This is a genomic window from Collimonas sp. PA-H2 (genome assembly GCF_002564105.1).
Taxonomy (GTDB): Bacteria; Pseudomonadota; Gammaproteobacteria; order Burkholderiales; family Burkholderiaceae_D; genus Collimonas.
This window is the reverse complement of the sequence record NZ_PDBX01000001.1, coordinates 1-115,343: the sequence shown is the minus strand read 5'-3', so window position 1 is coordinate 115,343 and position 115,343 is coordinate 1. Positions and strand designations below refer to the sequence as shown.

The following is a 115,343-nucleotide window of genomic DNA, read 5'->3' as shown; positions in this document are numbered from 1 at the left end:
GCCGTCGCTGATGCGCGCATCCGGCGCATATTCAGCGACGAAGAAATACAGTTTTTCCGTCACCGATCCCGGGCTCATGAAGGCTTCGAACACTTTGCGTACTTCGCGTACGCTGTAGCCGGTTTCTTCTTCTACTTCCGCCCGGATGCGCTGCTCCGGGCTGGCGTGGTCGAGCAAGCCGGCGGCGGTCTCGATCAGGAAGCCGTCATGGCCGTTGCCGAAAGTGGGAAAGCGGAACTGGCGGATCAGGATGACGCTGCGGCGCTCACGGTTGTAAAGCAGGATGGTGGCGCCGTTGCCGCGGTCGTAGGTTTCGCGCGTCAGGGTTTGCCAGCTGCCGTCGCCGCGGCGATAGTCGAAGGTGGTTTTTTTCAGCAGATACCAGTCGTCCGACAATACTTCAACCTTGCGAATCTTGACTCTGTCATCGTGCATGCAGTGCTCCTGGTGGTGTTTGGATGGACTTACGTCGTGGACTTGCGTTAATTAAATTTATCATGCAATATCGTGAAATATCAAGAAAAAACGTGCAAATAAATTTATGCTAACCCTGCAACGCAAACAGCATCTGCTGGAAATCCTGGAGCGCGACGGCCAGATCGTCGCCAAAACATTGAGCGAACAGCTCGGCCTGTCGGAAGACACCATCCGGCGCGACCTGCGCCAGCTGGCGCAAGAAGGCTTGCTGCAACGCGTACACGGCGGCGCTTTGCCGGCGTCGCCGGCGCTGGCTGCTTTCGCCGAACGCCAGCAGATCTCGACCGACGCCAAGCCGGCCATCGGCCGCGCCGCCGCGGCCATGATCCAGCCCGGCCAGGTGGTGTTCGTCGACGGCGGCACGACCGCGCTGCAACTGGTGCGGCAGCTGGCGCCGACCCTGCGGGCGACGGTGGTGACGCATAGTCCGTCCATCGCCATCGAACTGGTGTCGCATCCGCATATCGAAGTGATCATGATAGGCGGCCGCCTGTTCAAGCATTCGATCGTGGGGGTAGGGGCGGCTGCGCTGGAAGCGATAGCCCGGATTCGCGCCGATCTGTATTTCATGGGAGTGTGCAGCTTGCATCCCGAGGCTGGCATCAGCACTGGCGATTTTGAAGAAGCCGGCGTCAAGCGCGCCCTCAGCGATGCGGCGGCCAGGACGGTGGTGCTGGCCTCGCCGGAGAAGTTGGATACGGCCTCGCCATTCCAGATTGCACCGCTGAGCCAGGTCAGCGACATTGTGGTCAATGCCGGGGTGGAGGAAACCTTGGTCGCACCTTATCGCAAGATGGGGATAGCGATTACCTTGGCTTAGCCAGAGGTGTGAAGCTTGAGCCGTTTGCTTAGCGCCGCAGATTTTTTGCGCTATGATCAAGCGCGGCTGTCCCGATAAATCCCCATATGCACCCATGCAACACATCAATCCGCCAGAACTGCAGAACAATCTTGTTTATCTACGCCCGCTAAACCGAGCCGACGCGCCCGCCTGGCATGCCTATCTGACCATGCCGCATGTGCTCGAACACACCAGCTGGCAGCTGCGTTCCATTGACGACTTGCTGCAGAAATTCGACGCCCTGGAGTCTTCGGATCCGGCTTCGGAACTGCGTTTTGCCATCGTGCTGCGCAGCTCCGGCGAATTGGTGGGCACCATCGGTTTTCATAGCCTGTCGCTGCTCAACAAGACTGCGGAGATCGCCTATGATCTGGCGCCCGGCGTCTGGGGCAGGGGGATTGCGCCGTCTGCCTGCGCGGCGATGGTGGATTGGGCTTTCAACCATCTTGACGCAGTGCGGATCCAGGCCACCGCGCTTGACTCCAATATTCGCACGGTGAGAGTCCTGGAAAAATGCGGCTTCCAGCGCGAGGGCTTGCTGCGCAACTTCAGGATGGTGCGTGGCCAACCTCGGGATTTCTGGATATACGCGCGCACCGGCGGCTAAAGCCGTAACCTGCGTTAGGCCGGTTTGACCACGCCTGATTCGGCGAGGCGCGCCTCGGAACGGTCGCCCAGCAGGTAGCGCGGGCCGCTGCCGCGCCGTTGCGCCGTATCCTCAGGGTTGTAGAGTGCGCACTTCTTGAGCGACAGGCAGCCACTGCCTATGCACGAGGTGAGCTGGTCGCGCAACGCTGTCAGTGTGTCGATGCGCTGCTGCAGCAACGGTTGCCACGAGCGTGAAAGGCGTTCCCAGTCCTGTTTGGTCGGGGTGCGTTGCAGGGGCAGGGTAGACAAGGCCAGCTTGATCTCGTCCAGGCTTAGCCCTACCGTTTGCGCGACGCGGATAAAGGCGACCCGGCGCAGCACGTCGCGCGCGAACTGCCGTTGCCTGCCTGCTTCGCGCTTGCTGCCGATCAGGCCCTGCTCTTCATAGAAACGCAGCGCGCTGGCGGCGACGCCGGAGCGCTTGGCCAGCTCGCCGATGGTGATTAATTGATCGCTCATGATGTCCCTCGAAATTCATGTTGACTTCAAGTTTACTTGAACTTTGATAATCAGGGCGTCATATCAATTTCGAGGCTATGCAATGAGCGAACTGATCCAAGACCTTACACTCCAGCAGCTGCTCGACGCCAACGGTCGTTTTGCGCTGAACGGCAAAGGCACCACCAATCATTGCCCGATGGCGCTATGCGCGCTTGCCGCCATGGGGGCGCCGCCGGCGCGCCTGCATGAATTCTTCGAGCAGTGGGAGCGCCGTTTTGCGCTGCCGGAGGCGCCGCTTGGCTTGCCCATCGCGCGCGAATCGTGGACGGCGTATATCAGCCAGGCTGACGCGTTTGCCGCCTTGCGCCTGTGTTTCCAGGAATGGATGATGGAAGAAGGTCCGGATGCGGTGATCGGGCAGGTTTTCAGGCGGCTGCCGTTTGCCCCGGCCAGCGGCGCATTTCACGCGGTAATCCGGCTTGCCTATGGATTGGAAGCGATGCACGACGGTGAAATTGCTGCCGGCCTGGCCGCGCTGGTCAGCGGCAATCTGCCGATCGAGATCGCCGTCGACGAGCATCACGTGGCAGCCTCCGTCGGCGCCGGCCTGGCCAGCCTGTCGGCAGCCTTGCAGGGCGCCGTATTCAAAGGCGACATGATTACCACCCGTCTGCGCGCGGTGGCGCTGCATCCGTTGTTCCGCTCGGCGCTGCCGGCGCCGCCCAGGCTGACGCCGCTCAACACTGTGCTGCTGGACGACATGGCGCGCGCGGCGATCCAGTTGTATTGGCAAACAAATAATTTCACCGCCATGCATATGGTGACCGGCCTGCACGCGGTGCGCCGTGTTTTCAGCCATTTGCCGGAACAGGCCGCAGAGAGTCTGCTGCCAGACTTGTGGCAGGCCTTCTGCGCGGCCTACGTATCGATCGGGGCGCCGCCGCTTGCAGAGGACAAGGGCCATGCCCTGGCGGACGGCGCCGATCCCTGGCCGCAACTGTTCAGGCTGGCGCTGTCATCCGATGACGACCATGACATCAAGACCGTGTACACCTGCTACTGTGAAAACCTACGGGCGCCGTCGCTCCTGTATTCGGCTGCCGCGGCACGACGGGTGCGGCATCTGAGTTGATTTACGGCGGCGGATTCATGGTAAATTCGACCTGAATTCTTTAACCGGCTGCCGTGCCCAGCTTTGGATCCGCCGCAATGATCGACGCCATACAATCAGTTGAATCCCATGACCTTGAGCAGCTGCGCCAGTTCACGGAACGCATCATCGTCGCCGAGAAGGTCGCCGACGATCCCGTGCTGCAAACGGAGCTGATCCGTAACGTTCATCAGAATCTCGACTGGTGGCTGGAAAACCGTGAGCATTGCTGCCATCTCAAATATACCCGCGACGGCCGCATAGTCGCTGTGGTGCTGGTCAAGAATTTCTGGAATCTGTGCAGCTTGTTCGTCACGCCCGAGCTACACCGCCAGGGCATAGGCCGGGCATTGACGTTGGCGGCGGTCCAGCAATGCCGCGCCTTGAGCGAGCGGCCGGCGATCCGCCTCAACGCGGCTCCCAATGCAGTGGCCTTCTATGCTGCCCTGGGATTCCAGCCGGCGGAAAGCAGCAGAACGCTGCCGCCTGGATTCCGCGCCATGGCGCTGCGATTGTGAACGGCGTCTGGTCCTTGCATCATGCTCATTGCAGAACCAAACCGAGAGGAGTGCTGAATTGAGTGAAAAACCGACGTCAAAAAATGCCGAGGGCGTATTCGAACCCTTCCACGTCAGCCGCGTGCCCTGGGTGGAATTCTCACGCGGCGAGCGCTTCGGCCTGCGTTACCGGCACCTCAGCTCGTTTGGCGGCGCCTCGCAGATCGGCGTTTCGATGGAAGTGCTGGAGCCGGGCAGGCAAGCCAACCAGTCGCACTACCATTTGCTGGAAGAGGAGCATGTCTTCATCCTGGAGGGTAGTTTGACGCTAGAACTGGGCGCGCAGGTTTATGAACTCTCTACCGGGCACTACGTTTGTTTCCCCGCCGGCCAGAAAGTCGGCCATGCCATGATCAATCGCAGCCAGGCGCCATGCCGCTACCTGGTGTTCGGCAACTCTCATGCGGGCGATGTGGCGATCTTTCCCGAGACCGGGCGGGTGGATGTGAAGCTGATGGGAGAGGGCTATCGCAAGTCGGCCGTGATTGAGTACTGGGAAGGTGTCGATGTCGGGCAGCAGGGGCGGCCCGACGAAACAGCTTAGAACGTCAGCATTTGGCAAAGAACATCTTGGTCTTTGCATCCTTGCGTTCCTTGTCTATCCATTCCTTGGTCTGCACCGGGCTTTGCTGCAAGCCGGTATGGCCTTTGCGCGCTATCCGTTCATCGTCCATGCGGTCGAGTTCCTGCACGCGCTCTTGCAAGCGCCGGCATTCTTCGCTGGCGCCGGGTTTCGCATTATCCAGCGAGGCGCGCGCGCCGTTATCCTGGGCCTGGGCGCTGGAAAGGCCGGCTGAAGCCAGCAGCATGGCGATGGCGATGGATTTTTTGATAGTCATGTCTGTCCTTGAGTCCTGTATATATTGACGTTGAAGGGCAGCCGGCCTGGCGCTTCAGCCTTGCCGGTTGCCGGAAAAATCAGCGATGGCGGTGATCGTTGCCGCGCTGATGATCGCGCCGCTGGTCATGGCGTCCGCCATGATGACCGCCACCATGCTGCCAGCCGCCGCGATGCAGTTCCCAACCGTTGCGGCCGTGCTGCCATTGCGGCCGGTCGTAGCGATAGCCATTGCGCGCCCTTTCCCAGTGTCCGCCAGCCCAGACATGGCGCCGGCCATCCCAGTTCCAATAGCCTGGCGCCCACAGGTAGCCGACGCGCGGCGGCGGCATGCGTTCATATCTTGGCGGTGGCGGCGGCGTGCCGATAATGATGTTGACGCCAATTTGCGCCATTGCCTGGGTAGGCAGCAGAGCGGCCGCGCCAACCGCGGCCAGCGCGAGTGCGCAGAGCATACGTTTCATAATCATTTTCTCGTGTTGTTCATTTCGGGGTAACTATACCGGTAATTGTTTAAGCGCCAAGTAATGATGCATTTAATTACATTCAGCGCTGTTGCTGTACATGCAAGTTGATATCTGGCGCCGAGTGCTGAAAAAGCCCTATAATTATGTATGTACGCATACATAATTATAGGGCTTGCACATGCAGGACTTTCGCGGAAAAATGATTTACAAGGCCGTCCAGCTGCTGCCTACCCATGGCTACGCCGGCATCACGCTGATGCATGTCGCCCGCGCATGCAAGGCGCCGCGCGGCTCGCTGTATCACTATTTCCCGGGAGGGAAAGATGAGCTGATGACAGCGGTGCTGGAGGCGACCAAGGAATACGGCCTAGGCACTTCCATCATTTCCAGCTCGCGGGCGCCAACGCTGAAGGGCTATATCGCCGACATGGGCAAGGCGCTGGCGACGGCGCTGAGTGCGTCGCACTACGAGTTGGGCTGTCCGGTGGCGGCGATTTCGATGTCAACCGAAAAGAGCAATCCCTTGAATCGACAATGCAAAGTCATTTACGCCGACTGGTGCCTGGCGTTGCAAGCCAGGCTGCAGGCTTACGGTGTGCCGGCCAGCCAGGCGGAGGGACTGAGCGGCAACATTATCAATACTTTTCAAGGGGCGTTGCTGCACGCTCGCCTGGCAGGTTCCAGCGAACCCGTTGTGCAGGCAGCGCTGTTGTTGCAACGAGAAATCCAGCAATTCAAGCACTAATATCATTAAACCTTACCCTCCGGAGCAGGCTATCCCCATGAATTTATTCTTTCGGCTTTTCTATGTGCTTCTTGCCTCCTTCTTTCGCCCGCGCCTTGCAATCGCCAAGGCCGTCAGCGACATTGCTCTGATGACCTTTCCCAACGACCTCGATATCAACCTGCACGTCAATAACGGCCGCTACCTGACGCTATGCGACCTGAACCGGGTGGATCTTTTCATCCGTACCGGGCTGGCCCGGGTCATGATCCGCGAAGGCTGGATGCCGATCGTTGCCGAGCACACCATGGTCTACCGCAAATCGCTGGGCGCCTTCAAGAAATTCCAGGCAAAGCTGGAGGTCACCCATTGGGACGAGAAGTATTTCTTTATGCAGCACGTTTTTTCCGTGGACGGCAAGATCATTGCCGAAGGCACTTCCAAAGGCGTGGTCAAGGGCAAGCAAGGGGTGATCCCGCCTGATACAGTCGCCGCTGCCGTGCTTGCTGCCAATGGCGGCGTGGCGTCGCCCGGTCAATAACCATTAGACGCCGAGCCGCTCCATGGATCTGTCCTCCCGCCATCTCGTATTTCACGCTGCCGTCGTCTTGCTGATCGGCTTGCTTTACGGCGCGCCTTACGCCAAAGCCATCAAGCGCGGCGCCGCTGCCCAAATCGTCAATTCCTGGCGGGTTGCCCACCTCAGCATCCCGCTTGGGGCGACCTTGATGTTCGCCATCGCCGCCGTGCTGCCATCGTTCACGGTGAGCGCCGGGTTCAAATGGAGCATCGTCGGCGCGCTGTTGCTGTCTTCCTATGCCTTCTGCCTGGCTACGCCGCTGGCGGTAATTACCAGCGATCGCGGACTGGCGTCGGGCGCGAAAGGCTTGGCGCGCCTGGTCTATCTGGGTAACATGGTTGGCGCCGGCAGCTCTCTGCTTGCCGCAGCGCTGCTGGTTTGCGCCGGATTTATTTCACTCTGGTAGCCGTGCGAGCATCGTTTGCGCCACTGCGCTTACACGAAAGACCACCATGCTGCATACCTGCATTGACCACCTTGTGATCACCGCGCCTTCATTGGCGGAAGGAACTGCATACGTACAGCAGGCGCTCGGCGTCGCGCTTGCAGCCGGCGGCGAACATCCGCGCATGGGTACCCATAATGCTCTGCTGCGGCTGGGCGAAGGACTGTTCCTGGAAGTGATTGCCGTGAACCCGGAGGCGCCGCCACCGGAGCGGCCGCGCTGGTTCCAGCTTGACCGGATCACGCCAGATATCCGGCCGCGCCTGGCGACCTGGGTCGCGCGCACCAGCGACATTGCTGCTGCAGTCGCTGCATCTCCCATCGCGCTGGGGCCGATTGTGCCGATGACGCGCGGCCAGCTGCATTGGCTGATCACAATTCCTGACGACGGCAGCCTGCCGCTGCACGGCGTCGCCCCGACGCTGATCGAATGGCGAGTCCAGCCGCATCCGGCCAGCAGGCTGCCTGACCTGGGTTGTTCCTTGCTGGGTCTGGAGGCCAACATGGCGCCTGCCGATGCGGAGCAGCTCAACAACATGCTGGCGCTGAACGATTTCCAGGGAGCGTTTTCCGTGAACCTTATCGGCGCCGGCATGGCGCCCAGCCTGGCGGCGTATATCCAGACACCGGCCGGGGTGCGCCGGTTAGGCCCTTCCGCAACTGTCATCCCTGTGTAATTTTCCCCGTGTATATTTCTTGTTTTGTTGCAATGATAATAATTTATTGCGACGGCAAAGTCTCGCTTCAAATGTCAGTCTGAGGGTATTCCTGGCCTGTCAGGATTTTGTCAGCTTCCATTCAGGTTTTTGACAGGATAGCTCTGTAGTCTGTAGCAGTCCCAGTTAGGGGCCATGTGCGGAGCGCGGTAAAAGGCGCCCGCATATGTCAGGTTTTCCGCGGACTGCTGGTTGGCGGCTGATTGAGATCAATGGGTATTCACTGGCGCTGCTTCGATGTTTAAAAATTCTCTATTGCTAAGGCGCCAGGCCCTTGTGCTTTCAATGCTGTCGACGCCGCTGGCCGGGCAATTTGTGACGCATCTGCTTGAAAAGAGCGGCTGCGCTGAAGTGCTGAAATTCTCTTTGGTCAAGACTCCCGCAGACCCCAGTCCCTGATATCCCCGATCCAGCAGGCTGCCATTGCGCGCTGTACATGTTCCCTGCGCGGTTTGCCAGCCGCGCCAGATCAAGCCGGATCCGCCAGCACTGGCCGCATCCGTTGCAAATAAATAGTATCCCGCCTTTGCAAAAGCGCAGCTTGCGGGATGACGTGAAAACCGATCTTCCAATACGAGCATCATCATGAAAAATAATCTCTTGCAGCGCCAGCCCCTCGCGGTCGTTGCCGTCGCCACGCTGATTGCCGTCGCCATCGCTTTCGTCGCCTTCGGCCATCAGGGCAAGGCCGCTGCCGCCGAAGCCGGCGCCAGCTCCAGCCTCAATTTCATCAGGCAGGGTGCGCGCATCACGATTCCGGAACACTCGCCGCTGCGCTCGCGCGTCGCCGTGCAAACCGTCGCATCGCTGGATGCAAGCCATGCGCTGGAATTGCCGGCGCAGGTGGAAGCCGATCCCGGCCGCACCATCAATATCCTGCCGCCGGTGGCCGGCAAGGTGCTGGAACTGAAGGTCGGCCTTGGCGATCATGTGCGCAAAGGGCAGTTGCTGCTGGTGATGACCTCCGGCGATTTTGCCCAGGCCACTTCCGACCTGCAAAAGGCGCGCGATACGCTGCAGCTCACCAAACGCGTGCTGGATCGCCAGCGCGGCGTGCAGCAGGCCGGCGCCGGCGCGGCCAAGGATCTGGAACAATCGGAAAGCACCTATGTCCAGGCGCAGGCTGAATTCGCCCGTGCCGATACCCGTCTCAAATCGCTCAACGCCAGCGGCGTCAGCGCCGCCGACAGCGGCGGCCAGCGGCTCAACCTGGTGGCGCCGAATTCCGGCAGCATCACCGCGCTATCGATAGGCGCCGGGCAGTCGGCCAACGATCCGAATGCGGTTCTGATGACCATCGCCAATCTGGACAATGTCTGGATCACCGCCAGCGTGCCGGAAAACATGCTGGCCTCGGTCAAGAAGGGGCAGGCGGTGAACATCAGCCTGCCAGCCTATCCGGGCGAAAAATTCCGCGGCAATGTGGCGTTTGTCAGCGATGTCCTGCAGCCGGATACGCGGCGGGCCCTGGTGCGCATCAGCGTGCCGAACGGCGACGGCAAATTCAAGCCGAACATGTTCGCCAACGCCTCGTTTGCGGTGGCCCAGTCCGCGGCGCCGGTGGTGCCGCCATCCGCCTTGCTGATGAATAATGAAAACACCACAGTGTTCGTCGAGGTGGCGCCATGGACCTTCGAACGGCGCACCATCGAAACCGGTAATCAGGAAGACGGCAGCGTGAGGATCCAGAAGGGTTTGCTGGTCGGTGATCGCGTAGTGATCAAGGGCGGAGTGCTGCTCAATGATTAACAAGATCGTTCGTTATTGCCTGCAAAAGCGTTATGCGGTGATCTTAGTGGTGCTGATGGTGACCCTGTTCGGCTATTACTCGTGGACGCGGATGGCGGTGGAAGCCTATCCTGAACTGTCCGACGTTACCGCCCAGGTCACGACCCAGGCGCCCGGCCTGGCGGCTGAGGAAGTGGAGCAGCAGATCACCATCCCGCTGGAGCGTCAGCTGAGCGGCACGCCCGGCCTGGTGCACATGCGCTCGTCCAGCACTTTCGGCCTCTCGCTGATTACCCTGACCTTCAAGGATGGCGCCGAGGATTATTGGGAGCGCCAACGCGTCACCGAGCGCATGACCCAGGCCGCGCTGCCTGCGGGCATCACGCCCAGCCTGGATTCGGTGACCAGCGCCGCCGGCGAAATTTACCGCTATACCTTGGAATCCGACAGCAAGAACCTGCTGGAACTGTCCGAGATCCAGCGCTGGATCGTGATCCCGGAATTGCAGCAGGTGCCCGGCATCGCCGAAGTCGGCAATTTTGGCGGCTTGACCATGGAATACCAGCTGGAAGTCGACCAGCAGCAACTGCAGCGCTTCGGCGTTTCGCTGTCCGACGTCACCAGCGCCATCAACAACAATAACGCCAACGCCGGCGGCAGCCGCATCACCCGCGGCGAGCAGGGCTATGTGGTGCGTGGCATCGGCCTGATGCGCAGCCTGACCGATCTCGGCAACGTGGTGGTCAAGCAGTCCGGCGGCGTGCCGGTGCTGGTGCGCGACCTCGGCAAGCTGCAGTACAGTCACCAGGAGCGGCAGGGCATCCTGGGCAAGGACCGCAATCCCGACACCATCGAGGGCATCGTCAAGCTGCTGAAATATCAGAACGCCTCGGAAGTGATCAAGGATGTGCACGCCAAGGTCGAGCAGCTGCAAAAGCAGCTGGCGCCTATGGGCATCAAGATCGTACTCTACATCGACCGCGACGACCTGATCCAGCTGACCATCCACAAGGTCGGCCATACCGTGCTGGAAGGCATCGGCCTGGTCTGCATCGTTCTCATCCTGTTCCTCGGTAGCCCGCGCAGCGCCTTGGTGGCGGCAGTCACGATCCCGCTGGCGCTGGTGACGGTGTTCATCATGATGTACCTGACCAAGATGCCGGCCAACCTGTTTTCGCTGGGCGCGATCGACTTCGGCATTATTGTCGACGGCGCCATCGTGGTCACCGAAGCAATCCTGCGGCGGCGCGAAGCCAAGCCAGAGGCGGAGCTGAGCGAAACCGATGTGCGCGACGCCACCACCGAGGTGATACGGCCGATTTTCTTCGCTACCCTGATCATCATCGTCGCCTATCTGCCGCTGTTCGCTTTCGAGCGTGCTGAAGGCAAGCTGCTGTCGCCGATGGCGTTTACCGTCAGCTATGCGCTGATCGGTGCGCTGGTATGCAGCATCGTGCTGGTGCCCGGCCTGGCTTACATGGCCTTGCACAAGCCGCGCCGGATTTTCCATAACAAGCCGCTGGAGTGGCTCAGCGCCGGCTACCGCAACACCCTGGGACGGCTGCTGGCCAATCCAGCGGTGTCGTATGTCCTCGGCGCGCTGGCGCTGGCCGGCGTGATCGCCCTCGGCGCGGCTACCGGCCGGGAGTTCATGCCGAACATGGATGAGGGCACCCTGTGGCTGCAAGTGCAGATGCCGTCCGGACTGTCACTGGAAAAGGGCAGCGAGATGGCCAGCGAGCTGCGCCGCACCTTGCTGGAATTCCCGGAGGTGTCGTATGCGGTGACCCAGCTCGGCCGCAGCGACGACGGCACCGATCCCTGGACCCCTTCGCACATGGAAGTGCCGGTAGGGCTGAAGCCTTACAGTAGTTGGGCTAACGGCGAGACCAAGGAGCAGTTCGTGCACAAGCTGAACCAGCGCCTGGCGCAGCTGCCTGGCTTCTCGATCGGCATCAGCCAGCCGATCAGCGACGGTGTCAACGACGCGGTCGGCGGCGCCCACAGTCCGCTGGTGATCCGCGTGTACGGCGACAATTTCAAGGAATTGCGCCGCATCGGCGAGCAGGTCGTCACGGTGCTCAAGCAGGTCAGGGGCACGGCCGACGTCGCCATCTTCCAGGAACCGCCGGTGCCGCAGGTGGCGATCGATATCGATCGCGCCGCTGCGGCGCGGCTGGGGATCAATGTCGCCGATATCGCCGCCCTGATCCAGACCGGCATTGGCGGCGCGCCGGTCACGCAACTGTATGTGGCGGACCGGGTGCATAACGTCACAGTGCGCTTCGCCAAGGACAGCCGCAATAGTCCGGAGGCGCTCGGCAATCTGTTGCTGACCACTGCCAGCGGCGCGCGCATTCCGCTGTCGCAGGTGACCCATATCCGCACTACCACCGGCGAAAGTACGATCGCCCATGAAAACACGCACCGCCAGCTGACCGTGCGCCTGGACTATGCCGATCGCGACCTGCTGTCCTACTACCAGGAGGCGCAGGCCCAGGTAACGCAGAAAGTGCATTTCGACAAAGCCAGCTATCGTCTCGAATGGGCCGGCCAGTTCGAGAACCAGGAGCGCGCGCAGTCGCGCCTGATCCTGGTGTTCGGCCTGGTGCTGGGCCTGATGGCGGTTATCCTGTACGCCGGCTTCGGCAAGTTGCGGCAAGCGCTGCTGATACTGGGCGTGGTGCCGCTGGCGGCGCTGGGCGGCCTGATTGCGCTGCGCGTCACCAACGGCACCATCAACGTCGCCACCGGGGTCGGCTTCATCGCCTTGTTCGGGGTGGCGGTGCAGAACGGCATCATCATGGTGTCCAACATCAATCGCGTGCGGCGCCAAGGCATGGCCTTGCGGGATGCGGTGCTGGCAGGGGCGTTCGAGCGCTTCCGGCCGGTGCTGATGACGGCCACGGTGGCTTCGGTCGGCATGCTGCCGGCGGCGCTGGCTACCGGCGTCGGTACTGACGTCCAGCGTGGCCTGGCGACGGTGGTGGTGGGCGGGCTGGTGGTCGCCACCATGCTGACTCTGTTCATCCTGCCCGCTTTCTATTATTCGCTGGAAAACTGGATCGAACGCCGCCGCGGCATCAGTAAAGAGCGTGACGGACGCTAAGGCGCCGGATAAAAAACGAGCAGGTAAAAATATGAATACAACGAAATTGCATTTCAATTGGCCGCTGAGAATCTGCGTGATGGCAGTAGCGCTGGCGCTGGCCGGTTGCGCCGCCGGACCGGATTTCAAGCAGCCGGACGCGCCGGAAGTCAAGGCTTACACTAAAGAGCCGCTACAGGCAAAAACCTCGTCCGCAGAGACCACCGGCGGCGCAGCCCAGCAGTTCGTCGAAGGCATGGATATTCCCGCCCAATGGTGGACCCTGTTCAATTCTCCGGCATTGAATGCCGTCATCGGACAGGCGCTCAAGGCCAATCCGGATCTGCAATCAGCGCAGGCGGCGCTGCGTGCCGCCCAAGAGCAGGTGTCGGCGCAGCAGGGTGCGTTCCTGCCGAGCGTCAACGCCAGCCTGGCGCCGACCCGGCAGAAGCAGCCTGTGTCGGCGGGGCAGGGCACGTCGCCGTTCAACCTGCACACCGCCCAGGTCAGCGTTTCCTATACGCTGGATGCGTTCGGCGGCAACCGCCGCCAGGTGGAAGGTTTGCAAGCCCAGGCCGAGCAGCAGAAATTCCTGCTGGAAGCGGCTTATCTGACGCTGACCTCGAACGTGGTCGCGGCTGCCGTGCAGGAAGCCGCATTGCGTGCGCAGATTGCGGCGACGCAGGAAGTGCTCAAGGTGCAGGGCGAATTGCTGACGCTGCTGCAGCGTCAGTACCAGCTGGGCGATGTGGCCCAGGCCGACGTGCTGGCGCAGCAGGCGGCCCTGGCGCAGACCCAGGCCAGCCTGCCGCCCTTGCTAAAATCGCTGGCGCTGCAGCGTGACCTGCTGACGGTCTTGGCAGGGCGTTTCCCGAGCGAAGAGCTGGAGCAGAAATTCGATCTGGCCAGCCTCAGCTTGCCGCAGCAGCTGCCGCTCAGCCTGCCTTCAAGCCTGGTGCAGCAGCGCCCCGACATCCGTTCGGCGGGAGCGCAGCTGCATGCCGCCAGCGCCGCCGTCGGCGTGGCTACCGCCAATATGCTGCCGCAGATTACCCTGAGCGCCAATATCGGCAGCGCCGCCGCGCAGATGGGGGATTTGTTCACCGCGGGCACCGGCCTGTGGAGCCTGGTCGGCGGCCTGACGCAACCGCTGTTTGCCGGCGGCGCGCTGCTGCACAAGAAGCGCGCTTCGGAAGCCTTGCTGGAGCAGGCCGCGGCACAGTATCAAAGTACCGTGATACACGCCTTCCAGAACGTCGCCGACAGCCTGCGCGCCTTGCAATACGATGCCGACGCGTTGCAGGCGCAGTATCTGGCCGAGCGCGCCGCCGCGCGCAGCCTGGAGATCTCCCGCAAATCGGTGCAGCTGGGCGCCGCCACGCCGCAGACCTTGTTGACGGCGCAGCAAACTTATCAGCAGGCGGTAATCGGCCTGGCGCAGGCGCAGGCGGCGCGCTTTGCCGATACGGCGGCGCTGTTCCAGGCGCTGGGCGGGGGCTGGTGGAATCGCGGCGAGCCGTTGGCGGCTGCAACAGCGCGGTAAATGCGCCGCTTAGCCGGAAATTGGGCGGCGTTTTAGGCAGATTAGCAACAGCGCATGTTGCGCGCTTGCCATGCCGCATAAATTTTCTGGTATGATCGGAAGCATCCTGTTGTCGTCATTCCCGGCGGTGCAGCTGCAACGAATTCAACATCTGTAAGAGCGAGAAAGGCATCCCGGTTATGACACCGCGAACTACCACCACAATCTGTGAGCGACACTAGTCGAGGCCTTTTTCTACCTGCATGATGAAAAAAGCGCGGCTGGTCCGCGTTTTTTTTCGTCCGCGTTTTTGTAAAGTATACGTTCAACTTAATTCAATCCGGCGTCGTCCCAAGTGAACGCCGATATGAGGCCCAAAATGATAGCAGTCAAACTTCCCGATGGTTCACAGCGTCAATTCGACGCGCCGCTGACTGTGGCGCAGGTCGCCGCCAGCATTGGCGCCGGCCTGGCCAAGGCGGCTTTGGCCGGCAAGGTCGACGGCAAGCTGGTCGATACTTCTTTCCTGATCGAGCGCGATGTCGAGCTGGCGATCGTGACCGACAAGGATGCCGACGGCCTGGAAGTGATCCGCCATTCGACAGCGCATTTGCTGGCCTACGCGGTCAAGGAACTGTTTCCTGACGCGCAGGTGACTATCGGGCCGGTGATCGAAAACGGTTTTTACTACGATTTCGCCTACAAGCGTCCGTTCACTCCGGAAGACTTGCTGGAAATCGAAAAGAAGATGGCTGAGCTGGCTAAGAAGGACGAGCCTGTCACACGCAAGGTGGTGGCGCGCGATGAGGCGATTGCCTATTTTGAATCGATCGGCGAGGCTTACAAGGCAGAGCTGATCGGCTCGATTCCGCAAGACCAGGAAGTCTCGCTCTACACGGAAGGCACGTTCACCGACCTGTGCCGCGGTCCGCATGTGCCGTCGACCGGCAAGCTGAAAGTATTCAAGCTGATGAAACTGGCCGGCGCTTACTGGCGCGGCGACGCCAAGAATGAAATGCTGCAGCGGGTGTACGGCACTGCCTGGGCCAAGAAGGATGAGCAGGAAGCCTATCTGCACATGCTGGAAGAGGCGGAAAAGCGCGACCACCGCAAGCTGGGCCGCGCGCTCGACCTGTTCCACTTCCAGGACGAAGCGCCGGGCCTGATTTTCTGGCATGCCAAGGGCTGGTCGATCTGGCAGCAGGTCGAGCAGTACATGCGCGGTGTCTATAACGACAATGGTTATCAGGAAGTCAAGGCGCCGCAGATCCTCGACCGGTCCCTGTGGGAAAAGACTGGCCACTGGGAAAATTATCGCGAAAGCATGTTCACTACCGAATCGGAAAACCGCAGCTATGCGCTGAAGCCGATGAACTGCCCTGGCCATATCCAGATTTTCAATTCCAGCCTGCACAGCTATCGCGACCTGCCTCTGCGCTTCGGTGAGTTTGGCCAGTGCCATCGCAACGAGCCGTCCGGCGCCTTGCACGGCATGATGCGGGTACGCGGCTTTACCCAGGATGACGGCCATATTTTCTGTACAGAAGAACAAATACAGGATGAGGTTGCGGTGTTCGACAAGCTGGTGCGCAAGGTCTATCTCGATTTCGGCTTTACCGAAGTGGCGGTCAAGCTGGCTCTGCGTCCTGAAAAGCGGGTCGGCGAGGAAGAAGTCTGGGATAGGGCGGAAAATGCCTTGCGCGAAGCCATCCGCGCTTCCGGCGCCGAGTGGGAGGAGTTGCCGGGCGAGGGCGCTTTCTACGGTCCGAAGATCGAGTACCACCTGAAGGATTCGATCGGCCGTTCCTGGCAGTGCGGCACCATGCAGGTCGACTTTTCGATGCCGGGCCGCCTTGGTTCGGAATATGTCACTGAAGACAACGGCCGCAAAGTACCGGTCATGCTGCATCGTGCTATTGTCGGCTCGCTGGAGCGTTTTATCGGCATGCTGATCGAAAATCACGCCGGCGCCATGCCCTTGTGGCTTGCCCCAGTGCAAGTTGTTGTTTTGAATATCTCCGACGCCCAGTCCGAATATGTGCAGAATGTTGCGCAAACGCTGAAAAAACAAGGGTTTAGGGTAGAGACTGATTTGCGTAATGAGAAGATTACCTATAAAATACGGCAGCATTCTTTGCAGAAGCCGCCTTATATACTGGTTGTCGGTGATAAAGAGCGGGATGCAAACACAGTGGCCGTGCGAGCGCGGGGCAATGTCGACCTGGGTGTGATGCCTATCGACGTACTGGTGGAGCGCCTCAAGAACGAGGTCGAGACCAAAGCCTGAACGGGGTGACCCGAGCGCAAGAGCACGGCTTAATTATTTGATTTTTAAAGGAAACTGCAATAGCTACGGACAAGTCACATCGCATCAACGGCGAAATTACGGCGCCAGAATTGCGCTTATCCGGTGTCGAGAACGAAGCACTCGGTATCGTCAGTCTGGCTGAGGCCTTCCGCTTAGCGGAAGAGGCGAACGTTGACTTGGTGGAAATCGCACCGACAGCGCAGCCGCCGGTAGCCCGTTTGATGGACTACGGCAAGTTCAAGTACCAGGAACAGAAGAAGGCGCACGAGGCCAAGTTGAAGCAGAAGGTCATCCTGGTGAAGGAAGTCAAATTCCGCCCGGGTACCGATGATGGTGATTACAACATCAAACTGCGCAACCTGACCCGCTTCCTGGACGAAGACGGCGACAAGGTCAAGATCACGCTGCGTTTCCGCGGCCGTGAAATGGCTCACCAGGATATCGGTATGCGCATGCTGGAACGTCTGAAAGCAGACCTGGAGCCGTACGGACAGGTCGAGCAGTGGCCGAAGATGGAAGGGCGCCAGATGATCATGATCATTGGCCCTAAGAAGAAGAAATAACAAATTGGGGAAAGAACTGCCCGAGTAGGGTTTAAGAGCCGCCGAAGCGCGGCGAATTACACTTCTCGTGCAGCTCTGTCCTCAACTGATTAAGATTTTGGTGTCGGGACGAGTAATCGTTCCGGTTGCCGAGAAAGCAGCGGACCAGATCCGTTGCGAAATCCAGCTGTGGCTGTCGGGCAGTTGGGTTTAAACAAGTGAGAGCAGGCATCCAAGCGTAACGATATTGTTGCCACCTGCAATCATGTTAAAAAAGGAGCTGTCCCTAGAGGACAGATAGTGTCATGCCTAAAATGAAAACGAAGAGCAGCGCCAAAAAGCGCTTCCGCGTCCGTCCGGGTGGTACTGTTAAACGCGGCCAAGCGTTCAAACGTCACATCTTGACCAAGAAAACTACCAAAAACAAACGTCAATTGCGCGGTTCCGTTGGGGTCAATGACCACAACATGGTATCCGTTTCGCGCATGTTGCCGAACGCTTAACCTCATACTAAGGAGTTATTATGCCTAGAGTAAAACGTGGGGTTACAGCTCGTGCCCGTCATAAAAAAGTTCTAAACCTTGCCAAAGGTTATCGCGGTCGCCGCAGTAAAGTCTACCGTGTAGCCAAGCAAGCAGTCATGCGCGCTGGTCAATACGCATACCGTGACCGCCGCAACAAGAAGCGCGTATTCCGTGCTTTGTGGATCGCCCGTATCAACGCCGCTTCCCGTGAGCATGGCATGACATACAGCGTATTCATGAACGGTCTGAAGCGTGCTTCGATCGAACTGGACCGTAAGGTTCTGGCTGATATGGCAGTGATGGACAAGCCAGCGTTTGCTGCGATTGTCAATCAAGTCAAGGCCAACATCGCTGCGTAAGTTTCTTATGTAGTTTTGCCAATGCCGCGCGGTTCTGCGGCGTGGCAATCCCGAGCGGGGCAGAGGTCAACACCTTATGCCCCGTTTGTGTTTTTAACCGCCACTTTTCGTGTTTGCGGAAGAGTTCAAGAGTCGCCTGGCCTGTCCCGTGGCGCATTGCTCTGTCCCTGACTGGATAGATGGGTGTATTTCGGCTTCAATGGAGCAGGAAAACTGCATGAACTCCCTAGAACAACTAGTAACGCAAGCCCAGGCTGATTTCATCGCCGCCGTCGACGCCGCCGCGCTGGAAAATGCGAAAGCCAAATATCTCGGCAAGACCGGCCAGATCACCGAGCAGATGAAGGGGCTGGGCAAGCTGGCGCCGGACGAGCGCAAAGTCCAGGGCGCAGTCATCAATAACGCCAAAGAGCAGATCGAAGCCGCGCTGACCGCGCGCCGCGATGGCTTGGCCAATGCGCAGATGCAAGAGCGCCTGAACGCGGAAGCGATCGATGTCACCTTGCCGGGCCGCGGCCGCGGCGTCGGCGGCATCCATCCTGTCATGCGATCGTGGCAGCGCATCGAAGAAATTTTCCGTTCTATCGGTTTCGACGTGGCTGACGGCCCGGAAATCGAAACCGACTGGACCAACTTTACCGCCTTGAACAGCCCGGAAAACCATCCGGCGCGTTCGATGCAGGATACCTTCTACATCGAAGGCAACGACACCGAAGGCAAGCCGCTGCTGCTGCGCACCCACACCAGCCCGATGCAGGTGCGTTACGCGCGCATGAACAAGCCGCCGATCAAGGTCATCGCCCCGGGCCGCACCTATCGCGTCGACAGCGACGCCACCCATTCGCCGATGTTCCACCAGGTAGAAGGCTTGTGGATTGCCGAAGACATCAGCTTCGCCGACCTTAAGGGCGTCTACCTGAATTTCGTCAAGGCCTTCTTTGAAACCGACGACCTGCAGGTACGTTTCCGCCCATCCTATTTCCCGTTCACCGAACCTTCGGCCGAGATCGACATTGCCTTCGGCAGCGGTCCGCTGAAAGGGCGCTGGCTGGAAGTCTCGGGCGCCGGCCAGGTGCATCCTAACGTGGTGCGCAACATGGGCCTGGATCCAGAACAGTTCATCGGTTTCGCGTTCGGCTCCGGCATCGAACGCCTGACGATGCTGCGTTATGGCATCAACGATCTGCGCCTGTTCTACGAAGGCGATCTGCGTTTCCTGAAACAATTTAATTAAACTGGCTAGTTTCAGTGCTGGCATGAACACTACACCGTCATCCTCGCGAACGCGGGGATCCAGGTTACGAGCAAAATGGATTCCCGCGTTCGCGGGAATGACGCCAGGGGTGATTTTCTGCAGGCGCCGAATAGTCACCTAAAATCCTGATACAGGTTTTTGAAGGTTTTACCTATGCAATTCTCTGAAAGCTGGCTGCGTTCCATGGTCGATCCGAAGATGACTTCGGACGAATTGTCCCATCTGCTGACCATGTCCGGTCTCGAAGTGGAAGAGGTCGAGCCGGTCGCGCCGCCCTTTACCAATATCGTGGTGGGCTTGGTGGTCGAGACCGCCAAGCATCCGAATGCCGATCGCCTGAATGTCTGCCAGGTCGATGTCGGCGCCGGCACCATGCTCAATATCGTCTGCGGCGCGCCGAATGTGCGCCCTGGCCTCAAAGTGCCTTGCGCCATGGTTGGCGCCATCCTGCCGCCGGGCGCGGACGGCAAGCCGTTCGAGATCAAGCTCGGCCAGCTGCGCGGCGTCGAGTCGCAAGGCATGCTGTGTTCGGCGCGCGAGCTGAAGCTGTCGGAAGACCACGGTGGCTTGCTGGAACTGCCGGACGATGCGCCGGTCGGCCAGAATTTCCGCGATTACTTCGAACTGAACGACCTCAAGTTCACCATCAAGCTGACGCCGAACAAGGCGGATTGCCTGTCGGTGCTGGGCGTGGCGCGCGAAGTGTCGGCCTTGACCGGCACGCCACTGAAGCAGCCGGTGTTCAAGGTCGTCAGCGCCAACATTACTGAAACGTTGCCTGTCAAGATTTCGGCACCCGATCTGTGTGGTCGTTTCTCCGGCCGCGTGATCCGCGGCCTCAATGCCAAGGCGCCGACGCCGCAATGGATGAAGCAGCGCCTGGAGCGCAGCGGCCAGCGTCCGATCTCGGCGCTGGTGGATATCTCCAATTACGTGATGCTGGAGCTGGGCCGTCCGACCCACGTGTTCGACCTCGACAAGATCCACGGCGGCCTCGATGTCCGCTGGGGCAAGGCCGGCGAATCGCTCAAGCTGTTGAATGGCAATACGGTCAGCGTTGACGACTGGATCGGCGTGATCGCCGACGACCGGCAAATCGAATCGCTGGCCGGCATCATGGGCGGCGACGCCACCGCAGTTTCGCTGGAAACGCAAAACATCTATCTGGAAGCCGCTTTCTGGTGGCCGCAAGCGATCCAGGGCCGCGCCCGCCGCTTCAATTTCTCGACCGATGCCGGTCATCGCTTCGAGCGTGGTGTCGATTTTGCCACTACGGTGGAGCATATCGAGCGGATTACCGCCTTGCTGGTCGAAATCTGCGGTACGCCTGCGACCCAGATCGGCCCGATCGACGACCAGAGCGTCAACCTGCCGAAGCGCGATCCTGTCAAAGTGCGCACCGCGCGCGCGATCCGCGTCATCGGCGTGCCTTTGTCGGATAGCCAGATCGCCGACATCTTCACCCGCCTGGGCCTGGCGTTCACGCAAGAGAACGGCGTGTTCTCGGTGACGCCGCCGTCCTACCGTTTCGATATCGAGATCGAGGAAGACCTGATCGAGGAAATCGCCCGCGTCTACGGCTTTGAAAATATCCCTGCCCTGCCGCCGGTAGCGCCGAACGCCATGTACATCGCGCCGGAAAACCAGCGCTCGCTGTTCACCACGCGACGGCAGCTGGCCGACCTGGATTACCAGGAAGTGATCAACTTCAGCTTCGTCGAAGCAGCCTGGGAAGCCGATTTCGCCGGCAACCTGGCGCCGATCAAGGTGCTCAACCCGATCGCCAGCCAGATGGGCGTGATGCGCTCGACCCTGATCGGCAGCCTGATCGCCAACGTCAAATACAATCTGAACCGCAAGCTGAACCGGGTGCGGATTTTTGAAACCGGCGCGGTCTACATGCGTGACCAGCAAGTCGAGAACGGCCCGCTGGCGGTAGCCGGCTACGCGCAGCCGAAGCGGGTCGCAGGCCTGGCTTACGGTCCGCAAGCCGACGAGCAATGGGGCCAGGCTAGCCGCACTGTCGATTTCTTCGACGTCAAGGCTGATCTGGAAGCCCTGTTTGCGCCTGTGGTTTTGCGTTTCGCTAAACTCGAACATCCGGCGCTGCATCCCGGCCGTTCGGCGCAAGTGCTGCTGGGCGATAAAGTCGTCGGTTTCATCGGCGAGCTGCATCCGCGCCTGCAACAGAAATATGAGCTGCCTTTGGCGCCGGTTGTGTTTGAAGTCGACGGCTTGGCGTTGCAGCAACGGCAAGTGCCGGCCTACGTCGAAATTTCGAAATTCCCGGCGGTGGTGCGCGATCTTGCGGTAGTGGTCAAACAAGCCGTTTATGCACAGGATTTACTGGACGTTTTTGCTGCTGAGCAGCAAGGAAATCCAGTATGCCGGATTCTGCAAGCCATTGTTTTATTTGATGAATATCATGGCAAAGGACTGGAAAATGACGAAAAAAGTCTTGCTTTCCGTTTTACCTTGCAAGATACTGAAAACACCCTCCAAGATGACACCGTAGAAGCCGCCATGGCTGCTTTGATCGCTGCTGTCAGCAAGGTGCCAACAGCAAGATTACGCGCCTGATTTGCCCTCAGACAGCGTAATCTAATGACAAAACCTGCAGCAAAAAAAGCCGGATGCACGCGTTTGTAGAAGCACGCGCGGCGCCGGCGGCAGCAATCCAGAAGACAGGGGCGTAACGACAGAATGAACAATATGCAGACAGTAGAATTTGAATCCGTTCTGGACGCCGATCTGAACCGGGCGATGCGTGAAGCGCAAGCCCGCTCGCAGGCAGAAAAGAATTTGCCGACACTGACCAAGGCGGAACTGGCTGAACTTTTGTTTGAACAGGTTGGTCTCAACAAGCGTGAAGCCAAAGACATGGTGGAAACGTTTTTCGATGAAATCCGCGATGCCCTGGAGCGTGGCGAGTCGGTGAAGTTGTCCGGCTTCGGCAATTTCCAGCTGCGCGACAAACCGCAGCGTCCGGGCCGCAATCCGAAAACCGGGGAAGAGATTCCTATCACTGCGCGCCGCGTGGTGACTTTCCACGCCAGTCAGAAACTCAAGGGCATGGTTGAAGCCGCAAGCCTGCAACCCATCCAGCCTATCCAACAGTTTGCCGCCGCTCTTCCAGCTAATTCATGAACGATCGCATTAGTAAAACCGAGCTTGTCGTATTGCCGCCGATTCCGGCCAAGCGTTATTTCACCATAGGCGAAGTGAGCGACCTGTGCGGCGTCAAGCCGCATGTGCTGCGCTATTGGGAGCAGGAATTCACCCAGCTGAAGCCGGTCAAGCGGCGCGGCAACCGCCGTTATTACCAGCATCACGAAGTGCTGCTGATCCGCCGCATCCGCGAACTGCTGTACGAACATGGCTTTACCATCAGCGGCGCCCGCAACAAGCTTGACGGCCGCCTTGGTGCTGCGGCGGAAGCCGAGCAGGCCGCTGAAGCCAAGCAGAACGAGGTGAATCTGATCGAGGTGCGCCACGAGCTGGAACAGATACTTGATCTGCTGATACCCAAAACCGAGCCGGCCGTTGAATAAATATTGAATACAGAGGGGAGAGAAATCTCTCCTTTTTTTGTATACGGCCGGGCCTTATTTTTCTCATATTCGTTTATCTTATTTATCATGCTCAGCGACCCACGTTTTCCAAACCTCTTCATCCTTAACCATCCGCTGATCCAGCACAAGCTGACGCATATGCGGAGCAAGGAAACCTCGACCCGCACTTTCCGCCAGCTGCTGCGGGAAATTACCTTGTTGATGGGTTATGAAATCACGCGCGACCTGCCGCTGACCACGCAGCTGATCGAGACGCCGATGCAGAGCATGGAGGCGCCGGTGATTGCCGGGCGCAAGCTGGCGGTGGTGCCGGTGCTGCGGGCGGGGATAGGCATGAGCGACGGTTTGCTGGACCTGGTGCCGTCGGCGCGGGTGGGGCATATCGGGGTGTACCGCGATCCGGATACGCATCAGCCGGTGGAGTATCTGGTGCGTTTGCCGGATCTGGCGGAGCGCATCTTCATTGTTTGCGATCCGATGGTGGCGACCGGTAATTCGGCGGTGCATGCGGTGGATGTGCTGAAGAAGCGTGGCGTCAGCGATGAACAGATCATCTTCCTGGCGCTGGTGGCCGCGCCTGAGGGGGTGCAGGTGTTTCAGGACGCGCATCCTGGCGTCAAGCTGTATGTGGCGAGCCTGGATTCGCATCTGGATGCGCATGCTTACATCGTGCCGGGCCTGGGTGATGCCGGCGACCGCATATTCGGCACCAAATAAGCCCTACTTAAACGCAGCTCAGCAGCAGTCAAATGGGGTCAGAGTTTTTTTTCGCGGGGTTTGCGAAAATTACTCTGACCCCATTTGACGTTCTACGGAGAACGGTTAGTGGCATGCTATGAAAGGTTAGTGCGTTGCTAAAACTGTTGCTACTCCGTGGATGCAAGCCGGGGGCGGCCCGGCAGCCGCTCACTTTCTTTTGCTTCGCCAAAAGAAAGTAAGCAAAGAAAAGGCGACCGCAAAGCCGTTGCCCTCCCTTCGGTCGGGTCCCCAAATCCGGCGCGTGTCAGCCGGGTGGGGGACAAAACTCGCCTTCGGCTCAAACATGTCCCCCACAATTCCCGGCTGACACGCGCCGGATTTGGCAACGTCTCAATGCGGGGCACGTCAAAAGCAACAGCAACAGCAACAGCAACCCCCGAGCAGTCAAATAGGGTCAGAGTTTTTTTTCGCGTTCTTTGCGAAAATTACTCTGACCCTATTTGACGGACTACGGAGTCCATCCGATAGCGGTCGATCTTTTCCTGCTATAGCCTTAAGCCAGCATTTTCAACACCAGCTCCGCCACCGCAACCGAAGAAGCCGGATTCTGGCCGGTGACCAGGTTGCCGTCGACTAGCGTATAACTGCTCCAGTCCGCACCTTTGCTGTAATTGCCGCCAAGGCGTTTCAGTTCGGCTTCCACCAGGAAGGGCACGATATCGGTCAACTGCACGGCAGCTTCTTCACTATCAGAAAAACCGGTAACTTTTTTACCCTTGACCAGCGGCGTGCCGTCAGCCGCGCGTACGTGACGCAGAACGCCGGGTGCATGGCAGACCGCGGAGACTGGCTTGCCGGCGGCGTACATGGAAGCGATCAGTGCGATCGAGTCCTTGTCTTCCGCCAGGTCCCACAAAGGACCGTGGCCGCCTGGGTAAAACACCGCGTCATAGTCCTTCGCTTGCGCTGTCGACAGCTTGATGGTCGAGGCCAGTGCGGCCTGTGCGGCGCTGTCTTTGCGGAAGCGTTCGGTGGCCTCGGTCTGGGCGTCCGGTTCGTCGCTTTTCGGATCCAGCGGCGGCTGGCCGCCGTGCGGCGAGGCCAGGGTCAGCTTGGCGCCGGCGTCCAGGAAAACGTAGTAGGGAGCGGCGAATTCCTCCAGCCAGAAGCCGGTCTTCTTGCCTGTGTCGCCGAGTTTGTCGTGCGAGGTCAGTACCATTAATATGTTCATATAAATTCCTTTTGGTGTGGCGATAGTCGGACGGCTCATTCGTCGCCGGTGCGTATCACCAGCTTGCCGAAGTTCTTGCCTTCCAGCAGACCGATGAAAGCTTGCGGCGCATTTTCCAGGCCGTCGACGATGTCTTCGCGGTATTTCATCTTGCCGGCGGCGATCCAGCCGCTCATCTCTTTGAAGAATTCCGGATAGCGATGGCCATAGTCGTCAAAGATGATGAAGCCTTGCATCTTGATGCGGCGGGTCAGCAGGCGGCGCATCAGCGACGGCAGATGATCCGGGCCTTCCGGCTTGCCGGTGGCGTTGTAGCTGGCGATCATGCCGCACAGCGGCACCCGGGCCTTGGCGTTCAGCAATGGCAGCACGGCCTCGAATACGGCGCCGCCGACATTTTCAAAATAGACGTCGATACCCTTGTCGCATGCGGCCGCCAGCTGCTGTGGGAAGTCGGCGGCGCGGTGATCTATGCAGGCATCGAAGCCCAATTCTTCTACGGCATACTTGCACTTGTCGGCGCCGCCGGCGATGCCGACCACGCGGCAGCCCTTGAGCTTGGCAATCTGGCCGACCACCGAGCCGACCGCGCCGGTGGCGGCTGCCACCACCACGGTTTCGCCGCTTTGCGGCTGGCCGATGTCGAGCAAGCCCATGTAGGCGGTGAAGCCGGGCATGCCGAGCAGGCCCAGCGCATAGGATGGCTTGCCCAGTTTCGTATCCAGCTTGGTCAGGCCATTGCCGTCGGACAGCGCATAGTCTTGCCAGCCGCTGTAGCTCAGCACCAGGTCGCCGGTCTTGTAGGCAGGATTTTCCGACGCCTCAACCCGCGCTACCGTGCCGCCCACCATGACTTCGCCGACTTCCACCGGCGCCGCATAGGAAGGCGCATCGCTCATGCGGCCGCGCATATACGGATCGAGCGAGAGATAGACGGTGCGCAGCAATACCTGGCCCGCGGCGGGCACCGGCAGCGGGCTTTGATCGAGCTTGAAATTCGCGGCGGTCGGCGCGCCATGCGGGCGCGAGGCCAGCAGGATGCGGCGGTTGGTGGTTTTGCTTTGTGACATGTTCGCTACTCCTTGAGTGGAATGAATGCCGGCGCTGTTTTGCCGGCGCGTGCAGAATCAGTTAAGCGTCAATCTCACAGCGCCGCTTCGAGGATCTTGCGGCTGACTGCGAGGGTATGGTCCTGGTGTTCGCCGAGCCTGGTCATGCCGTGCTGTTCGAGTTGCAGCAGCACTGTTTCGACCGCTGGCTGGCCCAGTTCATAATCAGACAAGCGGGTCTTGATGCCCATGCTTTCAAAGAAATCGCGGGTGCGTTCGATGGCGAGATCAATGCGGGCATCTTCGCTGCCTTCGGTAATCTGCCAGACGCGTTCGGCGTATTGCAGCAGTTTGGCATGTTTGCTGTGACGGCGTACCGTCAGCAAGGATGGCAGGACAATGGCCAGGGTGCGCGCATGGTCGATATCGTATTGCGCGGTCAGTTCATGGCCGAGCATGTGGGTAGCCCAGTCTTGCGGCACGCCGGCGCCGATCAGGCCGTTGAGCGCCAGTGTCGCCACCCACATCAGGTTGGCGCGGGCATCGTAGTCGTTCGGCTCGGCTAGCACCTTGGGCCCGGTTTCAATCAGGCTCAGCAGCAAGCCTTCGGCGAAGCGGTCCTGCACCTGGCCGTGCACAGGATAAGTCAGGTACTGCTCGACGGTGTGCACGAAAGCGTCGACCACGCCGTTGGCGATCTGGCGCGGCGGCAGGGTGAAGGTCTTGCTCGGGTCGAGAATCGAAAATTGCGGAAACACCAGCGGGCTGTGGAAGGCCAGCTTGGCCTGTATCGATTTGCGGGTGACGACGCCGCCATTGTTCATTTCCGACCCGGTGGCCGGCAAGGTCAGCACGCTGCCGAAGGGCAGGGCGCTGGTGATGTTGGCGCCGCGCTTGACGGCGATATCCCAGGCTTCGCCTTCGAAATGCGCAGCGGCGGCGACAAACTTGGTGCCGTCGATGACTGAGCCGCCGCCTACCGCCAGCAGGAAGTCGATCTTTTGCGCGCGTACCTGCTCAACTGCCTGCATCAGCGTTTCATAACTCGGATTCGGTTCGATGCCGGCGAACTCATGGACTTCACGCTCGCCCAGCGCTGCCTTGACTTCGGCCAGGGTACCGGTTTTCTGGGCGCTGGAACCGCCGTACAGGATCAGCACGCGGGCCTTGGCCGGCACCAGCTGGGACAGCTTGGCGATGGTGTCGCGGCCGAAGACGATTTTGGTGGGATTGTAGAATTCAAAATTCAGCATGGGGCTTCCTTTGGCAAATAAGCCGCTCAAAAAATGCGAGCGGCAAAAAAATGGATGCGCTTGCAAAATGCGTACGCGTGTAGTGATATGAGGTTTGCTTAGGGCGATGCCAGGACGCTCAGGGTGATTTCCATGGCGCTTTCCAGCGGACTGCGATCGCGCTGGAGTTTGGCCAGCAGACTGGCCCCCAGCCATAATTGATAAAGCATTTGCGCGGTTTTCTGCGGCTCCAGGTCGACCTGTAATGAACCATCGGCGATGCCTTCGGCGATGCAGTCGGCTAGCCGCGCCATCACCTGCTGGGTGCCCGCGCACAATACCAGGCGCATGTCGTCCGACAGATCGGCCACTTCCGCGCTGAGCTTGACCACCAGGCATTTGTCCATTGCCTCGCTGCCGGCCTGGGTTTCGCGCCAGTTGTCCCAGTAGCGCAGCAGGCGTTCGCGCGCCGGTTCGGCGGCAGGCTGGCGAGCGCCGATCTGCAAGACCTGGCCGAGCGCCTGCAGGTAGTCTTCCACGTATTGTTCCATCAGCGCCCGGCCGTATTGTTCTTTAGACCCGAAGTAGTGGTAGAAGGAGCCCTTGGGTATCGCCGCCGCGCTCAGGATTTCGCTCAGCCCGACTCCGGAGAAGCCTTTGACTGCGATGATTTTCTGTCCTGCGTCGAGGATGTGGCGTTTGGTGGTGTCGTAAGTGGTTCGCATGATGCGATTGATTCTACATCAAAATTAGACCGGTCGTCTAATGCGGGCAAAACTGACAATTTTTAACCAAATATTGGTAGAATTAGCTTGATTCGATACTTTTGCGTTATCCAGTCATGCTTTACCGGCGACTATTCATGTTTACACATATCCGTTATGCTGGTGGGGTTGATTATGCAATTTTCATATCTATCCGAAAGTTGACAGTTTCCCACCTTTTTTAGCGGCGCCCATGACATCCCGTACCAACCACCATCTTGATACCTACCTGCTGCGTGTGCTGCACACCTTGCTGGTGGAAAAAAGTGTCTCGCGCACCGCCATCAAGCTGGGGCAGTCGCAGCCGACCATCAGCAATACGCTCAAGCGTTTGCGCGAGCTGACCGGCGACGCCATCCTGGTGCGCGGCAAGACCGGCATGGTGCCGACCGAACGCGGGCAGGAACTGCTGGCGCTGGCCAAGCAGGGCCTGGAAGTGATAGAAAAAATCGCGGCGCCGGTGGCGGCTTTTGAAGCGGACAGCACCTCGCGCGTGTTCCACATCGGCACGCCGGATTACCTGAACATGCTGCTGATCCCGTCGATCATCGAGCAGCTGCGCAAACGCGCGCCGGGCGCCAGCCTGATGGTGCACGCGCTGGACGCCAACCTGGATTACGCCAGCGCGCTGGAAACCGGCCGCTTCGACATGGTGATCGGCAATTGGCCGGACCCGCCTGAGCATTTGCACCTGGCGCAACTGTTCGACGACGACGTGGTGTGCATGATGCACCGCGACCATCCGGTGGCGAAGAAGGGCTTGACCCTGAAGTATTATCTGGAGATGCCGCACCTGGCGCCGACCCCGTATATAGAAGGACACCGCAGCGGCATCGACGCCGCGCTGGCCGAGCAAGGCTTGAAGCGCAACGTGCAGGTGACGATTCCGTATTTCGCGCTGGTGCCGCATGTGCTGTCGAAATCCGACCTGATCTTCACCACCGGCCGCCAGTTCGCCGAGCACATCATCGAAGACTGGCCGATCGGCATGTTCACCTTGCCGTTCGACATGCCGAAGATGCGTTTCTACATGCTGTGGCATGCGCGTTCGCATGTGGCGCCGGACGTGGTCTGGCTGCGGCGCCTGATCGCCGAAGTGGCGGCCGGGCTCGGCAAGGCGCCGGCCAAGCAGCCGATGCAGCAGATCCCGTAATCATCCGCCGCACCGTTTTTCACACAGTTCCTGCCTTATTTTTCGCTGTAATCCACATTCGGCCGCTGCGGCGATTTGCGTGAAGTCGCGCGCATGTATTGCGGCGCCCATGAAGTAACGTCGTGCAGGGCATCGGCCGCATGCAGCGGCCAGTAAGGATCGCGCAGCAGTTCGCGCGCCATCAGCACCAGGTCGGCCTGCTCGGTGCGCAGGATGTGCTCGGCCTGGCCGGGGTCGGTAATCATGCCGACCGTGCCGCTGGCGATGCCGGCTTCGTGCTTGACCCGCGCCGCAAACTTGGTCTGGTAGCCCGGGCCGACCGGAATGCTGGCGCTGGCGATGTTGCCGCCGCTGGAGACATCCACCAGGTCGACCTCAGCCTCGCGCAACAGGCGGCTCAAGGCCACGGTTTCATCGGCGTTCCAGCCGCCATCGATCCAGTCGGTGGCTGACAGCCGCACCAGCAGCGGCAAATCCTGCGGCCACACCTGGCGCACCGCGGCCACTACTTCCAGCACCAGGCGTACGCGGTTTTCGAACGAGCCGCCATACTGGTCGCTACGCTGATTGCTGATCGGCGATAGGAACTGGTGCAGCAGATAGCCGTGCGCGGCGTGGATTTCCACCAGTTTGAAACCGGCCTTGTGGGCGCGCACCGCAGCGTCGGCAAAGGCCTGGATCACGCTCTTGATGCCATCGATGCTGAGCGCAGCCGGCGTGGTATAGCTGGGGTCGAAGGCAAGCGCAGACGGGCCGTCGGTATGCCAGCCGCCTTGCTCCGGTTCGACCCGGCCTTGCTGTTCTTCCCACGGACGCCAGACGCTGGCTTTACGCCCGGCGTGCGCCAGCTGGATGCCGGCCACCACGCCCTGTTGCTCGATAAAGCGGGTGATGCGGCTCAGCGGCGCGATATGTTCGTCTTTCCAGATCCCCAGATCCTGAGGCGAGATACGGCCTTGCGGCAGCACCGCACTGGCTTCGAAGATGATCAGGCCGGCGCCGCCGACCGCGCGGCTGCCCAGGTGCACCAGGTGCCAGTCGTTGGCGAAGCCGTCCTCGGCCGAGTACTGGCACATGGGCGCCACCGCAATGCGGTTGGCCAGGGTCACGCCGCGCAGCTTCAATGGAGAAAACAAGATGCTCATATTCTTTTCCTGTCGGTTGGTTATAGCAAGTTTGGCCCGGCCTGGCTTCGGCCGGCTCAGGCCTCGTTCACGATATTGAACTGCAGCGCTGCCAGGCTTGCGTACAAGCCGTTGTGCGCTACCAGTTCGGCATGGCTGCCGGTTTCGACCACGTGGCCGTGTTCCAGCACGATGATGCGGTCGGCCCGCTGCACGGTCGCCAGGCGGTGCGCGATCACCAGCGTGGTGCGGCCGACCATCGCTGCTTCCAGCGCCCCTTGCACGGCGCGTTCGGATTCGGCGTCGAGCGCGCTGGTGGCTTCGTCCAGCAGCAGCAGCGGCGGATTCTTCAGCAGGGCGCGCGCAATCGCGATGCGCTGGCGCTGGCCGCCGGACAGGCGCACGCCGCGTTCGCCGAGGAAGGCTTGATAGCCTTCCGGCAGGCGTTCGATGAATTCATGGGCGGCCGCCATCCTGGCGGCGGCGATGACTTCGGCATCGCTGGCGCCGACGCGGCCGTAGCGGATGTTTTCCATCGCGTTGGCGGAGAAGATGATGGTGTCCTGCGGTACGATACCGATGGCGTTGCGCAAGGTATGCAGGTCGAGATACTTGATGTCGACGCCATCGAGCTTGATGCTGCCTTGCTGCGGATCGTAGAAGCGCAGCAGCAACTGGAACAGGGTAGTCTTGCCGGCCCCGGAAGGGCCTACCACGGCCACCGTTTCGCCAGGGCGGATATCCAGCGACAAGCCGTGCAGGGCAGCGCTCTCAGGCCGCGAAGGATAGCGGAAGCCGATGTTTTCCAGGGTCAGGGCGGCGCCTTGCGCAGTGCGCGGCGGCAGCGTATCGGGCAGCAGCACCGATTGCACCGGCGACTGCGCCGCCAATAATTCCAGCAGGCGTTCGGTGGCGCCGGCGGCGCGCTGGGCATCGCCCATCACTTCGGCCAGGGCGCCGATGGAGCCGGCCAGCAAGGCGGCATACAAGATGAACTGTCCCAGTTCGCCGCCTGTCATGCTGCCCTGGACCACGGCGTGCGCGCCCAGCCACAGCACGAACACGATGGCGCCGAACACCAGCAGGATCGCCATCATGGTCAGCAGCGAACGCGCGCGTATCCGTTCCATTGCGGTGCTGAAGGCGTTTTCGATGGAGATGTCGAAGCGCTGCGCCTCGATGGTTTCATGGGTGAAGGCTTGCACGGTCGGCATGGCGTTGAGGATTTCGCCGGCCATGGCCGAGGCGTCGGCGACCCGGTCCTGCGAATCGCGCGACAGCTTGCGCACGCGTCGGCCGTACCAGACGATAGGCAGCACCACCAGCGCCAGCATGACCAGGATGATCGCGCTCAGCTTGACGCTGGTAATGAACAGCATGACCATGCCGCCGGCAAACAGCAAGGCGTTGCGCAGCGCCATCGAGATGCTGGTGCCGACCAGCGCCTGGATCAGCGTAGTGTCGGTGGTGATGCGCGACAGCACTTCGCCGGTCTTGGTGGTTTCAAAGAACTGCGGGCTCTGCGTCACCACATGCGAATACACCGCGCTGCGCAGGTCGGCCGTGACTCTCTCTCCAAGCCAGGACACCATGTAGAAGCGCGCAGCCGTCGCCACGCCCAGCACGCAGGCGACCCCGAACAGCGCCAGGAAGTACAGGTCGATGTGGTTAGCGCCCTGGATGCCGCCGGTGCTGAAGCCGAGGTCGATCATCTGCCGGAACGCATACGGAATCGCCAAGGTGGCGCCGGCCGCCACCAGCAGCGCGATGCTGGCCATGGCAAACTGGCGTTTGTAGGGGCCAGGAAAGGGAATAAGCCGACGAGTGTGCCCAGACTGCGTTTTTGAGGTTCTTTGGAAGTTATGGTTGTCATGTTGGATTCTGTGTGGGCCGCCTTTGAACCTGGCCCCGCGGTTTGCGCTGCCTCAAGCTGCAATGGCAGAGCACATCTGTGGATTGAATGAGTGGATTCATATTGCCATCCGTTAAGACAGCGAACGCGCTTTGCCAGCTATTCAAAGGGAACTTCAACCAATTGTCGATTATCGATATACTTGCTTCATGGCTTAGCAGTTTGCTAGTGTAGTGGATGTTGCGCGATAGCGCAGGATCTGGCTACGGAGAAGATGAATTTTTGTGGCTGAACAAGCAACTAAATGTGTCGTTCCACTGATAGCTACCTCAGGAGAATCCTTTGGCTCAACAGCAGCAACCGGCGCATCCGGAAAACTGCGTAGCGCAAGACGAGGTTCAAGATCAACTGGTAGCCGGCTTGCTGGCGCCCCATGCCCACGTCTCTCCCAAATATCTATACGATGTACTCGGCTCGCGCCTGTTTGCAGCGATCTGCGAACTGCCTGAATACTATCCGACCCGTACCGAAGCCGCGATCTTCGAACAGAATGCTGGCGCGATCGCAACCGCGCTTGGCGCCGATGCGACCCTGATCGACCTCGGCGCCGGCAATTGCAGCAAGGCGGCGCGCCTGTTTCCCAGCCTGCGGCCAAAGCAGTACGTAGCGATCGACATCTCCGAAAAATTCCTGCGGGAAGCGGTAGCGGCATTGCGGCAGCAATTCCCGAAGATCAAGATGACTTGCCTGGGCATGGATTTTTCTTCCGAGCTTGAGCTGCCTCTAACGCTGGGTACGCAGCGCCGTCAGTTTTTTTACCCAGGCTCTTCGATCGGCAATTTTGCGCCGCTGGAGTCCCTGAAGTTCTTGCACCACATCCGCAAGGCGATCAACGGCAGCGACGGCGGCCTGTTGATCGGTGTCGACCTGGTCAAGGACAAGCCGATACTGGATGCCGCCTACGACGATGCGCTGGGCGTCACCGCGGCCTTCAACCTGAACCTGCTGAACCATGTAAACCGTTTGCTGGAGGCTGATTTCCAGCCCCAGCAATGGCGCCACCGCGCCTTCTACAATGAGGCGCAGCACCGTATAGAAATGCATCTGGAAGCGCGCCAGGACCTGATCGTCCATTGGCAGGACGGCGGCGTGCGGCGCTTCGCCCAGGGCGATAGCATCCATACCGAGAGCAGCTACAAATATACAGAGCAGGGATTCATCGACCTGCTGCAGCAAGCCGGTTTCGGCAAGGTCCAGACCTGGAGCGATGAGCGCAACTGGTTCATGGTTTGCCATGCCCGCATCGCGTGAGCGTCATAAGAAAACGAACCACTGAACGGGACTACGATGGATACGGCGACTAGACACAGGCTGGCTCCCGCGCCTGCCGGGCAGGCGATGCATCGCTTGGCTGAAACATTCGCGCGCGTGCGCGCGCAGAGCTGCCAGCTGGTGCAACCGCTGTCGGCAGAGGATTGCTGCGTGCAATCGATGGCAGACGCCAGCCCCGCCAAATGGCATCTGGCGCACACTACCTGGTTTTTCGAGACCTTCATCCTGGAACGGTTCGAAGCCTGTTTCCAGCCGTTCCATCCGGCCTTCCGGGTGCTGTTCAATTCCTATTACGAAGGCGTCGGCGAACAGCATCCGCGCGCCCAGCGCGGCCTGATGACGCGGCCGGCATTGGCGGAAGTGCTGGCCTACCGGCAGAATGTCGACCAGCGCCTGCTGGCGCTGTTGGCGCAAGTACAGCTCGCTGACAGCGCCGGCGAACTGGCGATGCTGGTGGAACTGGGCTTGCAGCACGAGCAGCAGCATCAGGAACTGCTGCTCACCGATATCAAGCATTTGCTGTCGATGAATCCCTTGCTGCCGCCTTACCGCGGGTCTGATGTGATGGCAGATGCGGGGCGGGAGCAGGCGAGTGCGCTGCAGTGGCAAGCGTTCGCAGCCGGCATCGTTGAAGTCGGCCACGATGGACAGGGATTTTTCTTCGATAATGAAACGCCGCGGCACCGCCAGTTTGTCGAGCCGTTTTGCATGGCGTCGAGGCTGGTCAGCAATGGCGAATACCTGGCGTTCGTTGAGGATGGCGGCTACAGCAATCCCTTGCTGTGGCTGGCGGCCGGCTGGGACTGGGTGGTGCAGCAGAAAATCACGCGGCCGCTGTACTGGCACCAGGCGCAGGCGCAATTCGATTCAGCCTGGCGTGAATTCACCCTGCATGGCTTGCAGCCGCTGGCCATGCACGAGGCGGCCACTCATCTGTCCTTTTTTGAAGCGGAAGCCTACGCCCGCTGGGCCGGCGCCCGTTTGCCGACAGAAGCGGAATGGGAAGCCGCGGCCGCGGCGCAAGGCGAGGATTATTTCGGCGTCGCCTGGCAGTGGACTACCAGCAGCTATGCGCCTTATCCCGGCTACGTCGCCTTGCCCGGCGCCGTCGGCGAGTACAACGGCAAGTTCATGGTTAACCAGTACGTATTGCGCGGTTCTTCGGCGGCGACGCCGGATGGCCACGCGCGCCTGAGCTACCGCAATTTCTTCCCCGCCACCGCGCGCTGGCAGTTCAGCGGCATCCGGCTGGCGCGTTCCTGAATCATTTTTTGCGTCATCTTTTGCGTCATTTCGGGCAGCTGTTGAGCGGGAATTGCATCTTGCTGAGATGTTCGATCAGGAAATCGACGAACACCCTCACTGCCGGCAGCAAGCCTCTCTGGGTCGGGTACACCACTTGTACATGTCCGGCCGGCGTGGTCCAGCCGGGCAGAACATGGATCAGCCGGCCTTGCGCCAGCTCTTCGCTGCAATACTCAGTAGGGAGCATGGTCAGGCCGAGGTGCCGCAGCGCCGCCCGCTTGCGCAAAGGAAAATCCTCTACCGCCAGGCGTGCTTCCGTCACCAGTTCGTAACGTTCATCGCCGGGGCCGTCGAGCAGCTGGTGGATGCGGCGATCACGCTCAACCGCGCCGAGGAAGGGCAGTTTTGCCAGTTCGCGCGGGTGGCTAAGGGCGCCATATCTGGCCAGCAGCTCCGGCGTTGCCACCAGCACGCCAGAGGCGGAGCGCAAACGCCGTGTCGCCAGGTTGGGATCTTCATCGTCGGTAGCCCGCACCCGCACCGCGACATCCACCCCTTCCTCCAGCAGATTGATGCGGCGGTTGGTGAACAGCAAGTCGATATTCACCTTCGGATAGCGCTCCAGAAAGGCTGGCAGCGCAAACGCCACTTCTGTCTGTGCAATCGCCACCACGCAGCTGACCCGCACCGTGCCGCTCGGTTCCGCCAGCGAACTGGTGACTGCCAGCTCGGCAGCGTCGGCGGCGGCAATCACCACCTGGCAATGCTGATAGTAGCGGTTGCCGAGATCGGTGAGGGCGATGCCTCGGGTATTGCGCTGTAGCAAGCGTGCGCCCAGCCTGGTTTCCAGCTCTGAAATGCGGCGCGACAAGCGCGACTTCGGGATACCGAGGCTGCGGCCAGCGGCCGTGAAGCCGCCTTCCTGCACCACGTTGGCAAAGAAATAGAGGTCATTCAAGTCTTGCATGATCGTCATCCATTGTTCTGTATATGGAACAATATATCTTATTTTTGATGACTAGTTCTATTTTCGAAGCGAAGGTAGGATGTGCCCAATGGTTCAACAACCAGTCAGTCAAACTCTTTGGCATCGAGAAATGGGTTCTCCGGATTGCTATGGATTTTGATCCACTCTTAATTTGATAGAACGGAACACATCATGAAACTCTTGCAAATCGACTCCAGCATTCTCGGCGACGCTTCGGCTTCGCGCCAACTCACACGCGAAGTAGTAGCCACCCTGATGGCCGCCGACAGCGATATCGACCTGAGCTATCGCGACCTCAGTAAAGATGTGACCGCCCATTTGTCCGGCGCCACCTTTGCCGCCAAGGGCACGCCTGCTGAAAAGCGTAACCTGGCGCAAAAGCTGGAAGTGGAACTGAACGAAGCCATCCTCAACGAATTCATGGCAGCCGATGTGATCGTGGTCGGCGCGCCGATGTACAACTTCAGCGTGCCGACCCAGCTCAAGGCATGGATCGACCAGATTAGTGTCGCCGGCGTTACTTTCCGCTATACCGAAAAGGGCCCGGAAGGCCTGGCCAAAGGCAAGCGCGTCGTGATCGTGTCGACATCCGGCGGCAAGCATGCAGGCGGCCCTACTGGCGTGGGGCATGAAGACTATTTGAAACTGGTGTTCGGCTTCCTCGGGATTACCGATATCGAAGTGGTTCGCGCCGACGGCCTGGCCTACAGTCCTGAAGCGAAAGAAGCCGGCTTTGCGGCAGCTCGCGCGCGTATCAGTGATCTGACCAGCGCAGTGGCAATGGCCTGATCGACCGGGCCGAAATGAAAAAACCGCTATCCGTAGCGGTTTTTTTACGTCTGCGGTTTTTTATTCGTATAAAAGAAGTAATAGCGCGGCGGGCCGTCATTGGTAACTGACGTCCGGCCGCGCTGATGAAAGCATGTAGTACGGTAATACCCAGCCTGCATGATGCCTGCCTGTCGCGTGATCGCCGCGGCGGGCGGATTTAAAAAGACAGCTGTTTACGCCGCCGCTGCGCTGCTGCCGATCTCCTGGTTGGCAGCCTGGCCGGCGATTTCAATCTGCCGGTTGACCGCGCTCAGGATCGCCTTGAACGAGGCGGTCAAGGTATTGGCGTCGATGCCGACGCCAAAGCCGGTAGGAGCGTCGTTCAGGCGCAGCTCGATATAGCTGGCGGCCTGGGCGTCGGCGCCGGCGCTGATCGCGTGTTCATGGAAATCCATCAGCTTGATGTCCAGTCCCAACGCGTTGACGAAGGCGTCGATCGGACCGTTGCCCTGGCCGCTGCTGGTGTGCGCCTGGCCGTCGCGGACGATGTCGATTTCAATCTTGACCGCTTGCGCCGGGCTCAAATCATCGCTCATGCGGTGGCCGCGGTAGACGTAGGGGGTCTGCTTGTCCAGGTACTCCTGCTTGAAGATGTTGTAGATGTCGCTGGCGGCGATTTCCTTGCCGGTCGCATCCGCGGCTTTCTGGATCGCCCGGCTGAATTCGATCTGCAGGCGGCGCGGCATCTCCAGGCCGTATTCCTGTTCCAGCAGATAGGCCATGCCGCCTTTGCCGGACTGGCTGTTGACGCGGATCACGGCGTCATAGCTGCGGCCGAGATCGGCCGGGTCGATCGGCAAATAGGGGATTTCCCAGATGGCGTCGGCCTTCTGTGCGGCGAAACCCTTCTTGATCGCATCCTGGTGCGAGCCGGAGAAGGCGGTAAACACCAGGTCGCCGACATACGGATGGCGTGGATGGACCGGAATCTGGTTGCAGTCTTCGACGCACTGGCGCACTTCGTCGATATCGGAGAAGTCCAGGCCGGGATTGACGCCCTGGGTATACAAGTTCAAGGCCAGCGTCACCAGGTCGACATTGCCGGTGCGTTCGCCGTTGCCGAACAGGCAGCCTTCGACGCGGTCGGCGCCGGCCATCACGGCCAGCTCGGCGGCGGCGACGCCGGTGCCGCGGTCATTATGCGGATGGACGCTGATGATGGCGGCGTCGCGGCGCGCCAGGTTGCGGTGCATCCATTCGATCTGGTCGGCGAACACATTCGGCGTACTGCACTCGACCGTGGTCGGCAGGTTGAGGATGACTTTGCGTGCCGGCGTGGCTTGCCAGGCGTCGACCACGGCGTCGCAGACTTCCTTGGAAAAATCCAGTTCTGCCATGCTGAAGGTTTCCGGCGAATATTCATAGCGCCACTGGGTTTCCGGGCGGGCGTCGGTCAACTCCTTGATCAGGCGCGTGCCGGAGACGGCGATTTCCTTGACTTCATCGCGGCTCTTGTCGAACACGATGCGGCGCCAGGCCGGTGCGATAGGGTTGTACAGGTGGACGATGGCTTGCTTGGCGTCCTTGAGCGAATCGACCGTGCGGCGTATCAAGTCTTCGCGCGACTGCGTCAAAACGATGATGGTGACGTCGTCGGGAATATGCTTTTCTTCGATCAGCTGGCGCACGAAATCGAAGTCGGTCTGCGAACCGGAAGGGAAGCCGACTTCGATTTCCTTGAGGCCGATTTTCACCAGCAATTTGAAGAAACGCAGCTTGCGCGCGGCGTCCATCGGTTCGATCAATGCCTGGTTGCCGTCGCGCAGATCGGTGCTCATCCAGATTGGCGGCGCGCTGATGATTTGATTGGGCCAGGTGCGATCGCTCAGCGGGACGGGTGGAAAAGGGCGATATTTGACAGCGGGGTTTTGCAACATCATGAGAAGCCTCTCTGGGAGCTGGTTAAGTGTGCTGGATACGTTTGCTAGATACGTGTGCCGATGAAACAGGAAAGCGGACAGGTCGGTGGCGGCGCGGTTGCCTGGCTGCCACTCGAAAAAATCAACGCGAGGCCAGGCAACCGATCGCTAGCTTTAGCAGGAATAGCGATAGCGAGCAGATGCGTGCCGCGGCGGTGGCGGCGAGGGTGCTGCGGGAGAGCGAAGGGTGGCGCTGAGTGCGGTACATGGAATCGGGCTCTTTAAAATTGAAACGCCTGGTCGGCATTTCAGTTTTACTACTGTGATTTCTTGGTTTGGCGGTGCTGCTGCCAGGGTGCCCCCGTCAGAACGGGGTCGAGATCATAGTGCGCGTAGTAGCGATAGCGCTAGTAGCGGCACTAGCAGCATTGCCGGCAGTAAGCCAGGATGCTGTAGTAGGGAACGGGATTGGATGCGTGGGGAAGCCATGGCCTTAATGTATGAGATGAAGTCGGGGCTTGTCAAGCACGAGTTGGCGCCAGGCCCAAAATAGCCTGTTTCCCGCACGAATATTGTATTTCGGTAATAGATGCTTTGCGGAGTACTGCTCAGCGCGTTCCAAACAGGCCGATCAGGCCGATGACGATCAGGTACAGCGCAATGATGTAGTTCAGCAGTCGTGGAATGGCCAGGATCAGTACGCCCGCGATCAGTGAAACGATAGGGGTCAGGTGCAGGGTGGTAAACATATGCATTCCTTTTCGGGTGGCGAAATTGCATCCAACTCGATGATACGACGCTGGCAGTCTTTCCAATGTAGGACAAGGGCGCCATGCGGTGTAGGAAGGCACGGAAGACGGCAAAAAAAACGGCTTGGCTAATCGCTGTTGCGGGAGGAGAAACCGTCACAGCGTTGGCTAATGCCGATAAGGACACACACTCCGTCAGATGCAAGAACTGAAACTTAGCGGTCAGCGTCAGCAACGGGCAGGTCGTCGGCGCTAAGGACCCGTCAGGGAATAACTTGAACATTTGGGCGGCCATAGCTGGCGCGCTGCTGCGTTGCCCACCGCTTGCAGTGCTCGCACTGCAGCGCGTCGGGCACCTTGCATCGCATCCAGCTATGACCACCCAAATGCCCAACTTATCCCCTAACGGGTCCTTACCATTTCAGAACGGGCAGGAGACGGATTTACTCCCTTCCCGGGGAATACTTAGTCGCCGCGGCATACTGCCGCGGCGCGCGGATCAGACAGGGCCGGCGGGCCGGCTCTTTTCTCGGCTCTTTCGTCATTTACAGCGCTCGGGTGCCTGAAATCAGGCGCGTGATAAAGGCCGAGCGCTCGTTTTTCTGTTTAGGCAACGCTCGTTCAATCATCGAGGTCCATTGCTCCGACAGCTGCTGGCAAGTGGCGCGCAGCACCGGCGCCAGTTCCGGCCAGTCGGACAGGGTACGCAGATGCCGTTCAATGGTGCGCGCCGACTGCACGCAGGCGTCGGTCGCCAGATTATGCATATTGTATTGCGATATCAAGTGCAAAACCGCTGAGATCAGGAGCTCTGGCGGGGTACGGTAGTTGTCGGCCGGGCCGTCTGTTGCATCGCGCGTACTAATCATCAAATACTCCTTGGTCGCTTGACTTTAAATAGTAATGATTCTCATTTAAATTATTATCCAAGGCGGCTTCGAATGCAAGTACTTTGCGATTTTTTTAGCGAAAGACCAAGTTGTGCGTCGTCCCCGCGAACGCGGGGACCCATGTTGGCGGCCGTAACAAGGATTCCCGCGTTCGCGGGAATGATCGGGGCGCGCAGCTGGGGCCGTCGAGGCGGAGCGGGCGTTCAGGCAGGCGGGCAGGACATCAGGCATTCCACGCCGTCCTGGCCGATTTCCTTGAAGCCCTTAGCTTCATACAGTTTTTTGGCTGGATTGCCGTCAAAAACTCTCAAAACCGTAGGCAAATTGTCGTTGCTGGCCTGCGTCAGCACCTTATCGAGGATGCTGCGGCCCAGTCCCCGTCCCTGGAATTCCGGGGCGATCTGGATCTGGGCGATATACCATTGTCCGGGCTCGCGATAGGCTTTCAGCAATCCGATCTGCTTGCCTGCGATGGAAACGATCTGGGCGTGTTCAAACTGGAACAGGATGCGCGCCAGTTGCGCGGCGTCGTCGCGCGCTGCATTCACCCGCGCCAGGTGCTCGCTCATGGTGGCATGGCGCAGCGCTGTCAGGAACGGCAGGTCCGCGCTGGTTGCCGGCCTGAATTCAAGCTGTGTTTCTGCTGCCATGCTTTTCCTTTTCTATTTGTTCACCAGATGTTTCGGTACCGACAGCGTCAGCGCCGCGCCCAGCAGCAGCGACGCCGCCAGCACGTACATGCCGCTGTTGGTGCTGTGGGTCTGGTCTTTCAGCCAGCCGACCAGGTAGGGGCTGACGAAGCCGGCCAGGTTGCCGAGCGAGTTGATCAAGGCAATCCCGGCTGCGGCCGCGGCACCGCCGAGAAACGCCGTCGGCAAGCTCCAGAACAGCGGCAGCACGCTAATGATGCCGACCGTGGCCAGCGTCAGCGCCGACATCGCTAGCAAGGTATTGTGGTCGTACACGGTACTGAAGATCAGGCCGATGCAGCCCAGCACTGCCGGGATCGCCACATGCCAGCGCCGTTCACGCCGCTTGTCGGCGCTATGGCCGATCAGGATCATGGCGATCGCCGCCGTGGCGTAGGGAATCGCGGTCAGCAAGCCGATGTTGAAGGTGTCGGTGACACCGGTGGTCTTGATGATGGTCGGCAGCCAGAAGCTGACGCCGTACAAGCCCATGACGAAGCAGAAATAGATCAGCGCCATCAGCCAGACGCGCGGATTGGCGAACATCCGGCCTAGCGACACTTCTTGCTTCTGGCTGGTTTCAGCCTGGATCTGCGACTCCAGCAACTGCTTTTCCTGCTCGCTCAGCCAGGCGGCGCCGCGGATTCGGTCTTGCAGGTAAAAGATCACCACTACGCCCAGCAGCAGGGATGGAATCGCCTCCAGGATGAACATCCATTGCCAGCCCGCCAGCCCATGCACGCCGGGCAAGGCCTTCATGATCCAGCCCGGCAGCGGGCCGCCGATGACACCGGAGACCGGCACCCCGGTCATGAACAGCGCCGTCATCTTGCCGCGCCGGTGCGCCGGATACCAGTAGGTCAGGTAGAGGATGACGCCGGGGAAGAAGCCGGCTTCGGCCACGCCCAGCAGGAAGCGCATGGCGTAGAAGCTGGTCGGGCTGTCGACGAAGATCATGGCGCCGGAGATGATGCCCCAGGTGATCATGATGCGGGCGATCCAGAGCCGGGCGCCGACCCGGTGCAGCATCATGTTGCTGGGGATTTCAAAGATGAAGTAGCCGAGGAAGAAAATCCCGGCGCCGAGGCCGTAAACGGTTTCGCTGAACTTCAGGTCGTTGAGCATCTGCAGCTTGGCGAAGCCGACGTTGACCCGATCGAGATAGGAGGCGACGTAACAGAGGAACAGCATCGGCAGCAGGCGCCAGGTGACCTTGGCGTAGGTGGCGGCTTCGAAGGCGCTGCCGGCGGCAGCGTTTGCTGGGCTTGAAGGTTCTGACATGTCTCTCTGCCTTATTGATTTAGTTATAAGAAGCGACTGCGCAATTTCAGCTTGGCGATGGTTTTGTGAGATGCATTGTAGCCGGAGGCATGACACGACACTAGTGTAAAGGCTATGCGGCGATTTCAGGGCGCGGCGAGCGAACTCGTTTACACTGTTCGTGGCTGGTCAGCCTACCAACATACATCACCGAGGTCCGCGTTTTATGGAGCTGCGTCAACTGCGCTATTTTGTCGCCATCGTCGATCACGGATCGCTGTCGCGCGCCGCCCGTGTCTTGCACATCGCCCAGCCGGCGCTGACCCAGCAGATCAAGCAGCTGGAAGACGAGCTGTCCGCGCAACTCTTGCATCGCTCCGCGCAGGGCGTGCTCGCCACCGACGCCGGCAAGATTTTCTATGAGCACGCGCAGGCCATCCTCAAGCAGGTGATCGATGCCAGGTCAGCCGTTGCGCAGTCCACCGACAAGCCGACGGGCACGGTTGCGCTAGGCATACCGCAAAGCGTTTCCGGCATCCTGGCCTTGCCTTTGCTGACGGCGATGCGCGCCAGGTATCCGGACATTTCGCTGCAGCTGACGGAAGAACTGACCGGCAACCTGATCGAGCAGCTGAAGACCGGCCGCATCAACCTGGCGGTGCTGTTCGACGACGGCCAACTGGGCTCGTTTGCCGTCACGCCGCTGGCGGAAGAGGAAATGATGTTCATCACGCGCAGCGGTTCGCAATATGCGACGGCGCGCCGCTCGGTGACCTTTGCCCGCGCGGCCAAGGCCAAGCTGATCCTGCCGGGCATGCAGCACGGCGTCCGTCCGCGCATCGAAAGCGTCGCCCGGGCGGCGGGGATAGTGCTGGAAAACGTGATCGAGATCAGTTCGGTGACGATCATGAAATCAGCCATCCTGGCCGATATCGGCGCCACCATCCTGCCGGTGGCGCCCTTGCTGCCCGAGATCAAGCGTGGCGAAATGACTGCCTACTCGATCAGCGGCGAAAAAATGTCGCGCACGCTGGCGCTGTGCGCTTCCAGGAATATTCCGCTGACCACCGCGGCGGCGGCAGTCGAGCGGCTGGTGCTGGAGGTGACCGATGAATTGTGCCGCAGCGGCGAATGGCTGCATGCAAGGATCCTGACGCGGCCCTGAAACGTAGGGTTTTGCTGGTAGGAAACTGGCTATCGTTTTTCCTTATACCCATATCCAGAATCGGTATTTCCTGTCCGCGGCCATGCTCCCTTAGACTTCAGTCACAGCAGAGTCAAACGCGTGCTGCGAGGGCCGCCACCATGGCCGCATGGTCTGCCAGCCGGATGCTTTACCGAGTATCCATAAGGCAGATTTTTCCCGGATCATCCTTCCGAGAATGCTTTGAAAACCGCATGCGCCGTACCGTTTGCTGGCATCCCGGGAATCTGTGCTGCGGCTCCGCCCTGATCAAGCGGAGCGAGCCGGTTGCCGATTAGTGCCGGCTGGTCTCGGACTGTGCGACGCGGTCATGCTCGGCAAATACCTCCTTGGCTGCAAACATGCCGTTCAATGCCGCCGGAAAGCCGGCGTACAAGGCCATCTGTATGATGGTTTCAGTGATTTCCAGGCGCGACAGGCCGACATTCAGCGCGGCTGCCAGATGCACCTTAAGCTGCGGCTGCGCCGTTCCCATCGCCGTCAACGCCGCTACCGTTGCCAGTTCACGCTGTTGCAGGGTCAGTCCTGGACGCGAATAAATCTCGCCGAAACCGAATTCGATGACATAGCGTCCCAGGTCCGGGGAAATGTCGGCCAGGCTGTCGATGACCTTTTCGCCGGCGATATCGTCCACTTCCTTCAAGCGTTGCAGACCTTTTTCGTATGTGCTTTGTTGCATGTGATGCTCCCTATGGTTTATGCGTCGACGTGGGCTTTCAGCTGTTCTTCCTGGCTGGCGTATATCGCGATTTTTCCGCGCAACATGGCCAGGGTGTCTTGCAACACCAAAAGATCGGCTTCCAGCGCTGCGGCATGCTGTTCCAGCAATGCCTTGCGTTCTGACACACTTCCAAGGCGCTCCCCCAGCCTGCGCAGCTCCGCATAACGCAGCATCTGCTGTATCGACATCCCGGTAGCGCGCAGCCTGAGCAGGAATTCAATCCAGCGCAGGTCTTCCTGGCGGTACAAGCGATGCTGATTGCTTTGCCTTGGGATAGGGTCTATCAAGCCTATCTTTTCGTAATAGCGCAAAGTGTGGACGCTGAGTCCGGTTGCTGCTGCTGCCTGTTGGATCGTGATGGAAGTGGCCATGGGATAAAGTGTAGAAGTTAGAGTGCGCTCTAAGTCAAGCACTATTATCGCAGCAGCTTGCCGCCTGTGGAGGGCGGATCAACGCAAATGCATGCCGACCGATTAAAATTGACACCGGATTATCAAGGCTTGCATTAATAATAATAATGATCGGCCGCCTGGTTCTGGCCAGGCGCGAGTATGGAAGCGGTAAAGGATTCAATGCATATTCTTTTGGTAGAAGACGATTCGGTGCTGGCGGACGGCATCCTGCGCATCTTCAAGGGCCACGGCATGGTGGTCGACGTGGTGCAGAACGGTAACGACGCCGATGCGCTGCTGCAGCGTACGGAAATCTCCGTCGTGGTGCTGGATATCGGCTTGCCCGGGATCGACGGTTTTGAAGTGGTCCGGCGCCTGCGGGCGCGCGGCAGCCATGTGCCGGTGCTGTTGCTGACGGCGCGCGATTCGGTGCAGGACCGGGTCTACGGGCTGGAACTGGGCGCCGACGACTATCTGGTCAAGCCGTTCGCGACCCAGGAGCTGGTGGCGCGGGTGCGCGCGCTCTTGCGCCGCAGCGCGCCGCAGCCGCTGGAGATGCACTTGGGCGGGTTGTCGCTGAACACCTCATCGCGCCGGGCCAAGATCAACGGCAAGACGATCGATCTGTCGGTACGCGAGTGGGCGGTGCTGGAGTACCTGCTGCAGCAGGCTTCGCGGGTAGTGTCGCGGCAGCAGATCATCGACGCCATCCTGCCATGGGGCGCCGAGCTGACCTTGAATGCCGTCGAAGTGTACATCTCGCGCGTCCGCCTGAAGATTGCCGATGCAGGGATTGAAATCCGCACCATACGCGGCTTTGGCTACATGCTGGAAAAAACCGATCCATGAAGATGCCCAGCATCCGCGTCAGTCTGCTCAAGTGGCTGGTTGTGCCGCTGCTGACCGTGAATATCATCGGCGCCGGCGTGACTTACTGGCTGGCCTGGATCCCGGCCCAGATTGCGTTCGACCGGAGCCTGGCGGATGCGGGCTGGGCCATGATTCCGCGCTTGCACGAGAATGGCGAGCAAGTCGAGATCGATTTGTCGAAGCAGGCCGAGCAGGTGCTGCGGGTCGATCACTTCGACGCCATCTTCCTGGTGGTGCGCGACCAGCAGGGCAAGCTGCTGGCGGGAGATGCCGATTTTCCGCTGCTGCCGGAACGCGAAGAACTGAACGAACCGACTCCTTACGACGGCTTCATGCGCGGCGAGCCGGTGCGCATCATGGCCTTGAAAACCATGATAGGCAAGCAACCGGTGCATATCGGCGTCGCCGAAACCCTGCGCAAGCGCACCCATATCCGCTCAGTGATATTCTTCGCGCTGTTGTTGCTGGAAGGGGTGTTGGCGCTGGTGCTGATTGCCGTGATATGGCTGGCGATCAGCCAGGGTTTGCTGCCGCTGAAGAAGATGAAGGCGGAGCTGAATGCGCGCAGCCGAGACGACTTGTCGGCGCTGGACGAGAAGCCGGTGCCGTCTGAGCTCAGCCCGGTGGTCAAGGCCATCAACGGCTTGCTGGAACGGGTGCAGATGGACGCCAAGGCGCAGCAGAATTTCCTGGCGAATGTGGCGCATCAGTTGCGCACGCCGCTGGCCGGCTTCCGCACGCAGCTGGAATGGCTGCTGCACAAATATGCGGATGAGCCCGAGAGCGCCCATTCGATCGTGCTGATGACCTCATCCACCGAGCGCATGATACGCCAGACCAACCAGCTGCTGACGCTGGCGCGCGCCGAGCCGGCCAAGTTTGAAAAAGAGCGGCTGCGGGTGGTGGAAATGAACAAGCTGGTCGAGGGCTCGGTCCAGCATTTTGTCGAGGAGGCGCACAAGAAGAATATCGATCTCGGCTTCAACCTGCAGCCGACGCGGGTGATGGGCGACCATTTCCTGCTGCGCGACCTGATCGATAACCTGATTGACAACGCCATCCGCTACTCGCCGCACAATGGCACGGTGACTGTCAGCACCTTGCAAGGCAAGGACGGCGGGATTTTTTCAGTGGAAGATTCTGGTCCGGGGATCGCCCCGTCGGAACAGGAATCGATTTTCAAGCGTTCGCACCGGCTTGACGACAGTATCGCCGGCAACGGCCTCGGCCTGGCCATCGTGCGCGATATCGCCAAGGATCATGGCGCCAGGATCACGGTGGAGCCGGGTGCTACAAGCGGCACGATCTTTTCGGTGCATTTCCCCTTCCCAATTTTGGGCACGCCTTCAAAACTGCCCGCTTAAGGCTCACTTCAGTGCTTCGGCGGCGCAGCAAATTCTTTCGCGAACCCTTGCCGGTCCGGGCTGGCGGCACGAACTGTCGTTTATTGTATAAACAATAATTTCGGACCGTGCATTGCAAACCGGGGACAATAATATGCACTAATTGGTTCCCGATTGGTACAACTTTTACTCTTGTTACTTTTAAAGGGGGTTAGTTGTTGTATGCAGATTACGCGAGCCCACTTCAGTTTCCAAATCCAATTTCTTTACGGTAATTTAAATGTCGAGCGATCGCTCATCCGCATGGTGCACTGCAGCTGGTGAACCGGACGGAGAGGCATGGTCTCAGTGTTGAAAGTTTTGTGGCACGTATGTTGCTTTGCCTGTGTTTGTACGGAAATATTTTGTCGTAATACGCAACATGTAGCGCGAGAAAAGACCTTCGTAAGGAATGACATTGCTGCAAAAGAAACCCGCTTTTCAGGTAGCTGAGCGCGGTTTCCGCTGCATCGCCCACAAGGCGATTAACAAATCTGTTTGATTTTTACAAAACTTAAAATTTCTACTCTGAAACTTACCCAAAGGGAGTTTGTAATGATAAAAGAAAGAAAGTTGCCTCACGCGCTGCGACTGATGTTTTCAGGCGGCGTAGCGGTGGTAGGGCTGGGATTGCTGGCGCATTCCGTGCAGGCACAGGAGACAAAGACGGACGATTCACCGCAGCAGATGCAAAGGGTTGAAATCACCGGTTCATCCATCAAACGTATCACCAAGGAAGGTGCGCTGCCGGTGCAGACGCTGACCCAGGATGATATTGCGAAGAGCGGCGCTAACAGCGTTGCCGACCTGATCCAGGCGCTGCCTGCGATGCAAGGGTTCATTCCCGCATCCAGCTCAGTCAACGGCGGCGGCGCCGGCGTAGAAACCGCGTCGATTCACGGCATCGGTTCCGGCTATACCCTGGTGCTGCTGAATGGGCGGCGCATCGCCAAATCGGCAATTGCCAACAACGATTATGCGGTCAACCTGGCAAGTATTCCACTGGCCGCGGTTGAGCGGGTCGAAATTCTCACCGACGGCGCTTCCGCGCTGTACGGATCGGATGCGATTGCCGGCGTCGTCAACTTCATCCTCAAGAAAAACTCCACCGAAGCCACGATCACCGCCACCTACAATGCGCCAACCAAAGCAGGCGGCAAGAGCTTTAACGTAGGACTGTCAAAAGGCTTTGGCGATCTGGATAAAGACGGCTACAACGTGCTGCTGGCATACAGCCACGACGAGCAGAAAAACCTGGTTGCCGGCCAGCGCGGTTTTGCCGATACGGGCGTGGTGCCGTTCACTGTCGATGGGAAACGATATGCGCTGTACCAGCTGAGCAGCAACACGGCGCCGGCTGGCGTTACCTTGCGCAACAACGACGGTTCCACAGTGCAGTTTTCACCAGACCTGTTAAAGAACGGCAAGTGCGGCCCCAATACTTTCCAGTCAGGGAATTATTGTAAGTTCGACTATGCCTCTACCGTGGAGTTGATCCCGGAGTCGACCCGCGATAGCTTCGTCGTATCCGGCAACTGGAAGCTCAACAGCGACACCACGCTGTTCGGCGAAGCCGTTGCATCGCGCTACCAGATCAAGCCGCAATATGCGCCGCCGGCTCAACCGCTGTCGTTGTCGCTGAGCAGTCCTCTGTATACCAAGTACGTGACGCCTTATCTGGCACAGCTGGGTGTAAATCCTGCCAACGTCTCCAGCGCGGTGATGGGTTTGCGCTTGTTTGATACAGGCGGCCGCCGCGATAATTACCAGACCGACGCCATCCACGTGGCCTTTGGCATCGACGGCAACCTCTTGGGCTGGGACTACAACGCGTCCTACACCCATTCGCAGAACCATTTCTACGACAAGGCCCTGGGCGGCTATGCCAGCAACAATGCGTTTTCAGATATTGTTGCTTCAGGTGGTTTCGATCCCTTCCAGCCAGCAGGATCGTCAGTAGCTGTATTGGCGCCGGCCGTGCTGCATCAAACGCTCGACCAGTCCATCTCTAAGCTCGATATCCTTAACATGCACGTGTCTCACGACCTGTTCAAGGCTCCTGGTGGCATGTCCCAGATCGGCCTCGGCGTGGAAGCGACCAAGGAACAGCACTCGGATAGTCCGAGTGCGATTCTGCAAAGCACCAACGCGCTGCAGCCGAACTATACCGACGCGATTCTTGGCGGTGGCTCCGGTTCGCTGCCGTTCTCGGCAAGCCGGATGAACTACGGTACGTTCGCTGAATTGCTGGTGCCTGTGACCAAGACCTTTGATCTCACGGGCGCATTGCGCTACGACAGCTACGACGCCGCAAAAAATGATTCCAACTTTGACCTGGCGGGCAATCCTATCGGCTCGGCGACGCAAGGCAACTCCGCCAGCAAAGCCACCTATAAGATTTCTGCACGTTGGCAACCGGTCGAATCATTCCTGCTGCGCGGTTCTTACGGCACCGGCTTCAAGGCGCCGACATTGGCGCAGATCACCTCACCGGTAACTTTTGTCGGAAATACCGCGCAACAGCACCCATGCCCGGTCTCGGCTCCTGATCCACGCGCAGCTGGATGCCAGGGTACGACCCAGTACGACGTGCTGCAAGGCGGTAACCAGCTCAGCGGTTCGAGCGGCCTGAAGCCGGAAACCTCGAAACAAAGCACTATCGGCTTCCGTCTTGAGCCGATCCGCAATGTCTCGATCGGCTTCGATCTGTGGACGGTGCGCATCAAGGACCAGATCAGCGTCTTGCAGGAAAATCTGGCCTTCGCCAATCCGGTACTGTATTCCAACCTGTTCAAGCTGTTCAACGATCCGATCCAGGGTTCGCAAACCATCGCCTTCCTGCAGACACCGGTCAACCTGGCCAGCGCCAAGTATCAGGGCATCGACTGGGATCATAGTTTCCGGACCAAAACACCGATCGGCGACATGAGCCTGCAATGGACCGGCACCTACATGCTGAAAGCCGAGCAGGACTTCCCTGGCAGCGGCACCCAAAGCAGCCTGGGCAAGTATGGTGCGGACCAGAACGTGGTGTTCCGCGTCATTTCCCGCCTGGCCGGTTCCTGGAAGCAGTCGGATATGTGGACCCACACGCTGGCAGCCAACTACCGTTCCGGTTATCACGATCAGACCTATACCGCCGACGATGCCACTGTGCGTATCGTCAATCCTGACGGTTCCTACGGTGCGTTCGTGGCCATGCCTAACCATAACGTGGCGTCGTACACCACGTTTGACTGGCAGACCAAGCTGACGGTGAAAAAAGGTCTGGAATTCACGGGTGGCATCAAGAATCTGTTTGCCCGTACTCCGCCTCTCTCGCTGGTCACTGCCGGCGGCGGCAACCAGGTCGGTTACGATGCACGTTACACCGATCCGCTGGGACGTCAGTTCTACATCACAGGTACTTACAAGTTCTAACCGTAGGCAGCCGCCAGCTTTCTTTTTGAGCTGGCGTTGCTGAACTGGCTGGGCGCGAAGTTTGCGTCCGGCTTTTTTTATGTCCGCTGTAAACCGGTAAAACTCATGCCGCGAATTTCATGCACCAAAATGTTTCAGTAAAGAACTGATAAGATAGGCCGATCGTCTGATGTGAAACAGGCAGCGCGATGGCTGCCGCCTTTCTGACAGGAAGATCCGCCCATGAATTTAGCTAGCCGTCCAGCGGTGCTGGACCTGATCGGCAATACCCCGTTGATAGAAGTCACGCGGCTCGATACCGGCTGCTGCCAGCTGTTTCTCAAGCTGGAATCGCAAAATCCCGGCGGCTCCATCAAGGACCGCATCGGGCTCTCGATGATCGATGCGGCGGAGAAGGATGGCCGCCTGCAGGCCGGCGGCACCGTGATCGAAGCGACTGCCGGCAATACCGGCCTGGGCCTGGCGCTGGTGGCCTGCGCCAAAGGCTATCGCGTGATCCTGGTGGTGCCGGACAAGATGTCGGTGGAAAAAATCCAGCATCTGAAAGCGCTGGGTGCGCAAGTCCATATCACCCGTTCCGATGTCGGCAAGGGCCATCCCGAGTATTACCAGGACGTCGCCGCGCGCTTGGCGCGCGAGACGCCGGGTGCTTTCTTTGCCGACCAGTTCAACAATCCGCACAACCCGCTGGCGCACGAGCAAAGCACCGGCCCCGAGATCTGGCGGCAATGCGAACAGCGGCTGGACACGATTGTCTGCGGCGTCGGTTCCGCCGGCACGCTGACCGGCCTGACGCGCTTCTTCCGCGGCGTGCAGCCGCAACTGGAGTTTGTGCTGGCCGATCCGCAAGGTTCGATCCTGGCAGAATACGTGAATACCGGCGAGATAAAATCGACGCCGGGTTCCTGGGCGGTCGAAGGCATAGGCGAGGACTTCATCCCGTCGATTGCCGATCTGTCGGCAGTGAAACATACCTATACCATCAGCGACGAAGAAAGTTTCCGCAGCGCGCGCGAACTGGTGCGGGCCGAAGGCATCCTTGGCGGCTCTTCCACCGGCACCTTGCTGGCGGCGGCCTTGCGCTATTGCCGCGAGCAGACCGAGCCCAAGCGCGTGGTCACCATCGTCTGCGATACCGGCACCCGCTACCTCTCGAAGGTATACAACGACAACTGGATGCGCGACCAGGGCTTGCTCAAGCGCGAAATGCTGGGCGACCTGCGCGACATCATCGGCCGCCGCTACACCGACGGCGGCGTCGTCAGCGTTGCCGCCGAAGACACCCTGATGACCGCCTTCAACCGCATGCGCAGCGCCGACGTTTCGCAGCTGCCGGTGCTGGCGCAGCAGGGCCGGCAGGTGGTGGGAATCATCGATGAATCCGACTTGCTGCTCAAGGTGGCGGCAGATCCGGCCCATTTCAGCGACCCGGTCAGCAGCACCATGACCAGCGCCATAGAAAAGCTGGCGCCGGATGCCGGCTTGCCGGCCTTGCGCAGCACGCTGGCGCGCGGCCTGGTCGCCATCATCGCCGACGACCAGCAGTTCCATGGCTTGATCACCCGTTTCGATCTACTCAACCATCTTCGCAGGAGCCTCTTATGAAATCAGACCCGAGCAACCATAAAGTGGGCGGCCACACGGCCGGCATGCATTTCGCCACGCGCGTGATCCACGCCGGCCAGGCGCCCGATCCGTCTACCGGCGCCATCATGCCGCCGATCTACGCTACCTCGACTTTCGTGCAGCAAAGCCCGGGCGTGAACAAGGGCCTGGATTACGGCCGCTCCCACAATCCGACGCGCTGGGCGCTGGAGCGCTGCGTCGCCGACCTGGAACAGGGCGCGCAAGGGTTCGCCTTCGCTTCCGGCATGGCCGCCGCCGCCAATGTGCTGGAGCTGCTGGACGCCGGCGCCCATGTGATCGCCGGCGACGACTTGTACGGCGGCACTTACCGCCTGTTCGACAAGGTGCGGCGGCGCAGCGCCGGCCTCTCGTTCAGCTATGTCAACCTGGTCGATCCGCAAAACCTGCTGGACGCAATCCGGCCTGAAACCAAGATGGTGTGGGTGGAAACGCCGACCAATCCGATGCTGAAGCTGGCCGACCTGGAAGCGATCGCCAAGATCTGCCGCGAGCGCGGCATCATCGCCGTGGCGGATAACACCTTCGCCAGCCCGATGGTGCAGCAGCCGCTGACCCTGGGCTTCGACGTCGTGCTGCATTCCACCACCAAATACCTGAACGGCCACTCCGACATCATCGGCGGCATCGCCGTGGTCGGCCGCGAAGCGCGCCAGGCGGAATGGCTGGAGCGGCTGGGATTCCTGCAGAACGCGGTGGGCGCCATCGCCGGCCCGTTCGACAGCTTCCTCGCCTTGCGCGGCATCAAGACGCTGGCGTTGCGGGTTGAACGCCATTGCCAGAACGGGCTGGAGCTGGCCGGCTGGCTGGAAAGCCTGCCCGAAGTGGCGCGCGTCCATTACCCGGGTTTGCGCTCGCATCCCCAGCACGAACTGGCGCAGCGCCAGATGCAAGGCTACGGCGGCATCATCTCGGTCGATCTGAAAACCGACCTGGCCGGCGCCCGGCGCTTCCTGGAGCGCTGTGAAATCTTCGCCCTGGCGGAAAGCCTGGGCGGCGTCGAGAGCCTGATCGAGCATCCGGCCATCATGACGCATGCGACGATTCCGGCGGCGCACCGGGCGACGCTGGGAATTACCGATTCGCTGGTCCGGCTATCGGTCGGTGTGGAAAATATTGCCGATCTGAAGAAGGATTTGCAAAATGCCTTTGCCGCGATGAAAGCATGAACGACGTTTTCAAAGACTGGGAGGCGCGGGTAGCAGCGCTGTGGCGGCAGGTTGATGCGATAACGCCGGAACAGCTGGTGGCACAGGCAGATGCGCTGGCCGCCGAGCGGCCTGTGGATGACCCCGTGGCGCTGTTCGAGCGCGCCTGCGCGCGCGACACTGCCGGCCTGGAAGCGGAAGCGGAGCCGCTGTACCGGGCGGCGCTGGCCAGCGAGCGGCTGGATCCTTACCGCCAGGCGCGGGCATCGATACAGCTTGGCAGCACTTTGCGTTTGCTCGGGCAGCTGGAGGAAAGCGAAAGCCTGGTCAGTGCCCAGCTGCAGCGCTATGAGGACGCAGCCTACGGCAATGCCTTGTACGATGAAACCCGCGCCACGCTGGCGCTCACCTACCTGGTACAGGGACGGGCGGTGGAGGCGGCCTGCCTGGCGCTGACGACGCTGGCGCCGCATTTGTCGCGCTATAACCGTTCGGTGGCAGGAAACGCTGCGGAAATTTTGAAGAGCACTGCCCTGGAGTCGAGCTGGTCTTGATGGGAGGTTGAAATTTCCATGATATCTGCGGCAAATAAATCGCCCCGTCCGCTTGCGCAAACAAGCGAAGAAGGATTTGCAGAACGCTTTTGCTGCGATGAAGGGCTGAGTCGGGCCAACAGGCCGGTGGTTGGCAAGTGCCAAGAACAGCCTGTGCGATGATTACACGGTTGCTACTCCGTGGGTACAAGCCGGGAGCGGCCCGGCAGCCGCTTACTTTCTTTTGCTTCGCCAAAAGAAAGTAAGCAAAGAAAAGGCGACCGCACAGCCGTTGCCCGCCTTCGGCGGGTTCCCAAATGAGACGTGCGCCAGTCGGATGGGACACAAACTCGCTTCGCTCAAACATGTGTCCCATAATTCCCGACTGACGCACGTCTCATTTGGCAACGTCAGCATGCGGAATTCAAAAGCAACCCCAGCCCCAACCCCAACGTCAAAAACAACCCTCACGCAGTCAACCGGGGTCGGAGTTTTTTTTCGCGGCCTTTTGCGAAAATTACTCTGACCCCGCTTGACGGACTACGGAGTACTTACGGTTGCATGCCAAGAACGGTCATGCGCTGCTGCTTTACCCACTTACTGATAATCCGCCACCAGCGAAGCGCCGCTGACAGCGCGGTAGCCGTTCAGCAGCAGGTAGTAGGTTCCTGCGCCGGGTGCGCCGATGATGACGCTTTCGGCGTTGCTGCTGCCGTCGGATTTGGCATCATAGGTGCTGGTGCTAGGCGTTGCGCCCAGCTTGACATAGATGTCGCCATCGCCGCTGCCGCCGGACAGTTGGAAGCTCAGGTTGCGGGCGCCGGCTGGAACCGCGATGCTGTACACATTGCTGCCGCCGCTAGCCACGCTGATGCCGGTCACCGGCACGCCCTTGACCAGAACGTTGCCGCTGTTGCCGCTGCAGCTGACGCCAACGCCTTTGAAAGCGGCCGTCACGTCGGCCACCTGGTAGCCGCGGTTAGCCGCAGCTTTTTCGACGCCGCATGCGCCCTGGTTAAAGGTGCTGTTGGCGGTCCAGTACAGATGGTTGGCGTCGGCCATCACCTCGAAGGCCTTGCGAGTGCTCCAGCCGGCCGTGGTCGCCAGCAGGTAGAAGGCCTTGTTGTAGACCCCGCTGCTATAGTGCACGTCGAGACTGCTGGTGTAGTTTTTTGCATTGTCGATCGAGCGGCCGTCCTGGGTCGGATTGGCCATGTAGCGCAGCGCGCCGCTGGCCTTGAAGATGTCGGTGCCGACCAGGAAATCGTTCGTGCCCTTCATGTAGTTTTCAGAGGCTTCGCCGGCCATGTCGGAGAAGGCTTCGTTCATGCCGCCCGACATGCCGCTATACACCAGGCCGGAATTCTGCTCGGTGAAACCATGGCTGACTTCATGGCCGGAAACGTCCAGCGCCACCAGCGGATAGAAGGTCGAGGCGCCGTCGCCGAAATTCATGGCGCTGCCGTCCCAGAACGCATTTTCATAATTGCTGCCGTAGTGAACCTTCATGTACAGGGTCTGGCTGATAGGGCGCAGGCTGAGCCAGTCACGGTACATATTGAACACCACGTTGCCAAAGTAATGAGCATCGTTGAGCGGCGAAAACGCTCCGTTGACAGCCTTGTAGGTGTTGCGCGGGCAGGTGAAATGGAAGGGCGTGCTGCCGCTGCTGCCGTTTTGCAGATCAACTGTCACTACATTGGTGGTGACCATGTTGCAGTTGCTGTCGACAACCAGCGGGCCGTATTTGCCGCCCGGCTGGTATTCGTATTGCCCGGTCTTGGCGTTGCCGCCGGGGCCGCTGGCTTCGTAATGCGTGATGCCTTCCCATTGCTTCAGTACGGCGCCGCTGTTGGCGTCGATGATGTAGTAAGGGCGGCTGGGCTTGGCGGCGCTCTTGTTGACGAACGACACCACATAGATCAGCTGCGCCACATTGTTCTGGCCCAGCTGCACATACAGTTTGGCTTGCTCGTTTTCAGTGACGGCGGCGCGGGAAATGGCCTTGGCTTGCAGCAGCACGTCGGCGGCGGCATATGCCGGCTTGGCGCTCGGCAGGTCGTTCGCGATATTGCGCAGCAGGGCGCCGGACATCGCCGGTTGCGCCTGGTTGGCCGAGCGTTGCTCGACGATGGCCTGGTCCCATACCGGCACGCCCTGGAAAAATTGCTGATAGCGGGTGACCACCTTGCCATTGGCGTAGTTCTGGCTGCGGAGAGGCTTCAGTTCGTCGGAGCTGAGCCCGAGCAAAGCCTGGACGCTGACCTGTCCGCCTTGTTTTGCGGCTTGCACTTGCGGGGTGTAGCTCTCAAGATCAATGCGGTCGGCTGCGATTGCGCTTGAGCTTGCCGCCAGCAGCAGCGACAGAAACAACGGGCCTTCGACGTGACGTAATGCTGGTTTCATGGTATCTCACTCTCTTGAAATTGATGCGTGGATAAGACATAAGGTGACCAGATACTTCGCGAACAAAAACACTACCGGCAATCCAGGGCGCCCACAGCCTCCAGCTCAAGCATTTGGCAAAACGACATCGTTGGCGCTGATGTTATTGCTGCCTTCCATGCAAAGAGCTGCCGGCGACCAGGATTCCTGCGATGGATTTCGTTTGTAACAATTGGTAACGTGGGTTACGTATTGTTACAAAATGAAATTCCATGTGGCAACATACTCGGATTCGTGTTGTCGAAATAGCTGTTATTTCTTACAGGAAAGAATATTCGGGAAGCTTGCCCGCGGATGCCTGGCAGGAGGGAGGGATGCGGGTCTCTGTGGAGCAGTGGAATACCGGTAAACGCGAGAGGAGGCCCTGCTTTGTCGAAGTATAATTGTGGAAATACAAGATGTTTCGTTGAAGGAGAAAAAATGAAAATCAAATCCATGCTGATGGTAATTGCCTGCGGCGCTTTCGCCGCCTGTGCTGCAAGTCCTTACAACGACGGTGATAACCAGTATCAGTCTGCCGCTCCCGGCTACTATGGCAATGCCCCGGTTGTCGCTTTTGGCGGTTATGGCGACTCGCCCTCGTATGGTGAGCGGCGCGACGACCGCTACGATGACCGCAACGACAACCGTTATGGCGGTGACAATTGGACGCCGCCCGGCAGCTACCGCGATTCCTGCCGCGATATCGTAGTGCGGCGCGGCATGCTGGAAGCGACTTGCGGCGGCGACAATGGCGGCAGAAGAACCTCAATTCCCCTGTCTTCCTGCCGCAGCGGCAGTTTTGAAAATATCAACGGCAACCTGCAGTGCATGGGCGGAGGCGGCCGCGATTACGGCGGCTCCAACAGAGACGTGCCGCCAGGGAGCTACCTTCAGTCTTGCTCGGAAATCGGGATCCGGGGCGGCGTGCTGGAAGCAACCTGCGGCGGCAGAGACAACAGCAGGATACGGTCTTCAATCTCCTTACGCTCCTGCCGGAGCGGCAGCTTCAGCAATATAAACGGCTACCTGCAGTGTGACCGCTAGTCGCTTGTCACTAGCCATAAACGCAGCATCTGCGGCAATCAAAGCAATTCCACGCTCAGCAAATTGACGTAACAGCTCTCGCGTGTGGTGCTGACGAAGTCGACCAGGTAGGGCTGCTGCGACATCTCGGGCAGGCAGGCCGCATACAGGCGTCCGGTCAGGCCCTCGGCGGTGATTCTCTTGGCCAGCACGTAGTCGCGCGTCAGGTAATTCTGCGCCGCCCAGATCGGCAGGGTGGCGATGCCGCGGCGGCTGGCGACCAGCTGCAGCATCGCCACCGTCAGTTCGGTGGTGCGGCGCGCGGTCTGGATGCCGGCCGGCTTGAGCACTTGGCGGACCACGTCCAGCATGTCGTCCGGCACCGGATAGGTAATCAGGGTGTCGCCGCCAAAATCCTCAGCCACCAGATATTCCTTGCCCGCCAGCGGATGATCGTGGGCCACCAGCGCCACGATTTCAAAGCTGAACAGGGCGTGGTAATCGACTTTTTCGTCAGGGTCGACTTCCGCCACGATTGCCACATCGGCGCGATGTTCATACAGCAGCCCGACCGGATCGGCCTGGAAGCCGGAGACGATATCCAGTTCCACCTCCGGCCAGCGCTTGCGGAAGATATCCATTGCCGGCATCAGCCAGTCGAAGCAGGTGTGGCATTCCACCGCGATCCGTAGCTGGCCGGCGACGCCCTGCGCCATGCGCACCAGGTCGCGCTCGCTTTCCGCCACTTGCGGCAATACCGCATCCGCCAGCTTCAGCAGCCGTTCGCCGGCCGGGGTAAACCGCACCGGCACCGATTTTCGTTCAAACAAGGTGGTGCCGTGATGATCTTCCAGCTGCTTGATCTGGTGCGACAGCGCCGACTGGGTGACATTGAGCAGAGTAGCCGCGCGCAGCAGGTTGCCAGCCTCGCGCAGGGCATGCAGGGTTTTCAGGTGACGTAATTCGAGGATAGATTGCATAAGGTTGCAAATAAGCTTGCCAATAAGGTTGCCGAAATGATCAAAAAGCCGATGTATGAGTAAAATTCAAGTTGACTCTTAATATTTATCGTTTGAATCATAATCCAAGCTGGCCCAAGATGCGAGTCATCGAACATGTTTTTATTGGAGACAGAGATGGCATTGGCACACGTATTAGGGTTTCCGCGCATCGGCGCTCACCGCGAACTGAAGTTTGCCCAGGAATCGTTCTGGAAGGGCGCATCCGACGAGGCTGCATTGCGCGCCACCGGCGCCACTTTGCGCGCCCGCCACTGGCAAGCCCAAGCCGATGCCGGCCTCGATTTCGTCACGGTCGGCGACTTCGCCTGGTACGACCAGGTCCTCGGCACGCTGGCATTGCTGGGCGCTATCCCCAGCCGTTTCGGCTTCGATCCGAAACAGCTGACCCTGGCCGACTACTTTATCCTGGCGCGCGGCAGCAAGCAGCACTTCGCGATGGAAATGACCAAATGGTTCGACACCAATTATCACTACCTGGTGCCGGAATGGACTGCCGACCTCCAATTCAACGGCGGCGTCGACTGGCTGCACGATGAAATCGCTGAAGCGCGCGCCCTCGGCCATAAGGTCAAAGTGGCGCTGGTCGGTCCGCTGACCTTGCTGTATCAAGGCAAGATCAAGTCCGGCCTCGGCCACAAGCTGGATCTGCTGCCTAAGGTTGTGGCCGGCTACCAGCAGTTGCTGCAGCGTTTGCAGGCCGCCGGCATCGAGTCGGTGCAGATCGACGAGCCTATCCTGGCGCTGGAGCTGGACGCCGCCTGGCGCAACGCTTTTGCACCGGTCTATGCACAGCTGAACAAGGCAGCGCCAGCCTTGCTGCTGACCACCTATTTCGGCGAAGTCAGCGAACACGCTGAACTGCTGCGTACGCTGCCGGTGGCAGGCGTCCATCTGGACCTGGTGCGCGGCGCCGATCAGCTGGAACAGATTACTGCCGGCTGGCCGCAAGACAAGATATTGTCGCTGGGTGTGGTTGATGGCCGCAACCTGTGGCGCACCGACCTCGATCAGGTGTTGACCAAACTCAAGCCGCTGCAAGCGCAACTGGGCGACCGCCTGTGGGTGGCTTCCAGCTGCTCGCTGCTGCACGTACCGGTTGACCTCGCCAATGAAGCCAAGCTCGACGATGAGTTGAAAAGCTGGCTGGCGTTCGCCACCCAGAAGCTGGCGGAAATCGTCGCCCTCAAGCAGGCGCTGAACGGCAACGCCGCTGCGGTCGAAGCGCAATTCGTGGCTTCGCGCGCGGCCCAGGCCAGCCGCCGCGGCTCCAGCCGCATCCACAATCCGCTGGTGCAAAAACGCCTGGCGGCAGTGACCGCGGCCGATGCCGAGCGCTCCGCCGCCTTCGATGCGCGCATCGCCAAGCAGCAAGCGAAATGGCAGTTGCCGGCATTCCCGACCACCACCATCGGCTCTTTCCCGCAAACCGCGGAAATCCGCCAGGCGCGCGCCGCCTACAAGCGTGGCGACATCGGCCATCTGGACTACCTCGACAAGATGCGTGAAGAAATCCGCGTCGTGGTCCAAAAACAGGAAGAGCTCGGCCTCGACGTGCTGGTGCATGGCGAGCCGGAACGCAATGACATGGTCGAGTATTTCGGCGAACAGCTGTGGGGCTACGCCTTCACCGCCAACGGCTGGGTGCAGAGCTACGGTTCGCGCTGCGTCAAGCCGCCGGTGATTTATGGGGACGTGTATCGGCCTGAAGCCATGACAGTCGGCTGGAGCCAGTTCGCCCAGACCCTGACAGCCAAGCCGATGAAGGGCATGCTGACCGGACCTGTGACGATGCTGCAATGGTCCTTTGTGCGCGACGACCAGCCGCGCGAAACCACGGCGCTGCAAATCGCTCTGGCCTTGCGCGACGAAGTCTGCGACCTCGAAAAGGCCAATATCGGCATGATCCAGATCGACGAACCGGCGTTCCGCGAAGGCTTGCCGCTGAAATCGCGCGACTGGCCACATTACCTCGACTGGGCGGTGCGGGCATTCAAGATCAGCGCCGCCGGCGTCGGCGACGAAACCCAGATCCACACCCACATGTGCTATTCGGAGTTCAACGACATCCTGCCATGGATCGCGGCGATGGATGCCGATGTCATCACTATCGAGACTTCACGCTCAGACATGGAGTTGCTGGATGGCTTCGGCGAGTTTGCCTATCCGAACGACATCGGCCCGGGCGTCTACGACATCCACTCGCCGCGGGTGCCGCAGGTCGACGAAATGGAGCGCCTGCTGCGCAAGGCGCGCGGCGTGATTCCTGATGCCCGGCTGTGGGTCAATCCAGATTGCGGCCTGAAAACACGCGGCTGGCCGGAGACTTACGAGGCGCTGGAAAACATGGTGCTGGCGGCCAAGCGCTTGCGTGAGACGGTAGAGCAGGAACGCAAGGCGGCGTAAGCTTCAAGCGTAATGAAAGAGGGGGCGAGTAAATGATTTACTCGCCCCCTCTTGCCGTTAACTGAACGTTAAGCGGTCGTCATGCTCATGCCTTGGCGTTGTCAGGCAACTTCCTTGGCGCTGACGATGGATTTGGATACCAGGCCATATTCGATGGCTTCCGGCGCCGACATCCAGAAATCGCGGTCGATGTCGGCCGACACTTTTTCCAGCTTCTGGCCGGTTTCCTTGGCGATCAGGGCGCCGATTCTTTCGCGCACGCGGATGATTTCACGCGCCTGGATGGCGATATCGGAAGCCTGGCCGCCGACGCCGCCGCTTGGCTGATGGATCAGGAAGCGGGTGTTCTGCAGGCAGAAGCGGCGTTCTTTCGGCACCGACAGGAACACGTTGACCGCGGCGCTGCCGACCCAGCCGCTGCCGATCATGTTGACTGGAGCGTCGATGAAGCGGATCACATCATGGATCACGTCGCCCGACTCGACATGGCCGCCCGGCGAACAGACCAGGAAATTGATCGGCGCCTTGGATTCGCCGGATAGGGCGATCAATTGGCGTACGATATCGCGCGCCACGGTGTCGTTGATTTGGCCGAACAGCAAGACAGTGCGTGACTTGAACGCTTTCTCTTCCAGGAAGGCGTCGCGCTGGGATGCATTGGTTTCCACTTTTTCTTCCATGATGTGCCTCTAAGGTGTTGGGGAATTCATTGATTGCAAAAGACTCAGTGTAAACCAAAAAGCCCCCGCAAATCGCGAGGGCTTGTTTTGTTATTGCTGCCTGGCAGCCAGGCAGAGTCGTCAAAGCAATCAGAACGCCGGAACCACCGCGCCTTTGTATTTCTCTTCGATGAATTTCTTCACTTCCGGCGAGTTCAGCGCCGCCGCCAGTTTTTTCACGGCAGGGTTGTCCTTGTTGTCGGCGCGCGCCACCAGCAGGTTGGCGTAAGGCGAATTGGCATCTTCGATGAACAAAGAGTCCTTGACCGGATTGAGCTTGGCTTCGATTGCGTAGTTGGTGTTGATCAGGGCCAGGTCGACCTGGTTCAGCACGCGCGGCAAGGTGGCGGCTTCCAGTTCCTTGAATTTCAGGTGTTTTGGATTTTCGACGATGTCTTTCTGCGTTGCCGAAATGTTGCTCGGGTCTTTCAGCTTCAGCAGGCCCTGGCGCGACAGCAGCAGCAAGGCGCGGCCGGAATTGGACGGATCGTTAGGAATGGCGATGGTGGCGCCGTCCGGCAGGTCGGCCAGTTTCTTGTACTTGCTGGAGTAGCCGGCGAACGGTTCGACGTGCACCTTGGCGACCACGACTTCGAGGTCGTTCTTGTGGTTCTTCTTGAATTCATTCAGGTAGGGCAGGTGCAGGAAGAAGTTGCCGTCTACCCGTTTTTCGTTGGTTTGCACCGCCGGCTGAATATAGTCGGTGAATACCTTGACCTGCAGGTCGACGCCTTCCTTGGCCAGGATAGGCTTGACGAATTCCAGGATCTCCGCGTGCGGCACCGGGGTGGCGGCGATCACCAGCTTGTCGGCGGCTTGCGCCGGCGCTGCGGCGATCAGGCTGAAGGTCGAGAATACCGCTGCGGCCAGGCCCAGCGACAGTGAAAATTTACGTGACATAGAAACTCCCTTTTTAAATTTTAAAAACACAAGCTGAAAAATCATTTACGTGTGAAATGCTGCACCAGCCGGTCGCCGGAAAACTGCAGCACTTGCACCAGCACTACCAGCACCGCAACGGTGGTCACCATCACTTCGGTCTGGAAGCGCTGGTAGCCGAAACGGATCGCCAGGTCGCCCAGGCCGCCGCCGCCGATCACGCCGGACATGGCGGCATACGACATCAGGGCAATCGCCGTGACCGTAGTGGCGGCGATCAGGCCGGGCAAGGCTTCCGGCAGCAGGGCGCCGAAGATGATCTGGCGCTTGTTGGCGCCCATCGCCTGGCAAGCCTCAACCACGCCGCGGTCGATTTCACGCAAGACGTTTTCCACCAGCCGCGCAAAGAACGGCGCGGTGCCCAGCACCAGCGGCGGAATCGCGCCCAATACGCCTAGCGAGGTACTGACCAGCAGCACCGTGACTGGGATCATCACGATCAGCAGGATCAGGAACGGCACCGAGCGCAGCACATTGACAACCAGCGATAGCACCCGGTAGATGCCGCGCTGTTCCAGCAGCTGGCGCTTGCCGGTGATGAACAGCAGGATGCCGAGCGGCAGCCCGAGCAGTATCGTGAACAGCAGGGAAAAGCCGGTCATGGCAAGGGTTTCCCAGGTGGCTTGCCAGATGTCGGCCCAGTCGATGAGTGAGAAATCCATTATGCGAGTACCTCATGGCGGATGTTGTGCTGGTCCAGCGTGGTGAATACCTGCGCAACGTCGGTGGCTTCGCCGCGGATTTCCACCAGCAGCTGGCCGTAAGGGGTGTCCTTGATGCGGGCGATGGTCCCTTGCAGGATGGTGATCAGGGCTGGCGTGGCGGCGGCGATGCTGCTCAGGATCGGCTGGTAGGTGATGTCGCCGACATAGGTCAGGCGTACCAGCAGGCCGCGCAGATGGGCATGGCCGGCTGCCGTCGCCGGTGGTAGCAATGCCGCCTCGGCGGAAAACGGCGTACTTTCCGCCACCATGCTTTGCGTCACCGCGTGCTGCGGATGCAGGAATACTTCGGCGACTTCGCCGCTTTCGACGATGCGGCCGGCTTCGAGCACCGCCACGCGGTCGCAGATATTGCGGATCACCTGCATTTCGTGCGTGATCAGCACGATGGTCAGGCCCAGCTTGCGGTTGATGTCGAGCAGCAGGCGCAGGATGGCCTGGGTGGTTTCCGGATCGAGCGCCGAGGTGGCTTCGTCGCACAGCAGCAGGTGCGGCGTGTTGGCCAAGGCGCGGGCGATGCCGACGCGCTGTTTCTGGCCGCCGGACAGTTGCGCCGGATACTTGTCGCGATGCTCGCTGAGGCCGACCAGCGCCAGCAGCTCGCTCACCCGGGCGGCGCGTTCCTGCGGCGTGTACTTGCTGGTGATTTTCAGCGGCCAGTCGATATTCGCGGCCACGGTCTTGGCGTTGAGCAGGTTGAAATGCTGGAAAATCATGCCGATGCGTTGACGCAGCCGGTGCAGGCCGCTGTTGTCCAGCGCGGTAATGTCTTCGCCCTCGATCGATACGCTGCCGCCGGACGGGCGTTCCAGCATGTTGAGGGTGCGGATCAGGGTGCTTTTACCGGCGCCGGAGCGGCCGATGATGCCGAAAATTTCGCCTTTTTTGATATGCAGATTGATATCGGACAAGGCAGCGACGGCAGTGCCGGCGGTTTTGGCATTGCGTTCCAGCGGATAGGTTTTATGCAGGTTCTCGATGCGGATCACAGGTTTGCTTCACAAATTCAGTCAGGCTTGCAATTTTATCAGCGACCCTATATACACCAAAGTTATAAATCGTTATGTAGATATAACAATCCTATTGTTAGGCAATATGAGTATCGTCAGGAGATGACGCGGCGGCAACATGCAAAAAATGTTTTTTTATGGCATAGTGGACACACTATGAAAGCACTGAAGAGCGCACTGGCCAAAAGAGTTCTCGCTGATCCGAGCGCGAAGCTGCAGCTGCGCGCCTATCTGGCCAGCAAAAATTCCCAGCCGTCATTGTCCACCACGGTCGCCGTTGATGACGTGATCAGCTTGCATTCCGCACAAGAGGGTACAGTCCTGTACCGTCTCACCGTCGTACCCAAGGCCGCCTGAGCGGTACGATGAACGTAGCGCTACCTGCCTTAATCGTCTTCCTGCTATTGCTCCCCGGTTTCATCGCCCGTTCGCGCTTCAAGCGGGCCGAGCGCATTTCCCTCGATTATTCGCCGTTCGGACAGATTGTCACCGAGGCCATGCTGTGGAACTGCGTTTTTCATCCGTTATGGCTGCTGGCTTCGGCATGGCTGTTCGGGCGCACTCTGCAGCCTTTGCTGCTGCTGGAGCTGCTGTCTTCCGATGCCGCCAGCCAGGCCAAGGCGATCCAGGGCATCGCTGTGCAGTTTTCCTGGATATGCGCTTATTTCCTCAGCTTGTATGCCGGCGCCTGGATCGTGCCGAATGCTTTCCGGCTGATGATCACCCGCTATCGCCTGGACCGCGCCAACGCCGGCTGGTACGTTCCCTGGCTGCGCTTCAACCAGGCGCCCTGGTACTACCTGCTGACCGGCGCCGATTTCGACGAAGATCAGCGGCCGGACCTGATCTCGGTATCGGCCATCGTCAATGTGGCCGGGCAGGCGGTGTTGTTCATCGGCATCCTGGACAATTTCTTTGTCGACGCCAACGGCAGCCTGGACCGTTTGATCCTGGAGCAGGTGATGCGGCGTCCGCTCTCGGCCGACAAGCCGGACGGCGCCAGCATTGCGGAAGAGCTGGAGCGTTTCTACGTGGTAGAGGGCGACTACTTCGTGCTGCGCTATAGCGAAGCGATCACCCTCAACATCGAATACATCAGGATGGACAAGCTCGCTGACGATGCTATGCCGGAGCCAGCGCCCATCGCCGATGCCCTGAGCGAAGCCGACGCGCTGGACTAGCGCGCCGGTATTTGTCAATTGCGCAATTGCCTCAGTTTCGGATGCAGCAGCATCAGCATGGCGAACAACGACAGCGCCGCGCCGCCGAAGATGAATAACTGGGATGGCGTGACGTAGCGGATCAGGTAGCCGGCAATCAAGGCAGACAACGGCGCACCGGTAATCAGGATCAGCATCAGCATGCTGAGCACCCGGCCATGGAGAGCGCTCGGGATACGGCGTTGTATCCATGTGAACAAGCCGACCTGGACATAGCCGGCGCCGATGCCGACCACCACCATCAGCGCCAGGCCTATCTCTAGCATGTGGGTGAATCCCATGCCAAGCACGGCCATGCCGGTCAAGCCATCGATCAGGCAGACCGCGACACCCAGATGGACCACCTTCTTGGCGCGCAGGCCGGAGCAGACGATGCCGATCAGCTGCCCCAGGCCGTTGGCCGCAATCAGTATCCCGAAGGCCGAAGCGCCGCCGCCCAGCTGGCGGTCCACCCATAGCGGCAGGCCGACCTGGACCGGGCCGGCCACCAGCAGAGTGACAACCGTCCAGTAACTGATCAGCGTCCTCAGCACGCCATCGGACCACAGCCATTTTGCCGCAGGAACGATGGTGGCAAGTAGCGGCATATCGGCCGATTGGTGCGCTGCCTCAGCCTGCGCGCGCGGCGGCAGGCGCGGCACGGTGACTGCCGCGACCAGGAAGCAGCCGGCATTCAGCAGGAAAGCCAGCCCCAATCCATCCGTGGATGCCGCCAGCAGGCCGGCTAGCAGCGGCCCGCCCAGCAGGGAAACCTGGGTCATCCCCATGAGCGCCGCGTTAGCCGATTGCAGCTGCAGCGGGTGGATCAGCCTGGGCAGCATGGCGACCCGCGCTGGAATGGCGAAGGCGCCCACCAGCCCCATGCCGCAGGCGAACAGATACATCATCCATAGCGCCAACATGTCATGCAGCAGTAATGTGCCGACTGCCGTGAGCAGAATGACGCCGCCGGTCAGCGCGCAAAGAAGCACGGCGCGCGGCGAATGGCGGTCCACCAGCACGCCGGCGATTATCAGAAACAGGATTTTCGGCAGCGCCATCAGCGCCAGCACCAGGCCCAGCGCCACGCTATCGTTGCTCAGCTTCAGCACCAGCCAGGGCAGCGCCACGGTGGTCATCTGCTCTCCCAGGAAGGCAGCGAAAGAACCTGCCATCAGCAGCAGGAAACCGCGATGCAGCAATACCGGCGGCAGCCCGGCCTGATCGGCGGCGGCCGCATTTTCCATTGCAAGTTCTGTCGTCATCTCGGTCATGGCGGGCGTGTGTATTGTCAAACGATCGGGCGCGCCGTGGCCGCCGCTCCAGCTGGCGAGGCGAGATAAAAGACAGAACAGTCTACTTGGATTTTGCGCATTGCAACACCCTGTGAAAAGTGACAGTTTCGGCGTTTGTTGCTTTCTGTAAAGTAACAATGTTGCACCGTATCCTACCTGCAGCGCTGTGACGACTTTTGCCCGCAATCAGAAAAGTACGGCGATTGACCCCATTCCTGATTGTTGCCGTCGAAGGCCGGCTGCTGCAATGGATGTCCATAACCATCTTGTTTCCTATGCCAAGTGAATTCCATGTGCACGCTCACCCATCTGCAGCTCTGTCCATCCCGTCTCTTCACTAAAGCTGTCGCTTCCGACGCTGCTTCTTAAGACCTCGTCTCAACTTCAATTCAAAGGCTTAGGGCCATATCCCGGCGCCGACAGGCGCGCGGCTTTGGGGAGCTGACTGCGCTCCTTATTTTCAATTGCTACCAGCACACTGCTTAGAGGTTTTCCATGTCGAATTCGGTTGAAACAACAGCTGTATCAGATCCTTTGTCCAACGGTGCGTCAGCGACCGTCCATGAGCTCTCTTCCGTGCAGCAGGTGGTGTGGCTGGACCAGATGCTCAATCCAGGCATCCCTTACTACAACATCGGCCTGGCGGTGCGGATCGATGCCGCCATCGATCCGCACCTGCTGGAGCAGGCGATCCGCGATTTCGCAATGGCACACGATGCATCCCGGCTGATCTTGGTCAAAGCTGGCGGTGTAGCGCAGCAACAGGTTTTGCCCGCGCTGGAATTTGTCTTGCCGGTGCTGGATTTTTCCAGTGAAGCCGATGGCGACCAGCATGCGCGGCAGCATATGGAACAGGTATTCAAGCAACCCTTCGATCTGTATGGCGGGCTGCTGTGGAAAATGGAATTGATACGCATAAGCCCTGTGCGTTACTACTGGCTGCTGTGCTACCACCATCTGGTCGCCGACGGCATCAGCACTTCGCTGAGTTTTGCCGGTATTGCCAGCGCATACAATCGGCTGCTGGGGCTGGACGGCACTGTGGCTGAAACCGCACCGTCCTACCTGGATTTCATTGCCAAGGACCAGGACTATTTCTCTTCCGCGCGCTTTGCGCTCGACAAGGAATTCTGGCGCCAGCGTTTCGCCCAGCTGCCGGCGCGACTGGTCGCAGGCGACAGCGCGCTTGCAGCAAAAACGCTGGCTCCCAGCGAACAGGTGTATTGGTCAATCGAGCGTCCGCTGTTTGAAAAGATGACGGCGTTTGCATCCGGGCACGGTTTTTCCGCCTCGGATTTCATGCTGGCGCTGACCAGCGTTTATTTCGCCCGTGTCGCCGACCTGGAAGAGGTGGTCATCGGCGTGCCGATACATAATCGCAGCAACGCCCGTGAAAAAAACACCATTGGCATGTTTTCGTCGATCATTCCGGTCGGATTTGCGCTGGACCGGCAGCAACCGTTCGCGCAAGCGATGGCGGCGGTTGCCAAGGAATTGCGCCGCTGCTACCGCCATCAGCGTTTCCCGATCGCCGAAATCAACCGCCTGCACAACGTCGTCCAAAACGGCTATCGCCAGCTGTTCGACGTCTCGCTTTCCTTTGAAGTATTCAATACTGATTTTCCCATGGGGACAGGGCTGGCCAGCGGTGTCAAGCTGGATCATGGATTCGAACAGACGCCGCTGGCAATGTCGGTCCGGGATTTCCACCGGGACCAGGATGTGCTGGTGGTGTTCGATTACAACACGCGCCATTTCACGCGCGATGAAGTCTTCCGCATTCAAAGCCGCATGGCCTTGCTGATGGAGTCTGTCTTGTCTGGCGCCGACTGCCAGATCGACCAGCTTCCTTTGCTCACAGCGGCGGAGCGCCACCAGATCGTCAGCAGCTGGAATGCGACCGAGGCCAGCTATCCTGCCGCTTTGCTGCCGCAGCTGTTCGAGGCGCAGGCAGAGCAGACGCCCGCGGCGGTGGCAGTGGAACAGGGTAAGGCGCAACTGAGCTACGACCAACTCAACCGCCAGGCCAATCAGCTGGCGCATTACCTGCGCGCACTGGGCGTCAAGCCGGATGAACGGGTAGCGATCTGCGTCGAGCGTGGTTTGCCGATGGTGGTGGGTTTGCTGGCGGTATTGAAGGCAGGGGCGGCCTATGTGCCGCTGGATCCGGCTTATCCAGTGGAACGCCTGACGCACATGCTGAGCGACAGCGCACCGCGCGTGGTGCTGACCCAGGCCGGGATGGAAGGCGGCTGGCTGCAGGCGCGGGCATCGATCGCACCGGACTTGCCATTGCTGGACCTGCAAGCGCCCAGCTGGGGCGGATATCCGGAACACAATCCCGACAGCAGCCATCTCTCGGCATCGAACCTGGCTTACGTGATCTACACTTCGGGCTCGACCGGGACGCCGAAAGGGGTCATGGTTGAACATCGCAACCTGCTCAACCTGGTGCATTGGCATTGCGCGGCATTCAATGTGCGGGCCGGCCAGCGCAGCTCGTGCGTGGCGCGGCTGGGCTTCGATGCGGCCGTGTGGGAAATCTGGCCGACCCTGAGCGCCGGCGCCAGCTTGCTGTTGCCTGAGCAGGACCATGACGCGGCGACGGTGCTGGCATGGTGGCGCGAGCAGACGCTGGATGTCAGCTTCCTGCCGACGCCGATGGCGGAGCATGCAATGCGTAACGGTATCAGCAACCCGCACCTGCGCCATCTGCTGACCGGCGGCGACCGCTTGCGCCTTCACCCACAAAGCGATAGGCAGTTTTCGCTGATCAACAACTATGGCCCGACCGAGGCCACCGTGGTGGCCACATCCGGCCGCCTGACGGCGGAGGACCAGGTCTTGCACATAGGCAGACCGATTGCCAACACCCAGATCTATCTGCTCGATGCCCAGGGCGAACCGGTGCCGGTCGGCGTGCCGGGTGAGCTGTATATCGGCGGCGCCGGCGTGGCGCGCGGCTATCTGAACCAGCCGGAGCTGACCGAACAACGCTTCGTGGCTGATTGTTTCTCGCCAGCGCCTGGAGCAAGGTTGTACAAGACCGGCGACCTGGCGCGCTGGCAGGCCGACGGCACGCTGGTGTACCTGGGGCGTAACGACTTCCAGGTCAAGATCCGCGGCTTCCGCATTGAACTGGGCGAGATCGAAACCCAGCTGGCGTCCCATCCCGTCATCCGCGAAGCGGTGGTGATTGCGCGCGAAGATATCCCGGGCGACAAGCGCCTGGTGGCCTATATTGTGGTCAATGGAGAAGTCGATGCCGAGACCTTGCGGGCGCACCTGAGCCTGAATCTACCGGACTACATGGTGCCGGCCGCCTATGTCACGCTGGACGCCTTGCCGCTGACGGCCAACGGCAAGCTGGACCGCAAGAACCTGCCGGCGCCGGCCAGCGACGCCTATGCGGCGAGCAGCTATGAAGCGCCGCAAGGCGAGACTGAGATCGCGCTGGCGGCGATCTGGTCGGAGCTGCTGCAGATCGAGCGCATCGGCCGTCATGACAATTTCTTCTCGCTGGGCGGTCATTCGTTGCTGGCGGTGAGCTTGATGGAAAGAATGCGCCGGCAAGGCTTGCCGGCCGAGGTGCGGGCATTGTTCGCGACGCCGACCCTGGCCGGACTGGCGGCATCGGTCGGCACGGAAAGCCGTCTGGTGGCGGTGCCGGCCAACCTGATCCCGGCCGGCTGCGAACAGATTACACCGGCGATGCTGCCGCTGGTGAGCCTGAGCAGCGAAGAGATTGCGCGCGTGGTCGAGCGCGTGCCTGGCGGCGCCGCCAATGTGCAGGATATCTATCCGCTGGCGCCTTTGCAGGAAGGGATCCTGTTCCACCATCTGATGGCCAAGGAGGGCGATCCCTACCTGCTGGTAGGGATGACCAGTTTCGATACCCGGCAACGGCTGGAAACCTATCTGTCTGCCCTACAAAGCGTGATCCAGCGGCACGACGTGCTGCGCACCGCCATCATCTGGGAAGGCGTGCCGGAACCGCTGCAAGTCGTATTGCGTAACGCAGGGCTGGTGAGTGAAGAACTGATCCTCGATCCAGCCGATGGCGATGTCGCCGGCCAGCTGCGCGCGCGCTTCGACCCGCGTCATACCAGGCTGGACCTGACGCAGGCGCCCTTGATGCGCACCAGCTTCGCCTACGATGCAGTAGAGCGGCGCTGGGTATTGCTGACCCTGGTGCATCACCTGATCAACGATCACACCACCCTGGAAGTCATCCACGCCGAGATCGGGGCGTATCTGCAAGGCCAGCAGGCGCAGCTGCCGGCGCCGCTGCAGTTCCGCAATTATGTAGCGCAAGCCAGGTTGGGCGCCAGCACTGAGATGCATGAAGCATTTTTCCGCCAGATGCTGGCGGGGGTCGACGAACCGACGGCGCCGTTCGGCTTGCTGGAAGTGCACGGCGACGGCGGCGGCCTGGAAGAAGGCCACGTGCGGCTCAGCGCGGCGCTGTCGCAGCGTTTGCGGCAGCAGGCGCGACAGCTGGGCGTGAGCGCCGCCAGCCTCTGCCACCTGGCCTGGGCGCAGGTGCTGGCGCGGGTCGCCGGCCGCAGCGATGTGGTATTCGGCACGGTGCTGTTCGGCCGCATGCAGGGCGGCGAGGGCGCCGACCGCATGATGGGCTTGCTGATCAATACGCTGCCATTGCGGGTCAGCATCGATGGGCAAGCAGCGGCGGCCAGCGCGCGCCGCACCCACGCCTTGCTGGCGCAACTGATGGAACATGAACATGCCTCGCTGGCGCTGGCGCAACGGGCCAGCGCGATTGCCGCGCCGCAGCCCTTGTTCTCGGCCTTGCTCAACTATCGTCACAGCACGCTTGGCGCCCCCGCGCCTGCCGAACAGGCGATCTGGGAAGGAATTACCCAGATTTCGGGAGAAGAGCGCAGCAACTATCCCTTGAGCCTGTCGGTCGACGACCTGGGGGCCGATTTCGCCTTGACCGCGCAAGTGACAGCCGCGGTAGGGGCAATGCGCGTCTGCGCTTTCATGCAGACGGCGCTGGCAGGGCTGGTGACGGCGCTGGAAACGACGCCGGAACGCGCCATCAACAGCATCGACGTCATGCCTGCGGCTGAGCGGCATGAAATTGTGAACAACTGGAACGCGACCCAGGCGCAGCACCCTGGGCAATTGTTGCCGCAACTGTTCGAGGCGCAGGTGGAAAAGACGCCGCAAGCCGTGGCGGTAGTGCATGGTCCGGCGCAACTGAGCTATGCCGAACTGAATCGCCAGGCCAACCAGCTGGCGCACTATCTGCGCGAACTGGGCATCAGGCCGGACGACAGGGTGGCGATCTGCGTCGAGCGCGGCCTGGCCATGGTGGTGGCTTTGCTGGGCGTGCTGAAGGCGGGTGCGGCCTATGTGCCGCTGGATCCGGCCTATCCGGCGGATCGCCTGGCGCACATGCTGAACGACAGCGCACCACGGGTAGTGCTGACCCAGGAGGGAATTGAAGGCGGCTGGCTGCAGGTGAAAGCGACGATTGCCGCCGGCCTGCCGCTGCTGGATCTGCAAGCGCCAAGCTGGACTGCCTATCCGGAGCACAATCCCGACAATAGTCATCTGGCGCCATCGGACATGGCGTACGTGATCTATACCTCTGGTTCGACCGGCACGCCGAAGGGGGTGATGGTCGAGCATCGCAATGTGACGCGCCTGTTTGCCGCCACCGATGCCTGGTTCCATTTTGGCGCAGAAGACGTCTGGAGCTTGTTCCATTCCTTCGCCTTCGATTTCTCGGTATGGGAAATCTGGGGCGCGCTGCTGCATGGCGGCCGGCTGCTGGTGGTGCCGCTGGAAACAGCGCGTTCGGCGGAAGATTTCTATCGCCTCCTATGCCGCGAGAAAGTCACCATCCTTAACCAGACGCCAAGCGCCTTCCGCCAGCTGATTGCCGCGCAAGGCGAGGACGCGGAAGCGCATCAGCTGCGGCATGTGATCTTCGGCGGCGAAGCACTGGAACCGGCGACCCTGATCCCGTGGTACGCACAGAACCAGGGTTGCGCCACGCGCCTGATCAATATGTACGGGATCACCGAGACCACGGTCCATGTCACTTACCAGCCGATTGACGCTGCCGATACCGTGCGCGGCGGCGTCAGTCCGATTGGCGTGCGCATACCGGATCTCAGCGTGTATCTGCTGGATGCCCAGGGCCAGCCGGCGCCGGTCGGCGTGCCGGGCGAGCTGTATATCGGCGGCGCCGGCGTGGCGCGCGGCTATCTGAACCGACCGGAGCTGACCGAACAACGCTTCGTGGCTGATTGTTTCTCGCCAGCGCCTGGAGCAAGGTTGTACAAGACCGGCGACCTGGCGCGCTGGCAGGCCGACGGCACGCTGGTGTACCTGGGGCGTAACGACTTCCAGGTCAAGATCCGCGGCTTCCGCATTGAACTGGGCGAGATCGAAACCCAGCTGGCGTCCCATCCCGTCATCCGCGAAGCGGTGGTGATTGCGCGCGAAGATATCCCGGGCGACAAGCGCCTGGTGGCCTATATTGTGGTCAATGGAGAAGTCGATGCCGAGACCTTGCGGGCGCACCTGAGCCTGAATCTACCGGACTACATGGTGCCGGCCGCCTATGTCACGCTGGACGCCTTGCCGCTGACGGCCAACGGCAAGCTGGACCGCAAGAACCTGCCGGCGCCGGCCAGCGACGCCTATGCGGCGAGCAGCTATGAAGCGCCGCAAGGCGAGACTGAGATCGCGCTGGCGGCGATCTGGTCGGAGCTGCTGCAGATCGAGCGCATCGGCCGTCATGACAATTTCTTCTCGCTGGGCGGTCATTCGTTGCTGGCGGTGAGCTTGATGGAAAGAATGCGCCGGCAAGGCTTGCCGGCCGAGGTGCGGGCATTGTTCGCGACGCCGACCCTGGCCGGACTGGCGGCATCGGTCGGCACGGAAAGCCGTCTGGTGGCGGTGCCGGCCAACCTGATCCCGGCCGGCTGCGAACAGATTACACCGGCGATGCTGCCGCTGGTGAGCCTGAGCAGCGAAGAGATTGCGCGCGTGGTCGAGCGCGTGCCTGGCGGCGCCGCCAATGTGCAGGATATCTATCCGCTGGCGCCTTTGCAGGAAGGGATCCTGTTCCATCATCTGATGGCCAAGGAGGGCGATCCCTACCTGCTGGTAGGGATGACCAGTTTCGATACCCGGCAACGGCTGGAAACCTATCTGTCTGCCCTACAAAGCGTGATCCAGCGGCACGACGTGCTGCGCACCGCCATCATCTGGGAAGGCGTGCCGGAACCGCTGCAGGTAGTGTGGCGCACGGCGCCGCTGGTGCAGGAGGAGCTGGTCCTGGATGGAGACGTGGCGCGCCAGTTGCGGGAACGCTTCGATCCGCGGCTCACCCGCCTCGATCTGTCGCAAGCGCCCATGATGCGCACCAGCTTTGCCTACGATACCGAGCAGCAGCGCTGGGTGCTGCTGACCCTGATGCACCACCTGGTGAGCGATCACACCACCCTGGAAGTGGTCCAGGCCGAAATTGCCGCGCATTTGCAAGGCCTGCAGGCGGAACTGCCGGCGCCGCTGCAGTTCCGCAACTATGTGGCGCAAGCCAGGCTGGGCGGCGACATTGAGGTTCATGAAGCTTTCTTTCGCCAGATGCTGGGCGATGTCGACGAACCGACAGCGCCGTTCGGCTTGCTGGAGGTGCACGGCGACGGCGGCGGCCTGGAAGAAGGCCACGTGCGGCTCAGCGCAGCGCTGTCGCAACGTTTGCGAAAGCAGGCGCGACAGCTGGGCGTGGGCGCCGCCAGCCTCTGCCACCTGGCCTGGGCGCAGGTGCTGGCGCGGGTCGCCGGCCGCAGCGATGTGGTGTTCGGCACGGTGCTGTTCGGCCGCATGCAGGGCGGCGAGGGAGCCGACCGCATGATGGGCTTGCTGGTCAATACCTTGCCGTTGCGGCTCAATATCGATACGCAGGGAGCGGCGGCCAGCGTGCGACATGCGCATGCCTTGCTGGCGCAACTGATGGAACATGAACATGCTTCGCTGGCGCTGGCGCAACGGGCCAGTGCGATTGCCGCGCCGCAGCCGCTGTTCTCGGCCCTGCTCAACTACCGTCACAGCGTGCTCGGTGAAGCCTCGGCTGCGGAGCAGGCGATCTGGGAGGGAATTACCCAGATTTCGGGAGAAGAGCGCAGCAACTATCCCTTGAGCCTGTCGGTCGACGACCTGGGAGCTGGCTTCGCTCTGACCGCGCAAGTCACACCTATGGTAGGGGCAATGCGGGTGTGCAGTTTCATGGCGCAGGCATTGGCAGGGCTGGTGACGGCATTGGAAGCGACGCCTGAGTGCGCCATCAGCAGCATCGATGTCATGCCGGCCGAGGAAAAACATCAGGTAATCAAGGCCTGGAACGCGACGCAGGTGCAACATCCGGCGCAGCTGCTGCCGCAACTGTTCGAGGCGCAGGCAGCGAAAGCGCCGCAATCAGTGGCGGTAGTGCATGGTCCGGCGCAGCTGAGCTATGCCGAACTGAATCGCCTGGCCAATCAGCTGGCGCATCATTTGCGGCAGCTAGGCGTCAAACGCAATGACCGGGTGGTGCTGCAGCTGGAGCGCTCCCTATCGCTGGTTGTCGCGATGCTGGCGGTACTCAAGTGCGGCGCCGCCTATCTGCCGGTGGACGCCAGCTTGCCGGAGGAACGCAAGATTTTCATGGCTAAAGACAGCAGCGCCAGCGTGCTGCTGGCGTTCAGCGGCGATCACTGGCCGGTGCAGGCCGCGCTGACCAGGATCAATCTGGACCAGATCCCAGCCAGCGCCTATGCCGCCGACAACCTGACGCCGGGCGGCGATGACGAGACGATTGCCTACATCATGTATACCTCGGGCTCGACCGGGCAGCCGAAAGGGGTGCTGGTGCCGCATCGCGGCGTCAAGCGCCTGGTATTGGAGAACGGCTACGCTGCATTTGACGCCAGCGACCGCATCGCCTTCGCCGCCAATCCGGCTTTCGACGCCTCGACCATGGAAATCTGGGGCGCTTTGCTGAATGGCGGGCGGGTGGTCGTGATCGATAAAGAGGTGTTTCTCGACCCGCTGCAACTGGCCGGCAAGCTCGAACAGCAAGGCATCACCACCCTGTTCCTGACCACGGCGGTGTTCAATCAATGCGCGGCGATCGTGCCGGAGGCGTTCAGCCGCTTGCGCTTCCTGCTGACCGGGGGCGAGCGCTGCGACCCGGCCGCCTTTGCGCGCGTGCTGGAGGCGGGCAAGCCGCAGCATCTGATTCACTGCTACGGACCGACCGAAGCGACCACCTACGCCACGACTTATGAAGTGACTGCCATCGTTGCCGCTGAGGCGACCGTACCGATAGGCCGGCCGATCGCCAGCACCCAGGTGTATCTGCTGGATGCGCAAGGGGAGCCGGTGCCGGTCGGCGTCGCCGGCGAGATATATATCGGTGGCGCAGGCATAGCGCGCGGCTATCTGAACCGGGAAGAGCTGACGGCGGAGCGCTTTATTCCCGACCGTTTCGGCGGCCGCCCCGGCGCGTTGCTATACCGCACCGGCGACCTGGCGCGCTGGCAGGGAGATGGCAATCTGGTGCATCTGGGACGCAACGATTTCCAGGTCAAGATCCGCGGCTTCCGCATCGAGCTGGGCGAGATCGAAGCCAAGCTGGCATCGCATCCGGCGATCCGCGAGGCAGTCGTGATGGCGCGCGAGGATAGTCCTGGCGACAAGCGCCTGGTGGCCTATATCGTCGCCAACGAAGAGATCGCTGCCGCAGCGCTGCGCTCCTATCTGAGCGTCAGCATGCCTGAGTACATGGTGCCGGCAGCTTATGTCTCGCTGGCAGAGCTGCCGCTGACGCGGAACGGCAAGCTGGATCGCAAGAACCTGCCCGCGCCCGAGGCGGAGGCGTTTGCGGTGAGCGGTTATGCGGCGCCTGAAGGCGCAACGGAAGCCGTCATGGCGGCGATCTGGTCGCAGCTGCTGCGGGTCGGCCGCATCGGCCGCCACGACAATTTCTTCTCGCTCGGCGGTCATTCGCTGGTGGCGGTGCAGATGATTTCGCGCATCCGGCAGGCATTCGATATCGAGGTGGCGATCAGCACCTTGTTTGCGCATCCGGTGCTGCTGGACTTCTCCGCGCAGCTGCTGGCTGGCGCGTCCAGCGTGCGGCCGCCGCTGACAGTGGCCAGCGCAGCAGAGCGCGAGCAATTATCGTTTGCGCAGCAACGCTTGTGGTTCCTGGAGCAGATGGGCGGAGTCAGCCATGCCTATCACATTCCGCTGGGCGTGCAGTTGCGCGGCGAACTCGACCGGGTGGCTCTGGTGCAGGCGCTGGAGCGGCTGGTGTTCCGCCATGAAGCACTGCGCACCAGCTTTGTCGCCATGGAAGGCCAGGCTGCGATACAGCGCGTAGCGGCGGCGGAACTCAGTCATTTCCAGCTGCTGGAACACGATTTGCGCCATCATCCGGAACGCGAGGAGGAATGCGAGCGCCTGCTTGTCGAAGAAGCGTCCAAGCCTTTCGATCTGGCTCGTGGCCCTCTGATCCGCGGCCTCCTGCTGCAAGAGACGCGGACCCAGCACACGCTGCTGATCACTACCCATCATATCGTTTCGGATGGCTGGTCGACCGGCCTGCTGCTGGATGAAATCAGCGCACTCTACAACGCCTATCTGCTAGGGCAGCATGATCCGCTGCCAGCCCTGGCGGTACAGTATCCGGATTACGCGGCATGGCAGCGGCGCTGGATGAGCGGCGCCGTGCTGGAACAGCAGACCGCCTACTGGAAACACCGCCTGACAGGAGCCCCGACCCTGCTCGAACTACCGACCGACTATCCGCGGCCGGCGCAGCAAGACTATGCTGGCGCCAGCATCGAGACAACGCTGGACGCCGCGCTGACGCGCAAACTGAAGGCCTTGAGCCAGCGCCACGGCAGCACCCTGTACATGACGCTGCTGAGCAGTTGGGCCCTGCTGCTGGGCCGGCTGGCGGGGCAGGACGATGTGGTCATCGGCACGCCGGCGGCGAACCGCAGCCAGCAAGAAGTTGAGGGCCTGATCGGCTTCTTCGTCAATACGCTGGCGCTACGTATCCATCTGCCGGAACAGGCTACGGTGGCAACTCTGCTGGAGCACGTCAAGCAGCAGTCGCTGGCAGCCCAGCATCATCAGGAAGTCCCGTTCGAGCAGGTGGTGGAGCATGCCAATCCGGTGCGCAGCATGGCGCACAGCCCCTTGTTCCAGGCGATGTTTGCCTGGCAGAACGCACCGCAAGGCAGGCTGCAGCTCTCTGGCCTGGAACTGACGCCGCTGGCGCTCAGGCAGGTGACGGCAAAATTCGACCTTACCTTGTCGTTGGGCGAAGCGGGCGAGGTGGTCGCAGGCTCGCTGGAATATGCCACAGCCTTGTTCGAACGAGGTACGGTGGAACGTTATCTCGGCTATTGGCATCGTCTGCTGGAAGCGATGGCCAGCGACGATACGCAGCAGATCGCCAGTCTGCCCCTGCTGGGCGAGACGGAGCGGCAGACGCTGGCGGCGTGGAATGCGACCGAGACGAGGTATCCGGAGCGCGAATCTTTGCTGCATCAGCTGTGCGAAGCACAGGCGGCGCGTACGCCAGATGCGGTGGCGGTAGAACAGGGCGGACAACAGCTGAGCTACGCCGAACTGAACCGCCAGGCCAACCAGTTGGCGCACTACCTGCGCGAACTGGGCGTCAAACCAGACGACAGGGTGGCGATTTGCGCCGAACGCAGCCTGGAAATGGTGATTGCCTTGCTGGCAGTGCTGAAGGCGGGTGCCGCCTATGTGCCGCTGGATCCGGCCTATCCGGCGGAGCGCCTGGCGCACATGCTGAGCGACAGCGCGCCGCGCGTGGTGCTGACGCAGGCCGGGATTGCCGGCGGCTGGCAGCAGGTCAAGGCATCGATAGCAGCGGATTTGCCGCTGCTGGACCTGCAGGCGCCAAGCTGGAGCGGATACCCGTGGCACAATCCCGACAGCAGCCATCTGACGCCGTCGGATCTGGCATATGTGATCTACACCTCGGGCTCGACCGGGAAGCCGAAGGGCGTGATGAACGAGCATCGCGGCGTAGTCAACCGCATGCTATGGATGCAGCAGGCTTATGGACTGCAGCAGCACGACGTGGTGCTGCAAAAGACACCTTTCAGTTTCGACGTCTCGGTGTGGGAATTCTTTTGGCCGCTGATGATCGGCGCCAAATTGGTGATGGCCAGGCCGGAGGGGCACAAGGATCCGGCCTACCTGAGCGAGATCATCCGCTCTGCCGGCGTCACCACGCTGCACTTCGTGCCATCGATGCTGCAGGTGTTTGCCGCCCATGACCAGGCGGCAGCCTGCAGCAGCATTGTGCGGGTGATGTGCAGCGGCGAGGCGCTGCCGGCCTCGCTCGCCCACAGCTTCCATGCACTGCTACCGCACGCCCAGCTGCATAATCTGTACGGACCTACCGAAGCCGCAGTGGATGTGACGGCCTGGACTTGTGTTGCCGGAGACGGCAGGAGCGCAATCCCTATCGGCAAGCCGATCGCGAATACCAGCATTTACGTTCTCGATGCGCTAGGCGAGCCGACGCCGCCGGGTGTCGCCGGCGAGCTGCACATCGGCGGCGTGCAGGTTGCGCGCGGCTACCTGAACCAGCCGGAACTGAGCGCGCAGCGTTTCGTCGCCGACCGCTTCTCGCAAGTGGCTGGAGCACGCTTGTACAAGACCGGCGATCTGGCGCGCTGGCAGGCCGACGGCAACCTGCTGTACCTGGGCCGCAACGACTTCCAGGTCAAGATCCGCGGCTTCCGCATCGAATTGGGCGAGATCGAGGCACAATTGACGCTGCATGCAGCGATCCGCGAGGCTGTAGTGATTGCGCGGGAAGATGTCCCGGGCGACAAGCGCCTGGTGGCCTATATTGTGCTCAATTGCGTGGACAATGAAGAAGTCAATGCGGAAGCCCTGCGCGCACATCTGAGCGTCAACCTGCCGGACTACATGGTGCCGGCAGCATACGTCACGCTGACCGCCTTGCCGCTGACGGCGAACGGCAAGCTGGACCGCACGAATCTCCCGGCGCCGGATGGCGCTGCCTATGCAGCCAACGCATATGCCGCACCACTGGGCGAGACGGAAATTGCGCTGGCGGCGATCTGGTCGGAGCTGCTGAAAATCGAGCGCGTCGGCCGTCACGACAACTTCTTCTCGCTCGGTGGCCATTCGCTGCTGGCGGTGCAGATGATTTCGCGGCTGCGGCAGACATTCGGCGTCGAAGTGGCCTTGAGCGCCGTCTTCATGCATCCTTTCCTTGCCGATTTCGCTGCCGGATTATCCGGCAGCGATACCAGCATCCGGCCGGTGATCACGATCGCCAGCGGGGCCGAACGGGAACAGCTGTCGTTTGCCCAGCAGCGGCTATGGTTCCTGGAGCAGATGGGCGAGGTGCGCCAGGCTTACCATGTTCCGCTAGCCTTGCAGCTGCGCGGCGAGCTCGACCGGGTGGCGCTGGTGCAGGCGCTGGAGCGGCTGGTATTCCGCCATGAAGCGCTGCGCACCAGCTTTGCCGCCGCCGACGGCAAGGATGTAGGCAGAGATGTAATACAGCGCGTCAAGGCGGCGGATCTCGGCCATTTCCAGCTGCTGGAGCAGGACTTGCGGCATCATCCGGAGCGCGATGCGGAGCGGGAACGCCTGATCGCGGAAGAAGCGGCGACGCCGTTCGATCTGGCGCAAGGGCCGCTGATCCGCGGCCGTCTGCTGCAGGAGACGCGTACCCAGCATACGCTGCTGATCACGATGCACCATATCGTTTCGGACGGCTGGTCGATCGCAGTGCTGCTCAATGAAATCAGCGCGCTGTACAACGCCTACCGGCAGGGTGAACACGATCCCTTGCCGCCGCTGGCGGTGCAGTATCCGGATTACGCAGCGTGGCAGCGGCGCTGGATGAGCGGCACTGTGCTGGAACAGCAGACCGCGTATTGGAAAGAAAATCTGGCGGGCGCGCCGAGCTTACTGGAATTGCCGACCGATTACTCTCGTCCGCTGCAGCAAGACTATGCCGGCGCCTGGATAACGACGGCGCTGGATCAAGACCTGACTAAAAAGCTCAAGGCCTTGAGCCAGCGCCATGGCAGCACCTTGCACATGACGCTGCTGAGCAGCTGGGCCCTGCTGCTGGGCCGGCTGGCGGGACAGGACGATGTGGTCATCGGCACGCCGGCGGCGAACCGCAACCAGCAGGAAGTGGAAGGCTTGATCGGCTTCTTCGTCAACACGCTGGCGCTGCGTATCCGCCTGCCGGAGCAGGCCACGGTGGGCACTCTGCTGGAACACGTCAAGCAACAGTCGCTGGCGGCGCAGCAGCACCAGGAAATTCCGTTCGAGCAGGTGGTCGAACATACCCATCCGGTGCGCAGCATGGCGCATAGTCCCTTGTTCCAGGTAATGTTTGCGTGGCAGAACGCGCCGCAAGGCAAGCTGCAGCTGCCGGGCCTGGAACTGACGCAGCTGCCTTACCAGCAAGTGACGGCAAAATTCGACCTGACCTTGTCGCTGGAAGAGTCCGGCGATGTGATTGCCGGCGTGCTGGAGTATGCCACCGCCTTGTTCGAACGCGGCACGGCCGAGCGTTATCTGGGCTATTGGCAGTGTCTGCTGCAAGCAATGGTCAGCGACGACAGCCGGCAGATCGCAAGCCTGCCGCTCATCAGCGCAACCGAGCGCGAGCGGATAGTGACGAGCTGGAACCAGACCGACGCCGTCAATCCGGCGCCCTTGCTGCCGCAGCTGTTCGAGGCGCAGGCGGCGCAGACGCCGGATGCCATCGCGGCGGTGCATGGCGCCCATCAGTTGAGTTATGCCGAGCTCAACCGTCAGGCCAACCAGCTGGCGCATCACTTGCGTCAGCTGGGCGTCAGGCGCAACGACCGGGTGGCGCTGCAACTGGAGCGGTCCTTGCCGCTGATTGTTGCCGAACTGGCGATTCTCAAGTGCGGCGCCGCCTATGTGCCGCTGGATCCCGCCTTGCCGGACGAGCGCAAGATTTTCATGGCTAAAGACAGCGGCGCCAGCGTACTGCTGGCGCTCAGCGACGGCCACTGGCCGGCACAGGCTGCGCTGACCAGGATCAACCTGGACCAGGTCCCGGCCAGCGCCTATGCTGCCGACAATCTGGCGCCGGGCGGCGACGACGAGACGATTGCCTACATCATGTACACCTCGGGTTCGACCGGGCATCCGAAAGGGGTGCTGGTGCCGCATCGCGGCATCAAGCGCCTGGTATTGGAGAACGGCTATGCGGCATTTGACGTCAGCGACCGCATCGCCTTCGCCGCCAATCCGGCTTTCGACGCCTCCACCATGGAAATCTGGGGCGCCTTGCTGAATGGCGGGCGGGTGGTCGTGATCGATAAAGAGGTATTTCTCGATCCGCTGCGCTTTGCCGACGCGCTGGAACAGCAAGGCGTCACCACGTTATTCCTGACCACGGCGGTGTTCAACCAATGCGCGGCGATCGTGCCGGACGCATTCAGCCGCTTGCGCTTCCTGCTGACCGGAGGGGAGCGTTGCGATCCGGCTGCTTTTGCGCGCGTGCTGGCAGCCGGCAAGCCGCGGCATCTGATTCACTGCTACGGACCGACTGAAACCACGACCTACGCCACCACCTATGAAATTGCCGCGATCGACCTGGCTCAGGGGACCATACCGATAGGCCGGCCGATCGCCAATACCCAGGTGTATCTGCTGGATGCGCAAGGGGAGCCGGTGCCGGTCGGCGTTGCGGGTGAAATCTATATCGGCGGTGCAGGCGTCGCCCGTGGCTATCTGAACCGGGAAGAGCTGACGGCGGAGCGTTTTATTGCCGACCGTTTCAGCGGCCGAGCCGGTGCGCTGCTGTACCGCACCGGCGACCTCGGGCGCTGGCAAGGAGACGGCAATCTGGTGCATCTGGGCCGCAATGACTTCCAGGTCAAAATCCGCGGCTTCCGCATCGAGCTGGGAGAGATCGAAGCACGGTTGGCCTTGCATCCGGCGATCCGCGAGGTAGTAGTGATGGCGCGCCAGGATAATCTGGCAGAGCGACGCCTGGTCGCCTATATCGCTGTCAATGAAGATGTGAGTGTGGAAACCCTGCGCTCCTACCTGAGCGCCAGCATGCCTGAGTACATGGTGCCGGCGGCCTATGTCACGCTGGCGGTGCTGCCGCTGACGGCCAATGGCAAGGTGGACCGCAAGCGGTTGCCGGCGCCGGAAGCGGATGCCTATGCGGTTGGCGGCTACGCGGCGCCGGAGGGGGAAATCGAAGTTGCGCTGGCCGAGATCTGGTCGGAGCTGCTGCAGATTGCCCGCATCGGCCGGCACGACAATTTCTTCGCGCTGGGCGGCCATTCGCTGTCGATACTGCAAGTGGTGACTCTGCTGAAGAAAAAGGGCGTGCGGATTTCAGCCAGCGATGTGTTTACCTATCCGACCGTGGCCGCGCTGGCCCAGCATATAGCGCAGCTGAATCCGCTGGAAACCGAGAATGCGGCGGTGCTGGTGCGCGCCGGCGGCCGTCAGCGGCCCTTGTTCCTGATGCACGAGGGTTCCGGATTGCTGATCTATGCGCACATGCTGGCGGTGCACGTCGATCCGGGCATCCCGGTATACGGCTTGCCGCCGCTGCCACCAGAAGAAACGCCGCTGCTGAGCGTGGGGAGCATGGCGACGCGCATGCTGGAACTGATACGCGCGGTGCAGCCGAGCGGGCCTTACCGCCTGGCTGGCTGGTCCTTTGGCGGCGTGCTGGCGTATGAGGTAGCGCAGCAGTTCATCAAGGACGGCGAACAGGTCGAGTTCGTCGGCTTGTTCGACACCCATTGCTCTATCGGCGACGACGACGAGCGAGAAGAGAAGCTGGGCGACAAGCAGCTGATGCTGACATTGCTGGAAGCCGCCGCCAGCAATGATCCGCTGCTGCGGGGGGCGATGGACCAGCTGAAAGCGATCGCCGCCGACGTCGATATCCAGACTCTGCTGCAGATGGCAAGGCGCAGCGGCTTATTCCCGGCCGGCTTTTCCCTGCAAGGCCTGCTGCAGCTGATGGAAAACAGCCGCACCATCATCCGCGCCTATAGTGACTATAAAGCGCAGCCGATAGCTGTTCCGGTGCACTATTACAGCGCCGTGGGTGATACTGTCAACGAGCCGCTGCGCGGCTGGGGCGAGGTGCTGTCGGAGCTGCAGCTGCGGCTGTTCCCGGTGCCGGGAACGCATCAGTCGATGATGATTTCGCCGCATATCGAGGTCTTTGCGCAGGTGCTGAATATAGCGCTGCAACCGGCAAGGCTGGAAGGGAAGGTGGCGACGCTCCAGCTTTGAGCGGCGTCATGCCGCGCGGCGGCTCAAGCAGAATTTGCCCGGGCCGCTGCGGCGATCATCAATTAGGGGTGTTTTCCGCGCTGCGCCGCGGTAGCGGCTCGCCGTCGAAATGCAGCGTGGCGGCTTGTTCGTTGCGCGCGAGCTGTTCTTCTATCAGGCGCGCCAGATTGCTGTCCGCGGCTGCGGGTTCGGCATCGTTGCGGTTTGCCGGCAGATGTTTGCGCCCGGTCGCATCGGACAGCTCCAGCTGGCCGATCTTCTGCGCCGGGCTATGCGTCGCCGCTGCCAGGAAGGTGAGCAGCCGGCGCTGATGTTCGGCCAGCATCTGTGCGCTGTGCAGGGCAGGATTGGCGTCGAAGTCAATCTGCAAGTCCTGGCCGGCGCCGCGCTCATGGATGGCGATAGTCAAGTCCTCGGCGCCACCGGCAAACAGCTTGCGCAGCCTGGCTGGGTGGCTGCCGAACTGCAAGTTGCTGTGATAGGACTCGACTTTGATCACGGTGCTGAACAAGCAGCTTGCAGCGGGCAATCCATGCAGCTCATCGCGCAGCGTTTCGCAGGGATAGGACTGGTGCTGCAAGATTTTCCGCATCTGCCGGCCGACATCGCGCATCAGCTGTTCGATTGACAGTTCCGCGCTTAGCGCCAGCCGCAGCGGCAGCACACGGGCTGCCTTGGTCGCCACGCCGACCACCATGTCCGTCACGCCGGTGGTGCGGTACAGAAAGGCTGAGGTGACGGCTGTCAGCAGTTGCGGCAAGCTGATCTCCAGCTTGCGCGCGAGGTCCTGCAGAGCATTGACGCCGGCAGCCGGAAAATGGACCGTCTGCCGCAGCATGCCGGCGCCAGCGGCTGGCTGAAGGGCGGCCAGGGTCAGCGGCGCGGGCGCATCCGTGAGGCGTTCCATCCAGTATTGCTTATCTTGTGCGTAGCTTTTTGATACGAGATAGGCGCTTTCTTCGTGCAGCAGCTGCGCAATCGATGGCGGCGGCAGTGTTTCCGGGACCGCATCCTTCTTCACCAGTGCGCTGTAAACGGCAGCCAGGCGATGCGCCATCAGGCCGCCGTCAAAGCCGTCCAGCAAGATGCGATGGCTGCGGTGATACCAGATGTAGCGATTGCGGGTCGTGCGGAGCAAGGCCGACAGCCATGGCCGCTCGCGCAGCGGATCGATGGGGCGGCTGAAATCGGCGTGCATCCAGGCTTCCGCCGCGGCCTCCGGCTCGCGCTCGCGGCTGAAATCAAGATACGGCAATTCGCCGCTGAAATACCGTTCGATGATCTGTCGCGGCTGGTATCCGGTATCGAGCAGGCGCACGCGTGCGGACTCGGTTTCATCCGCCACTGTCTGCATCGCTGTCAGCAGCAGCACAAGATCAGCTTCGCCAAAAATATCGACCGCTTCGGCGCAATTGAAATTGCAGCCAGGCGCGACCGATTTGCTAAGCCACGCAGCCATTTGACTGGTGGTCAGCGCGGCCGCGGCAGCAGGGTGGGCGACGGTTTTCAAGCAGTTCTCCCTATCATCAATGCAACTGGAATGATCTGTATGCCTGCGCGCTGACGGCATCGAGGTTAGCCATGCGGATTGAGTCATCGCGGCAATGGATGGTCGATGCGTATCGCCGGCCGTTTGCAGGCGCAAAAGAATATATCTGCTGGATTTCCGCTTTGCTAGCTATAAAAAGTGACAGCTAGTTAAAAGCAGTGATTGGTGTTAGATGGTTGTGCCGATGCAGGCGGCAATCGCCTGTGGCTGACTTCAGGAAATCATGCAAGTGTTACGGAGCATAGGGCGCGGCCCGGCAAGCTTGCTGCATCTTGCTCGCCAGGCGCCGTGCCGACCTTGCTATGGTAGCGCAAACACCAGGCAAGTGGTAGTGGCGTGCGCATAAATTTTTCCATCGACGTCGACGATATTGGCTTCCGCCACGCCGACCCTGCCGCCGACCTGTATCACCTTGCCGATGGCGCGCACCGGGCCGGTCTTATCGGTCAGCGCGCGGATCAGGTTGACCTTCAGTTCCAGCGTGGTGTAGCCGCTGCCTTTCGGCAGGGTGGATTGCACCGCGCAGCCCAGCGCCGAATCCAGCAAGGTGCAAAAGTAGCCGCCATGCACGCTGCCGAGCGGGTTGTAGTGCTGCATGCCCGGCGTGCCTTGGAACGTTACGCGGCCCGGCTCAGCTTCCAGCAGGGTGAAATCCAGCGTCTGCGCTATCGGCGGTATCGGCAGTTCGCCGTCCAGGATGCGTTGTAAAAACTCGACACCGCTGTACTGCTTCAGCTGCTCCAGCGAGGCGACGCCGGGAGCGGCCAGTTTGACGCGCACGGCGGTTTCCTGCGCCTGCCATTGCGCCAGGGTTTCTTCACGGGTCGGCATGTTCTCTCCTTTTGATCTGGTGATTTGGTGGGCCGCGTCATTATGCCCTGCCGGCTGGAACGCTGCTGCCGACCGTTGCTGGCTGGGCGGTTTGCAATGCTGCTCTGCACGATGGGTATTGATTGTAGACAGGTCTGTATATGTGTACTATTGAGATAACAAAAGAGCACGACCGTGCGTTTATATAAGGAGATGTGATTATGAAATCGCTACACCGAATCGCAGTTGCTTCTGTCTTTTGCTGTTGCCTGCCGTTGGGGCAGGCCCAGGCTTCCGTGTTCAGCCTGTTCGGGACTTCAGCGTCCAGCGCCTACGCGCAAACCAAGTATCCGATCGTGCTGGTGCACGGGTTGGCCGGCACTTCCAAGTACTTCGGCGTGGTCGACTACTGGTGGCAGATCCCCAGCGACCTGCGCGCCAATGGCGCCACGGTGTATGTCGCCGATGTCGCCGCCTTCAACAGCGACGAACAGCGCGGCGAGGAATTGCTGAAGCAGATCAGCAGCGTGCTGGCCGCTACCGGCGCCAGCAAGGTCAACCTGATTTCGCACAGTCAGGGCGGCACTACTTCACGCTACGCCGCCGCGGTCAAGCCGCAATGGATCGCCTCGGTCACCACCATCGGCACGCCGCATGCGGGAACCCCGGTAGCCGACACGGTCAACATGACGCCCCAGGCCTTGAAAAACCTGCTGGCCGACGGCACTTCGATACTCGGGCAGCTGCTTAGCCTGTTCGTCGGCAATCCGCAGCCGCAAGATCCGCTGGCAGCCTTGAGCGGCCTGACCACGGCCGGTGCGGCGAATTTCAACCGTCTTTATCCCAGCGCCGGCGTGCCCGCCAACTGTAGCGTGAATGGTGCTACGTCCGAGGTCCGCAGCGGCAATACCCAGCTGCTGTATTCCTGGAGCGGCAACCAGGGCGGCACCAATATCCTCGATGTCACCGATCCGGTCATGGTGCTCGGCAGCGTGATCATCAAGACTGCCGGCGGCGGCGCCAACGATGGGCTGGTACCGGTGTGCAGCGCGCGCTTCGGCCGTGAGCTGGGCGTATACGGCTGGAACCACCTGGACGAGGTCAACCAGCTGTTCGGCCTGCGCGGCCTGTTCAGCGCCGATCCTGTGGTGACCATCCGCACCCAGGCCAATCGTCTCAAGACCGCCGGTCTGTAGGAGCTGCGATGCAGACCAGACACCGGTTTATGTTAGGGATGGCGGTGGTGGTGCTTGGTTTGCTTGCCGCAGCGCTGTTTTGCTCCCGCTCGGCGCAACCGGCAGCGGCTGCCGCCGGCACGCAAGCAGCTATTCCCGCCAACGCGGCGGACCGCTTCGGTCCCGGACAGTTGAATGCCGCCGTGAGCGACAATCTGCCGCCCGCCAGGGACACCAGCCCGCCGCCAGGGCTGGCGGTGGGCGCGGACCAGCATCTGCAAGTCAACCGCGCCTTGCGCGATGTCTTCGACTATTACCTGCTGGGCGGCTTGCCGGGTTCCCGCAGCGAACACATGGCGCAGTTGCTGGCTTACCTGAAGAGCAGCCTGCCGGCGTCGGCTTACGTCGACGGCGAACGGCTGGCGCGCGCCTATGTGGCGTATCTGGCGGCGCATGACGCGTTGCTGGACAGGCAAACTCCGCCGGCGCTTACCGCGGACAGCAAGATGGCGCCGCTGGATGCGGAGCGCATGGCAAGCTGGCTGGCGCAGTTGTCGCGCTTGCGCCAGGACACGCTGGGCATGGAGGTGGCGAGGATCTGGTTTGCCGATGAAGAGGCGGAATCGCAACGCATGCTGGCGGCTTTGCGCAGCGGCGTCAAGAGTGGCCTAAGCGCAGCCGATCCTGTGCAAAAGAGTTTTGACGATCTGCGCCAGTTGCGGCAGCAGGGCGCCAGCCAGCAGGCGCAGCGCGACATGATGGCGCAGCAGTTCGGTACAGCGGCGGCGCAGCGCTTCGACCAGCTTGGGCAGGAGGAACAAGCCTGGCAGGATCGCTACGCACAGTATCGCCAGGCCACCGACCAGATCCGCCAGCAGGCCGGCAGCGCTGAAGAAGACCGCAACCGTCAGATTGACGCTTTGCGCAACCAGACCTTCAGCGATCCGGCCGAACGCATGCGGGCGCAGGGGCTGGATCGCCGTTGAGACGGCAGAAAAATCGAATTGGGCCGTCATTCCCGCGAACGTGGGAATCCAAATTACTAAATATGGCGATGACAATGGATTCCCGCGTTCGCGGGAATGACGTTGGCGGCGCTTAGATGGGACAGAAGCTTAAGTGAGAGGAGTTTGTGCTCCGGGCAGGGTTGGCGTGTGCTCGGCGTGGCCGCCCTTGAAATAGCGCAGCGCCCGTTTGCCCCAGCTGTCCAGGTAGCTATAGGCCACCGGCACCACCACCAAGGTCAGCAGGGTGGAGGTGATGATGCCGCCGATCACCGCGCGTCCCATCGGCGCCTGGGTTTCGCCGCCGTCGCCCAGGCCCAGCGCCATCGGCAGCATGCCGAACAGCATCGCCAGCGTGGTCATCAGGATAGGGCGCAGGCGCACCTGGCCGGCCGCCAGGATGGCCTCGTACTGCGAGCGGCCGCCGCGCTGTTCGCGGTTGCTGAAATCGACCAGCAGGATCGCATTCTTGGTGACCAGTCCCATCAGCATGATGAAGCCGATGATGGAAAAGATGTTCAAGGTGCTGCCGGTGATCAGCAAGGCCAGGAACACGCCGATCAGGGAAAACGGCAGCGAGGCCATGATGGCGATCGGCTGCAGGAAGCTGCCGAATTGCGACGCCAGGATCAGGTAGATGAAGATCACGGCGATGCCCAGCGCCGCCAGCGCCGAGCCAAATGCCTCCTGCATGTCCTTGGTGCGGCCACCGACATCGAAACGGTAGCCGGGCGGCAGTTCTATCTGTTTGATCACAGCCTGCACCTCGGTGCCGACGTCGCCCGAAGGACGGCCTTCGACATTGGCGTAGATGCCGATGCGACGCTGCAGGTCCTGGCGCTTGATCACTCGGGGGCTGGAGGTGTGGACGAATTCAACCACCTGCCGCAGCGGCACCATGATCGGCTTGCCGTCGCTGTCGAGGTTGCTGCTGGCGACCGACAGGTCACCGAGGTCGGCGATCTTCTGCCGGCCGGATTTCGGCAGCTGCACATTGACTTCATAGTTTTGCCCGTCCGCCGCCAGCCAGTGGCCGTTGGCGTCGCCCGAGACGAACGGCCGCAGGGCGGCGCCGATCTGCTGTACGCTCAGGCCGAGGTCGCTGGCCAGGGTATTGTTGACCTTGATGGTGACTGCCGGGTTGGCCGCGGTCAGGCTGTTTTCGAGGTCGGTGATGCCCTTGATCTTGCCGATCTTCAGCATCACCTGGTCGGCGATGGCGCTCAGCTTGTCGGTCTCGGGGCCGAGGATCGCCACGTAGATAGGCTTGTCCCAGCCGACCGACAGCTCAATCCCGGGAATCGATTTCAGGCGCTCGCGGATATTCTTTTCCACTTCCTTCTGCGCGATGCGATGGCTGGTATTGCGATTGGTCAAAGTGAGATTCATGTCGGCCGCATTGCGGCCATCGTCGGTGCCGACGGTGGTGCTGATGGTCTCGATCTGCGGCATCTGGCGCAGCGCGTCTTCGACCTGGTGCATCTTGCTGTCGGTGTATGCCAGGCTGGAGCCGACCGGGGTCTTGAGTTTGAGCGCGATGAAGCCCTGGTCGGTATCCGGAATGAATTCGGTGCCGACCAGCGGCGCCAGGAACAGGCTGCCGACGAACAGCGCCAGCGCCAGGGTGAGCGTGGTCTTGCGCCATGCCAGGGCGCGCTGCAGGATGCGGCCGTAGACGCCGTGGATGCGCTCGATCAAGTGTTCGATGCCGGCCATCAGCCGTGCCAGCCAGGGCAGGCGCTGGAAGCGGTTCTCCGGCGGATCGGGCCAGATCGAGGACAGCATCGGGTCCAGCGTAAAGCTGACGAACAGGGACACCAGCACCGCCACCGTGACGGTGACGCCGAACTGCAGGAAAAAGCGGCCGATGATGCCCTTCATGAACGCTACCGGCACGAACACGGCGACAATCGCAAAGGTGGTGGCCATCACCGCCAGGCCGATTTCCTGGGTGCCGTCGCGCGCCGCGGCGACGTGGCTCTTGCCCATGTCCAGGTGGCGCACGATGTTTTCGCGCACCACGATGGCGTCGTCGATCAGCAAGCCTATGCACAGCGACAGCGCCATCAGGGTCATGAAGTTCAGGGTAAAGCCGAAAGCGTGCAGGGCGATGAAGCTGGCGATCACGGAAATCGGCAGGGTCAGGCCGGTAATGATGGTGCTGCGCCAGGAGTGCAGGAACAGGAACACGATCAGGATCGTCAGCGCCGCGCCTTCGAGGATGGTTTCCTTGACCCGATCGAGCGAGCTTTTGACGTTGTCCGAATTGGCATGGACGATCTTGATTTCGACATCCTTCGGCAGCTGCGTCTTCAGGACATCCACTTCATTGCGCACGCCATCGCCGACCGCGACGATGTTGGCATCCTGGATTTTGGTGATATCCAGGTTGATGGCACGCTGGCCGTTGAAGCGCGAAATCGAGGCTTCTTCGCGCTCGCCGTCGACGATCTGCGCCACCTGGTCCAGGTAGACCGGGGTGCCGCCGCGGCGGGCGACGATGATCTGGCCGAAGGCGCGCGGATCTTTCATCTTGCCTTCCAGCCGCACCAGCTGTTCGGAGGCGCCGCGGGTGATGAGGCCGGCCGGCATGTCCTGGTTGGTGCTCTGGATCGCATTCAAGACTTCGTCGACGCCGACTTTCTGCGCCGCCATCTGCTCCGGCTTGAGATTCACCAGTACCTGGCGGCTGACATTGCCGCCGACAGCTATCTTGGCGACGCCGGCCACCGCCTGCAGGCGCTTGACGATGATCTGTTCGGTCAGGGTCGAGAGGTCGCGCAGGCTGCGTGTGCTGGAAGTCACGCTGAGCGAAGCCAGCGGCTGGCTGTTGAGGGTGTCGCCGCGGACGATGAATGGATCCTTGGCGTCCTTCGGCATGCTGGGGCGGATCTGAGCGATCTTGTCGCGCACTTCCTGCACCGCGCGGTCCATGTTGACGCTCAGCTCGAAGGTCACCCAGGTGTCGTTGCGTCCTTCATATGAGCTGGAGAGGATGGTCTTGATGCCGCTGACCGAATTGATGGTGTCTTCGATCGGCTTAGTGATGTCGTTTTCGACCGCTTCCGGCGATGCGCCCGGGTAGCGCATTTCGATCAGCAGTCCCGGCGTCTGTATGTCCGGCATCTGTTCCAGCCCCAGTTCCTGGTAGGAGAACAGGCCGAGCACCAGCAAGGCCACCATCACCATGGTGGCGAACACCGGGTGGTTGATACTGATTTTGGTTATCCACATGGCGGTCGTATCCCTTAGCTGTTGCGCTTGGCGCTTTCCGCCATCTTGACCGCGCTGCCGGGCTTGACGCCGTCCAGCCTGACCACGATCACATGCGCGCCTGCCGCCAGGCCCGAAGTCACTTCGGCCAGGTTTTCATCGTCGTTGCGCAAGCCCAGCGTCACCGGCTGCGCCACGATCAGGTTGTTTTGCACCGTGTAGACCAGGTCGACGCCGTTTTCGCGGCGCAGTGCGCCCAGCGGCAGCAACGGCCGCACTTCCGACTTTTGCAGAGTGATGGCGCCCTTGGCGAACATGCCGCCTTTCAGCGCGCCGTCGCTGTTGTTGACCGCGATATACACCTTGATGGCGCGCGAACCGGCTTCGGTAGCGGGATTGACGCGCGTCACCTTGCCGGCGAAGCGGCGCTCCTGGAAGCCGTCCACCGCAAACGTCACGTCCTGGCCCAGCTTGACTCGCGGGATCTCGCTGGCCGGCACCTGGGCTTCCAGCGTCATCTGGCTCAGGTCCATGATGGCAAACAGCGGCGAGTCGGGCGAGACCTTGTCGCCTTGCTGGATTTCGCGCTTGCTGACGATGCCGGCGATCGGCGCGTGGATGGTGGCGTCATCCATCGCCCGCTGCGCGATTTCCAGCTGCGACGAGGCTGACTTGACTGCCGCTGCCGCCACCTCGACGCTGTTGTGGGCGGTATCGAAGGCATTTTGCGAGATGTATTTCTGCTTCAGCAGCATCTGGTTGATGTCGTGGTTCTTGTTGGCCAGCGCCAGTTTGGCCTTGGCTTCGTCCAGCGTTGCCTGCTGGCTGGCGTAGCGCGCCTTCAGGTCGGCCGTGTCGAGCTGGGCCATGACCTGGCCGCGCTTGACCTGCATTCCTTCGCGCACCAGGGTTTCACGGACTTCGGCGGCGACCTTGGATTTGACCGTGGCCTGCACCAGCGGCATCAGCGATCCCGACAACGGTAGGGTGATGCGTAGCTCCCTGGCGCCGATCAGCGCAACGTCGCTGGCAGCCAGCTCAAACGCATGCGCCTTTGGCTTTTGCGCCTGGTCATTGGCGGCCTGTCTGGCGTCGCTGTTCTTGCCATGCAGGGCGAGCCAGCCGCCGCCGCCAAGCGCCATGACCAGCAACAGGGCAAGCGGCTTGCGCCAGCCGATACGTGAACGCGACGACGGGGAAGGATTTGTCATGATTGCCCTGGTAAATGTGACAGGTCAGGAAAAAAGTTGTGGCATATTATGGAGGAACTTGCATGGCTGTGTAGAAACATTTTTGATGGAGCTTGGGCCTGGCCGCGATGATCCGCGGCCTGCCTGAATGTCAAACAGAGGGCTGCTGGCGGCCAGCCTGGAAACGCATGACAATTCCTGCAACTGTGTTGCAATTGGCTTGCAAGCAATGCCGGTTCGCGATTACACTCTCTGTTTGCGGTTCCGGATTCCTCAGGATTCCAATTCCGCTTATAAAACAGGTTTACACCGCATGCGTCCTCAAACCAGCCCAACCCAGCCAGCGCCGCGTCCAGCACGTGCGCTGGAGGCGTGCGCGGCCGGGCAGGGCGGGACGCCGGCTAAGCGCGGGGCGCCGCCATGCGCCTGATCGTCGAATCCCATTTCCATGCGCGGCGCCGCTTCAAGCTGCGTTTGCAGCAGTGCGCACTGTGGCTGGCGCTGGCGATCCTGGTGCTGCAGCTGGTCGGGATGGCCTTCCACAAGCACAGCCTGGCGGAAGTATCTTCCGACTGTATCAGCTGCGATCTGGCGGCCGATTTCCCGGCGCCGGTCCCGTCCACCCCGGTGCCGGTGCTGACGCCGGTACTGGTATTCGTCTACAGCAGCACCGCCGAACCGGCATATTCCTTTACTCCGGCGCAGAAACACTATCTGACGCCGCATTCCCAAGCTCCGCCATCCTCCCTGGTCTGACGTTCTGTTTTTTCTTTTGGCCTGAGGCTGCTTGACCCCAAGCTGCCTGTAGCGATTTTCCGTGCGCCCCGATCTCTAATTGGGGCCGATGCGGGAAATGCCGGCCGGGTTATTCGTCTTACCGGAGTTTGAGTATGAAAACACGCATGTTGCGCCGATTACAATTAAGCGCCCTGATTGCGCTCGCTTACGGCTTTGCCGGTTTTGCACCCGCCGTTGCCTATGCGCAGTCCGCCCCTAAACAGATCAGCGGCGCCGTCCACGATGCCCTCGGCCATCCTTTGCCGGACGCTACTGTTGCCCTGAAAGACGCTACCGGCAAAGCGGTAGGCACCACCAAAAGCGACCAGCAAGGCCGTTTCACGTTCAGCGACATCGCCCCCGGCAGCTACGCCATCAGCGTCGGCAAGCCTTCCTTCCAATCTGAGAACGGCACCGTCACCGTGGCCGACGAGAACGGCGCGACGGCGGACGTCACCTTGAAAGCCAGCCAGGCCGGCAAGGTCGATGCCGGCAATGCGGTAGTGGTCACCGCCGACCGCCTGGACCGGGCCCGCAACGGCATCCAGGTGGAGACCGGCAGCAGCATCTACCGTATCGGCCGCAAGGAAATCGCCGCCATGCCGCAAGGCGAAGACACGGCCTTCAATGAAGTGCTGCTGCGCGCGCCCGGCGTCGCCCAGGATTCCTTCGGCCAGCTGCACGTGCGTGGCGATCACGCCAATCTGCAATACCGCCTGAATGGCATCATCCTGCCGGAAAGCATTTCCGGCTTCGGCCAGACTCTGGATACGCGCTTTGTCGACAGCGTCAGCGTACTCACCGGCGCCTTGCCGGCGCAATACGGCTACCGCACCGCCGGCGTGGTCGATATCCATACCAAGACCGGCGAGCTGGCCGACGGCGGCAACATCGGTGTGCAGATCGGCAGCAACAATACGCGCCAGGTCAGCGGCGACGTCAGCGGCAGCACCGATTCCTTCAGCTATTACATCAACGGTTCGTTTGAAGCCAACAACCTCGGCATCGAGAATCCTACCGGCGCTTCCAGCGCCTTGCATGACCGTACCTTGCAAAACAAGGCCTTCGGCTATTTTTCCTATCTGCTCGATCCCGATACCCGCGTCAGCCTGATCCTGGGCAATTCGGACGGCCGCTTCCAGATACCGAACAGTCCAGGCAAGACTCCCGCTTTCCAGCTTGATGGGGTGAGCGACTATCCATCCGCCAGCGTCAATGAACGGCAGCACGAAACCAACCGCTACGGCATCCTCGCCTTGCAAGGGAAGATCGGCGCCGATATCGATTACCAGGTGGCCGCTTTCAGCCGCTATTCCAAAGTGCTGTTCGAGCCGGACCAGGTCGGCGACCTGCTGTACACCGGCGTCGCTTCGCGGGTATTGCGCACCGGCCTCGCGAATGGCCTGCAGGCGGACGGCAGTTACCGCCTGAATGCGAACCACACCATCCGCGCCGGCGTCAACTACACCCGCGAGAACTTGAAGAACAGCGACAATTCGCTGACTTTCCTGGCCGACGACAACGGCAACCAGCTCGCTACCCAACCGATCGCGCTGGCCGACAGCAGCCAGAAGACCACCAACCAGACCGGCTTGTATCTGCAGGATGAGTGGAAAATCAGCGACAAGGTGACCGTCAATTACGGCGCTCGTGCTGATTGGGTGAATGCCTACGTCACCGCCAGCCAGTTCAGCCCGCGCATCGGCGTGGTTTACCAGATGACGCCGCGCACCACCTTCCATGCCGGTTACGCCAGGTACTTTACGCCGCCTGCCAGCGAGCTGATCGGCTCCAGCACCATCGCCAGCTTCAACGGCACCACCAATGCTTCCGCCAGCAGCCAGAACGATCCGGTGCAGGCGGAACGTTCGGACTATTTCGACCTGGGCGTCAATCATCAGCTGACGCAGCACCTGACTCTGGGGCTGGATGGCTACTACAAGAAGGTCAAGAACCTGCTGGACGAAGGGCAGTTCGGCTCGGCCCTGTTGTATACGCCGTTTAACTACGCACAGGGCAAGGTCTATGGGCTGGAGCTGACCTTGAACTATCGCAATGGCGATCTGGGGGCGTATCTGAATCTGGCGCGCGCTACGGCTCTGGGCAAGAATATCGTGTCCGGCCAGTACAACTTCTCCCAAGACAAAATCGACTACATCTCAAGCAACTGGGTGCATCTGGATCACGATCAGGCAATCACCGCTTCGACCGGAGTTTCCTACGTGTGGCACGGCACCACCATGACTGCCGACGCCTTGTTCGGCAGCGGCCTGCGCAGCGGCTTCGCCAATACAGATCACCTGGCGGCGTATACCGAAGTCAACCTCGGCGCCAGCCACGTGTTCAGCGAGAGCCCGATCGGCAAGGTCACCACCCGCTTGAGCGTGATCAATCTGTTCGATAAGGTGTATGAAATCCGCGACGGTTCCGGCATCGGCGTCGGCGCGCCGCAGTATGGACAGCGGCGCGGTTTCTATCTGTCGATGACCAAGGCGTTCTAATTGAAGCCGGTTGTATAACTGAATCAAAGTGCTATGGCGAAGGCGGGGAGTTTGCTCCTCGCTTTTTTTTCATTTTTCAGGATACGCAATTTACATTTCATAATGTGAAAAATGCAAATGCATAGCACCATTTTAAAATTTCATTCTCAGAAATTTTATTCCACATCGCGAAATTTAAAAGTTAAGTAATTGAATTTAAAGGAAATAAAAAAACTTATATGTCTTATATAAGACATTGTTGCCGCGCACAGATAAGCCTACTATTTAGTCATCGGATTTGATTTCACTTTTTGTTTTTAACAGGAGAACGACGATGACTACACGTGAACAGCAAGTTGCAGCACTGGCCAAGGACTGGGCAGAGAATCCACGCTGGAAGGGCGTTACCCGCAATTACTCGGCAGAAGACGTAGTCCGTCTGCGCGGTTCGGTCCAGATCGAACACTCGCTGGCCAAGCGCGGCGCCGACAAGCTGTGGACGCTGCTGCACGAAGAGCCATTCGTCAACGCTCTCGGCGCACTGACTGGCAACCAGGCGATGCAGCAAGTTAAAGCTGGCTTGAAGGCGATCTATCTGTCGGGCTGGCAAGTCGCAGGCGACGCCAACCTGGCCGGTGAAATGTATCCCGACCAGTCGCTGTATCCGGCCAACTCGGTGCCGCTGGTAGTCAAGCGCATCAACAATACCTTCCAGCGCGCCGACCAGATCCAATGGTCGGAAGGCAAGAACGACATCGACTTCTTCGCGCCTATCGTGGCCGATGCAGAAGCCGGTTTCGGCGGCGTGCTGAATGCCTACGAACTGATGAAATCGATGATCGATGCCGGCGCTGCCGGCGTCCACTTTGAAGATCAGCTGGCTTCGGTCAAGAAGTGCGGCCACATGGGCGGCAAAGTACTGGTGCCAAGCCGTGAAGCGGTTGAAAAGCTGAACGCAGCGCGCCTGGCGGCAGACGTTTCGGGCACCTCGACACTGGTGATTGCCCGTACCGATGCCGAAGCGGCCGACTTGCTGACTTCCGACGTCGATGAAAACGACAAGCCGTTCCTGACTGGCGAGCGTACCGTGGAAGGCTTTTACAAGACCCGTCCAGGCATCGACCAGGCTATCTCGCGCGCGCTGGCTTACTCGCCATACGCCGACTTGGTGTGGTGCGAAACCGGCAAGCCGGACCTGGCGTTCGCCAAGAAATTCGCGGAAGCGGTGCACGCCAAGTTCCCAGGCAAGATGCTGGCCTATAACTGCTCGCCTTCGTTCAACTGGAAAAAGAACCTGGACGACGCCACTATCGCCAAGTTCCAGAAAGAACTGGGCGCCATGGGCTACAAGTTCCAGTTCATCACGCTGGCCGGTTTCCACGCCTTGAACTATTCGATGTTCAACCTGGCGCACGGTTATGCACGCAACCAGATGTCGGCTTTCGTCGAGCTGCAAGAAGCGGAATTCGCTGCCGCCGACAAGGGCTTCACCGCGGTCAAGCACCAGCGCGAAGTTGGTACCGGTTACTTCGATGCCGTGACCCAGGCCATCCAGCAAGGCCAGTCCTCGACGACCGCGCTGCACGGTTCGACCGAAGATGAACAATTCTTCGAAGCCAAGGTTGCTTGATTAGATTAATTCAGTAGAACGATCAGGTTTATTGAACGCCGGTCCGCCGGCAGAGCGCTGGTGTTATCTCGCCAGCGCTCCAGAAAGCCGCATCCCACAAGGGTGCGGCTTTTTTTCGTCGAAACTGCGATATCGATGTATGCGCGCGAGGTTTGAGGCGTCGTCCCACTTTATTGTTTTTTTGTGTGGCAGTGGCGACCAGATCATATGGATAGGGTCAGTTCCGCAGGTAAAGGAACAAACATCAATAAGATATTTATTTTCTTTCCAAAGGGCAAAGTATAATTTTCTGCGGAAATAGATGGTGGTTTTCTAGAGCGTAGTTAATTTAACGAACTGATATCGGGAATGAGGCTATGAAATGTAGGGCATCTGCAATTGTCTTATTCATTTTGGCCGGGGGGGCATTTTTTCTTTCGCTACAATTCGAGAGTAACAATTTTCTTATAAAACCTGCGTCTGCGTCATCCATAACAGCACGAACTCAAGACGGCAGTCCAGGGGTATTGAGCCTGATTGCGGGAAGCCTCGACGGGCCGGGCACGGCCGATGGCGACCGCTTGATCGCGCAGTTCGGTGACGGGCAAACCAGATACGGAAACAGACCCGTTGGCATTACGTCGGATGCGCGTGGCAATTTGTACGTGACCGACGTTAGCAGTCATACCATTCGTAAGATTAGCCCAGCAGGAAAAGTGACGACTCTGGCAGGAAAAGCGGGAGAGCCAGGCAACATCGATGGAACCTGGGCCAAAGCCCGATTCAATTATCCCAGCGGGATCGCCATTGATGCCAAAGGTACCCTATATGTCGCAGATACGGCCAATGACCTGATTCGCAAAATCAGTCCTTCGGGTGTCGTGACCACATTGGCTAGCCTGCAAAGGGCCAATGGCAATGGAGGAAAAAACACCCCGCCGGCGAGGGTCGAAATGACGTTCGACGCAAACTCCACGGGCGGCTCATATAGTACACAGGATGTGCGGGCGCAATCCCCGATGGGCATTGCGGTGGATGCCAAAGGTCAGGTGTATGTGGCTGTTACGTTCAACAACACGATTCTCAAGATCAGTCCAGATGGTGCTGTGAGTACGTTAGCTGGCCAGTCGCGCCAAACGGTTGGCAATATGGACGGCACCGGCGTGAATGCATGGTTCAATTTGCCGAAAGGTATTGCCGTCGATCGAGCCGGCATGGTGTATGTCGCCGATTACGGCAATGACGCCATTCGCAAAATTACTCCAGACGGTGTGGTGACAACGCTCGTTGGCAGACCAATGAATGAGGTAGTTCAGGTACCAATCGATGGCGCGGCAGCCGTCGCACGGATGCGCCACCCTGCGGGCGTCACGGTGGATGGCGCTGGAAATCTGTATGTCGCCGATGAAGGTTTTGAGATGGTTCGCAAGATTAGTTCTGAGGGTATGGTCAGCAGCGTGGCCGGCAACTACCAGCGTGGCGCTGTGGATGGTATCGGGAAAGACGCACAATTCGATGCTCCGACCGGTGTCGCGCTGGATCCGGCAGGTAACGTCTACATCGCCGACTCAAGAAACGCAGCGATACGCAAGATTAGTGTGGCAGGCGTTGTCACGACGGCGGCGGGCAGGATGAGGCGCGGCGGGGTGAAGGACGGGGTCGCCGCGGCGGCGCAATTTGATTCCCCATATGATCTTACTGCCGATAAGCAGGGTAATCTTTATGTCGCTGATACAGGGAACTCAATGATTCGCAAAATCAGTCCGGCTGGGCTGGTGACTACCATCGCGGGAACACATAAAGCTGTCTACACGAGTGACGATGGGAAGGCGACGGATTACGCCGGTGCGACTGGGATTGCAATCGATGGGGCGGGGTATCTGTATCTGGTCGATATGGATAATAACGTCGTTCGCAAACGGAGCCCCGCGGGCAAGATCACACTGCTTGCCGGCGTCCCCGGGCCGAGTTCTGGCAGCGTTGACGGCCCTGGGCCGATGGCCCGATTCAAGCAACCATTCAGGGTTGCGTTGGACTCGTCGGGCAATCTCTATATTGCCGACAATCAAACCATCCGCAAGATCGATTCCTCCGGCATGGTCACGACCTTTGCCGGTAAGGTAGAAGATCTAATAGGGAAAAGTGTCGACGGTACTGCCCGGAATGCGCGCTTCCGCAGTGTCGGTGGCATCACGATGGATGCTGCGGGAAATTTCTACGTCACCGACCAAGAAAGCATTCGGAAGATAACTCCAACCGGAGTTGTTAGCACCCTTGCTGGTCGCGCTGGCCATCCCGGCAATGCTGACGGTGTTGGTCCAAATGCGTCGTTTAATGCGCCAGGATCTCCAGTTATCGACGCTGCAGGTAACCTTTATGTATCAGACGGTGATACTACGATACGCAAAATTACTCCTGAAGGTGTTGTCACTACCGTGGCGGGTGTGGCTGGCAAACGCGGTCTCATGCTTGGGTCTCCTGGTCTTTTGGATAATCCGACGGGGTTGACCCTCATCGCTCCTAAAACCTTAGCGCTGACTAGCGCCAACGCCGTCCTCAAATTAACTTTGCCGTGAATCTTCGGAAGCGAATGGCTACTTTATTGTAAGCATTGGCGGCGGCGAGCTGGCGTTTTTGCCATCAACAACAAGTATTGACGAGTGCGCATCCGTTGCAATAAAAATGCGCCCTTACCAAGTGATTATTTTCTTAGCCCACAATTTATCTGGAGAGGCCACGCACGAGTGCCAGCATTGGGGGACCAGTATTGGTGGCAAATCTAGGTGGGGCCGCTTTCGCTGCATCGAATGAAGGAATTTTTGTGCAATCATTTAATCCTGAGCAATCAGCAACGAAATGGTCGTTGCTACGATGGATAGGGGGAGTCTTGCGATTTCCTGATTTTACGTGCAGCGTCGTACTCGACTCAGATAGAGTCAAGCACGAACACGTTTGACTACGGCTGGCCAATGAATGTGAGTGGCAAGGATTGGGTCAAACTGCGTATTCCCCAGGGCTACGGTTTTGGCAACGGTGCCGCCGATGCAATGGAAAAATACGTATATCCGAATGGTCGCCCGAAAAATTCTGCAGCCGTATCCGAGGAATTGTTGCTTTCGGCCCTCTGGCCTGACATGGCGTCTCATACACGGGAGACGGATGCTGAATTCAGTGTGGGGGGTGGCGGAAGAACGATGAATGTGCTGATGAGCTCGAGTGCAATAGACGCTTTCGACGGGAAGCACTATAACCGTTTGCAGACTTCGTTTAACGTATACGTCGAAGATGTCCGGCATGTGTGTACCTCCCCTGTTAATCCGGACGGAACTGCGAATGAGGTGGTATGTCATGACCGGATTCAACCGGACCAAAAGCTACCGAAATTTGGCCTCAAGTGCATGGGTATCGATTTTAGGAAATACCCGTGTATTCACGTGGCTGACTATGGCGGTCTTGCCCCGAATGACGTTTACTATGCGCAGGATGCGAGCAATGGCCTGCAGACTGTCATCACATGCGCTGCCGAGGAAGCCGAGGCCGTTGAGCAGGGACCGGTACGCTTCATTCCACATTGCCATCACGAATTTATATTTAAGCCATTGAATGCACTGGTGTCGATTCATTACCGACGTGAGTACCTCAAAGATTGGCAAGCGATTCAAGCTGCCTGGGGAAAGCTATTGCAGTCATTCATGGTGCAGCAGAAAACAATCGAAACCCCAGTTGCAAGAAAATAAATCATGGTAAATACCCTTAGCCAAGGAGAATTTCACAACCCTCCAGCAATTCGTCAATAAAGGGGGGCGCTTTGCTGGATACCATTTGATGGGGGCTGCATTGACACAACTCTACTTTGACGTATCGAGGGTACTGATCATGCGCTTACGGCTAAAACCAGTCAGGCAAAAATGTAACGTTATTTTCATTTGCAGGTAACTACACCGGCGGCAGCGGCAGCATGTTGGTCGCCTTGATTTCATCCAGGCAGACGCTGGAGCGGACGCCGCTGACGCCGCGCATGCGCATCAGCTTTTCCATCAGGAAGTCCGACAATTCCTTCAAATCGTGCGCGGTCACCTTCAATACATAGTCGAAGTCGCCGGTAATCGAGTAGCACTCCAGGATTTGCGGCCATTCGTTGATGGCTGTCTTGAATCCCGATAAGTCGTTAATATGTCCTTTCTCCATCGATACATGGACAAAGGCGATCACGTTCAGCCCCAGGCTGGCCGGGTTCAGCCTAGTTTCATAGCCGACGATGAAGCCGGCTTCCTCCAGCCGGCGATGGCGGCGGTGGCATTGGGGGGCGGACAGGCTGACGGCTTCCGCCAGCTCCAGATTGGATGCGCGGCCGTTCTGCTGCAGGAAGGTCAACATTTTGCGGTCGATTTGATCGATATCAATTTTGTGCAATTTATTCTCGATTTCTGGATTTGTGACGAAATTATATTTCATAACCGTATAAAAATCGGGCCCAACTCGCAAACCAATTTTCAGCGTTCAAAGCTATACTTTTTTCAAAATAATATGTAGGGCAGCAGGGCGCAAGCCAGAGTAATACCTTGTTGCAATATAATAAAGAGGCCGATTCCCGGCAACCAAACTGACTCATTTGGAGACAAAGTCATGAAATTTCCTTTCTTGCGTACCGCTATTGCATCTGTCGTGCTGCTGAGCCTGGCCACTTCCGCTGTCTATGCCGCCGACAAAACCGTGGTGGTCACTGCCATCGTTGAACACCCGGCGCTGGATGCGGTGCGCGACGGCGTCAAGGACGAGTTGAAGGCTGAAGGCTACGAAGCCGGCAAGAACCTGAAGTTCGAATACCAAAGCGCGCAAGGCAATACCGGCACCGCGGCGCAGATCGCCCGTAAATATGCCGGCAGCCAGCCGGATGTCGCAGTGGCGATCGCCACCCCTTCCGCCCAGGCCCTGGTTTCAGCCACCAAGACCGTGCCTATCGTCTATGCTGCCGTGACCGATCCGGTCGCCGCCAAGCTGGTGAAGAGCTGGGATGCTTCGGGCACCAATGTCACCGGCGTGTCCGACATGTCGCCTCTGGATAAGCAGATCGAACTGATCCGCAAGGTGGCGCCGAAAGCCAAGCGCATCGGCGTCATCTACAGCCCGGGTGAAGCGAACTCAGTGTCTATCGTCGAATCGCTCAAGAAACTGCTGGCCGGCACCGACCTGACCCTGGTGGAAGCGGCCGCAGCCCGCACCATCGATGTGCCGAGCGCGGCGCAAAGCCTGATCGGCAAGGCCGACGTCATCTACGCACCGACCGACAACAATGTCATGTCGGCGCTTGAAGGCATCATCAAAGTGGCCGAGCAAGCCAAGTTGCCAGTGGTCGCTGCCGATACCGGCGCGGTCAAGCGCGGCGCCGCCGCCGCGATCGGTCTCAACTACTACGACCTGGGCCGCCAGACCGGCAAGATCGTGGTGCGCATCCTGAAGGGCGAAGCGCCAGGCAAGATCGCTTCGCAAACCAGCACGACATTCGAGCTGTACGTGAATCCTAAGGCAGCGCTCAAGCAAGGTTTGACCTTGCCGGCTGATCTGGTCAAGTCCGCCAAAGTCGTCGAACAATAAAGAGGACTGGCGGATGGCGCATGCCGTCATCCGCCAGCTTTTGGTTCGTAGATTCTGGTTTGCCTGATTTGGCGTGTTTTTTGCCGGTGAGCCGCGCTCGGCCTGCTGTTCCGGGTAGTCGCGGTTCCGTAATTTAAGGATGTTTATGTCGCTCATCGCTTCACTTGGCGCCATCGAGATCGGCCTGATTTTTGGCCTGGTCGCACTTGGCGTGTTCTTGTCTTTCCGCGTCGTCAATTTTCCCGACCTCACGGTCGACGGCAGTTTCCCTCTCGGCGGCGCCGTCGCCGCAACCCTGATCGTCTCTGGCTGGAATCCTTTCCTCGCGACCTTCATCGCGCTGCTGGCCGGCGGCCTGGCCGGCTGTGTCACCGCCTGCCTCAATGTCTACCTGAAGATCATGCAATTGCTGGCCAGTATCCTGGTGATGATTGCGCTGTATTCGGTCAACCTGCGCATCATGGGCAAACCTAACGTGGCGCTGATCAGCGAGCCGACGGTGTTCAGCATGACCAGCATCGGCGACTTGCCGGACTACTGGGTGCAGCCGCTGGTGATGCTGGTGATCGTACTGATCGCCAAGCTCTTGCTGGATGCCTTTTTCGCCTCAGAAACCGGTCTGGCCATGCGCGCCACCGGCGCCAATGCGCGCATGGCGCGCGCCCAGGGCATTTCCACCAACCGCCAGACGGTATGGGGCCTGGCGATTTCCAATGCGCTGGTAGCGCTGGCCGGCGCGCTGTTCGTGCAGACCCAGGGCGGCGCTGATATTTCGATGGGCATCGGCACCATCGTGATTGGCCTGGCAGCGGTGATCATCGGTGAAACCGTGCTGCCGGCGCGCAGCCTAGTGGTGACTACGGCAGCCTGTATTTTCGGCGCGGTGCTGTATCGCTTCTTCATTGCGCTGGCGCTGGACATGGATTTCATCGGCCTCAAGGCGCAGGATTTGAATCTGGTCACGGCCCTGCTGGTCGGCCTGGCGCTGCTGATTCCTAATTTCAAACGCAGTTTCAAGCGCATGCGCCGCAATGGTAATGGCAGCGGCAAAGCCAAGCCCGCCGCTGCTATCAACAATGGTCTGGCAGCGGGCAAAGGGGAAAACTGATGTTGAAACTCGATAACCTGGAAATCACTTTCAATCCCGACACGCCGATCGAAAACAAGGTCTTGCGCGGTCTCTCGCTGGAAATTCCCTCCGGCCAGTTTGTCACGGTGATCGGCTCCAACGGCGCCGGCAAATCGACCATGCTGAATGCGGTCTGCGGCGACCTGATGGTTGACAGCGGTAGCATCACCATCGACGGCACCGACGCCACGCGGCGTTCTAGCTGGCAGCGTGCCGACCTGGTGGCGCGCGTGTTCCAGGACCCGATGGCGGGCACCTGCGAGAGCCTGACGATTGAAGAAAACATGGCGCTGGCGTGGAAGCGCGGCAGCCCGCGCGGCCTGCGTTTTTCCCTGAACCGCAACCTGCGCGCGCTGTTCCGCGAAAAGCTCAGCATCCTCGGCCTGGGGCTGGAAAACCGCTTGTCGGACCGCATGGGCTTGCTGTCCGGCGGTCAGCGCCAAGCGGTCAGCTTGCTGATGGCTTCGCTGCAGCCGTCGCGCATCCTGCTGCTGGACGAGCATACCGCCGCGCTGGATCCGAAAACCGCGGCCTTTATTCTGTCGCTGACGGCCAAGATCGTCGAATCCAGCAAGCTGACGGCCATGATGGTCACGCACAGCATGCGGCAGGCGCTGGATTACGGCACGCGCACCGTGATGCTGCACGAGGGAAAAGTCATTCTGGATGTGCACGGTGAGCAGCGCCAAGGCCTGGATGTGCCGGATCTGCTGCGAATGTTTGAAACCACCCGCGGCGAAAAAATCGATGACGACAAGCTGTTGCTAGGCTGATCAGGCTGGCAGAAGCAGGGTCGTTGTAACCATGGAAATCTGAAGGAGCAGTATGAAGGCTTTACTCAATGCGTTTGAAAGCAAGGCGCCGGAAATCGTCTTTGAATGGCATGACGCCGAGACGCCGGCGCGTGGCTGGATCGTGATCAATTCGCTGCGCGGCGGCGCCGCGGGCGGCGGCACGCGCATGCGCAGCGGACTCGACCGGCGCGAGGTGGAGTCGCTGGCGAAGACCATGGAAGTCAAGTTCACCGTGTCCGGGCCTGCCATCGGCGGCGCCAAGTCCGGCATCGATTTCGACCCTGCCGATCCGCGCAAGGCTGGCGTGCTCAGCCGCTGGTACAAGGCAGTCACGCCTTTGTTGAAGACCTACTACGGCACTGGCGGCGACCTCAACGTCGACGAAGTGCATGAAGTGATTCCGATGACCGAGCGCTACGGCCTGTGGCATCCGCAGGAAGGCATCGTCAACGGCCATTTCGAGCCTAGCGACAACGAGCGTATCCAGAAGGTCGGCCAGTTGCGCATGGGCGTGGCGAAAGTGGTGGAAGATGCGCGCTACACGCCGCAAGCCAGCCGCAAATACCTGGTGGCGGACCTGATCACCGGCTGGGGCGTGGCGGAATCGGTGCGCCATTACTACCGCCTGTACGGCGGCAGCCTGGAAGGCAAGCGCGTGATCGTACAGGGCTGGGGTAATGTCGGCTCCACCGCGGCTTACTACCTGGCCAAGGCAGGCGCCCGCGTGGTCGGCATCATCGACCGCAACGGCGGCCTGATCAAGGCCGACGGCTACAGCTACGAAGAAGTGCATGCCTTGTTCCTGGCCAAGCAGGGCAACCAGCTGATCGCGGACAACATGCTCTCTTTCGACGAGTGCAACGCCGCCATCTGGAGCGTCGGCGCCGATATCTTCCTGCCATGCGCCGGTTCGCGCCTGGTCAAGCAGGAGCAGGTCGACCAGCTCATCGCCAACGGCCTGCAAGTGGTGTCCAGCGGCGCCAACGTGCCGTTTGCCGACAGCGACATTTTCTACGGTCCGATCTATGAACATGCGGACAATCGCGTCGCCGTGATCCCTGACTTCGTCGCCAACTGCGGCATGGCGCGTGCCTTCGCCTTCCTGATGCAGAGCCAGGTCGAAGTGTCCGACGAAGCCATCTTCGGCGATGTTTCGGCCACCGTCGGCGCGGCGCTGGAAAAATGCCACGGCCATTCGGCCAGCCATACCGGCATTGCCAAGGTCGCGTTTGAAATCGCTTTGCAGCAGCTGATCAAGCCAGAAATTCCGGAGAGCGCCGCTACCCGCGGTTGATCCGTTTTGACCCAGTCCACCAGACTTTATCTATACCAGGAGTAGCGCATGACTGATTTGTTTGATAACCCTATGGGCCTGTGCGGCTTTGAATTTGTCGAGTACGCATCGCCAATTCCCAACGTGATCGAGCCGGCCTTCGAGGCCATGGGTTTCGTCAAGGTTGCCCGCCACCGCTCCAAGAACGTGTCGCTGTATCGCCAGGGCGATATCAATTTCATCATCAACCATGAGCCGAAAAGCCCGGCGCATTACTTTGCCGCCGAACACGGACCGTCTGCCTGCGGCATGGCGTTCCGCGTCAAGGATGCGCACAAGGCTTACCAGCGTGCGCTGGAACTGGGCGCCGAGCCGATGGACATGGCGACCGGCGTGATGGAGCTGCGGCTGCCGGCGATCAAGGGCATCGGCGGCGCGCCGCTGTATCTGATCGATCGTTTCACACCGGGCAAGTCGATCTATGACATCGATTTCGAATTCATCGAAGGCGTGGAGCGCAACCCGGTCGGCGCCGGCCTCAAGATCATCGACCATCTGACCCACAACGTCTACCGTGGCCGCATGGCGCACTGGGCGGCGTTCTACGAGCGACTGTTCAATTTCCGCGAAATCCGCTATTTCGACATCAAGGGCGAATACACCGGCCTGACGTCGAAGGCGATGAGCGCGCCGGACGGCATGATCCGCATTCCCTTGAATGAAGAATCGTCCAAGGGCTCGGGCCAGATCGAGGAATTCCTGATGCAGTTCAGCGGTGAAGGTATCCAGCATATCGCGCTGGCGACCGACAACCTGGTGCAAACCTGGGATGCGCTGAAGAAAATGGGCACCAAATTCATGGTGGCGCCGCCGGCGACTTACTACGAAATGCTGGAAGGGCGTCTGCCAGGCCATGGCGAACCGACCGACCAGCTGCAGATGCGTGGCATCCTGCTGGACGGCGTTTCCAGCGACCAGGGCCAGCGCCTGCTGCTGCAGATCTTTTCGGCCAACACGCTAGGCCCGGTATTTTTCGAATTCATCCAGCGCAAGGGCGACGAAGGCTTTGGCGAAGGCAATTTCAAGGCCCTGTTCGAATCGATCGAACGCGACCAGATACGCCGCGGTGTATTGAAGGCGGAATAAATTCAAGTTGTGTTTTTGCAACAGCTTGTTTTGGGGGAAAGTTAGCCTGCTATGATGGCGGCTCAGCTTTACCCCTTGCAACGCCGAAATGGCGGCGTTGATGCAGTAGTAGCAGGCAGTAGTGGTAAAGCGGCGGTAAGGGCAGTGCGGTCGAGGTTTGATTGCGCCGGCTCGATCCCGTCGTACAAAATCTAAAAAATATTAATCCTATGGAGACGTGCATGAAAAAATATTCCTTGTTGCTGGTAGCGGCGGGCTTGGCCAGTAGCGGCGCGATGGCGCAGACCTCGGTCACGATCTACGGTATCGTCGATACCAGCATCCGTTATATCAGCAGCGATAACGCCGCCGGACAAAAGAACTTTGTCGTCACCAACGGCGCCATTTCGAACAGCCGCCTGGGTTTCAAGGGCACTGAAGACCTGGGTGGCGGCCTGAAAGCTATTTTCCGCCTGGAAAACGGCTTCAATTCCGATACCGGCAGCCTGGCCAGCGCCGGCACTTTGTTCAGCCGTCAATCGTATGTTGGTCTGAGCGGTGGCTTCGGCCAGGTCACTCTGGGCCGTCAGCAAACTCCGCTGTTCGATCTGATGGCTGACCATTTCGATCCACTGACCGTCGGCAATTACGACCAGAACGCATGGATGCCGGCCGGCGCCACGCTGGTCCGCAATTCCAACATGATCAAGTACTCCGGCACAGTCGGCGGCTTCGCCGGCGCCCTGAGCTATGCTGCGGGCGAGAAGGCTGGGTCAATCAAGTCGGGCAGCCAGGTTGGCGCTACCGGCCAGTACACGGTCGGTCCGTTTTCCATCGGCGGCGGCTATCAGCAGACTGTCAGTTCGGTCAACACCGCCTGGAAAGACACCGCTTATAACCTGAGCCTTTCCTACGCAATCGGCGCAGCCAAGCTGTTCGGCGGCTACTATCGCATCAAGGACAGCACCGGCACCACGCCTGCGTATTTTGGCGTTTCCGGCAGTGCGGCTGCTACCAACGGCGGCATCGCCGGCGTTGAGCGCCAAGACAATGCTTACTTCCTGGGCGCGACTTTCCAGGCAACTCCAGCCTGGTCGCTGTCGGCCGCCGGTTACTACGACAAGAGCAAGAACGTTACGGTCGCCACTATCGGCAACCTGGGCGACGGCACCCGTTACGCGCTGGTCGGCGTGGCGGAATATGCCTTGTCCAAGCGCACTCAGGTGTACGGTACGGTCGACTACAACAAGGCTAAAGATGCAGCCTTGTCGGAACTGGTTGGCAAGGATAGCGTGACTGGCGTCGCGGTTGGCATCCGTCATATTTTCTAAATAGCGGAATCGCTGCAGTCGCCAGCGGCGGCTGCAGGCAAGTCGAAAAAAGCGCGGGACCGGTTCGGTTCCGCGCTTTTTTTATGCGGTTTTCAGTTGGCCGCTTAGTTGGCCACTTTAAAGATGCTGCCGTCGCGGATTTCGAAGATTTCGTCGCCCAGCAGGGCGAGGTCGGCCGGATCGTGCGTGATCACCATCATTGGCACGTTCAGCCGGCGTTGCAGTTCCGACAGTTCTTGGCGCATTTTGTCGCGCAAGTTGAGATCGAGCGCGGAAAACGGTTCGTCCAGCAGCAGGATGTCCGGCTCCAGCACCAGCGCCCTGGCCAGAGCCACGCGCTGGCGCTGGCCGCCCGACAGCTGGTGCGGATAGCTGTTGGCGGTGGCGCTCAGCTCGAACGAAGCCAGCCATTTCCGTACCGCCGGATGCTCGTGCGGACGACGCATGTTGGTGCAGCCGGAACGCAGGCCGAAAGCCACGTTCTGCGCCACCGTGAGGTGCGGAAACAGGGCGTAGTCCTGGAACAGGTAGGCCACCTTGCGCTGCTGCGGCGGCAGGCAGATCGCCGCGGCGCTGTCGAACAGGGTGTTGTGCTTGAGGCGTATCACGCCCTCGTCGGGCGTCAGCAGGCCGGCAATCGCGCGCAAGGTCAGGCTCTTGCCGGCGCCGGAGGGGCCGTACAGCACCACCCGGTTGCTCTCGGTACGCAGGGCGATATCCAGGTTGAAGCCGCGGTCGTCGGCCTGCATGTGCTTGCGGATGCTGATCTCTATCGTCATGGCGCCATCCTCATGAATTCCTGCGGCGCTGGCTTTTCGGCAGCAGGTGGCCGGCGATCAGCAGCACCACGATGCAAGTGGCGGAGGTGATCAGCACCAGCAGGTTGGCGGTCTGGTCGTCGCCAGCCTGTACCGCTTCATAGATCGCCACCGACAAGGTCTGGGTGCGGCCCGGCAGGTTGCCGGCGATCATCAGCGTGGCGCCGAACTCGCCCAGCGCGCGGGCGAAAGCCAGCAGCACGCCGGCGGCAATGCCCTTGGATGCCAGCGGCAAGGTGACGCGGAAGAAGACCCCGGCTTCCGACACGCCAAGCACGCGGGCTGCATTTTCCAGCTGCGCATCGACGTTTTCAAAGGCCGCGCGGGCGGATTTGAGGACCAGCGGAAAGGCGACGATGGTGGCGGCGATCACCGCGCCTTGCCAGGTGAAGACCAGCTCGATGCCCCATTTTTCCAGCCAGGCGCCGAACACGCCACGGCGCCCCAGCAGCACCAGCAGATAATAGCCGAGCACCGTCGGCGGCAGCACCAGCGGCAGGGTCAGGACGGCGTCGACCAAGTCACGCGCCGGCGAGCGCCAGCGCGACAGGCCATAAGCGGCGGCGACGCCGAACAGCATATTGAGCAAGGTGGCCCAGCCCGCGACTTTCAACGACAGCGTGAGGGCGACCCAGACTCCGCTATTCATGACTTCTGCTTTCTATTCACTACTGACCCTTGACGCTGTGCGGAAGAACTCGACGATAACACTAGTGGACTATAACTACCGAATCGAGAGCCCGTATCCGGCGCGCAGGGCAAGGCGCACAGCGGAGCAATAGCGGGACTATTGCGAGCATGTGCAATGCCGCCATGCGTGTCGGATACGTGACAGGCACTATTGATTCGGTAGTTATAGCCCACTATGCCATCAGGGTTTCAAGAAACCATAGCGCGCCAGCGTGGCTTGGCCGACCGGCGACAAGACATAGGCGACGAACTTGGCCGCCAGCTCAGCTTGCTTGCTATTGCTGGTGACCGCAATCGGATAGCTCACCGGTGTTTGCGACGGCACGCGCAGGGCGACCTTGACCTTGTCCGGCATGATCGCCGCATCGGTGGAGAACACGAAGCCGGCTTCGACTTCGCCGCGCGCGACATAGTCAAGGCTCTGGCGTACGTTCTGCGCCGGCACGCCCTTGGCTGCCACAGCATCCCACAGGTTGGCGTGCTCCAGCGCCGCCTTGGTGTAGCGGCCGACCGGCACCGACGCCGGATTGCCGTAGGCGATGCGTTTCACCGTTGCCTGCGTCAGGTCTTGCAACTGGGTGATGTGCAACTGGCTGTCAGCCGGCACGATCAGCACGATCTGGTTGTTAGCGAAATTCTTGCGGCTGGCTGGCAGCACCGCCTTTTCCGCTTCCGCCTTGTTCATGGCTTCCTGGTCGGCCGAGGCAAACACGTCGGCCGGCGCGCCCTTGATGATCTGCTGCAGCAAGACATCGGAGGCGGCGAAGTTGAGCAGCACCTTGGTGTCCGGATTCTGCGCTTCAAACGACTGGCCTAGTTCCTTGAAAGCGTTGGTCAGGCTGGCCGCGGCCGACACCACCAGGTCGGCGGCATGCGCGGCCGGCGACAGCAGGGTCAGAAAAAAAAGGGGAAAGGCGCTGGCAATAACAAGGCGTTTCAAGCGGCACAACATCGCAGTATCTCCTGGCAGAAAATAACAAAATGGAAAGCGAAATATATGGCAGGATACAGCGTGAGTCAACTTGAAAAGCGGGTCATAAAGCGAGCCGCTGCTGCCGGCCAGCAATGGTTGTCAACAAAATATCCGTATTCCGCCGACCTCCTTGCTACAATCGCGCCTATGGCAAATTCCAAATCGATACGGCTCAGAGTGTTGCAAGGCGAGACCATCGCCTTCGGTCCCGGCAAGGCGGCGCTGTTGTTGGCGATACAGCAAAGCGGTTCGATTTCCGCGGCGGCGCGCGCGATCGGCATGTCTTACCGGCGCGCCTGGCTGCTGGTGGAAGCCATGAACCAGTGCTTCCGGCAACCCTTGGTGGCGACCGCCACCGGCGGCGCCAAGGGCGGCGGGGCGCAGGTTACGGCGCTGGGGCAGGAAGTCCTGGCACGCTATCAAGCCATGCAGGACCGGGCGGAAGCGGCGGTGGCGGCCGACATGGCGTATTTTGCCGGGCTGATGACGGCGGCCGGCAGCGCCGTAGATCCACAAATTTAAGCGCCGCACTTCCTCCACGATCATATTGCCGACACCGACCATGCTCTCAAGCAGCACACTCCGCAGCACACTTCTTGGTTACCGCATCCGCCTGCAACGCCTTTTCCATTTTTCTGAAAGCCATTCGATGCTGCTGTGGGCGGCCGTGGTCGGCTTCCTCGGCGCGCTGGCGACGGTCCTGTTCCGCGAATGCATCTACGGCCTGCAGCTGCTGCTGACCGGGCAAAGCGGCAGTTTCGTCGCCATGGCCAAAAGCTTGCCGTGGTGGATGCGGCTGGTGCTGCCGGTGGCCGGCGGCCTGATCGCCGGCGCCATCCTGGTGCTGGCCAAGCGGGTGCCGACCAGCGCCACCTCGGATTACATGGAAGCGGTAGCGATCGGCGACGGCAATATCCCGGTGCGGCAGAGCCTGTTGCGCAGCCTGTCTTCGCTGGCGACGGTGGTGTCGGGCGGCTCGATCGGGCGCGAAGGGCCGATGGTGCAGCTGTCGGCGCTGGCGGCGTCGCTGGTCGGCCGCTTTACTCACTTTAGTCCAGCACGGTTGCGCCTGCTGGTGGCGTGCGGCGCGGCGGCGGGGATTACTTCGGCCTACAACGCGCCGATCGCCGGCGCTTTTTTTGTCACCGAAATCGTGCTGGGCGCGATCGTCATGGAAAGCTTCGGCCCGGTGGTGGTGGCCTCGGTGGTCGCCAACATCACCATGCGCGAGCTGCCCGGCTACCATCCAGCCTACGAGATGCCGCCGTTCCCGCCGTTGGCCGGCATCGAGATCGTGTGGTTCGTGCTGCTGGGGATCATGGCCGGCGTCGCCGCGCCGCAATTCCTGCGTTTGCTGGCGCTTGCCAAGCAAGCGTTTACCAAGACCGGCTTGCCGCTGCCGCTGCGGCTGGGCGTGGGCGGCCTGCTGGTCGGCCTGATTTCGATCTGGGTGCCGGAGGTCTGGGGCAACGGCTACAGCGTGGTCAACTCCCTGTTGCATACGCCGTGGCTGTGGTGGAGCGTGCTGCTGATGCTGGTGCTAAAAGTGGTAGCCACCTGCATCACCACCGGTTCCGGCGCGGTCGGCGGCATCTTCACGCCGACCCTGTTCGTCGGCGCCGCCATCGGCTACCTGTTCGGGCAGGTGCTGCACGCGCTGCTGCCGGGCATGACTTCGGCGCCGTTCGCCTATGCCATGGTGGGCATGGGCGCCTTCCTGGCGGCGGCCACCAGCGCGCCGCTGATGGCGATCCTGATGATTTTCGAGATGACCCTGAGCTACCAGGTGGTGCTGCCGCTGATGCTGTCCTGCGTGGTGGCTTACTTCGTGGCGCGCAGCATCAACGGCGCTTCCATGTACGACATCACCATCAAGCGCAACCGCGATGCGCAGGAACGGGTGCGGCTGCGCGGCATCCACATGAGCGAGCTGATCCGGCCGGCCGACACGGTGCTGCCGCTGAATGCATCGTTTGCGGAAATCAGCGGCCTGTTCCTCAAGTATCCGGTGAAATATATCTATGTGGTGGACGAGCGTAATCGCTATTGCGGCGTGGTGGCGCTGCAAGACATTACGTCCTGCCTGCTGGAGAAGGCCGATACCCAGGCCAAGGTGGCCGAGGATTTCCTGCGGCGCGAATTCCTGCAGGTGGTGACGCCCGACATGTCGCTCGGCGATGCCTTGCAGTCCTTCCTCGATCACCAGGGCGAACGGCTGCCGGTGGTGCGCAGCCATGAAGATCCGGAGCTGCTGGGGGCGGTCTACAAGACCTCCTTGCTAGATGCTTATTTCAGGCTGGATCGTTCGCACGAGCTGCGTGCATAGCCGGGAAAGCTGTTTGGTCAATGTCTGCAAGGCATTCTTTAGGCAATGCCGTCATCCCCGCGAACGCGGGGATCCATGTTGATGTATATAACGATTAGAATGGATTCCCGCGTTCGCGGGAATGACTATTTGACATAAGTTTACCTTGCAAGCGCTGCAGATGGCCGCACTTTGCTCTATATTGGATCCCGCACCGGCGCCTTATACTGGTGCGGCCATTCCGCAGCCAACATCAACCATGAGGAGCATCTATGGAAATTCTGGGGACAATCATCGTGGGTTTCATCGTCGGCGTGATCGCTAAACTGATACATCCCGGACGCGAGAACATGGGCTTTATCGTTACTACCTTGCTGGGCATCGCCGGCTCTTTCCTGGCAGGCTACGTCGGCCAGGCGCTGGGCTGGTATCACGCTGGCCAGGGCGCAGGATTCATCGGCTCCATCATCGGCGCCTTTATCCTGCTAGTGATCTACGGCTTTATCAAAGGCAAGGCGGCTAGCTGATGCTGGACCGCCTGCCATGGCGCAAGCCCGCCCGGCAGACTGCGGGCGTGCTGCTGCCGGCCTCCGACACGGCGCTGCAGGCGGTGCGCCTGCGCTGCCGCCAGATGGTGGCCAAGCGCGCGCTGCTGTCGGCTGGCGCGTCCGCCTTGCCGATCATGGGTGTCGATATCGCGGTCGATATCCATTTGCTGTCGCGCCTGATCGAAGACATCAATGCGGCCTTCGGCCTGACCCCGCAGCAGATTGAAAAACTCCAGCCCAAGCTGCGGATAGCCACCTACAGCACCATCGTCGGCCGCAGCACGCTGGTGGGCAGGGTGGTGACGCGCGAGCTGCTGCTGAAAATCCTGACCCGCAGCGGCGTCAAGGTCGTTTCCAAGAACGCCACCCGGCTGGTGCCCATCGCCGGCCAGATGGTGTCGGCGGCGATCGGCTTTTCCGCGTTCCGGGCGATCGGCAACAAGCATATCGAAGCTTGCGTCCAAGTGGCTGAACAGATGTTGAAAATGCAAGACGCGGGGAAGTGAGTTGCCTGCCTGGCATCTGGCTTGTTTGCAGTGCTTGCGGCGCGGCCGGCGCATCCTTCTCCGCCATCCCCTGCTGCAATGATAGAATGCGGGTCGTTTGCGTTGCGGAACACTGAAAACAGCTGCTTTCGCGCGACTTTACCGCACTTCTACACGCCAGCCCGGCCCGCAATGTCTTTATCGCGTTGAGCGGCCGGCTCTTTGATGTAGAGTGTGGCAACACACTTCACCACGATAGAGTTCCCTATGTTGAGTTACCGCCATGCCTTCCATGCGGGCAATCATGCCGATGTGCTGAAGCACTTGGTCACCATCCAGTTGTTGCGTTATCTGGGCCAGAAGGATACTTCCTACATGGTCATCGATACCCACGCCGGCGCCGGCGTGTATGCGCTGGACGACGGCTACGCCTCGAAAAACGCCGAATACGAGTCCGGCATCAGCCGCCTGTGGGATCGCAAGGACCTGCCGCCGGCCGCGGCCGAGTATGTGGAAATCGTCAGGCAGCTGAACCCGGACGGCAAGCTGCGTTATTACCCCGGCTCGCCGTACTGCGCCGATGCCGTCATGCGCGAGCAGGATCGCCTTCGCCTGTTTGAACTGCATCCGAGCGACGGCAAGATCCTGACCGACAATTTCCGCCGCCTGGACGCCGAGCGCAACCCGCGCGGCAATGGCCGCGGCAAGCGCGTCATGATCCAGCTGGGCGACGGCTTCCTCGGCTTGAAGGCCTTGCTGCCGCCGCCGTCGCGCCGCGGCCTGGTGCTGATCGATCCGCCGTATGAAGTGAAAGAAGATTACCGCCACGTCAAGAACACCATCGAAGATGCGCTCACGCGCTTTTCCACTGGCACTTATGCCGTCTGGTATCCACTGCTGAACCGCATGGAGTCGCGCCAGCTGCCGGACAAGCTGAAGCGCATGAAAGCCAATGGCTGGCTGAACGTCACGCTGACGGTGAAGACGCCGTCGCCGGATGGCTTCGGCCTGCACAGCAGCGGTATGTTCGTGATCAACCCGCCGTGGACGCTGGAGCCGATGCTGAAGGAACTGATGCCCTACCTGGTCAAGGTGATGGGCACCGATTCCGGCGCCGGCTTTACCCTGGAATCAGGGCAGACCAAGGCGGTCGATACCGGCACCCGGCGCGTGTAGTACTCGACAATTCAGATAAGAAAATCCTGAGAATTTCACTTGAAATTCTCAGGATTTTTCTTTTGGGGCTCATTACTTGCAAGTGAAGCCGCAGTTGGCGGAGCACGCATGGACTGCCGCAGT

Annotated in this window: 90 protein-coding genes (1 of these 90 running past the window's edge); 55 read left to right on the top strand and 35 right to left on the bottom strand. The window is 60.4% G+C overall.

All coding sequences use genetic code 11. The features are described from left to right. Positions 1-435 carry the 5' portion of an NUDIX domain-containing protein gene (locus BCF11_RS00440; RefSeq protein WP_098492986.1) on the bottom strand. Its footprint begins 162 nt before the window's first position, so only the first 435 of its 597 coding nucleotides appear in the window; it begins with the start codon at positions 433-435; its stop codon lies off the left edge, out of view. A 106-nt stretch (positions 436-541) separates the two neighbouring features. Between BCF11_RS00440 and BCF11_RS00435 the strand changes: the two genes are divergently transcribed. Both BCF11_RS00435 and BCF11_RS00430 read left to right on the top strand, forming a co-directional pair. Then, positions 542-1,297, top strand: coding sequence for a DeoR/GlpR family DNA-binding transcription regulator (locus tag BCF11_RS00435; RefSeq protein WP_098492985.1), 756 nt, complete (start codon positions 542-544; stop codon positions 1,295-1,297). A gap of 94 nt (positions 1,298-1,391) precedes the next feature. Further along, on the top strand, positions 1,392-1,925 hold the full coding sequence (locus tag BCF11_RS00430; protein WP_098492984.1) for a GNAT family N-acetyltransferase: 534 nt from the start codon (positions 1,392-1,394) through the stop codon (positions 1,923-1,925). A 14-nt stretch (positions 1,926-1,939) separates the two neighbouring features. On the opposite strand, the gene soxR is transcribed toward BCF11_RS00430, so the two are convergent. After that, on the bottom strand, positions 1,940-2,425 hold the full coding sequence (gene soxR / locus BCF11_RS00425) for a redox-sensitive transcriptional activator SoxR (protein WP_098492983.1): 486 nt from the start codon (positions 2,423-2,425) through the stop codon (positions 1,940-1,942). A gap of 82 nt (positions 2,426-2,507) precedes the next feature. Between soxR and BCF11_RS00420 the strand changes: the two genes are divergently transcribed. The 3 genes from BCF11_RS00420 (at position 2,508) to BCF11_RS00410 (ending at position 4,658) form a co-directional block, all read left to right on the top strand. Further along, positions 2,508-3,539, top strand: a complete 1,032-nt coding sequence (locus BCF11_RS00420) for a questin oxidase family protein (RefSeq protein WP_098492982.1) — start codon at positions 2,508-2,510, stop codon at positions 3,537-3,539. A 77-nt stretch (positions 3,540-3,616) separates the two neighbouring features. Further along, the gene (locus BCF11_RS00415; RefSeq protein WP_098492981.1) at positions 3,617-4,075 is read left to right on the top strand and encodes a GNAT family N-acetyltransferase; all 459 of its coding nucleotides are present in this window, start codon (positions 3,617-3,619) and stop codon (positions 4,073-4,075) included. Between the two features lie 58 nt (positions 4,076-4,133). Beyond that, positions 4,134-4,658, top strand: coding sequence for a cupin domain-containing protein (locus BCF11_RS00410; protein ID WP_098492980.1), 525 nt, complete (start codon positions 4,134-4,136; stop codon positions 4,656-4,658). Positions 4,659-4,662: 4 nt separating this feature from the next. On the opposite strand, the gene BCF11_RS00405 is transcribed toward BCF11_RS00410, so the two are convergent. Then, complete coding sequence (locus BCF11_RS00405; protein WP_098492979.1) at positions 4,663-4,953, bottom strand: hypothetical protein; 291 nt, start codon at positions 4,951-4,953, stop codon at positions 4,663-4,665. Between the two features lie 79 nt (positions 4,954-5,032). Next, positions 5,033-5,416, bottom strand: a complete 384-nt coding sequence (locus BCF11_RS00400) for a YXWGXW repeat-containing protein (protein ID WP_098492978.1) — start codon at positions 5,414-5,416, stop codon at positions 5,033-5,035. Between the two features lie 202 nt (positions 5,417-5,618). Between BCF11_RS00400 and BCF11_RS00395 the strand changes: the two genes are divergently transcribed. From BCF11_RS00395 to BCF11_RS00380, 4 genes are read left to right on the top strand one after another with little or no spacing between them, the layout of a single operon-like run. After that, positions 5,619-6,164, top strand: coding sequence for a TetR/AcrR family transcriptional regulator (locus BCF11_RS00395; protein ID WP_158229114.1), 546 nt, complete (start codon positions 5,619-5,621; stop codon positions 6,162-6,164). Positions 6,165-6,201: 37 nt separating this feature from the next. Next, positions 6,202-6,684, top strand: coding sequence for a thioesterase family protein (locus BCF11_RS00390; RefSeq protein ID WP_098492976.1), 483 nt, complete (start codon positions 6,202-6,204; stop codon positions 6,682-6,684). Positions 6,685-6,706: 22 nt separating this feature from the next. Next, entirely contained in the window at positions 6,707-7,129 is a 423-nt protein-coding gene (locus tag BCF11_RS00385) for a hypothetical protein (protein ID WP_098492975.1), read from the top strand. 46 nt (positions 7,130-7,175) lie between these two features. Continuing rightward, entirely contained in the window at positions 7,176-7,844 is a 669-nt protein-coding gene (locus tag BCF11_RS00380) for a VOC family protein (protein ID WP_098492974.1), read from the top strand. Positions 7,845-8,092: 248 nt separating this feature from the next. Here BCF11_RS00380 and BCF11_RS27310 read toward each other — a convergent pair whose 3' ends face one another. Further along, positions 8,093-8,470, bottom strand: a complete 378-nt coding sequence (locus tag BCF11_RS27310) for a hypothetical protein (RefSeq protein ID WP_143751211.1) — start codon at positions 8,468-8,470, stop codon at positions 8,093-8,095. On the opposite strand from BCF11_RS27310, the gene BCF11_RS00375 reads away from it, so the two are divergent. The 12 genes from BCF11_RS00375 to upp all read left to right on the top strand — a co-directional run bounded on the left by BCF11_RS00375 (position 8,469) and on the right by upp (position 23,498). Beyond that, the gene (locus BCF11_RS00375) at positions 8,469-9,632 is read left to right on the top strand and encodes an efflux RND transporter periplasmic adaptor subunit (RefSeq protein ID WP_098492973.1); all 1,164 of its coding nucleotides are present in this window, start codon (positions 8,469-8,471) and stop codon (positions 9,630-9,632) included. The two genes, BCF11_RS27310 and BCF11_RS00375, sit on opposite strands and share 2 nt — an antisense overlap. Beyond that, positions 9,625-12,720 (top strand): efflux RND transporter permease subunit, encoded by a 3,096-nt coding sequence (locus BCF11_RS00370; protein ID WP_098492972.1) that lies wholly within the window; start codon positions 9,625-9,627, stop codon positions 12,718-12,720. Before BCF11_RS00375 ends, BCF11_RS00370 begins: the two co-directional genes overlap by 8 nt. A 31-nt stretch (positions 12,721-12,751) precedes the next feature. After that, positions 12,752-14,242 carry an efflux transporter outer membrane subunit gene (locus BCF11_RS00365; protein WP_233212318.1) on the top strand — a complete coding sequence of 497 codons (1,491 nt, stop codon included), beginning with the start codon at positions 12,752-12,754 and terminating at the stop codon, positions 14,240-14,242. A 358-nt stretch (positions 14,243-14,600) separates the two neighbouring features. Then, positions 14,601-16,508 (top strand): threonine--tRNA ligase, encoded by a 1,908-nt coding sequence (thrS, locus tag BCF11_RS00360; protein ID WP_098492971.1) that lies wholly within the window; start codon positions 14,601-14,603, stop codon positions 16,506-16,508. A gap of 59 nt (positions 16,509-16,567) precedes the next feature. After that, positions 16,568-17,092, top strand: a complete 525-nt coding sequence (gene infC / locus BCF11_RS00355; protein WP_081992442.1) for a translation initiation factor IF-3 — start codon at positions 16,568-16,570, stop codon at positions 17,090-17,092. Positions 17,093-17,376: 284 nt separating this feature from the next. Beyond that, positions 17,377-17,574: a 50S ribosomal protein L35 gene (rpmI, locus tag BCF11_RS00350; RefSeq protein ID WP_061539612.1), complete on the top strand. Its 198-nt coding sequence runs from the start codon at positions 17,377-17,379 to the stop codon at positions 17,572-17,574. 20 nt (positions 17,575-17,594) lie between these two features. Further along, positions 17,595-17,954, top strand: a complete 360-nt coding sequence (rplT, locus tag BCF11_RS00345) for a 50S ribosomal protein L20 (RefSeq protein WP_061939538.1) — start codon at positions 17,595-17,597, stop codon at positions 17,952-17,954. Positions 17,955-18,171: 217 nt separating this feature from the next. Then, positions 18,172-19,188, top strand: a complete 1,017-nt coding sequence (gene pheS / locus BCF11_RS00340) for a phenylalanine--tRNA ligase subunit alpha (protein ID WP_098492970.1) — start codon at positions 18,172-18,174, stop codon at positions 19,186-19,188. Between the two features lie 174 nt (positions 19,189-19,362). Continuing rightward, positions 19,363-21,789, top strand: coding sequence for a phenylalanine--tRNA ligase subunit beta (pheT, locus tag BCF11_RS00335; RefSeq protein ID WP_098492969.1), 2,427 nt, complete (start codon positions 19,363-19,365; stop codon positions 21,787-21,789). A 123-nt stretch (positions 21,790-21,912) separates the two neighbouring features. Then, on the top strand, positions 21,913-22,356 hold the full coding sequence (locus BCF11_RS00330) for an integration host factor subunit alpha (protein ID WP_014005494.1): 444 nt from the start codon (positions 21,913-21,915) through the stop codon (positions 22,354-22,356). Continuing rightward, complete coding sequence (locus BCF11_RS00325; protein WP_098492968.1) at positions 22,353-22,760, top strand: MerR family transcriptional regulator; 408 nt, start codon at positions 22,353-22,355, stop codon at positions 22,758-22,760. Before BCF11_RS00330 ends, BCF11_RS00325 begins: the two co-directional genes overlap by 4 nt. A gap of 87 nt (positions 22,761-22,847) precedes the next feature. Further along, positions 22,848-23,498: a uracil phosphoribosyltransferase gene (gene upp / locus BCF11_RS00320; protein ID WP_098492967.1), complete on the top strand. Its 651-nt coding sequence runs from the start codon at positions 22,848-22,850 to the stop codon at positions 23,496-23,498. Positions 23,499-24,033: 535 nt separating this feature from the next. On the opposite strand, the gene BCF11_RS00315 is transcribed toward upp, so the two are convergent. The 4 genes from BCF11_RS00315 to BCF11_RS00300 all read right to left on the bottom strand — a co-directional run bounded on the left by BCF11_RS00315 (position 24,034) and on the right by BCF11_RS00300 (position 27,717). Further along, complete coding sequence (locus BCF11_RS00315) at positions 24,034-24,711, bottom strand: type 1 glutamine amidotransferase domain-containing protein (RefSeq protein WP_098492966.1); 678 nt, start codon at positions 24,709-24,711, stop codon at positions 24,034-24,036. 35 nt (positions 24,712-24,746) lie between these two features. Beyond that, positions 24,747-25,781: an NADP-dependent oxidoreductase gene (locus BCF11_RS00310; protein ID WP_098492965.1), complete on the bottom strand. Its 1,035-nt coding sequence runs from the start codon at positions 25,779-25,781 to the stop codon at positions 24,747-24,749. 74 nt (positions 25,782-25,855) lie between these two features. Next, positions 25,856-27,013 (bottom strand): iron-containing alcohol dehydrogenase, encoded by a 1,158-nt coding sequence (locus tag BCF11_RS00305; protein WP_098492964.1) that lies wholly within the window; start codon positions 27,011-27,013, stop codon positions 25,856-25,858. A gap of 98 nt (positions 27,014-27,111) precedes the next feature. Further along, entirely contained in the window at positions 27,112-27,717 is a 606-nt protein-coding gene (locus BCF11_RS00300; RefSeq protein WP_098492963.1) for a TetR/AcrR family transcriptional regulator, read from the bottom strand. A 232-nt stretch (positions 27,718-27,949) separates the two neighbouring features. Between BCF11_RS00300 and BCF11_RS00295 the strand changes: the two genes are divergently transcribed. Further along, a complete protein-coding gene (locus BCF11_RS00295) occupies positions 27,950-28,909 on the top strand; it encodes a LysR family transcriptional regulator (RefSeq protein ID WP_098492962.1) in 960 nt (319 codons plus the stop codon). Positions 28,910-28,944: 35 nt separating this feature from the next. Here the strand turns inward: BCF11_RS00295 and BCF11_RS00290 are convergent, their stop codons facing one another. Further along, positions 28,945-30,054, bottom strand: coding sequence for an NADH:flavin oxidoreductase/NADH oxidase (locus tag BCF11_RS00290; protein ID WP_098492961.1), 1,110 nt, complete (start codon positions 30,052-30,054; stop codon positions 28,945-28,947). A 56-nt stretch (positions 30,055-30,110) separates the two neighbouring features. Continuing rightward, positions 30,111-31,811 carry an ABC transporter transmembrane domain-containing protein gene (locus BCF11_RS00285; RefSeq protein ID WP_233212317.1) on the bottom strand — a complete coding sequence of 567 codons (1,701 nt, stop codon included), beginning with the start codon at positions 31,809-31,811 and terminating at the stop codon, positions 30,111-30,113. A gap of 416 nt (positions 31,812-32,227) precedes the next feature. On the opposite strand from BCF11_RS00285, the gene egtD reads away from it, so the two are divergent. Next, the gene (gene egtD, locus BCF11_RS00280; protein WP_098492959.1) at positions 32,228-33,196 is read left to right on the top strand and encodes an L-histidine N(alpha)-methyltransferase; all 969 of its coding nucleotides are present in this window, start codon (positions 32,228-32,230) and stop codon (positions 33,194-33,196) included. A gap of 87 nt (positions 33,197-33,283) precedes the next feature. Continuing rightward, positions 33,284-34,480, top strand: coding sequence for an ergothioneine biosynthesis protein EgtB (egtB, locus tag BCF11_RS00275; RefSeq protein ID WP_098492958.1), 1,197 nt, complete (start codon positions 33,284-33,286; stop codon positions 34,478-34,480). Positions 34,481-34,505: 25 nt separating this feature from the next. Here egtB and BCF11_RS00270 read toward each other — a convergent pair whose 3' ends face one another. Then, on the bottom strand, positions 34,506-35,429 hold the full coding sequence (locus BCF11_RS00270) for a LysR substrate-binding domain-containing protein (protein ID WP_098497255.1): 924 nt from the start codon (positions 35,427-35,429) through the stop codon (positions 34,506-34,508). Between the two features lie 192 nt (positions 35,430-35,621). Here BCF11_RS00270 and BCF11_RS00265 point away from each other — a divergent pair, with 192 nt between their 5' ends. Beyond that, a complete protein-coding gene (locus BCF11_RS00265) occupies positions 35,622-36,239 on the top strand; it encodes an FMN-dependent NADH-azoreductase (RefSeq protein ID WP_098492957.1) in 618 nt (205 codons plus the stop codon). 215 nt (positions 36,240-36,454) lie between these two features. On the opposite strand, the gene leuA is transcribed toward BCF11_RS00265, so the two are convergent. The 6 genes from leuA to BCF11_RS00240 all read right to left on the bottom strand — a co-directional run bounded on the left by leuA (position 36,455) and on the right by BCF11_RS00240 (position 41,749). Continuing rightward, positions 36,455-38,161, bottom strand: coding sequence for a 2-isopropylmalate synthase (gene leuA, locus BCF11_RS00260; RefSeq protein WP_098492956.1), 1,707 nt, complete (start codon positions 38,159-38,161; stop codon positions 36,455-36,457). Between the two features lie 121 nt (positions 38,162-38,282). Continuing rightward, a complete protein-coding gene (locus tag BCF11_RS28480) occupies positions 38,283-38,408 on the bottom strand; it encodes a hypothetical protein (RefSeq protein ID WP_255407760.1) in 126 nt (41 codons plus the stop codon). 340 nt (positions 38,409-38,748) lie between these two features. Next, on the bottom strand, positions 38,749-38,889 hold the full coding sequence (locus BCF11_RS00255; RefSeq protein WP_082792731.1) for a DUF3096 domain-containing protein: 141 nt from the start codon (positions 38,887-38,889) through the stop codon (positions 38,749-38,751). A 545-nt stretch (positions 38,890-39,434) separates the two neighbouring features. Then, positions 39,435-39,758 (bottom strand): hypothetical protein, encoded by a 324-nt coding sequence (locus BCF11_RS00250; RefSeq protein ID WP_098492955.1) that lies wholly within the window; start codon positions 39,756-39,758, stop codon positions 39,435-39,437. A gap of 224 nt (positions 39,759-39,982) precedes the next feature. Beyond that, the gene (locus BCF11_RS00245) at positions 39,983-40,429 is read right to left on the bottom strand and encodes a GNAT family N-acetyltransferase (RefSeq protein ID WP_098492954.1); all 447 of its coding nucleotides are present in this window, start codon (positions 40,427-40,429) and stop codon (positions 39,983-39,985) included. Between the two features lie 12 nt (positions 40,430-40,441). Beyond that, positions 40,442-41,749 carry an MFS transporter gene (locus BCF11_RS00240; RefSeq protein ID WP_098492953.1) on the bottom strand — a complete coding sequence of 436 codons (1,308 nt, stop codon included), beginning with the start codon at positions 41,747-41,749 and terminating at the stop codon, positions 40,442-40,444. 205 nt (positions 41,750-41,954) lie between these two features. Here BCF11_RS00240 and BCF11_RS00235 point away from each other — a divergent pair, with 205 nt between their 5' ends. Continuing rightward, entirely contained in the window at positions 41,955-42,893 is a 939-nt protein-coding gene (locus tag BCF11_RS00235) for a LysR substrate-binding domain-containing protein (protein WP_098492952.1), read from the top strand. A gap of 313 nt (positions 42,894-43,206) precedes the next feature. Here BCF11_RS00235 and BCF11_RS00230 read toward each other — a convergent pair whose 3' ends face one another. Both BCF11_RS00230 and BCF11_RS00225 read right to left on the bottom strand, forming a co-directional pair. Beyond that, positions 43,207-43,611: a carboxymuconolactone decarboxylase family protein gene (locus BCF11_RS00230; protein ID WP_098492951.1), complete on the bottom strand. Its 405-nt coding sequence runs from the start codon at positions 43,609-43,611 to the stop codon at positions 43,207-43,209. 17 nt (positions 43,612-43,628) lie between these two features. Then, positions 43,629-44,024, bottom strand: coding sequence for a MerR family transcriptional regulator (locus BCF11_RS00225; RefSeq protein ID WP_098492950.1), 396 nt, complete (start codon positions 44,022-44,024; stop codon positions 43,629-43,631). A 201-nt stretch (positions 44,025-44,225) separates the two neighbouring features. Between BCF11_RS00225 and BCF11_RS00220 the strand changes: the two genes are divergently transcribed. The 6 genes from BCF11_RS00220 to BCF11_RS00195 all read left to right on the top strand — a co-directional run bounded on the left by BCF11_RS00220 (position 44,226) and on the right by BCF11_RS00195 (position 53,063). Further along, positions 44,226-44,894 (top strand): response regulator transcription factor, encoded by a 669-nt coding sequence (locus BCF11_RS00220; protein WP_098497254.1) that lies wholly within the window; start codon positions 44,226-44,228, stop codon positions 44,892-44,894. Next, positions 44,891-46,279, top strand: coding sequence for a sensor histidine kinase (locus BCF11_RS00215; protein ID WP_369827716.1), 1,389 nt, complete (start codon positions 44,891-44,893; stop codon positions 46,277-46,279). Before BCF11_RS00220 ends, BCF11_RS00215 begins: the two co-directional genes overlap by 4 nt. Positions 46,280-46,852: 573 nt before the next feature. Then, the gene (locus tag BCF11_RS00210; protein ID WP_098492949.1) at positions 46,853-49,717 is read left to right on the top strand and encodes a TonB-dependent receptor domain-containing protein; all 2,865 of its coding nucleotides are present in this window, start codon (positions 46,853-46,855) and stop codon (positions 49,715-49,717) included. A gap of 222 nt (positions 49,718-49,939) precedes the next feature. Further along, on the top strand, positions 49,940-51,322 hold the full coding sequence (locus BCF11_RS00205) for a cystathionine beta-synthase (RefSeq protein WP_098492948.1): 1,383 nt from the start codon (positions 49,940-49,942) through the stop codon (positions 51,320-51,322). Next, positions 51,319-52,530: a PLP-dependent aspartate aminotransferase family protein gene (locus BCF11_RS00200; protein WP_233212316.1), complete on the top strand. Its 1,212-nt coding sequence runs from the start codon at positions 51,319-51,321 to the stop codon at positions 52,528-52,530. The genes BCF11_RS00205 and BCF11_RS00200 overlap by 4 nt, the downstream gene beginning before the upstream one ends. Beyond that, positions 52,527-53,063, top strand: a complete 537-nt coding sequence (locus tag BCF11_RS00195; RefSeq protein WP_098492947.1) for a tetratricopeptide repeat protein — start codon at positions 52,527-52,529, stop codon at positions 53,061-53,063. The genes BCF11_RS00200 and BCF11_RS00195 overlap by 4 nt, the downstream gene beginning before the upstream one ends. A gap of 576 nt (positions 53,064-53,639) precedes the next feature. Here the strand turns inward: BCF11_RS00195 and BCF11_RS00190 are convergent. After that, positions 53,640-55,448, bottom strand: a complete 1,809-nt coding sequence (locus tag BCF11_RS00190; protein ID WP_098492946.1) for a M4 family metallopeptidase — start codon at positions 55,446-55,448, stop codon at positions 53,640-53,642. A gap of 459 nt (positions 55,449-55,907) precedes the next feature. Here BCF11_RS00190 and BCF11_RS00185 point away from each other — a divergent pair, with 459 nt between their 5' ends. Further along, positions 55,908-56,513, top strand: a complete 606-nt coding sequence (locus BCF11_RS00185) for a CVNH domain-containing protein (RefSeq protein WP_158229113.1) — start codon at positions 55,908-55,910, stop codon at positions 56,511-56,513. Between the two features lie 38 nt (positions 56,514-56,551). Here the strand turns inward: BCF11_RS00185 and BCF11_RS00180 are convergent, their stop codons facing one another. After that, positions 56,552-57,472 carry a LysR family transcriptional regulator gene (locus tag BCF11_RS00180; protein ID WP_098492944.1) on the bottom strand — a complete coding sequence of 307 codons (921 nt, stop codon included), beginning with the start codon at positions 57,470-57,472 and terminating at the stop codon, positions 56,552-56,554. A gap of 156 nt (positions 57,473-57,628) precedes the next feature. On the opposite strand from BCF11_RS00180, the gene metE reads away from it, so the two are divergent. Next, positions 57,629-59,917 carry a 5-methyltetrahydropteroyltriglutamate--homocysteine S-methyltransferase gene (gene metE / locus BCF11_RS00175; protein WP_098492943.1) on the top strand — a complete coding sequence of 763 codons (2,289 nt, stop codon included), beginning with the start codon at positions 57,629-57,631 and terminating at the stop codon, positions 59,915-59,917. Positions 59,918-60,018: 101 nt separating this feature from the next. Here the strand turns inward: metE and BCF11_RS00170 are convergent, their stop codons facing one another. The 4 genes from BCF11_RS00170 to BCF11_RS00155 all read right to left on the bottom strand — a co-directional run bounded on the left by BCF11_RS00170 (position 60,019) and on the right by BCF11_RS00155 (position 63,286). Next, positions 60,019-60,597 (bottom strand): ATP-dependent Clp protease proteolytic subunit, encoded by a 579-nt coding sequence (locus BCF11_RS00170; protein WP_098492942.1) that lies wholly within the window; start codon positions 60,595-60,597, stop codon positions 60,019-60,021. 129 nt (positions 60,598-60,726) lie between these two features. Further along, a complete protein-coding gene (locus BCF11_RS00165; RefSeq protein ID WP_098492941.1) occupies positions 60,727-61,536 on the bottom strand; it encodes a MetQ/NlpA family ABC transporter substrate-binding protein in 810 nt (269 codons plus the stop codon). A gap of 41 nt (positions 61,537-61,577) precedes the next feature. Next, a complete protein-coding gene (locus BCF11_RS00160) occupies positions 61,578-62,237 on the bottom strand; it encodes a methionine ABC transporter permease (protein ID WP_098492940.1) in 660 nt (219 codons plus the stop codon). Beyond that, complete coding sequence (locus BCF11_RS00155) at positions 62,237-63,286, bottom strand: methionine ABC transporter ATP-binding protein (RefSeq protein ID WP_199110694.1); 1,050 nt, start codon at positions 63,284-63,286, stop codon at positions 62,237-62,239. Before BCF11_RS00155 ends, BCF11_RS00160 begins: the two co-directional genes overlap by 1 nt. 177 nt (positions 63,287-63,463) lie before the next feature. Between BCF11_RS00155 and BCF11_RS00150 the strand changes: the two genes are divergently transcribed. Then, on the top strand, positions 63,464-63,664 hold the full coding sequence (locus tag BCF11_RS00150) for a hypothetical protein (RefSeq protein ID WP_098492939.1): 201 nt from the start codon (positions 63,464-63,466) through the stop codon (positions 63,662-63,664). Between the two features lie 8 nt (positions 63,665-63,672). Next, positions 63,673-64,488: a hypothetical protein gene (locus tag BCF11_RS00145; RefSeq protein ID WP_098492938.1), complete on the top strand. Its 816-nt coding sequence runs from the start codon at positions 63,673-63,675 to the stop codon at positions 64,486-64,488. Positions 64,489-64,502: 14 nt separating this feature from the next. Here the strand turns inward: BCF11_RS00145 and BCF11_RS00140 are convergent, their stop codons facing one another. After that, on the bottom strand, positions 64,503-65,771 hold the full coding sequence (locus tag BCF11_RS00140) for an MFS transporter (protein ID WP_158229112.1): 1,269 nt from the start codon (positions 65,769-65,771) through the stop codon (positions 64,503-64,505). 525 nt (positions 65,772-66,296) lie between these two features. Between BCF11_RS00140 and BCF11_RS00135 the strand changes: the two genes are divergently transcribed. Continuing rightward, positions 66,297-83,171, top strand: a complete 16,875-nt coding sequence (locus BCF11_RS00135) for a non-ribosomal peptide synthetase (RefSeq protein ID WP_098492936.1) — start codon at positions 66,297-66,299, stop codon at positions 83,169-83,171. Between the two features lie 58 nt (positions 83,172-83,229). Here the strand turns inward: BCF11_RS00135 and BCF11_RS00130 are convergent, their stop codons facing one another. After that, positions 83,230-84,681, bottom strand: a complete 1,452-nt coding sequence (locus tag BCF11_RS00130; protein ID WP_158229111.1) for a condensation domain-containing protein — start codon at positions 84,679-84,681, stop codon at positions 83,230-83,232. Between the two features lie 339 nt (positions 84,682-85,020). Further along, complete coding sequence (locus BCF11_RS00125) at positions 85,021-85,551, bottom strand: PaaI family thioesterase (RefSeq protein ID WP_098492934.1); 531 nt, start codon at positions 85,549-85,551, stop codon at positions 85,021-85,023. A 200-nt stretch (positions 85,552-85,751) separates the two neighbouring features. Between BCF11_RS00125 and BCF11_RS00120 the strand changes: the two genes are divergently transcribed. Beyond that, positions 85,752-86,726: a triacylglycerol lipase gene (locus tag BCF11_RS00120; RefSeq protein ID WP_098492933.1), complete on the top strand. Its 975-nt coding sequence runs from the start codon at positions 85,752-85,754 to the stop codon at positions 86,724-86,726. A gap of 8 nt (positions 86,727-86,734) precedes the next feature. Further along, positions 86,735-87,691 (top strand): lipase secretion chaperone, encoded by a 957-nt coding sequence (locus tag BCF11_RS00115; protein ID WP_098492932.1) that lies wholly within the window; start codon positions 86,735-86,737, stop codon positions 87,689-87,691. A gap of 129 nt (positions 87,692-87,820) precedes the next feature. Here BCF11_RS00115 and BCF11_RS00110 read toward each other — a convergent pair whose 3' ends face one another. Beyond that, positions 87,821-90,943, bottom strand: coding sequence for an efflux RND transporter permease subunit (locus BCF11_RS00110; protein ID WP_098492931.1), 3,123 nt, complete (start codon positions 90,941-90,943; stop codon positions 87,821-87,823). Between the two features lie 14 nt (positions 90,944-90,957). Next, entirely contained in the window at positions 90,958-92,133 is a 1,176-nt protein-coding gene (locus tag BCF11_RS00105; protein ID WP_098492930.1) for an efflux RND transporter periplasmic adaptor subunit, read from the bottom strand. Positions 92,134-92,532: 399 nt separating this feature from the next. Here BCF11_RS00105 and BCF11_RS00100 point away from each other — a divergent pair, with 399 nt between their 5' ends. The 5 genes from BCF11_RS00100 to BCF11_RS00080 all read left to right on the top strand — a co-directional run bounded on the left by BCF11_RS00100 (position 92,533) and on the right by BCF11_RS00080 (position 100,715). Next, positions 92,533-92,868: a hypothetical protein gene (locus BCF11_RS00100; RefSeq protein WP_098492929.1), complete on the top strand. Its 336-nt coding sequence runs from the start codon at positions 92,533-92,535 to the stop codon at positions 92,866-92,868. 146 nt (positions 92,869-93,014) lie between these two features. Beyond that, on the top strand, positions 93,015-95,390 hold the full coding sequence (locus BCF11_RS00095; protein WP_233212315.1) for a TonB-dependent receptor: 2,376 nt from the start codon (positions 93,015-93,017) through the stop codon (positions 95,388-95,390). Positions 95,391-95,703: 313 nt separating this feature from the next. Continuing rightward, entirely contained in the window at positions 95,704-96,999 is a 1,296-nt protein-coding gene (aceA, locus tag BCF11_RS00090; protein WP_098492927.1) for an isocitrate lyase, read from the top strand. A gap of 356 nt (positions 97,000-97,355) precedes the next feature. Beyond that, positions 97,356-99,554: a hypothetical protein gene (locus tag BCF11_RS00085; RefSeq protein WP_098492926.1), complete on the top strand. Its 2,199-nt coding sequence runs from the start codon at positions 97,356-97,358 to the stop codon at positions 99,552-99,554. A gap of 393 nt (positions 99,555-99,947) precedes the next feature. Then, the gene (locus BCF11_RS00080) at positions 99,948-100,715 is read left to right on the top strand and encodes a hypothetical protein (RefSeq protein WP_098492925.1); all 768 of its coding nucleotides are present in this window, start codon (positions 99,948-99,950) and stop codon (positions 100,713-100,715) included. A gap of 199 nt (positions 100,716-100,914) precedes the next feature. Here the strand turns inward: BCF11_RS00080 and BCF11_RS00075 are convergent, their stop codons facing one another. Continuing rightward, positions 100,915-101,391: an Lrp/AsnC family transcriptional regulator gene (locus BCF11_RS00075; protein ID WP_098497250.1), complete on the bottom strand. Its 477-nt coding sequence runs from the start codon at positions 101,389-101,391 to the stop codon at positions 100,915-100,917. A gap of 213 nt (positions 101,392-101,604) precedes the next feature. Here BCF11_RS00075 and BCF11_RS00070 point away from each other — a divergent pair, with 213 nt between their 5' ends. The 6 genes from BCF11_RS00070 (at position 101,605) to BCF11_RS00045 (ending at position 108,225) form a co-directional block, all read left to right on the top strand. Beyond that, complete coding sequence (locus BCF11_RS00070) at positions 101,605-102,573, top strand: ABC transporter substrate-binding protein (protein WP_098492924.1); 969 nt, start codon at positions 101,605-101,607, stop codon at positions 102,571-102,573. Between the two features lie 145 nt (positions 102,574-102,718). Beyond that, entirely contained in the window at positions 102,719-103,681 is a 963-nt protein-coding gene (locus tag BCF11_RS00065; RefSeq protein WP_098492923.1) for an ABC transporter permease, read from the top strand. After that, positions 103,681-104,475 carry an ABC transporter ATP-binding protein gene (locus tag BCF11_RS00060; RefSeq protein ID WP_098492922.1) on the top strand — a complete coding sequence of 265 codons (795 nt, stop codon included), beginning with the start codon at positions 103,681-103,683 and terminating at the stop codon, positions 104,473-104,475. The genes BCF11_RS00065 and BCF11_RS00060 overlap by 1 nt, the downstream gene beginning before the upstream one ends. Positions 104,476-104,527: 52 nt before the next feature. After that, positions 104,528-105,790, top strand: coding sequence for a Glu/Leu/Phe/Val dehydrogenase dimerization domain-containing protein (locus BCF11_RS00055; protein ID WP_098492921.1), 1,263 nt, complete (start codon positions 104,528-104,530; stop codon positions 105,788-105,790). A gap of 48 nt (positions 105,791-105,838) precedes the next feature. After that, the gene (gene hppD / locus BCF11_RS00050; RefSeq protein ID WP_098492920.1) at positions 105,839-106,915 is read left to right on the top strand and encodes a 4-hydroxyphenylpyruvate dioxygenase; all 1,077 of its coding nucleotides are present in this window, start codon (positions 105,839-105,841) and stop codon (positions 106,913-106,915) included. Between the two features lie 221 nt (positions 106,916-107,136). Continuing rightward, on the top strand, positions 107,137-108,225 hold the full coding sequence (locus BCF11_RS00045; RefSeq protein WP_098492919.1) for a porin: 1,089 nt from the start codon (positions 107,137-107,139) through the stop codon (positions 108,223-108,225). A gap of 104 nt (positions 108,226-108,329) precedes the next feature. Here BCF11_RS00045 and BCF11_RS00040 read toward each other — a convergent pair whose 3' ends face one another. The 3 genes from BCF11_RS00040 to modA all read right to left on the bottom strand — a co-directional run bounded on the left by BCF11_RS00040 (position 108,330) and on the right by modA (position 110,685). After that, positions 108,330-109,004, bottom strand: a complete 675-nt coding sequence (locus BCF11_RS00040; protein WP_098492918.1) for an ABC transporter ATP-binding protein — start codon at positions 109,002-109,004, stop codon at positions 108,330-108,332. Positions 109,005-109,014: 10 nt separating this feature from the next. Beyond that, positions 109,015-109,692 carry a molybdate ABC transporter permease subunit gene (modB, locus tag BCF11_RS00035; RefSeq protein WP_098492917.1) on the bottom strand — a complete coding sequence of 226 codons (678 nt, stop codon included), beginning with the start codon at positions 109,690-109,692 and terminating at the stop codon, positions 109,015-109,017. Positions 109,693-109,914: 222 nt separating this feature from the next. Beyond that, on the bottom strand, positions 109,915-110,685 hold the full coding sequence (gene modA, locus BCF11_RS00030) for a molybdate ABC transporter substrate-binding protein (RefSeq protein WP_098492916.1): 771 nt from the start codon (positions 110,683-110,685) through the stop codon (positions 109,915-109,917). A gap of 168 nt (positions 110,686-110,853) precedes the next feature. On the opposite strand from modA, the gene BCF11_RS00025 reads away from it, so the two are divergent. The 5 genes from BCF11_RS00025 (at position 110,854) to BCF11_RS00005 (ending at position 115,220) form a co-directional block, all read left to right on the top strand. Further along, the gene (locus BCF11_RS00025; protein WP_098492915.1) at positions 110,854-111,228 is read left to right on the top strand and encodes a winged helix-turn-helix domain-containing protein; all 375 of its coding nucleotides are present in this window, start codon (positions 110,854-110,856) and stop codon (positions 111,226-111,228) included. Between the two features lie 40 nt (positions 111,229-111,268). Next, positions 111,269-113,032 carry a ClcB-like voltage-gated chloride channel protein gene (locus BCF11_RS00020; protein ID WP_098492914.1) on the top strand — a complete coding sequence of 588 codons (1,764 nt, stop codon included), beginning with the start codon at positions 111,269-111,271 and terminating at the stop codon, positions 113,030-113,032. 251 nt (positions 113,033-113,283) lie between these two features. Then, entirely contained in the window at positions 113,284-113,538 is a 255-nt protein-coding gene (locus BCF11_RS00015) for a GlsB/YeaQ/YmgE family stress response membrane protein (RefSeq protein ID WP_098492913.1), read from the top strand. Next, a complete protein-coding gene (locus BCF11_RS00010; RefSeq protein ID WP_098492912.1) occupies positions 113,538-114,065 on the top strand; it encodes a hypothetical protein in 528 nt (175 codons plus the stop codon). Before BCF11_RS00015 ends, BCF11_RS00010 begins: the two co-directional genes overlap by 1 nt. A gap of 246 nt (positions 114,066-114,311) precedes the next feature. Beyond that, positions 114,312-115,220 carry a 23S rRNA (adenine(2030)-N(6))-methyltransferase RlmJ gene (locus tag BCF11_RS00005; protein ID WP_098492911.1) on the top strand — a complete coding sequence of 303 codons (909 nt, stop codon included), beginning with the start codon at positions 114,312-114,314 and terminating at the stop codon, positions 115,218-115,220. Positions 115,221-115,343: the final 123 nt, after the last annotated feature.

Excerpts from the sequence above, each read along its gene's own strand:
- soxR (WP_098492983.1), bottom strand. The coding sequence starts at position 2,425 with ATGAGCGATCAATTAATCACCATCGGCGAGCTGGCCAAGCGCTCCGGC.
- BCF11_RS00200 (WP_233212316.1), top strand. The coding sequence starts at position 51,319 with ATGAAATCAGACCCGAGCAACCATAAAGTGGGCGGCCACACGGCCGGC.
- BCF11_RS00370 (WP_098492972.1), top strand. The coding sequence starts at position 9,625 with ATGATTAACAAGATCGTTCGTTATTGCCTGCAAAAGCGTTATGCGGTG.
- BCF11_RS00185 (WP_158229113.1), top strand. The coding sequence starts at position 55,908 with ATGAAAATCAAATCCATGCTGATGGTAATTGCCTGCGGCGCTTTCGCC.
- BCF11_RS00220 (WP_098497254.1), top strand. The coding sequence starts at position 44,226 with ATGCATATTCTTTTGGTAGAAGACGATTCGGTGCTGGCGGACGGCATC.
- egtB (WP_098492958.1), top strand. The coding sequence starts at position 33,284 with ATGCATCGCTTGGCTGAAACATTCGCGCGCGTGCGCGCGCAGAGCTGC.
- BCF11_RS00040 (WP_098492918.1), bottom strand. The coding sequence starts at position 109,004 with ATGACGATAGAGATCAGCATCCGCAAGCACATGCAGGCCGACGACCGC.
- BCF11_RS00195 (WP_098492947.1), top strand. The coding sequence starts at position 52,527 with ATGAACGACGTTTTCAAAGACTGGGAGGCGCGGGTAGCAGCGCTGTGG.
- BCF11_RS00385 (WP_098492975.1), top strand. The coding sequence starts at position 6,707 with ATGGATCTGTCCTCCCGCCATCTCGTATTTCACGCTGCCGTCGTCTTG.
- BCF11_RS00140 (WP_158229112.1), bottom strand. The coding sequence starts at position 65,771 with ATGACGACAGAACTTGCAATGGAAAATGCGGCCGCCGCCGATCAGGCC.
- BCF11_RS00205 (WP_098492948.1), top strand. The coding sequence starts at position 49,940 with ATGAATTTAGCTAGCCGTCCAGCGGTGCTGGACCTGATCGGCAATACC.
- BCF11_RS00295 (WP_098492962.1), top strand. The coding sequence starts at position 27,950 with ATGACATCCCGTACCAACCACCATCTTGATACCTACCTGCTGCGTGTG.
- leuA (WP_098492956.1), bottom strand. The coding sequence starts at position 38,161 with ATGATGTTGCAAAACCCCGCTGTCAAATATCGCCCTTTTCCACCCGTC.
- BCF11_RS00290 (WP_098492961.1), bottom strand. The coding sequence starts at position 30,054 with ATGAGCATCTTGTTTTCTCCATTGAAGCTGCGCGGCGTGACCCTGGCC.
- BCF11_RS00285 (WP_233212317.1), bottom strand. The coding sequence starts at position 31,811 with ATGGCCAGCATCGCGCTGCTGGTGGCGGCCGGCGCCACCTTGGCGATT.
- metE (WP_098492943.1), top strand. The coding sequence starts at position 57,629 with ATGGCATTGGCACACGTATTAGGGTTTCCGCGCATCGGCGCTCACCGC.
- BCF11_RS00380 (WP_098492974.1), top strand. The coding sequence starts at position 7,176 with ATGCTGCATACCTGCATTGACCACCTTGTGATCACCGCGCCTTCATTG.
- modB (WP_098492917.1), bottom strand. The coding sequence starts at position 109,692 with ATGAATAGCGGAGTCTGGGTCGCCCTCACGCTGTCGTTGAAAGTCGCG.
- BCF11_RS00405 (WP_098492979.1), bottom strand. The coding sequence starts at position 4,953 with ATGACTATCAAAAAATCCATCGCCATCGCCATGCTGCTGGCTTCAGCC.
- BCF11_RS00105 (WP_098492930.1), bottom strand. The coding sequence starts at position 92,133 with ATGACAAATCCTTCCCCGTCGTCGCGTTCACGTATCGGCTGGCGCAAG.
- BCF11_RS00430 (WP_098492984.1), top strand. The coding sequence starts at position 1,392 with ATGCAACACATCAATCCGCCAGAACTGCAGAACAATCTTGTTTATCTA.
- BCF11_RS00400 (WP_098492978.1), bottom strand. The coding sequence starts at position 5,416 with ATGAAACGTATGCTCTGCGCACTCGCGCTGGCCGCGGTTGGCGCGGCC.
- BCF11_RS00055 (WP_098492921.1), top strand. The coding sequence starts at position 104,528 with ATGAAGGCTTTACTCAATGCGTTTGAAAGCAAGGCGCCGGAAATCGTC.
- modA (WP_098492916.1), bottom strand. The coding sequence starts at position 110,685 with ATGTTGTGCCGCTTGAAACGCCTTGTTATTGCCAGCGCCTTTCCCCTT.
- pheS (WP_098492970.1), top strand. The coding sequence starts at position 18,172 with ATGAACTCCCTAGAACAACTAGTAACGCAAGCCCAGGCTGATTTCATC.
- BCF11_RS00125 (WP_098492934.1), bottom strand. The coding sequence starts at position 85,551 with ATGCCGACCCGTGAAGAAACCCTGGCGCAATGGCAGGCGCAGGAAACC.
- BCF11_RS00310 (WP_098492965.1), bottom strand. The coding sequence starts at position 25,781 with ATGTCACAAAGCAAAACCACCAACCGCCGCATCCTGCTGGCCTCGCGC.
- BCF11_RS00115 (WP_098492932.1), top strand. The coding sequence starts at position 86,735 with ATGCAGACCAGACACCGGTTTATGTTAGGGATGGCGGTGGTGGTGCTT.
- pheT (WP_098492969.1), top strand. The coding sequence starts at position 19,363 with ATGCAATTCTCTGAAAGCTGGCTGCGTTCCATGGTCGATCCGAAGATG.
- BCF11_RS00060 (WP_098492922.1), top strand. The coding sequence starts at position 103,681 with ATGTTGAAACTCGATAACCTGGAAATCACTTTCAATCCCGACACGCCG.
- BCF11_RS00270 (WP_098497255.1), bottom strand. The coding sequence starts at position 35,429 with ATGCAAGACTTGAATGACCTCTATTTCTTTGCCAACGTGGTGCAGGAA.
- BCF11_RS00225 (WP_098492950.1), bottom strand. The coding sequence starts at position 44,024 with ATGGCCACTTCCATCACGATCCAACAGGCAGCAGCAGCAACCGGACTC.
- BCF11_RS00250 (WP_098492955.1), bottom strand. The coding sequence starts at position 39,758 with ATGATTAGTACGCGCGATGCAACAGACGGCCCGGCCGACAACTACCGT.
- BCF11_RS00420 (WP_098492982.1), top strand. The coding sequence starts at position 2,508 with ATGAGCGAACTGATCCAAGACCTTACACTCCAGCAGCTGCTCGACGCC.
- BCF11_RS00015 (WP_098492913.1), top strand. The coding sequence starts at position 113,284 with ATGGAAATTCTGGGGACAATCATCGTGGGTTTCATCGTCGGCGTGATC.
- BCF11_RS00045 (WP_098492919.1), top strand. The coding sequence starts at position 107,137 with ATGAAAAAATATTCCTTGTTGCTGGTAGCGGCGGGCTTGGCCAGTAGC.
- BCF11_RS00180 (WP_098492944.1), bottom strand. The coding sequence starts at position 57,472 with ATGCAATCTATCCTCGAATTACGTCACCTGAAAACCCTGCATGCCCTG.
- BCF11_RS00240 (WP_098492953.1), bottom strand. The coding sequence starts at position 41,749 with ATGTCAGAACCTTCAAGCCCAGCAAACGCTGCCGCCGGCAGCGCCTTC.
- BCF11_RS00135 (WP_098492936.1), top strand. The coding sequence starts at position 66,297 with ATGTCGAATTCGGTTGAAACAACAGCTGTATCAGATCCTTTGTCCAAC.
- BCF11_RS00215 (WP_369827716.1), top strand. The coding sequence starts at position 44,891 with ATGAAGATGCCCAGCATCCGCGTCAGTCTGCTCAAGTGGCTGGTTGTG.
- BCF11_RS00110 (WP_098492931.1), bottom strand. The coding sequence starts at position 90,943 with ATGTGGATAACCAAAATCAGTATCAACCACCCGGTGTTCGCCACCATG.
- hppD (WP_098492920.1), top strand. The coding sequence starts at position 105,839 with ATGACTGATTTGTTTGATAACCCTATGGGCCTGTGCGGCTTTGAATTT.
- BCF11_RS00165 (WP_098492941.1), bottom strand. The coding sequence starts at position 61,536 with ATGTCACGTAAATTTTCACTGTCGCTGGGCCTGGCCGCAGCGGTATTC.
- BCF11_RS27310 (WP_143751211.1), bottom strand. The coding sequence starts at position 8,470 with ATGATGATGCTCGTATTGGAAGATCGGTTTTCACGTCATCCCGCAAGC.
- upp (WP_098492967.1), top strand. The coding sequence starts at position 22,848 with ATGCTCAGCGACCCACGTTTTCCAAACCTCTTCATCCTTAACCATCCG.
- BCF11_RS00375 (WP_098492973.1), top strand. The coding sequence starts at position 8,469 with ATGAAAAATAATCTCTTGCAGCGCCAGCCCCTCGCGGTCGTTGCCGTC.
- rpmI (WP_061539612.1), top strand. The coding sequence starts at position 17,377 with ATGCCTAAAATGAAAACGAAGAGCAGCGCCAAAAAGCGCTTCCGCGTC.
- BCF11_RS00330 (WP_014005494.1), top strand. The coding sequence starts at position 21,913 with ATGAACAATATGCAGACAGTAGAATTTGAATCCGTTCTGGACGCCGAT.
- BCF11_RS00305 (WP_098492964.1), bottom strand. The coding sequence starts at position 27,013 with ATGCTGAATTTTGAATTCTACAATCCCACCAAAATCGTCTTCGGCCGC.
- BCF11_RS00265 (WP_098492957.1), top strand. The coding sequence starts at position 35,622 with ATGAAACTCTTGCAAATCGACTCCAGCATTCTCGGCGACGCTTCGGCT.
- BCF11_RS00315 (WP_098492966.1), bottom strand. The coding sequence starts at position 24,711 with ATGAACATATTAATGGTACTGACCTCGCACGACAAACTCGGCGACACA.
- BCF11_RS00255 (WP_082792731.1), bottom strand. The coding sequence starts at position 38,889 with ATGTTTACCACCCTGCACCTGACCCCTATCGTTTCACTGATCGCGGGC.
- aceA (WP_098492927.1), top strand. The coding sequence starts at position 95,704 with ATGACTACACGTGAACAGCAAGTTGCAGCACTGGCCAAGGACTGGGCA.
- BCF11_RS00145 (WP_098492938.1), top strand. The coding sequence starts at position 63,673 with ATGAACGTAGCGCTACCTGCCTTAATCGTCTTCCTGCTATTGCTCCCC.
- BCF11_RS00395 (WP_158229114.1), top strand. The coding sequence starts at position 5,619 with ATGATTTACAAGGCCGTCCAGCTGCTGCCTACCCATGGCTACGCCGGC.
- BCF11_RS00065 (WP_098492923.1), top strand. The coding sequence starts at position 102,719 with ATGTCGCTCATCGCTTCACTTGGCGCCATCGAGATCGGCCTGATTTTT.
- BCF11_RS00170 (WP_098492942.1), bottom strand. The coding sequence starts at position 60,597 with ATGGAAGAAAAAGTGGAAACCAATGCATCCCAGCGCGACGCCTTCCTG.
- BCF11_RS00095 (WP_233212315.1), top strand. The coding sequence starts at position 93,015 with ATGTTGCGCCGATTACAATTAAGCGCCCTGATTGCGCTCGCTTACGGC.
- BCF11_RS00435 (WP_098492985.1), top strand. The coding sequence starts at position 542 with ATGCTAACCCTGCAACGCAAACAGCATCTGCTGGAAATCCTGGAGCGC.
- BCF11_RS00150 (WP_098492939.1), top strand. The coding sequence starts at position 63,464 with ATGAAAGCACTGAAGAGCGCACTGGCCAAAAGAGTTCTCGCTGATCCG.
- thrS (WP_098492971.1), top strand. The coding sequence starts at position 14,601 with ATGATAGCAGTCAAACTTCCCGATGGTTCACAGCGTCAATTCGACGCG.
- rplT (WP_061939538.1), top strand. The coding sequence starts at position 17,595 with ATGCCTAGAGTAAAACGTGGGGTTACAGCTCGTGCCCGTCATAAAAAA.
- BCF11_RS00120 (WP_098492933.1), top strand. The coding sequence starts at position 85,752 with ATGAAATCGCTACACCGAATCGCAGTTGCTTCTGTCTTTTGCTGTTGC.
- BCF11_RS00010 (WP_098492912.1), top strand. The coding sequence starts at position 113,538 with ATGCTGGACCGCCTGCCATGGCGCAAGCCCGCCCGGCAGACTGCGGGC.
- BCF11_RS00100 (WP_098492929.1), top strand. The coding sequence starts at position 92,533 with ATGCGCCTGATCGTCGAATCCCATTTCCATGCGCGGCGCCGCTTCAAG.
- BCF11_RS28480 (WP_255407760.1), bottom strand. The coding sequence starts at position 38,408 with ATGTACCGCACTCAGCGCCACCCTTCGCTCTCCCGCAGCACCCTCGCC.
- BCF11_RS00025 (WP_098492915.1), top strand. The coding sequence starts at position 110,854 with ATGGCAAATTCCAAATCGATACGGCTCAGAGTGTTGCAAGGCGAGACC.
- BCF11_RS00415 (WP_098492981.1), top strand. The coding sequence starts at position 3,617 with ATGATCGACGCCATACAATCAGTTGAATCCCATGACCTTGAGCAGCTG.
- BCF11_RS00245 (WP_098492954.1), bottom strand. The coding sequence starts at position 40,429 with ATGGCAGCAGAAACACAGCTTGAATTCAGGCCGGCAACCAGCGCGGAC.
- BCF11_RS00085 (WP_098492926.1), top strand. The coding sequence starts at position 97,356 with ATGAAATGTAGGGCATCTGCAATTGTCTTATTCATTTTGGCCGGGGGG.
- BCF11_RS00300 (WP_098492963.1), bottom strand. The coding sequence starts at position 27,717 with ATGCGAACCACTTACGACACCACCAAACGCCACATCCTCGACGCAGGA.
- BCF11_RS00160 (WP_098492940.1), bottom strand. The coding sequence starts at position 62,237 with ATGGATTTCTCACTCATCGACTGGGCCGACATCTGGCAAGCCACCTGG.
- BCF11_RS00005 (WP_098492911.1), top strand. The coding sequence starts at position 114,312 with ATGTTGAGTTACCGCCATGCCTTCCATGCGGGCAATCATGCCGATGTG.
- BCF11_RS00070 (WP_098492924.1), top strand. The coding sequence starts at position 101,605 with ATGAAATTTCCTTTCTTGCGTACCGCTATTGCATCTGTCGTGCTGCTG.
- BCF11_RS00365 (WP_233212318.1), top strand. The coding sequence starts at position 12,752 with ATGAATACAACGAAATTGCATTTCAATTGGCCGCTGAGAATCTGCGTG.
- BCF11_RS00390 (WP_098492976.1), top strand. The coding sequence starts at position 6,202 with ATGAATTTATTCTTTCGGCTTTTCTATGTGCTTCTTGCCTCCTTCTTT.
- BCF11_RS00235 (WP_098492952.1), top strand. The coding sequence starts at position 41,955 with ATGGAGCTGCGTCAACTGCGCTATTTTGTCGCCATCGTCGATCACGGA.
- BCF11_RS00230 (WP_098492951.1), bottom strand. The coding sequence starts at position 43,611 with ATGCAACAAAGCACATACGAAAAAGGTCTGCAACGCTTGAAGGAAGTG.
- BCF11_RS00080 (WP_098492925.1), top strand. The coding sequence starts at position 99,948 with ATGAATGTGAGTGGCAAGGATTGGGTCAAACTGCGTATTCCCCAGGGC.
- BCF11_RS00190 (WP_098492946.1), bottom strand. The coding sequence starts at position 55,448 with ATGAAACCAGCATTACGTCACGTCGAAGGCCCGTTGTTTCTGTCGCTG.
- BCF11_RS00325 (WP_098492968.1), top strand. The coding sequence starts at position 22,353 with ATGAACGATCGCATTAGTAAAACCGAGCTTGTCGTATTGCCGCCGATT.
- BCF11_RS00020 (WP_098492914.1), top strand. The coding sequence starts at position 111,269 with ATGCTCTCAAGCAGCACACTCCGCAGCACACTTCTTGGTTACCGCATC.
- BCF11_RS00210 (WP_098492949.1), top strand. The coding sequence starts at position 46,853 with ATGATAAAAGAAAGAAAGTTGCCTCACGCGCTGCGACTGATGTTTTCA.